Raw genomic sequence first — 113,974 nt, 5'->3', positions numbered from 1 at the left:
TTGCGCGCGTTCAGGCGAAGAAAGCCGCACAGCAAGCAGTTAACGAGGATTAAATGGTTTTCAGAATCGCAAGTTCCCCCTACACCCATAACCAGCGTCAGACGTCCCGGATTATGATGCTGGTCTGTCTGGCCGCACTGCCGGGCATCGCCGTACAGTGCTGGTTTTTCGGCTGGGGAACCCTTTTCCAGTTAGTCCTGGGTTGCGCCAGTGCGTTAACGGCTGAAGCGCTGGTGCTGAAGCTGCGTAAGATGGATGTCTCCCGTATTCTGAGCGACAACTCCGCGCTGTTAACCGGCCTGCTACTGGCTATCAGTATTCCACCGTTTGCTCCGTGGTGGATGGTGGTTCTCGGTACCGTGTTCGCAGTGATCATTGCCAAACAACTCTATGGCGGGCTGGGCCATAACCCGTTTAACCCGGCGATGATCGGTTACGTGGTTCTGCTGATCTCCTTCCCGGTACAGATGACCAGCTGGTTGCCGCCGCACGAAATAGCAGCCACAGTGCCAGGTTTTATGGATGCCCTGCAGATGATCTTTACCAGCCATACGGCATCCGGTGCCGATATGAACACGCTGCGTATGGGTGTGGACGGTATCAGCCAGGCCACCCCACTTGATACCTTTAAAACCTCCCTGCATGCCGGGCACAGCGTTGAGCAGATCATGAAATCGGCGATTTACAGCGGTGTGCTGGCAGGTGCTGGCTGGCAGTGGGTCAACCTGGCGTATCTGCTGGGTGGCGTGTTCCTGTTGCAACAAAAAGCGATTCGCTGGCATATTCCGGTCAGTTTCCTTGTGACGCTGGCAGTCTGTTCCACGCTGGGCTGGGTGTTTTCTCCTGAGTCACTTGCCAGCCCGCAGATGCATCTACTCTCCGGCGCGACCATGCTGGGTGCGTTCTTTATCCTGACCGACCCGGTCACAGCGTCTACCACCAATCGCGGTCGCCTGATTTTCGGCGCGCTCGCCGGGCTGCTGGTGTGGCTTATTCGTAGCTTTGGCGGCTACCCGGACGGTGTTGCCTTCGCCGTCCTGCTTGCCAACATCACCGTTCCGCTCATTGACTACTACACGCGTCCGCGTGTGTATGGTCATCGTTAAGGGTTTCGCTATGCTGAAAACAATGCAAAAACATGGCGTCACGCTGGCCATTTTCGCCGCCGTCCTGACAGGGCTGACGGCGCTGGTAAACGCACTGACCAAAACGACCATTGATGAACAGGCAGCGAAGCAGCAAAAAGCGTTGTTCGATCAGGTGATCCCGTCTGACGTCTACGATAATGATCTGCAGAAAAGCTGTTTCGTGGTGCAGGCACCGCAGTTAGGCAAAGGCACACATCGCGTCTTTATTGCCCGCAAAGGGGATAAGGCCGTGGGCGCGGTCATGGAAGCGACGGCCCCCGACGGGTATTCCGGTGCCATTCAACTGCTCGTTGGCAGCGATTTTTCCGGTACCGTGCTGGGTACCCGCGTGACGGCACATCATGAAACGCCAGGGCTGGGAGATAAAATCGAACTGCGTCTGAGCGACTGGATTTTGCATTTTGCCGGTAAAGTGATCCACGGTGAGACAGACACGGCTTTCGCCGTGAAGAAAGATGGCGGCGAATTCGACCAGTTCACGGGCGCAACCATTACCCCGCGCGCCGTCGTCAATGCCGTAAAACGAGCCGGGTTGTATGCAGAAACACTGCCCGCGCAAATTAATAATCTTCCGGCCTGTGAGGAGTAGTCATGAGCCAGGTTAAAGAGGTTATCGTCCAGGGGCTGTGGAAAAACAACTCCGCACTGGTGCAATTGCTGGGGATGTGCCCGCTGCTGGCAGTGACATCCACCGCCACCAACGCGCTTGGCCTGGGGCTGGCGACAACGCTGGTGCTGACCCTGACCAACCTGTCCATCTCCGCGCTGCGACGCTGGACACCGTCGGAAATCCGCATTCCGATTTACGTGATGATCATCGCTTCGGTGGTGAGTATCGTTCAGATGCTGATTAACGCCTATGCTTTTGGTCTGTACCAGTCTCTGGGGATTTTTATTCCGCTTATCGTGACCAACTGTATTGTGGTCGGACGCGCTGAAGCCTTTGCGGTGAAGAACAGCCCGGCAATGTCAGCCCTGGATGGTTTTTCCATCGGCATGGGTGCGACCTGCGCAATGTTTGTTCTGGGATCTCTGCGTGAAATTCTGGGCAACGGAACGCTGTTTGACGGTGCCGATGCGCTGCTGGGCGGCTGGGCAAAAGCGTTGCGTATCGAGGTGTTCCATACGGATACACCATTCCTGCTGGCGATGTTACCGCCGGGCGCTTTTATTGGCCTCGGCATGATGCTGGCGGTAAAATATCTGATTGATGAGAAACGTAAACGCCGTGCTGCCGAGCGCAGCGTACAGGAAGGGATACCCGAGAAGGCCTCATGAATAAAGAAAAACGCATCGCGATCCTGACCCGTCTGCGGGACGAGAACCCACATCCGACGACGGAGCTGAATTTTAACTCGCCGTTTGAGCTATTGATCGCCGTGTTGCTTTCGGCGCAGGCCACTGACGTGAGCGTCAATAAAGCGACTGCCCTGCTCTATCCGGTAGCCAACACGCCAAAGGCGATGCTGGAGCTTGGTGTAGATGGCGTGAAGTCGTATATCAAAACCATCGGCCTGTTTAACAGCAAAGCGGAAAACGTCATCAAGACCTGCCGGATTTTGCTTGAACAGCACGGCGGTGAAGTACCGGAAGATCGTGCTGCGCTGGAGGCGTTACCTGGCGTTGGGCGTAAAACAGCTAACGTGGTGTTGAACACTGCGTTTGGCTGGCCAACTATCGCCGTTGACACCCATATTTTCCGCGTATCCAACCGCACTCGCTTCGCACCGGGTAAGAACGTAGAACAGGTTGAAGAGAAACTGTTAAAAGTGGTTCCCGCCGAATTTAAGGTCGATTGCCATCACTGGTTGATTCTGCATGGCCGTTATACCTGCATTGCGCGCAAGCCTCGCTGCGGCTCCTGTATCATTGAAGATCTCTGCGAATACGATAGCAAAGAATCATTGTAAGGGTTGCAGGCGGCAGTGACGTCAGAATGCCCCGGCAGATGATGCTGTCGGGGCATGACGTTCTGTCTGGCTTCCTACTTTTTCCGCGTGTCAATGAAACGCATAATCACCACATAGAAAACGGGCACAAAGAAAACGGCGAGTAAAGTACCACTTATCATACCGCCGAAAACGCCCGTACCAATTGCGTGCTGCGTACTGTCGCTTGCTCCGCTGGCGAACATCAGTGGCACGACCCCCAGCGTAAAAGCAAGTGACGTCATGAGTATCGGCCTTAAGCGTTGCTTCGACGCAGCTAAAGTTGCCTGTATCAACGTGTGACCCTGAGCCCGTAACTGCCTCGCAAACTCTATAATCAGAATCGCATTTTTGGCAGACAGCCCTATCAGGGTTATCAGCCCCACTTTGAAAAAGACATCGTTCGTCATATTCGCAATGGTCACAGCCAGAACCGCGCCGAGGAGCCCCAGCGGAACAACCAGCATAACCGCAAACGGAATAGACCAGCTTTCATACAGTGCCGCCAAAACCATAAACACCACTAAAATCGACAGGACAATGAGCCCCGGGAGTTGAGATGCAGACTCTTTTTCCTGTAATGAGCTGCCCGCCCATTCTCCTGCAAAGCCTGCGGGTAAACGCCCTGCCAGCGTTTCCATCTCTGCCATCGCACCCCCCGGAGCCGCGCTGCCGGTGATGCGTATAGCAGGATACCCCTGATAACGATTTAACTGCTGTGGTGCGACGGCCCAGGATTGGGTCACAAATGTCGACAAGGGTACCATTTGCCCCAAGCGGTTTTTTACCGGGATGTTCAGTAACTGCTCAGGCTGCATGCGGTAAGGTGCATCGGCCTGTACAATAACCTGCTGAACCCGGCCATTATTTGTGTAGTCATTGACGTAATTTGAGCCTGTTGTGACGGAAAGCGTTTGATTAATCTCTTCAAACGACACGCTCATGGCTTCCGCCTTTTCCCTGTCCACATTAAGGGCCAGGCGGGTTCCCTCCGGAAGCCCATCAATATAAACATCCGTCAATTGTGAACTCTGGTTGGCATGCCGCACGAGCTCATCCGCTGCATTTTTTAATGCCTGATACCCCTTCCCCCCTCTGTCCTGCAGGTAATAGGTAAATCCGGATGAGGTCCCCATATCGGAAATTGCCGGTGGAAGCAGGCTCATTGTGACCGCATCAGGAACAGCTTCCATTCTGGACTGGATATGGTCGGCTTCATCCTGCGCGGTGGCTCCCTTACGGTATTTCCAGTCTTTCAGCGTGGTGAAGGACATTGCCGAATTCGGCCCTGAACCTGAAAACCCAAATCCGAGGATCATGATGTTGCTTTCAATTGCCTGCCGTGACGCAATTTCATCTTCAAATGTTTTCACCACCTTCAGGGTACGCTGCATCGTGGCGTCTGCAGGCAGCTGGATAGAAGACATAAAGTAGCCTTGATCTTCGTCTGGCAGAAACGAAGAAGGTAACGAGGATAACCCGACAAACAAGGCACTACATAATGCAGCATACAGCAGCATCATGCGCCCGGTCCGCTTCAGAACACCGCCCAGACCGGACTCATAAAAGGACGTGAGCGTGTGGAAACGTGCGTTAAACCACAACGAAAACGCATTGCCTCTGTTCTTCTGGCCAGGTGGATGAGGCTTAAGCAACGTGGCACACAGCGCAGGTGTAAGCGTTAGCGCCAGAAATGCCGATAACAAAATAGACACGGCCATAGAAATACAAAATTGCCGGTAAATGATGCCGACGGAACCGGTCGCAAAACCCATTGGAATAAATACGGCGGTGAGTACGAGCGTAATGCCTATGATTGCTGGCGTGATCTCATGCATAGCTTCCCGCGTTGCATCCCGGGGAGACAACCCTTTTTCTTCCATCAGACGTTCGACGTTCTCTACGACAACAATGGCGTCATCAACGATGATGCCAATCGCCAGCACCATACCAAACATCGTCAGAATGTTGATGGAATAACCACTTAATAGCATCACGGTAAAGGTCCCCAGAAGTGCCACCGGTGCCACAATAGCCGGGATCAGCGTGCAACGTATCTTGTGCAGAAAAAGCAGCATCACAAGGAAGACCAGCACCATCGCTTCAGCAAAAGTCTGCATGACTTTCAGAATTGAAAGCTTCACAAAGGGAGCGGTATCAAAGGGAACCGTAAACGCCATCCCTTCAGGAAGAACACCTGAAAGCTCGCTAATCCGTTCGCGAATTCCCGATGCCGTGCTTATCGCATTTGCGCCAGGCGAAAGCTGGATAGCGGCTGCCGTGGCAGGTACCCCCTTCTCGCGGATGCCGAAAGCATAACTTTGCAGCCCGGACTCAACGCGAGCGATATCGGACAACTTCAGACGTGCGCCTGTCGTCTCTGACTTAATGGTGATATTGCGAAAAGCATCCACAGAGGAGAGCTGCCCCATCACCGTAATCGGATACGTCACCCCCTGCCCGGGTACTGTAGGCTCATCGCCCGTTCTGCCAGGTGAAACGATCATGTTTTGCTGGGCAACGGCAGTCAGTACGTCGGTGACAGAAAGGCCAAAACTGTGCAGTTTCATTGGATCCAGCCATATCCGCAGGGCTTTTTCACCGCCAAACAACTGAATTTTTCCCACGCCTGGCACCCGCCGAAGCTCATCGCTCACGTTTCTGGCAAAATAGTCGCTCAAATCTGCTTCCTGGTACTCTCCTGTGCTGGAGGTTAACCCCACATCATCAGAAACCCGGAATTTGCCGCCTCAACGTTAATACCGTTTTGACGAACTGCCTGAGGTAGACGGGGCTCCACAATTTTTATCTGGTTTTGCAGATCCATCTGAGCAAGTTTAATGTCTGTGCCAGGCCTGAACGTGACCGTAATAGAAGCTGTACCGCTGGTATCGCTGGAGGATTCAAAATAAAGCAAATTATCCACGCCAGAAATTTCACGTTCGATGAGTGAAACGACGGATGTGTTCATGACGTCAGGACTGACGCCAGGGTAACTGACCGAAATAATGATACCAGGCGGCACGACTGCCGGATACTGAGCGACGGGTAGACGCGGTATAGACAATATTCCAGTCAGAACGATGAACAGCGCCACTACCCAGGCGAAAACAGGACGTTCAATAAAAAATTGTGGCATTAAATATACTTCCAGTCAGCTAACATAACGTTCAGGTAAGTCAGAATGCTCCACCCGATAAACGTCTATCGTCGTCGGTTGTTACCCGTTTACCGGGATCCCGGAGTGGCAAAATTTTTGTAAGCAGCTGCGGAATGTCATCCAGATAAAGCGACATTCAGCATGTGTTGAGTCTACGGTGTACATGTTTAGAGTGTATGGGGGGTTTATGGAGGAAATGTTGAGCCAGGCTCAGAGATCTTGCGCCCCCCTATTTAGATAAATATGTAATATCTGAATTTGTGTTGCACATGCATTCAAATCATTCTCATGGTCAGATATAAAGGTGAGCCAATAAAAAAGATCAACAAAAAACATTCATAGTAAAAGACCAGATCGTCTATATCTGGCGGAACATTCAGCAGCGTGGTGAAGATAAGGATAAGGTAAGCAAAAATCACCACCAAACCAAAAGTCAAAATACATAACTCCTTAAGCGCCCCTGATTTTTTTTGCGAAATGAGTAACAGAACTGACATTGATATGCAGCCATAAATCAACGGTGACGAGAGGATGGTTGACGCCACTTGCTCTTCTTCATTGTGCATCAGAACCAGCCAAAGATAGAGCAACCCCCAGGACATTAACAGGAATACAAATGAGATGCTGATTTTTCTGGATACTGCATATTTTTTAATGTTCATACTCATTAGCGTCGAAATTTAATTAATGTGGCAAGTCATGGACAGGTTCTTTTTCCAGAAGTTCATTTGTTCACAGAATATATCCTTTCCATCTATACCTGAATGCACGCCCTGCACACTATTACACTACTGTGTTGAGTGTTTATTTCGGTAATGTGGAGCCAATATGGAGATACCATTCTAAATGACCTTTATCACTTACCTGATACAACAATGGAAATTTTCACTATAACTGCAACTTTTACATAAAAGGAGGGTCTGAATGCTTCATACAGACCTGACAGGTCAAACAATGGGCGTTAATTTGCTTTTGGTATCAAATTTTTCAGCCATATACTCAGATAAGACATAGTATATATTATCCGTACAACAGGAGATAAAATGAACAAAAACAACCTAATCCTGGTTGCCGAAGATGATGATGAAATAGCCGATATCCTGATGAGCTATTTACAACGTGCGGGAATGAAGACGCTCAGGGCGGCGGATGGCGAGCTGGCAATAAGCCTTAGTCGCCTTAATAAACCCGATCTTATCTTGCTGGACATCCACCTGCCCGTGTTTGATGGCTGGAGTGTCCTGACAACGTTGCGTAAAGAAAGTAATGTTCCCGTCATTATGGTCACCGCGCTTGATCAGGATGTGGATAAACTCATGGGCTTACGGCTTGGTGCTGATGATTATGTTATCAAACCCTTTAATCCTTCCGAGGTGGTTGCGAGGGTTGAAGCGGTGCTGCGCCGAACAAAACCCAACGCACAGCAGGCTGGTGCCAGACCACTCAGAACGCCATTTATTACCATCTACCCTGATGATTTCTATATTGAGATCACCGTCGGGAGTGACGTTGTTACCCCGGTACTGACAACAACCGAATTTAAGCTCCTGACTTATCTGGCCAGAAACCCGAGAAAAGTGTGTTCCCGTGAAGAATTACTTAACGCCTGCCTGCCTGAAGGCGACACGCTTGACCGAACGGTAGACAGCCACATGAGTAAACTGCGTAAAAAACTTGAACACGCAGGCCTTAAAGGGGTTCCAGAAAGTATAAGGGGGATGGGTTACCGGTTGGGTGAGAATAAATGAGAAAAGAGCCTATTCTGAGCCGTCAAATATTGACGTACATGCTATCGCTAACGTTCATCATCATTATTATCTCCATCGTGGGAACCTATTTATTTTATACCTTTTTAATAGATTACATTCCGGGAGGTCTGGCATCCGGAGAAGAAGACAAGATGACCTTGCTGGACTGGTCATGGATAATCATCGCGACAACAACCAGTCTGATGATTTCCCTCTTTTTCACATTGAAATTGTCAGCAAGAATACTGACTCCGCTAAACGCTGTAGCCTATAGCCTGAAACGCATTTCACAAGGGGATCTTGATGCCAGGGCGTATTGTGCTACGTCGCAGTTGGGGGAGATAAATAACCTTGTTAATGATTTCAACGAAATGGCCGAAAAGTTGCAAACGCTGGAGGCCCAGAGACAGTCGTGGAATGCGGCTATTGCCCATGAACTCAGAACACCCGTGACGATTCTGCGGGGACGGCTTCAGGGGCTGGTAGACGGTGTTTTTGAACCGGACGCGGCTTTGTTCAAAAATCTGCTCAAGCAAACCGAAGGGTTAACCCATCTGATTGAAGATCTCAGGGTTGTTAGCTCTTCCGGAGGAGCAGGTTATACATTATCACCCTGTGAAGTTGATCTTCAGGAAACGATAACAAGTGCGCTTGATGCCTTCGCGATGGAATTTAAAAGCAATCATTTCAATATTATAACTGAACTCAGACACCAGCACTGCGTCTGCGATCCCTTACGCATTATTCAGTGCCTGACCGTACTCTTTGATAATGCCTTACACTATTCAACATCGAAGACACTCGTCGTGAGAAATGGCGTTACTGATAAAGAAAACTACATTCTGATTGAGGATAAGGGCCCCGGCATTCCCCAACCATTTCAGAAATTTTTGTTCCAGCCCTTTCAGCGTGGAGAAGGCGCACGAGAAGCCAATCCCGAAGGGTGCGGGCTTGGGTTATCGGTGGTCAGAGCTATCATGTTAGCCCACAGTGGTGATGCAAGTTACAGGCTAACGCAGCAGAATCACTCAGTATTCAGGCTGTCATGGCCAGTGGTTAAGTAACGTCAGCGACATCATGAAACAGGCTCATGCGAGCCTGTTTTCTACTGGCGTTAAGTGCCACATCTCCCCGAGTCTGGCATCCCACTCTGACGGTGTTATTTTAAGCTTCCCGCGTTTTGGGCTTAATGTAATTTCACTGAAGTAGATTTCATCTTTGTTTAGCATAAGATCAACACGACAATAGTCTATTCCCTTTGCTAACTCCTGTGATGCAGTAATGGCATGACAAAATGATTCAGGCTCCTGAATCATATGTGGTGTATTCGGGTATTCCATCTGGAATGGTTGCAATCGCCAGGACCTATCATAAACATTGATAAAACCTTTCCCACTATCATCGGTGAAATCTGCCTCAACGAAGCAGGCAACACCATGAAAACAATGCACCCGCAGCATTTCAGGAGTATTGTTCCTGTCCTGACCCGAAAACAAATCTATGTACTCTTCGCAGAGAATGACTGGCTTGATATTCTTATATTGCCACTCCCTCGTGGTGTAATACATATTTCGCTTTAACGCAAATTTAAGCCTGTTCGCCGCTTTTGTGGTGTTAAATCCGTCCCGACTTGTGCAAATGACGGTGCTCCCGCAGTCATGATTACACTTCAGAACAAACTTCTCAGGTAACACGCTAAAATCGATATCTTCTGCTTTATTATAGATACTAATCAGAGGTACCGTTTTAATTTTTTGCGTTCTGGCGTGAACATACTCCCGAACCGCAAGCTTATCAGCAAGAAACGTATATAACGTGTTATGGTCAAATATCAGTCTGTGACATAGCTTTTCGTTCAGCGTTACAGGCTGCCTTAAGTTTGAAAGTTTACCCGATGATTTATAAAGTCTGGTTGTATGGAAGTGCAAGTCTGTTGTGAAAAAAGACCGCCATTTCCTGAGCAAATATTCAGCATATTTTAAATGACCGTTAAGTTTGTTCATTGTTCCTCCTGGGCACAATGAACATTTTGCTAGCGGATGATTGATTTATATTGTGCAAATTATGGAGAGGATATGGAGCAGGCCCTGCTATGGATATATTTTTTGCCGTTATTGACATAAGAGGCATACGTCAATTAGCATCCGATGAGGACGTTGCATAAAAATGAAGGCCGTAACATCGCTGTAATCGGTCTGAAGTAAGATATGCGCTGTCGCTATTTCGATAATAAAATAAGCAACCGTTCCATTCCAGGATAATTCGGCACTCTGTATGATATCCGGTATTGTCACAGAAGCGTCATTTTGGGTTGCTAAATAATAACTACGTCTGTACCAGACGATCAGATATAGCGCATCTGCTGAAGAGGATCGCTCCTCTTTCTGGACTGCATGGCATTCAACACTTTTCAGGATAATTACAAATGCAATGGCGCAACACCGCAACCCACTTTGGCGTGCTCGCTAAATTCTTCCACTGGACCACTGCTGCCGCGTTTATCGCCGCTTACATCGTCGTCTATTATGTCATCTGGTTCATGGACGACACTTCGCAGGGATCCTGGCCAGTACTCAATATTCATTGGGTACTGGGTTTACTGGTGGGCTTCCTGGTGCTTCCGCGCTTGCTGTGGCGGTTGCTGAACGTACAGCCTGAAGAAGTGCCCGGCTCCAGCCTTGAACACACGCTTGCGAGCGTCGCGCATTGGGGTCTGTACGGACTGCTGGTTATGATGCCGCTGACCGGATACCTCGGCACCGGGGCCCCCACGAATTTCGGGCTATTCAGCGTAACCGGCTTCAACGAAACCCGGCTGTTCGGGTGGATAAGCAGCACCTGGGGTTTGAGCTTTGAAGCATTTGAGGTGCCCATTGATGCAGTGCATCACTTTTTAGGTAAATGGGTGGCGTGGGTCGTGGTGGGTCTGCATATAGCCGCTGCACTTTTCCATCACTGGGTGCGTCGTGACGACGTGCTGACACGTATGTTGCCTTAGTCGATGGGCTGAAAATATTCGATGGCGTACTGAGCTATCACTGCTGGCATTCAGACAGGAATGCTGATTGCCAGCCAAAAAATCTCTATCGCTTAATATTCGTTTTCGTAACCCCTCTTCCTGTCAATTACCCGGTCATTTAGCACTCAAACAGGTTAATTGTTTTTTCATCACCCAAAATTTCTATACATCTGTGATCGAGATCACTCTGATAACGTCATGTTGGATTTTTGTTGTTAAAACCGCCGCAACCCCTTAGCCAGACAAGATTTAACCGCCCATCAGCAACATATAAGACCAGTCATTTTTCAGATTATAGGCTATATCACTGCCATAAAGGTCAAATAGCAGAACATATTGCCGAAAGGGGGCCTTCAGGGGTTTTTGGCAGTGAAAAAAACCACCAATGCTCAACCATCAAAATTTAACGCTGAATAACATTTGTATGACCCGATGATTATACCGCCCCAGTTATATGTAACAGAGTATTACAAACGTATTGCCAGACGGGTCAGGATAGTGAACATTACCCGCCGTTTCCCCTCCCAATATAACTATAAGGCGGATGGACTACGGCCATCACGCTATGAACACCCCCGTTAATATGGGATGTAAAAAAAGAGGTATATGTGTCTACTGCAAACAATAAACCAACAGATGAAAGCGTGAGTCTTAACGCTTTTAAACAACCAAAAGCGTTCTATCTCATCTTCTCTATCGAGTTATGGGAGCGTTTTGGTTATTACGGCCTGCAAGGGATCATGGCGGTTTACCTGGTCAAACAACTGGGTATGTCCGAAGCGGATTCCATCACGCTGTTCTCTTCTTTCAGTGCCCTCGTGTACGGTCTGGTCGCAATTGGCGGCTGGCTGGGTGATAAAGTCCTCGGTACCAAACGTGTGATTATGCTGGGCGCTATCGTTCTGGCTATTGGTTACGCGCTGGTTGCATGGTCTGGCCACGATGCCGCTGTCGTCTATATGGGTATGGCGACCATCGCAGTAGGTAACGGTCTGTTCAAAGCGAACCCGTCTTCCCTGCTCTCTACCTGCTACAGCAAAGATGACCCACGTCTGGACGGTGCATTCACGATGTACTACATGTCCGTGAACATCGGTTCCTTCTTCTCTATGCTGGCAACACCGTGGCTGGCAGCAAAATTCGGCTGGAGCGTTGCGTTCTCTCTGTCCGTTGTCGGTATGCTGATCACCGTAGTGAACTTTGCCTTCTGCAAACGCTGGGTTAAAAACTACGGTTCAAAACCAGACTTCGAGCCAGTGCATATGGGCAAACTGCTGGCAACCATCGTTGGCGTGGTGATCCTCGCAACGATCGCAACCTGGCTGCTGCATAACCAGGGCGTTGCGCGTGCCGTTCTGGGTCTGGTTGCTCTGGGTATTGTGTGCATCTTCGCGAAAGAAGCCTTCGCCATGCAGGGTGCTGCACGTCGTAAGATGATTGTGGCGTTCATCCTGATGCTGGAAGCGGTTATCTTCTTCGTACTGTACAGCCAGATGCCAACGTCTCTGAACTTCTTCGCCATCCGTAACGTAGAGCACTCCATCCTGGGTATCGCGTTCGAGCCGGAGCAGTATCAGGCGCTGAACCCGTTCTGGATCATGATTGGTAGCCCAATTCTGGCTGCTATCTACAACAAGATGGGCGACCGTCTGCCAATGCCACACAAGTTTGCTATCGGCATGGTACTGTGCTCTGGTGCATTCCTGGTGCTGCCACTGGGCGCGAAATTTGCGACCGACGCAGGTATCGTCTCCGTGAACTGGCTGATCCTGAGCTACGCGCTGCAGTCTATCGGTGAGCTGATGATCTCTGGTCTGGGTCTGGCAATGGTTGCACAGCTGGTTCCACAGCGTCTGATGGGCTTCATCATGGGTAGCTGGTTCCTGACCACTGCAGGTGCAGCCATCATCGCGGGTAAAATCGCGAACCTGATGGCGGTGCCTGATAACGTGACCGACCCACTGGTTTCCCTGAATGTCTACGGTAGCGTATTCATGCAGATTGGCATTGCAACAGCGGTTATCGCCGTTCTGATGCTGCTGACAGCGCCTAAACTGAATCGTATGACCCTGGACGACGACAAAATCGCAAAAGCGACCAAAACCGCTACCGCGTAATGTCATCGGGAAACGACTGAACAGAAGCCGCTAACTTTGCGTTAGCGGCTTTTTTTTTATCCGTTCGCGCACTAACATAGCTGGAACCTCAGCAAAAAGGAGTTACCGATGAAACTGTTCTACAAACCGGGCGCGTGCTCTCTTGCTTCTCATATTACCCTGCGCGAGAGCGGCAAAGATTTCACGCTGGATGGCGTTGACCTGATGAAAAAACGCCTGGAAAACGGCGATGACTTCTTTGCTATCAACCCGAAGGGACAAGTTCCGGCCCTGCTGTTAGATGACGGTACGCTCTTGACTGAAGGCGTGGCGATCATGCAATTCCTGGCCGATAGCGTGCCTGACCGTCAACTGCTGGCACCTGTAAGCAGCATTTCCCGCTACAAGACGCTGGAGTGGCTGAACTACATTGCAACCGAGCTGCACAAAGGCTTCACGCCACTGTTCCGCCCGGATACACCAGAAGAGTTCAAGCCGACGGTGCGTGCCCAACTGGAGAAAAAGCTGCATTACATTAACGACTCGCTGAAAGACGATCAGTGGATTTGTGGTACGCGGTTCACCATTGCCGATGCCTATCTGTTTACCGTTCTGCGCTGGGCGCGGGCGGTTAAACTGAACATGGAAGGGTTAGACCATATTGCATCTTATATGGAACGTGTGGCAGCGCGCCCTGCGGTGGCTGCGGCGCTGAAAGCGGAAGGATTGAACTAAGCTGTTTGTCTTGCCGGGTGGCGCTAACGCTTACCCGGCATACAAAATGCAAACCGTTATAATTGTGTCGCGCTGAAATACTGCTCCGGCTTCGCGATACGATCCTGCGCCGCAACGACCTGTAACTCATATTCCTGTCTGCTTTTCGTCGCAACCATGATTTCGTAAACCGCCGCAGTAACATGCTCCAGCGCATCACGCAGCGTCGCTCCCTGAAGCAACTTCACCAACAGCAGGCCGCTGGTCACATCACCAACGCCAACCGGCTGACGTGCGCCAAAATCCACCAGCGGACGGCTGATATGCCAGGCTTCGTCTTTGGTCACCAGCAGCATCTCAAAACGATCCTGGCTCACTCCTGCACGCGCAAGATGTTTCACCAGCACAATCTCTGGCCCCAGGGCAATCAGCTCACGGGAAGCGCTAACCGCCTCTTCTACGCTGTTGACCGGATGCTCGCAAAGGATCTCCAGCTCGATCAGGTTTGGCGCAATAATATCGCTGGCAGGCAGCGCGTGACGAACATGGAATTCAGCCACACCGGGGGCCACAATGCAGCCTTTCTCCGGATGCCCCATCACAGGGTCGCAGAAGTATTTTGCCGCCGGGTTCGCCGCTTTCACCTGACGCACGATGCCGAGAATATGTTCTCCCTGCTCTGCCGAACCGAGGTAACCGCTCAGGACGGCGTCACAGCGTTTAAGCTGATCGATATCGGCAAGGCCTTGTACAATCTCCGTCAGATGCGAAGGCGGCATCACACAGCCGGCCCATTTACCGTATTGCGTGTGGTTTGAGAACTGTACGGTATTGAGGGGCCAGACGTTGGCCCCGAGGCGACGCATCGGGAATTCCGCAGCGCTGTTGCCAGCATGTCCAAAAACGACGTGAGACTGAATGGCGAGGATGTTCTTCATTTTTTGCTTACCAAACCCTTACAAACAAAAAGGGCGTGGTTTCCCACGCCCCTGCATACAGTTAATTACTTCCAGCAGACCAGACAGTAATTTTTCTTACCGCGACGCAGCAACGTGTAACGTCCGTACAGACGATCGCTGTCAACGAAGGTGTATTCCGGGTCAGCCTGTTTTTCACCGTTGATGGTGATCGCGTTAGAAGCGATGGTTTTGCGAGCCTGACCGCGGGACGGCTGCAGCTCAGAGTCCACCAGCGCCTGCATCAGGTCTGCACCTTTTTCCATTTCAACCATCGGCACACCATCCTGCGCCAGCTGTTCGAAGTCCGCTTCGCTCAAATCGCTCAGCGTGCCGTTGAACAGGCTTGCAGTAATGCGTTTTGCCGCCGCCAGACCTTCTTCACCGTGAACCAGTTTGGTCACTTCATCGGCCAGAACGTACTGAGCGCGTGGTGCTTTACCGCTGTTTTTGTCTTCTTCTTCCAGGGCATTAATTGCGTCAATGTCCATAAAGGTGAAGAACTTCAGGAAGCGGTACACATCAGCATCAGCCGTGTTGATCCAGAACTGGTAGAATTTGTACGGGCTGGTTTTCTTCGGATCGAGCCATACCGCACCGCCTTCGGTTTTACCGAATTTAGTCCCGTCTGCTTTGGTGATCAGCGGAACAGTCAGGCCAAAGACCTGGTTCTGGTGCAGACGACGCGTCAGATCGATACCGGAGGTGATGTTACCCCACTGGTCTGAACCCCCAATTTGCAGGGAAACACCGTGCAACTTGTTCAGGCAGGCAAAGTCATAACCCTGCAACAGGTTGTAGGAGAACTCGGTAAAGGAAATCCCCTGGTCGTCACGATTCAGACGCTGCTTCACCGCTTCTTTGTTGATCATCTGGTTAACAGAGAAGTGTTTACCGATATCACGCAGGAAGGTCAGCACGTTCATGCCACCAAACCAGTCGTAGTTGTTCGCGGCAATGGCAGAGTTTTCACCACAGTTGAAGTCGAGGAACGGTGCAACCTGTTTGCGGATTTTGTCCACCCACTCCTGCACGGTGTCTTCGGTGTTCAGTTTACGCTCAGCGGCTTTAAAGCTTGGGTCGCCAATCAGACCGGTCGCGCCGCCAACCAGGGCAACAGGTTTATGGCCTGCCATCTGGAAGCGTTTCAGGCATAACAATGGAACAAGATGCCCCAAATGCAAGCTGTCAGCGGTGGGATCGAAGCCGCAATAGAGCGCGATCGGGCCTTGCGCCAGTCGCTCTGCTAACGCTTCCTCGTCCGTCACCTGGGCCACGAGGCCCCGCTCTTGCAATTGTTTAATCAAGTTACTGCTTGCCATCAAATTCTCCATGTATAAACGACTGCACCTTTGCCGGTACACGACTTTTCGCCTGATGCGAAAGGTACATAGAATAAAGCGCTGACGCACGTAGCGCTAGCGCTTAAAACAACAAATTTCGGGGATTACGGAGCCAGTCTGTCGATTTTCCAGCCACCGTTGTCACGCTGGTATAAAAAGCGGTCGTGCAGGCGATGTTCGCCCCCCTGCCAGAACTCCATCTGTTCGACTGGAATGCGGAAACCGCCCCAGAAGCTGGGGAGAGGAACTTCCCCCTTCTGGAACTTCTGTTTCAGCTCAAGGAATTTACTTTCCAGCACACCGCGGGCAGAGATACGGCTGGACTGTTTTGATACCCAGGCCCCGATCTGGCTGTCGCGCGGACGGCTATGGAAATACTTCACCACTTCCAGCGTGGAGAGGCGTTCCGCTTTACCGGTCACCATGACCTGGCGTTCCAGCATGTGCCACGGAAACAGCAGGCTAATGCGAGGGTTGTTTTCCAGATGGTGAGCTTTGCGGCTGCCCAGGTTGGTATAAAACACCAGCCCTTTTTCGTCATAGTGCTTAAGCAGAACGATGCGCTGATAAGGCTGACCATTCTCGTCAACCGTCGCGACAACCATCGCGGTTGGATCGGCAAGTTTCGCTTCACAGGCCTGCTTCAGCCAGCGTTCAAAAAGCACCAGAGGTTCGGCGGGAAGATCCTGGCGGCGCAGGCCGCCTTTGGTGTATTCACGGCGCAGATGCGCAATTTGCTGCAGTTCGTCGTTATCTGACATGGCGTTAGCTGAAATAGACATTGGGTGGCGCTATTGTGCGCCGCCCCTGTAAAAATCTCAACGCTTCGGATTTTGCAGCTGGCAATTGTTCAGCACGATGCGGTCGCGTTTGTAAACCGTTGCACTGTCACCTTTTGACCAGAATACGTAGATACCGTCCGTATACCGTGCGCCAGAGGCCGACATCCCCTGCTTCAGATTAAGCAATTTGTTGTCGTAGACAAAGCTGGCTTCCTGACGCGGGTTATTCAGCTTCACGGTCAGCGGTTTTTCATCACAGCGATACTCCAGCGTATCTGTCTGCATGCGCTCAACGAGTTGGTTATAGACGCTGCACCCTGTCAGTAGAAAAGGGAGAGCAACAAGAAGAAGTTTTTTCATGGGCGTATTCCAAGACTATCCTGGTCCTGGAGGACATTGCTGCCCTCCTGTTTTTATTCCATTTTAGTGGTTACGCACCGCGCTGAATTTAAGTTAACTCTGATTATGACGCGGATTTGCCGGGAAAATAGCCCCAAGCACGCTCGCTTCCCGTGCACCGGTTACCGAAGGCAAATTTCCCGGTAATCCGGCAACCGTACGCCAGGCAAGCCAGGCGAAAGCCAGCGCTTCCATATCATCACCGCTGATACCCGCTTCGTCCGTGGTCGTGACTTCAGTACCCGGCAGTAATCCGGCAAGACGCGCCATCACCAGCGGGTTGCGGCTTCCACCACCGCAGACCAACAGACGCTCACACCCACCGCTGAGAAGGACCTGTTCAGAGATCGAGATGGCCGTTAACTCAGCAAGCGTCGCCTGGACATCCTGCGGTGCAAGTGCCGGGAACTGCGCCAGCTGACGTTCAAGCCAGCCATAGTTGAAATATTCACGTCCCGTGCTTTTTGGTGCGGGGGCGGCAAAATAGGGGTCGCTCAGCATGGACTGCAACAGCGGAATAATCACTTTGCCTTCACAGGCCCACTGCGCATCTTTATCGTACGGTTTACCGCGTTGACGCCAGATCCAGGCATCCATAAGCATGTTGCCGGGGCCGGTATCGTAACCACGCACAGGCTGCTCAGGGATTAACATCGACAGGTTGGCAATACCACCAATATTGAGCACCATACGGCGTTCTACCGGGTGTGCCAGCAACGCCTGATGGAATGCCGGCACCAGCGGCGCACCTTGCCCGCCAAGTGCAATATCACGACGGCGAAAATCCCCCACTACTGTGACACCCGTTTTCGCCACAATCTGGTTGTTATCGCCAATTTGCAGGGTGTTTGGCGCATCACCGGTTGGCTCATGCCAGACCGTCTGGCCGTGGCAGCCAATGGCAACCACATCCTGCGGCTGAAGATTTTCTTTGTGCATCAGTGCCAGTACCGCCTCCGCAAATAGTGCACCCAGCCGCACATCAAGCTGTCCGAGCTGTGAAAGCGTCAATGGCTGTCCCTGGCAGATGCTCAGAATGTCCTCTTTCAGCGAAACAGGGATCGGCCAGCTCAGGCTTGCCTGCTGCGCCACCATGTTTTCATCTATTGCGGCCAGAACGACATCCACCCCATCAAGACTGGTGCCTGACATCACACCAATGTAGCGACCCGATTTCATGCGCTTTCCTTAGGTTGTGTGGTCTTAAGGTAAACACTGAATCATAAACGGCGCTGCTTTGCTATGCAGCGATAGCATTTTTTAACAATCTCAGACACGTAGCACGCAGGGAGTTGTTTATGTCTTGTTAAGCTAAATACAAGTACAATTTTCCCATTGTTAATGCAAAGATATGAACTATGGCTCCTTATGCCATATAATTTAGCCATAACGGAGCCCAACCGGGCACTTTTGGTGAACAGGAGATTCAAATGATTTTACGTGTACTGGGCGTTTCGCTGATCGGATTGACGCTGGCTGGCTGTGTGAATAACGATTCTCTTTCTGGCGACGTTTATAGCGCATCTGAAGCTAAACAAGTTCAGAACGTGACTTACGGTACCATTGTCAACGCACGCCCTGTTCAAATTCAGGGTGGCGATGAAAACAACGTCATGGGCGCGATCGGCGGTGCGGTGCTGGGTGGTTTCCTGGGTAACACCGTCGGCGGCGGAACCGGTCGTTCCCTGGCAACCGCAGCAGGTGCTGTTGCCGGTGGTGTAGCAGGCCAGGGCGTTCAGGGTGCAATGAACAAAACCCAGGGCGTAGAGCTGGAAATTCGTAAAGATGACGGCAATACCATCATGGTTGTGCAGAAACAAGGCAGCACCCACTTCTCTGCGGGTCAGCGCGTTGTTATCGCCAGCAATGGCCAACAGGTGACGGTGTCCCCGCGTTAATATCATACCGGATGTGGCCGCCAGGCCACATTCGCTTACATTACCTGTCATTTCATAATATTGTTTTACAAAATTTCCTTCCTCGCTAATTATTAAACCCTGCTTACATTGTTCCTGCGCAAAGTATTCTTTTTTTAATTCCGTTAAACTATTTATATTCACGCTGTCTATTAATTTAGTATTATTATATTGTTAAAAATGGGTATGATTTCGATTAATCGCTATGTAAAGAACCGTTATATCTCTTTCTGCCTGGGTTGCATTATTGTGGTCGGGGTATTGCAGGGGCTATTTTTAAAGCTTGCCGAAGCAGTGCCGTCATTTTCACCGCTCTTATTCCCGACACTGACCATTTTTTTACTCGTCTTCCATCTGTTCATTGCCTGTTTTATGGCGATGAAATACTGGTGTGACCGAAAGCGGTTGTATCTGGTCGCGATTGCGTTCGCCTTCACAGGATTGGCGCTGTTGATGGCAGGCACGCTTTCCTGCTTCCCGGCATGGCTTGACCTCTATCAGTTCAGCATTATTAACTATAACGATGCGATGATCTTCTTCATGTTCCGCCATCTCTTAATGGCTGTTCTGATTTTCACGTCGGCCTTACTGTATGCCATGCGCGATCGCCCGTTCTCCCGGATGACCCACGTTGCTATTGTTGTCGGTATGTTCCTGTTCACCGCAGGCATGGTTACGCTTGCCTGGTTTTATTCCAGCCACTCTGCGCTGTTTACGTTAGATCTTGTCGATAATGAAACGCGGCAATTTATGGTGCTCTGGAGTCAGGTCATCAATATTAGTTTAATCATCTTATGGATTGTTGTATTAACAACGCTGATGATTATTACGCGCGTGCGCAATCTTTTCTGGATTGGCGGTAATTTCTTATGCATTTGTTATATTACGACACTCATCATGCTTTTACTGGGTGGACACGCTGAAGATATCGACTGGTACCGGTCCCGTTTATTTGAGACAGTGGCAACGCTGCTCATTATTTTCGTGCTCCTTTACGATGTATTTAATCTGTATCGTGACTCGCATTTAAAGTATCAGCAATCTTATCAAAATTCGATTCGCGATCCGCTTACGCGTCTCTATAACCGCAGTTATTTTTATGATGCATTAAATCAGGCGATCGATAATGCTAACGCATCCCGTCCGGTTTCGGTCATTGTCAGTGATTTGGATCGTTTTAAGCGCATTAACGATTGCTACGGGCATCTGCAGGGGGACAAGGTGTTGCAGTTTGTCGCCCATCTGCTGATGGATTCCGTGCGGCCACAAGACATCGCGGCGCGAATCGGAGGGGAAGAGTTTGTGTTGATGCTGGCAAATACGCCGTCAGACGCCGCACGTCAGGTTGCAGAGAGAATACGGATGAATCTCAGTAGTTTCGATAAAGCCAGCAGCGAGGGGCAACTGCCGGAGCCCATTACCATCAGTATGGGTGTCTTTACGACAACGTCACCGAATATCACCGCCGAAGAGTGCGTGGAAAGCGCCGATAAAGCAATGTACGAGGCAAAAGAGACAGGTCGCAACCGCGTCGTCGTCTTCCAGTAAAAAAAGGCCTTGCATCAGCAAGGCCTTTTTATGTTATCAGTCGCGTGACTGCAGCTCATGGATGTTTTGCTCAAGCCGTCCAATGAGACTGATGAGCATTTCGAGCTCCGCCGGTGAAACCCCTGACAGGATTTCCCCTCGCGTTTTGCTGATCACGGCTTCCATCTCAGTAATGATTGGAGCCGCTTTCTCCGTCAGTTTAATCCGCTTAGCGCGACGATCGCTGGCGCAGGTTTGCCGGGAGATCAGCCCCTTCTCTTCCAGCTGATCGAGTGTGCGTACCAGTGACGGCTGTTCAATACCGATCGCTTTTGCCAGTTGAATTTGTGACTGTTCGGGCGGAAGCTGATGAATATTATGCAGCGTGACCCAATGCGTCTGTGTCAATTCCAGAGGTTTCAGGCGATGGTCAATCAGAGCACGCCAGACGCGTACTAACCTTGCCAGATCAGAACCTAATGGCGATTCCAATTTCATCTCCTTATAATTAGCTTGCTAAGTTATTATACTGATTTTAGAATAGTGTGCAGCATTTATATTGCCAAAACAAATGCAATACGACATTCATCAACACCAAAAGTATGATTTACACTGAATACCGATGTTCCATTTTATAAAACAGGCCGTCGTGACCATTTATCCACTGCAAAGGAACTCTGCTCGTGAAGTTCTTTCATAGCGCCACGGGGTTACCCCTTCAGGACTTGATCTTCGGTGCATCAGTCTACTTTCCTCCCCTGTTTAAAGCCGTCCTGGTGGGCTTTATGATCTGGCTGGTCGCACACCGACTGCTTCGCGACTGGATGTATTCCGGTGAGATCTGGCACCCCATGCTCATGGATCTCTCTTTGTTTGCCTTGTCCGTATGCCTGGGCCTTGCTGTGTTGATTGTGTGGTGAATATATCCATGAAAACGCTGAAGTATTTTTCTACTCTTTTTGTTCTTGCGCTGGCTCTGGTTGCCGGTTGGTGGCTCTGGAATTTTTATATGCAGTCCCCCTGGACGCGCGACGGTAAAATCCGCGCTGAGCAGGTCAGTATCACCCCACAGGTTTCAGGAAGTATCACAGCGCTTCTTGTTAAGGATAACCAGTTCGTTAAAAAGGGCGACGTTTTATTCCGCATCGATGAAACTCCCTTTCATATCGCTGTACTCAATGCCGAAGCTCAACTGGCGAAAGCCCAGTCTGATTTAGCAAAAGCAAACAACGAAGCAAATCGCCGTCGCCATTTGTCGCAAAACTATATTTCCGCCGAAGATTTAGATACGGCCAACATCAACGTGAAAGCCATGCAGGCAAACCTCAACGTGGCTGAAGCCACGCTAAAACAGGCGCAATGGCAGTTGACTCAAACCGTGGTACAGGCTCCGGTCGATGGATGGGTGACCAACCTCTCGACCCGTGAGGGGAACTATGCCACCACCGGACAACCCGTCTTTGCCCTGGTTGACAGCCACTCCTTTTATATCGTGGGTTATTTTGAGGAGACCAAGCTTCGCCACATTCGGGAAGGCGCTCCTGCCACAATCACGCTTTACAGCGGATCGCAAACGTTACAGGGTCACGTTTCCAGTATTGGTCGTGCCATTTACGATCAAAGTGTCGAAACGGATTCAGGCCTGGTGCCAGACATCAAGCCTAACGTACCGTGGGTGCGTCTGGCACAGCGCGTTCCGGTTCGCGTGGAATTTGACCGCTTACCACAGGATCTCACGCTGGTATCCGGCACAACCTGCACGGTCTCTATCGGGACTCGTCAATGAATCTGTCGGCGTTATCCTGGCGACACACGCCCTGGGCTAAAGCGACAGCCTCTCAGTGGCGCTACGCGCTGCGTAACGTCATTGCAATGTGCCTGGCGCTAACAATCGCCTATTATCTGAATCTTGATGAACCTTACTGGGCGATGACCTCTGCCGCGGTGGTGAGCTTCCCTACCGTCGGCGGTGTGATCAGTAAAAGTCTTGGCCGCGTTGCCGGAAGCCTGCTGGGAGCCACCGCGGCGTTAATTATTGCGGGCCATACGCTGAACGACCCGTGGCTCTTTTTGCTAAGCATGGCGGCGTGGCTGGGGTTTTGCACCTGGGCCTGCGCCCATTTTACCAATAACGTCGCCTACGCGTTCCAGCTGGCGGGTTATACCGCCGCGATTATTGCCTTTCCGGTAGTCAACGTTCTGGACACCACCGAGCTTTGGGATATCGCCCAGGCACGTGTATGTGAAGTCATTGTGGGTATTCTGTGCGGCGGGGTCATGATGATGATCCTGCCCAGCACCTCCGACGGTACAGCGCTTATCTCCGCCCTGAAGACCATGCATGCCCGTTTACTGGAGCACGCAAGTCTGCTCTGGCAACCTGATACCAACGATGAAATCCGTCTTGCGCATGAAAAGGTCATCGGCCAGATCCTGACCATGAACCTGTTACGTATTCAGGCCTTCTGGAGCCACTACCGTTTTCGCCGCCAGAATACGCTGCTTAACTATTTGCTCCACCAGCAGCTGCGGATGACCAGCGCCATCTCCAGCCTGCGCAGAATGTTGCTTAACTGGCCGACTCCGCCAGAAAACACCCGCGCCGTGATCGAAACGCTGCTTGCCGCCCTCGCGCGGCCAGATACCGACATCTACACCGTGGCACGTATTATCGCGCCGCTCGTGCCAACGGATGAGTATGATTATCGCCACCGCGCCTTCTGGCAGCGCCTGAACTACTTTTGCCGGTTGTATCTGCGCAGTAGCCGCTGGATCACTGCCGTAGAAAATGCCACCCCGATAACCGAATTCACCGTACCGGGCAGCCCGGCTCTAGCACGCCACACCGACAACATAGAAGCGTTGTGGAGTGGGTTTCGCACCTTCTGCGCGCTTACGCTGGTTGGTGCCTGGAGTATCACCACGCAATGGGGATCCGGAAGCGCGGCCCTCACGCTTGCCGCCATTAGCTGCGTACTCTATTCCATTGCTGCATCACCGTTTAACTCCCTCACGCTGTTGATGCGCACGCTGGTATTGCTGTCGCTGTTCAGTTTTATGGTGAAATTTGGGTTGATGGTGCAGATAAGCGACTTATGGCAGTTTCTGCTGTTTCTGTTTCCGCTCTTAACCACCATGCAGTTGCTGAAGCTGCAAATGCCAAAACTGGCCGGTCTCTGGGGGCAGTTGATTGTTTTTATGGGTTCGTTTATCTCCGTGACCAACCCGCCGGTTTATAACTACGCTGATTTTCTCAATGACAATCTGGCGAAGATCCTCGGCGTGGGTCTGGCGTGGCTGGCGTTTGCCGTGTTACGGCCCGGTTCAGATGCCCGTAAGAGCCGCAGACATATCCGCGAGCTGCGCCGGGGGTTTGTTGACCAGCTCAGCCGTAAACCGCATCTGCGTGAGAGTGAGTATGAATCGCTGGTCTACCACCATGTAAGCCAGCTCAATAACAGCCAGGACTCCCTGGCCCGCCGCTGGTTGCTGCGCTGGGGCGTAGTGCTGTTGAACTGCTCGCATGTGGTCTGGCAGCTTCGCGCATGGGAAACACGCTCCGACCCGCTGTCGCAGGTGCGTGATGTCTGTATTTCCCTGCTTCGCGATGTGATGAGTGAACGCGGGGTTCAGCAACGTCCGCTGGAAGCCACGCTTGCCGAGCTTCAGCGGATTTGCGGTACCCTTGCGCACCACCATTCACCCGCAGCGCGTGATTTAGCCTCAATAATCTGGCGGCTACACTGTTCGCTGTCGCAGCTGGAACAGGCTCCCCCGCCAGGCACGATTGGCGATCAGATCACCCCGCAGGCATAGCGTACTCCGCCACCGCCGAGCGGTTTAGGTTGATCGGACATATTGTCGCCGCCGACGTGGATCATCAGCGCTTTGCCTTTGATCTCATCCAGCTTTTTCAGCCGCGGTGCAACAACCGGCTCCGTGGCTTTACCGTCGTTATTCACCACCAGTACGGGTAAATCGCCAAGATGCCCCATACCGTTCGGGCCTTCATGTTTGCCGGAATGCAGCGGGTCAAAGTGGCCTCCTGCCGCTTCCGCCGCTGAGGCTTTACCCTCTTTCAGCGCAGGCTGGCAGCTACCTTTGGCATGAACATGAAAACCATGTTCGCCAGGAGGAAGGGTGTTGAGATTGGGGGTAAACTCCAGCCCTTTATCGGTTTCCGTGATTTTCACTGTTCCGACAGACTGGCCGACGCCCTGAGGCGTGACAAGATTCATTTCGACGTTCTCGCTGGCTGCCTGCGCTCCTGCGCAAACAACCAGCGTGATGAGTGCCAGAGCAAAACGCGTCATATGACCTCCCGGGTTATTTTTGCCCCTTAAGTTTATACCAGGGGCGGTAATCTCACCGGAAAGTCACGGTATTCCAGATTAAGGTACGTCGTACCCCAGAGCGGCTTTGCGGATACGGAACCACTGTTGACGGGTCATCTGCAGTTCTTCTGCTGCCAGCGCAGAGCGGACGCGTTCAATTTTACCAGAGCCAATAATAGGTAGCGGTTTTGACGGCAGACGAAGGATCCACGCGTAAACCACCTGTTCAATGCTCTGGGCATTCAACTCGCGGGCAATGGTTTCCAGCTCATTGCGCAGCGGCTGGAACTCATCATCATTAAACAGACGCCCCCCACCCAGGCACGACCACGCCATAGGGCGGATACGGAGCTGTTGCAGCTGATCGAGTGTGCCATCCAGCAGCAACGGCTGATGAACCGGGGAAATTTCTACCTGGTTGGTCGCCAGCGTAAACGGCAGGCGCGACTGCAGCAGCGCAAACTGCGCAGGCGTGAAGTTCGATACGCCAAAATGACGCACTTTTCCACTTTGATGCAGGTTCAGAAACGCTTCTGCCACTTCATCGGCATCCATTAACGGGTCTGGACGGTGGATCAGCAGCAGGTCGATATGATCCGTCGCCAGATTGACCAGCGACTGCTCGGCACTCTTGATGATGTGCGCGCTGTCAGTGATGTAATGCCCCAGTACGTTTTCCGGTATTGCCGTGGTGGCAATACCGCATTTGGTGACGATTTCCATACGCTCGCGCAGCGCCGGAACCTGCTTAAGCGCCTCACCGAACGCAGCTTCACATTGGTAGCCGCCATAAATATCAGCATGATCGACCGTAGTGATCCCTAAATCGAGATGCTCCTCAATGAAACCCGCCAGCTGAAGGGGGGACATATTCCAGTCCATCAGACGCCAGTAGCCCATCACAAAACGGGAGAACTCCGGCCCCTGGGGAGAAAGGGTAATACGCTGAACCATAACATTTTCCTCAAGGAAGTAATGTCACGAGTATACGCAATTACCGTGTTAAAACAGTGAAGGTTGCTGGGGTTCTTCAGTTTCCCCCGCTTTGTTTGCGCGAATTTTGCGCAGAAGACGTTGTCGACAGAGACGAATAATGTCCTGTTTTTGCGTATCGCTAAAGTTTTGCCAGTTAAAACGCTCATCGCGGGTACGCATGCACCCACGGCAGTACCCGCGTTCATCCGCCTGACAAATTCCCCGGCACGGGCTCTGGATGGGGAAAAACTCCAGTTGCTCTGCCACACTCACCTCCAGAAACCGATTCTCACCTACAGTGAAGACGTTAAACGCCGCGCGTGCAAGGGCTTTACCACAGATTTGTGGCATTAAGGTTTCACTAATCTTCCCTCTCTATACTCGCTCAATCATTAAAATTACAGGTTTCTTTATCGATGTGGTTAATCAAAAAGTTACAATGTAACGACATTAAATTTACTCTGGGTTGTGCGTTTTTCTTTACTCTGCTGAATGCTCTCTTCATACAGCGCAGCTGGGCTATTATTGCGCCTGCGCAATTACACGACATTCTCTTTGCGGCTTCCGTCCCTCTGGTCCTTTTTTGCGGCTGGGTGATTGTTTTCAGTTTCCTCAATATTCCCTTTATCCGTAAACCGCTGCTGATCGTATTAACCATGGGATGCGCCGCAGCGACTTACTTCATGTATACCTACGGTGCAGTTATCGATCAGAACATGATTGTTAACGTGTTCGAGACGAACTCTCAGGAAGCCACCGCGCTGGTTACGCCACAAATGCTCCTGTGGATTGTCGTCGCCGGTGTTATTCCTTCCGTGGTGCTGGCCCTGACGCGCATCCGTGCCGGAAAATGGTGGTATGCCCTGCTGATGCGTTTTGCCGCGATGCTCGGTGCTCTGCTGATTATCATTCTGGTCGCTGCCGTATTCTATAAAGATTACGCATCGCTGTTCCGTAATAACAAAAGCATCGTCAAAATGGTCACCCCGGCGAACTACGTCAGCGGCATCATCAAATACAGCAAGACACGCTGGTTCGCAGGCGATCAAACGCTGGTACGCATTGGTGAAGATGCCCACAAAGGCCCGCTGATTTCTGGTCAACAAAAGAAAACCGTCCTGGTTCTGCTGGTCGGTGAAGCTTCACGTGCAGCAAACTACTCGCTGAATGGTTATACGCGTGAAACCAACCCGCAGTTGAAAAAACAAAATATCATTAACTTCCCGCAGGCTTCCTCATGCGGGACGGAAACGGCGGTCTCTGTCCCCTGCATGTTCTCCGGCATGACGCGCCAGAAATACGATGCAGACCTGGCCCGCCACCAGGAAGGTCTGCTCGACGTGCTCGGTCACGCGGGTATCAACCTGCTCTGGCGTGATAATGACGGCGGCTGTAAAGGTGCCTGCGACCGCATACCCCATACAGACATGACCCAGTGGAAACTGGATCAGTTCTGCAAAGACAAATCCTGTATTGACGACGTGAACTTCTATCGTCTGGACAACGTGCTGGACGGACTGAAGCAGGATACCGTGCTGGTTATTCACCTGATGGGCAGCCACGGCCCGGCATACTACCGCCGTTACCCGGATAACTTCCGCCAGTTCACGCCAACCTGTGACACCAACGAGATTCAGGATTGCGATCACCAGGCGCTGATTAACACCTACGACAACACCATCCTGTATACCGACAGCATGGTAAGCAAAACAATCGATACGCTGAAGGCACGTCAGGGCAGCATGAATACCGCGCTGATTTATCTCTCCGATCACGGTGAGTCGCTGGGTGAAAGCGGTATTTATCTGCACGGAACACCGTACATGCTGGCTCCTGAGCAGCAAACGCACATTCCATTTATGTTCTGGCTGTCCCCGGACTATACGAAGAACTTTGGCATTAACGAGCAATGTTTACGTGACCGTGCAGCAAAAGATGCGGTTTCACAGGACAATTTGTTCTCCACTGTTCTGGGTATGATGGATGTGAAATCAAAGGTTTATCAACAAAACCTGGATATTCTGAACGCGTGTCGTCAGTAAAATCACTTGTAATAGACCGAACGGTCTATTACAGTGCGGCCATGAGCAGAAATACTGAGCACGATACACGAGAACACCTACTGGCGACCGGCGAGCGTCTTTGTATGCATCGCGGGTTCACCGGTATGGGGCTGAGCGAGTTATTAAAAACCGCTGAGGTACCGAAGGGATCGTTTTATCACTACTTCCGATCCAAAGAAGCCTTCGGTGTGGCGATGCTGGAGCGGCACTATGCCTGCTACCATCAGCGCCTTGCCGCCCACTTCGCCAGCGGCGAAGGTAACTATCGGGATCGTGTTCTGAATTACTATCAGGAAACGCTGACGCAGTTCTGTCAGCAGGGCATCATCAGCGGTTGCCTGACGGTAAAACTCTCTGCTGAAGTGTGCGATCTTTCTGAATATATGCGCACGGCGATGGATAAAGGTGCCAGTGGGGTGATCGCCCTGCTTGCGCAGGCGCTGGAGAAAGGTCGCAACGAAAAGACGTTGTCCTTCCCTGGTGAACCTTTAACTCAGGCACAGGTGTTATACGCTCTCTGGTTAGGCGCTAACCTGCAGGCCAAGATTTCTCGCAGTGCGGTGCCGCTCGAAAGCGCACTGGCACATGTGAAAAGCAGTATTACAACGCCTGGCGTTTAGCAGGCGTTTTTATTTACTTAATTACTAGTCGACTGGTCTACTCAGGAGTCTTTATGTCCGCTGAAAAATTATTTACCCCACTGAAAGTGGGTGCTGTTACCGCGCCAAACCGTGTGTTCATGGCTCCACTTACCCGCCTGCGCAGCATTGAGCCGGGTGACATCCCAACGCCTCTGATGGGTGAGTATTACCGTCAACGTGCCAGCTCTGGCCTGATCATCTCCGAAGCCACGCAGATTTCTGCCCAGGCAAAAGGCTACGCGGGCGCACCGGGTCTGCACAGCCCTGAACAGATCGCCGCCTGGAAGAAAATCACGGCCGGTGTTCACGCTGACGAAGGTCGCATTGCGGTTCAACTGTGGCACACCGGTCGTATCTCTCACAACAGCATCCAGCCTGGCGGCCAGGCACCGGTTTCCGCCTCTGCCCTGAGCGCAAACACCCGTACTTCCCTGCGTGATGAAAACGGTCATGCGATCCGCGTCGACACTTCCATGCCGCGTGCGCTTGAGCTGGAAGAGATCCCGGGTATCGTGAATGATTTCCGCCAGGCCGTTGCGAATGCACGTGAAGCCGGTTTCGACCTGGTTGAACTGCACTCTGCCCACGGCTATCTGCTGCACCAGTTCCTGTCACCGTCTTCTAACCATCGTACCGACCAGTATGGCGGCAGCGTCGAAAACCGCGCCCGTCTGGTGCTGGAAGTGGTTGATGCGGTATGTAAAGAGTGGAGCGCAGACCGTATCGGCATCCGCGTCTCCCCAATTGGTTCTTTCCAGAACGTTGATAACGGTGCAAACGAAGAAGCGGATGCTCTGTACCTGATTGAGGAGCTGGCTAAACGTGGTATTGCTTATCTGCACATGTCTGAGCCTGACTGGGCTGGCGGCCAGCCTTACACCGAAGCCTTCCGTCAGAAAGTCCGCGAGCGTTTTAACGGTGTGATCATCGGTGCAGGTGCATACACGCCTGAGAAAGCAGAAGATCTGATCAACAAAGGTCTGATCGACGCGGTGGCGTTTGGTCGTGACTATATTGCCAACCCGGATCTGGTTGCGCGTCTGCAACATAAAGCAGAACTGAATCCGCAGCGCCCGGAAAGCTACTACGGTGGCGGCGCAGAAGGCTACACCGACTACCCTTCTCTGTAATCCCTCCCTTGTGCATTGATAGCGGCGACACTTCGCCGCTATACTAAAACATCGTTTCTGTTCAAAAAGATCATCCATTCCATTGGTTAATGAGGAAATTATGCGCCTACTTCACACCATGCTGCGCGTTGGCGACCTGCAACGTTCTATCAATTTCTACACTAACGTACTGGGTATGAAACTGCTGCGTACCAGTGAAAACCCGGAATACAAATACTCACTGGCGTTTGTGGGTTACGGCCTGGAAACGGATGAAGCGGTTATTGAGCTGACCTACAACTGGGGCGTGGATGCATACGAGCTGGGCACGGCATACGGTCATATCGCGCTGGAAGTGGATAACGCGGCTGAAGCCTGCGAACGCATCCGCAGCAACGGCGGTAACGTCACGCGGGAAGCCGGCCCGGTAAAAGGTGGAACGACCGTGATTGCATTTGTTGAAGATCCAGACGGTTACAAAATCGAACTGATTGAAGCCAAAGACGCTGGTCGCGGTCTGGGCAACTGATCCCGCAGGGCGCAATATGCGCCCGTAGTTTTACTGCATCCCCGCCCAAAATTTGCCATAATGCGCTCTGCTTTTTTCCCCTTGTAAGAGACCCTGATGTCCGATAACGCTCAATTTACCGGTCTGTGCGACCGTTTTCGTGGTTTTTATCCCGTTGTCATTGATGTAGAAACAGCCGGATTTAACGCTAAAACCGATGCGCTGCTTGAAATTGCCGCCATCACGCTGAAGATGGATGAACAGGGCTGGCTTACTCCGGACACCACGCTGCATTTCCACGTTGAACCGTTTGAGGGGGCAAACCTCCAGCCAGAAGCGCTGGCCTTTAACGGTATCGACCCGAAAAACCCACTGCGCGGCGCGGTGAGTGAATACGAAGCCCTTCACGCCATTTTTAAAATGGTGCGTAAAGGCATGAAAGATAATGACTGTAGCCGTGCCATTATGGTGGCCCATAACGCCACGTTCGATCACAGCTTTACGATGGCCGCTGCCGAACGCGCGTCACTTAAGCGCAACCCCTTCCACCCGTTTGTGACGTTTGATACTGCGGCACTGAGTGGTCTGGCGCTGGGGCAAACGGTTTTATCCAAAGCCTGCATCACGGCGGGTATTGATTTTGACGGTACGCAGGCGCATTCCGCGCTATATGACACGGAACGTACGGCTGAACTGTTCTGCGAAATTGTGAACCGCTGGAAACGTCTGGGCGGCTGGCCGCTGCCGATGGGTGAAGACGCAGGCCAGGAATAGCGGGCCCAGCGTAAAAAAAGCGACCTTAAAAGGTCGCTTTTTTGTCTGCACAGAAAACTTATTCTGCGTCCGGCTCTTCCGTTTTGTACTTCGCCGCCGTCTCTTTGATCAGCTGCTGCAGTTCGCCACGCTGATACATTTCAATCAGGATGTCGCAACCGCCCACCAGCTCACCGTCTACCCACAGCTGTGGGAAGGTCGGCCAGTTTGCGTATTTTGGCAGCTCAGCGCGAATATCCGGGTTCTGCAGGATATCAACGTAAGCAAAACGTTCACCACAGGCAGACAGCGCCTGAACCGCTTGCGCGGAGAAACCGCAGCTTGGCAGCTTCGGAGAACCTTTCATGTACAGGAGAATCGGGTTTTCAGCGATCTGGCGCTGGATTTTTTCAATAGTGGTGCTCATGTCTTGCTTCCTTTAACTTCTGTTACGGCATTCGTCTGACATTGTAGCGGTTCAGACAGACATCGGAAAATAACATTTTTGTCACGTCTTATTATTTTAACGATTGTCGCTAAAAGTTGCATTCTAAATGGTGCTTATCCCTGTTCCCCGCAGGGTTTTGCTTAGGGAGTGAACAATAGTGCGACAAATCGATGAATTTTTTTGCACTTGCTAACGAAACATAATTTTAGATTGAAAAATGCTATTAACTTCTCGGGTTTTTATAGATTAGAATCGTCGGGCTTTGTAAATCACACGCAGGTATTATAGATGGCCTGCCTTTACCAGGGGACTGCCCAGTGGCGCGGATAAATAAAATCTCGATCACGCTCTGTGCTTTACTGTTTACAACATTCACTTTCACGCCAGTGGCGAACGCCTCTCAGCAGGCGCGGCATTCTGCTGTGCAAAAAACGCATCTGGCGAAGAGCACAGAACGTAATAAAAAAACCGCCAGTAAGAACGAAAAGAAGAAAACCACCACTCAGACCAAACAAACCGCCTCCAGCAAGACAAAAACAAAACCTTCCCGCACCGCCCACACCACAAAGAGTAAAGCCTCGCAAACTGCCGCTAACCTCATGACTGAAAAGTGTACCGTGCGTAAAGGTCATAAAACGAAATGCACGAAAGTCCCTAAAAAATTAGCGGAAGTGCATAAGGTTCGCGTGCAGAAAGCACAAAAAACGGCGATGAATAAACTGATGGGGCAAATCGGCAAACCGTACCGCTGGGGGGGAACCTCACCACGTACCGGTTTTGACTGTAGCGGCCTGGTCTATTACGCCTATAAAGATCTGGTGAAGTTCCGCATTCCACGTACCGCCAATGAAATGTACCACCTGCGCGATGCCTCTCCGGTTGACCGTGGTGAACTGGAAAGCGGCGATCTGGTCTTCTTCCGCACCCAGGGTCGCGGAATGGCCGATCACGTCGGCGTCTACGTTGGCAACGGGAAATTCATCCAGTCACCGCGCAGCGGCCAGGATATTCAAATCACCTCTCTGAGCGAAGACTACTGGGTGCGCCACTATGTGGGTGCGCGCCGCGTCATGACACCGAATACTATCCGCTGATCCCTGCCCTGCCGCTACCGTGGCAGGGTAAGTTCCTCTTTTGAATGCCCTTTCAATTTGCTACTCTATCCTCGTTGTGCGTATGGCTATACGCAACATAAAAAACAATAAGGAGAGAAGCAATGTCGTTCGAATTACCTGCACTACCGTATGCAAAAGACGCCCTGGCCCCACACATTTCTGTGGAGACCCTGGAATACCATTACGGCAAACATCATCAGACGTATGTCACCAATCTGAACAATCTGATCAAAGGCACCGATTTCGAAGGCAAAACGCTGGAAGAGATCGTACGCAGTTCAGAAGGTGGCGTATTCAACAACGCGGCTCAGGTGTGGAACCACACCTTCTACTGGCACTGCCTGGCTCCGAACGCCGGTGGAGAACCTGTTGGTGAACTGGCTGCCGCCATTAACGCCGCATTCGGCAGCTTCGCGGATTTCAAAGCGAAGTTTACTGATGCAGCAATCAAAAACTTCGGTTCTGGCTGGACCTGGCTGGTAAAAGAAGCTGATGGCAAACTGGCTATCGTTTCTACCTCTAACGCAGGCACGCCACTGACCACCAACGCAACGCCGCTGATGACCGTGGATGTGTGGGAACACGCTTACTACATCGACTACCGCAACGCGCGTCCTAACTATCTGGAGCACTTCTGGGCACTGGCTAACTGGGACTTTGTGGCGAAGAACTTCGCTGCATAAGAGATACGCAGAAGGGTTCGCCCTTCTGCGTTTTTGTTTATTCTGCGACGCAGGCCGTTTCAGGTTGTTTACGACCTGACATCATCACTAACAGCAGGCCCAGTGCGGCAATGATTGCCCCCATCACTGGCACAAAGCTGTAACCCAGCCCACCTGAAATCACGGCCCCACCGGCCGCCGCTCCCAGCGCATTACCCAGGTTGAATGCCCCGATATTGACGGAAGACGAAAGACCCGGTGCTTCATGGGCGACACGCATCACGCGCATCTGCAGCGGAGGAACCACGGCAAACGTTGCCGCACCCCATACCACCATCGCAATAGCTGCCCCCAGCTCGTTACGCGCCAGCCACGGGATCGCCACCATGATGACTATCAGCAGAGTTAAAAAGCCTTTCAGCGTTCCATTCACCGAACGATCGGCCAGTTTCCCGCCGAGATAGTTGCCGATGGAAAAGCCCACGCCGATCAACACCAGCATCGCGGTAATAAAGACCGGCGCTGCGTGGGTGATATCATGTAGCACCGGGGAAATATAGGTGTAGAGGGTGAACATCGCCCCGGCCCCCAGCACAGTGGTCAGCAGCGCGGAAAGTACCTGAGGGCGCATCAGCACCGCCAGCTCTTTGCGTACTTCAGGGCGTTCACCGACACTGCCTTTTGGCAGGGAGAAGAACAGCGCCACCATCGCGACCACCCCCAACGCAGCGGTGGCGAGGAAAGACATACGCCAGCCAATCACTTCTCCCAGCCAGGTGGCAGCAGGCACGCCACCAATATTGGCGATCGTCAGCCCCATAAACATGGTTGCCACCGCGCTGGCTTGCTTGTGTTTTGGTACCACACTTGCCGCCACAACAGACCCCAGCCCAAAGAATGCGCCGTGGTTAAGACTGGTCAGGATCCGTGACAGCATCAGCGTGGTGTAATCCGGTGAAATGGCGGAGAGCACATTGCCCAGCGTAAAGATAGCCATCAGGAAAATCAGCGCATTGCGCCGGGCGCGATGCGAAAGCAGCAGCGTCATCAGCGGAGCCCCCACCATCACACCAATGGCATAAGCACTGATTAACATACCGGCCGCAGGGATAGAGACGTCCACGCCCCGGGCGATAACAGGCAGTAACCCCATTGGGGAGAATTCAGTGGTGCCAATCCCGAAAGCGCCAATCGCCAGGGCCAGCAGAGGAAAATTGATTTTCATGAGTCAACTCCGGATGCCGTGTCATCACGCGACACAGAACAAAGAAGTCAAAAGCATGACATCAATCACAAAAAATGAGAAGTTAACAAATTGGCAAAAGATTTTTGCCAGAGGAGTAACAATCGGGAGATCCGGAGGGCGAGTACACTCTCCCTCCGCGTAAATCAGTGCAATGCAGCAGTCAGACCGCCAGCCACAATCAAAGCCAGCACAATAACGGTGGTCACCAGCGAAAACTTCAGATCGGAACTCATCAATTTTTCTCCTTTTAATCCCCACACGGAAAGTGAGCTTGCTCATTTTTACACAGTTTACATCAAAAATCTTCCTGGATTTAAACTGATAACCACTTTTGCTCTTCCCCTTTTCATCAAGATAGGACAAAATTCCACGCTAAATTTATTAGCGTACCGGCCATTGACCCCCTCCTGACGTCCCGTGTCGTTTTCCTGGCGTGCCGCAATTCAAAAGTTGCGAGATAAGGGTGAGAGAAGGCAAACGTTTACCTTCCAGTTTTTCAGGAGCTTAGGATATGGTCTGGAGTGACATTTAATGGCAACAATTAAAGACGTAGCAAAACGCGCAAACGTTTCCACTACAACCGTATCACATGTAATTAACAAAACCCGCTTTGTTGCGGAAGAGACGCGTAATGCCGTTTGGGCAGCCATCAAAGAACTGCACTACTCACCAAGTGCGGTGGCTCGCAGCCTCAAAGTTAATCACACCAAATCCATTGGTTTGCTGGCCACCAGCAGTGAAGCGGCCTATTTTGCCGAGATCATCGAAGCGGTAGAGAAAAACTGTTTCCAGAAAGGCTACACCCTGATTCTGGGCAACGCATGGAACAGCATTGAAAAACAGCGTGCCTACCTGTCGATGATGGCACAAAAGCGCGTGGATGGCCTTCTGGTGATGTGTTCCGAATACCCGGAGTCTGTTCTTTCCATGCTGGAAGAGTACCGCCATATTCCGATGGTGGTCATGGACTGGGGTGAAGCGCGCGCCGATTTCACCGATTCCGTCATCGATAACGCCTTTGAAGGTGGTTATATGGCAGGTCGTTATCTGGTCGAGCGCGGCCACCGCGAGATTGGCGTGATCCCGGGTCCGCTTGAGCGCAATACCGGTGCCGGTCGTCTGGCGGGCTTTATGAAAGCGATGGAAGAAGCGCTGATCACCGTACCGGAAAACTGGATTGTGCAGGGCGACTTTGAGCCGGAATCCGGTTATCGCGCCATGCAGCAGATTGTCTCCCAACAGCACCGCCCCACCGCCGTCTTCTGTGGCGGGGACATCATGGCGATGGGCGCACTCTGTGCGGCGGATGAGCTGGGTCTGCGCGTGCCGCAGGATATTTCTGTGATCGGGTATGACAACGTGCGTAACTCGCGCTTCTTCACCCCGGCGCTGACCACCATTCACCAGCCGAAAGACTCACTGGGTGAAACGGCCTTCAATATGCTGATGGACAGGATCGTCAGCAAGCGCGAAGAGTCACAGTCCATTGAAGTTCACCCGCGTCTCATCGAACGTCGTTCCGTTGCGGATGGTCCATTCCGCGACTACCGTCGTTAATCGCCATACGGAGCCAGCTAAGCTGGCTCCCGTAGCCACTCCCGGTTCAGCGTTTCACTGTCTCCCAGATAATCCAGTAGCCAGGCCATCGCGGGCGATACATCGTTTTGTTGCCAGGTCAGACAGCAGGCCGCATCCGGGAACGGATTCTCCAGCGTCAGCGCAACCCATTCGCCGGTGTCGATCCTCGGACGGGCAAAATGGACAGGCACCATCCCCACGCACAGCCCGGCGCTGAGACAGGTCGCAGAAGATGCCCAGTCCGGCGCAACCACCCGTCGCTGGTTATCCAGCAGCCAGGTAATACGCTTGGGTAGCGAACGCGAGGTATCTTCCAGCACCAGCGACGGCCAGTTGCGTAGCGTATCGTCACTCAGCGGCCCCTCCATTGCTGCCAGCGGGTGATCGCTGGCCACCACACATTTCCAGCTCAGCATCCCCATATCGCGAAACGCATAGCGCCCCCCAACGGGGATTGCCTGGGTCGCGCCAATCGCCATCTCTACCCTGCCGTCCGCCAGCGCATCCCAGACACCGTTGAACACCTCCTGCGACACGCGCAGCTCGACATCCGAGAAATGGCGATAAAAATCAACAACCATCTGCCGGGTACGTTCGGGTTTGACGATGTTATCCACGGCAATGGAAAGATGCCCTCGCCAGCCGTTGGCTATCTGCTGACACTGTTCACGGGTGATCTGCATTTTTTTGATAACAGAACGCCCTTCTTTCAAAAACCACGCTCCTGCGGGCGTTAATTCCACATCGCGATGACGCCGCTCAAACAGCGGTACTGCCAGCCACTCCTCCAGCTGACGCACCGTATAGCTGATCGCCGACGGGACACGGTGCAGCTCCTGCGCTGCACCACTAAAGCTGCCGTTGCGTGCGACAGCATCCACGACTTCAAGAGAATAATCTGACCACATTTTCTGCCTGCAAAAAATTTGAATGCACCCGCCAAATATTAGCGTTTCACAAGCCGGTTTGCACTCCCTACACTCTGCGCCAACATACCCCTGCCTCCTTAAAGAGAATAAAACCATGCAACCCAGGAAAGGATTTTTAGTCTGGCTCGGCGGCTTAAGCGTGCTGGGCTTTTTAGCCACCGATATGTACCTGCCCGCTTTCGCCGCGATGCAGGAAGATTTACAAACGCCAGCTGCAGCCATCAGCGCCAGCCTGAGTCTGTTCCTCGCCGGTTTTGCCTTCGCACAGCTGCTCTGGGGGCCGCTCTCCGACCGCTTCGGCCGTAAACCTGTGTTGTTACTGGGTCTGGCTATTTTTGCCGTGGGCTGTCTGGGCATGTTATGGGTACGCGATGCGGCCTGGCTGCTGGTGTTGCGCTTTGTTCAGGCTGTCGGCGTCTGCGCCGCTGCCGTGACCTGGCAGGCGCTGGTGACTGACTATTACCCGGCGTCACGCACCAACCGCATTTTCGCCACCATTATGCCGCTGGTGGGCCTCTCACCGGCACTCGCCCCGCTGCTGGGCAGCTGGATCCTGGCGCATTTCGACTGGCAGGCGATCTTCGCCACGCTGTTTGCCATTACTCTGGTGTTGATGCTGCCGGCATTCGCCCTCAAACCTGCACATAAAAAAGAGACGCATACCGGGGCAAAACCCATTACGTTTATTTCGTTACTGCGCACCAAAGCCTACCGTGGAAACGTACTGATTTACGCCGCCTGTTCCGCGAGCTTCTTCGCCTGGCTGACCGGTTCACCGTTTATTCTGCACGATATGGGGTATAGCCCGGCCGCCATCGGTCTGAGCTATGTTCCGCAAACTATCGCCTTCCTGGTCGGTGGCTACGGTTGTCGCGCCGCGCTGCAAAAATGGGAGGGTCAGCAAATGCTGCCCTGGTTACTGGGTCTGTATGCATTAAGCGTGATAGGTACCTGGTCTGTTGGCTTTATCCCACACGTTGGTCTGGCCGAAATTTTGATTCCATTCTGTGTAATGGCGGTCGCTAACGGTGCTATTTACCCTATCGTCGTGGCGCAGGCGTTACGTCCGTTCCCACAGGCGACAGGGCGTGCAGCTGCGCTGCAAAACACCCTGCAACTGGGTTTGTGCTTCCTGGCAAGCCTAGTGGTTTCTGCACTGATTGCCACGCCGCTGTTGACCACCACCAGCGTGATGCTGGTTACCGTTGCGCTGGCCGCCATTGGCTATCGTATGCAGTCATCAGCACAACGTGAGCAGAATGACAGCACTCAGGCGGAAACCACACATGCATAATCGCACCCGAAATTATGTTGCATTTCAGTGATTAGGTTGCTAAGAATTTTTTATTGAATCACCAAATTTTGAGGCCTATACTAAATTTGGTTCGATTAAATACGATAAATATTAAGTGTTAACGGGAGCCGGAGTGCTCCCGTTTTACCAGGGAAGGCATTTCGGCAAGGGTTATCTCCCTTCCTCTGTTCTACGTCGGATACTAGCCTCGCGGTTAATTACCGTGAGATTTCTCACAAACCATAAAAAGCGTCTACGCTGTTTGAAGGTTCTGATCACAGCAAGGTGATGGAGAAGCTATGAGTTCATCGTGTATAGAAGAAGTCAACATTCCGGACGATAACTGGTCCCGGATCGTCAGTGAGCTGTTAGGCCGTGCAGGCATCACGATTAACGGATCGTCCCCTTCCGATCCGCAGGTTAAGCATCCCGATTTTTTTAAACGCGTATTGCAGGAGGGATCGTTAGGCCTGGGTGAAAGCTATATGGACGGCTGGTGGGAATGTGAACGGCTGGATATCTTTTTCTCCAGCGTGTTACGCGCGGGTCTGGAAAACCAACTCCCTCGCAACCTGAAAGACACGCTGCGTGTCGCCTCTACCCGTTTGTTCAATCTGCAAAATAAAAAACGGGCGTGGATCGTCGGCAAAGAGCATTACGATCTGGGTAACGACCTGTTCAGCCGTATGCTCGACCCTTTCATGCAATACTCCTGCGCCTACTGGAAAGAGGCGTCCACCCTTGAAGAGGCACAGCAGGATAAGTTGCGTTTGATTTGCGAAAAACTGCAGTTACAGCCCGGTATGCGGGTGCTGGATATTGGCTGTGGCTGGGGTGGGCTGGCGTATTTTATGGCGAAACACTACGGCGTCAGCGTAGTGGGTGTCACTATTTCCGCTGAACAGCAAAAAATGGCGCAGGAACGCTGTCAGACGCTGGATGTTGATATCCGGCTTCAGGATTACCGTGATCTGAACGAACAGTTCGACCGTATTGTGTCCGTTGGCATGTTCGAGCATGTGGGCCCTAAAAATTACGCGACTTACTTCGCGGTGGCGGATCGTAATTTGAAACCTGACGGTATCTTCTTATTGCATACCATCGGTTCTAAGCGCACTGACAATAACGTTGACCCGTGGATCAACAAATACATCTTCCCGAACGGGTGTTTACCCTCCGTACGCCAGATAGCGAACGCCAGTGAGCCTCATTTCGTTGTCGAAGACTGGCATAACTTCGGCGCGGATTACGACACCACGTTGATGGCATGGCACACACGTTTTCAGGAGTCCTGGCCAGAGATTGCGGACAACTATTCCGAGCGATTTAAACGGATGTTTAGCTATTACCTGAATGCCTGCGCAGGCGCGTTCCGGGCGCGAGATATTCAGCTCTGGCAGGTGGTCTTTAGCCGTGGGATTGAACATGGGCTCCGTGTCGCCCGATAAAAATAACCCCGGATATCCGGGGTTATTTTTATTCTTCGTCTGCTGCTTTTATTACTGCGGCCTCTTTTGCCGCCAGCACACGCTCAACGGTATCCACTACCGCCTGGGTTTGCGGATCAATTTCGATATTCACACGATGACCCAGTTTTTTCGCCCCCAGCGTGGTGCGCTGGAGAGTTTCAGGAATTAAATGCACGCAAAAACGCGTTGGCGTCACTTCCCCTACCGTCAGGCTAATACCATCAATACCAATAAATCCTTTATACAGGACGTATTTCATTAATGTCGGGTCCTGCATTTTAAACCAGATTTGACGGTTATTTTCCGACGTCACGATTTTCACCACTTCTGCGGTTGTCATGATATGGCCCGACATCAGATGACCGCCAATCTCATCGCTGAACTTCGCCGCCCGCTCGACGTTTACGGTATCCCCCACCGCCAGCTCACCCAGATTGGTAATGCGCAGTGTTTCTTTCATTAAATCAAAGCTAATCTGGTTACCGTTTATTTCGGTCACCGTCAGGCAACAGCCGTTATGTGCAATCGAGGCTCCGGTTTCGATGCCCTCGAGCATATATTCCGGCAGCTCCACCACGTGAGTGCGGAAATTGGGTTTTTCATCAATAGACACCACTTTGGCGGTGCCCTGCACAATACCAGTAAACATGCTTACAACTCCTGTTTTTTCCGGACGGTGGTGACACCGTTTAATCCCACCACAATAACAGTTGGAAAAACAGGTTGCCAGCAGAGCGCATTTTCTGGCGATTTTTTCACTAGATAATTAGTTAAACCCAGCTACAATAGCGGGTACTCCCCTGCATTTTCTTCTTGCTGCCAGTTACGGCGGCTTTTTTAGTCTCTCAAATAACAACAATATAAAGGTGTTCACGTGCAGAAGTACACGAACGAAGCGCGCCAGTTATTGGCACTGGCTATACCAGTGATCATCGCGCAAGTGGCCCAGACCGCAATGGGATTTGTGGATACGGTGATGGCGGGTGGCTACAGTGCCACCGACATGGCTGCCGTTGCGATAGGTACCTCCATCTGGCTCCCGGCTATTCTATTCGGCCACGGCCTGCTGCTGGCGCTCACGCCAGTCATCGCTCAGCTAAATGGCTCCGGACGACGCGATCGCGTTGCCCATCAGGTTCGCCAGGGATTCTGGCTGGCCGGGTGTGTCTCGGTACTCATCATGGTGGTGCTCTGGAACGCCGGCCATATCATCCGCGCCATGCATAATATTGACCCGGCTCTCGCCGATAAAGCCGTCGGCTATCTGCGTGCCCTGCTCTGGGGCGCACCGGGTTACCTGTTCTTCCAGGTGGCACGTAACCAGTGTGAAGGTCTGGCTAAAACCAAACCGGGTATGGTGATGGGCTTTATCGGCCTGCTGGTGAACATTCCGGTGAACTATGTCTTTATTTACGGTCACTTCGGTATGCCGGAACTTGGCGGCGTAGGCTGTGGCGTGGCGACAGCGGCAGTGTATTGGGTGATGTTCTTCAGCATGCTCACCTTCATTAAACATGCCCGTTCCATGCGTGATATTCGTAATGAACACCGATTCAGCACACCGGACTGGAGCATCCTGACGCGTCTGGTACAGTTGGGGCTTCCTATTGCGCTGGCGCTGTTTTTTGAGGTGACACTGTTCGCCGTTGTTGCTCTGCTGGTCTCCCCGCTGGGCATTGTGAACGTTGCAGGACACCAGATTGCGCTGAACTTCAGCTCCCTGATGTTCGTCCTGCCGATGTCACTGGCAGCTGCCGTGACCATCCGCGTGGGCTTCCGTCTGGGACAGGGTTCAACTCTTGATGCACAAACCGCCGCACGTACCGGGCTGGCCGTGGGGGTCTGTATGGCAGCCTGTACGGCACTCTTTACCATCACGCTGCGTGAGCAAATTGCCCTGCTCTACAATGACAACCCGGAGGTTGTGGCGCTCGCATCACACCTGATGCTGCTGGCTGCCGTGTATCAGCTTTCCGATTCTATTCAGGTGATCGGCAGCGGCGTGCTGCGCGGGTATAAAGATACGCGTTCCATATTCTTTATCACCTTCATTGCTTACTGGGTACTGGGCCTGCCATGTGGTTATATCCTGGCGCTCACCGACCTGGTGGTTGATCGCATGGGGCCAGCCGGTTTCTGGATGGGCTTTATCATCGGCCTGACCTCCGCCGCCATCATGATGATGATGCGTATGCGCTTCCTGCAACGCCAGCCATCGACGGTGATTTTGCAACGCGCCGCGCGTTAAATGGGCAGTAGCCGCCTGCTGGCGGCTACTTTCTCTTCACTTTGCGCGGTAATGAAGCAATCACGTGAAATCAGAGAGAAAAATGCATTTTCCCTCTTGCCTCATTGAGGCTGTGCCGCTAATATTCGTCCCCGTTGTCACCGACAACACGTTGCGTTCATAGCTCAGTTGGTTAGAGCACCACCTTGACATGGTGGGGGTCGTTGGTTCGAGTCCAATTGAACGCACCATTCTGCGTCCGTAGCTCAGTTGGTTAGAGCACCACCTTGACATGGTGGGGGTCGGTGGTTCGAGTCCACTCGGACGCACCATTTCAGTTTTCCTGATTTGGTGCATTCCCCCTTAAAAAATCCCGCATATTACGCCTTGTTTCATCCCACTCTGTAATAGCGCTCTGCAGACTCAAAACGTTTTACACCGCATGCATACCCGTCGTGTAAAAACAGCCCAAAGCACCCTTATCCGCTGGGATACGATTTTCAGGTGCTTTCGGAATACAAAAAAGCGTCAGTCGTTACTCGAAGAAGACGTCCGGGTTTTCAGACAGCGAGATGAACGTTTTCGTCTCTTTATCCAGCGCACGAATGTCGCCGCTTTCAATGTCATATACCCAGCCGTGCAGGCGGATAGCATTGTTGCGTAGCCCCACCGCAACCGATGGGTGCGTTTTAATGTTGCTCAACTGCGCAAACACGTTTTCCTGCACCATCGCGTTCACTTTATCGGTAGGGTTATCCCAGGTTTTATTCTCAATAACCGCTTTTGCCGCATCAGCGTAGCGCAGCCAGTGGGAAACCGCAGGCATCGGCTCCAGGTTCGCGTTGTCGGCAATCGCCTTCATCGCACCACAGTTAGAGTGGCCGCAGATCACGATATCCGTTACGCCTAACGCCACCACGGCATATTCGATGGTGGCAGAGACACCGCCTGGCTCAGGCCCGAAAGGTGGCACAATGTTGCCAGCATTACGAATGACAAAGAGCTGTCCCGGCTCTTGCTGGGTGACCAGTTCCGGAACCAGGCGACTGTCTGAGCAGGAGATGAACAGCGCTTTGGGATTCTGGCTGGACGCTAAACTGCGGAAGAGCTCTTTACGTTGCGGAAAAACCTCTTTTTGAAAGTTGAGGAAACCTTCAATGATATGTTGCATAGCAATATCTCTTTTATCTGTTTTGAGTTTAGGCACGATCTGGATCACACTCTGAAAGTTTACCCACCGCGCTTTACTTCAGACAAGCAATATATTTCTGGCCCGACCGCTGCACAATCTCACTGGCCTTCGCCAGGATGTTCTGACCTTCGAATGCGCCATAGAGCCGTTCAAACATCTTGCCCTGCAAATGGTGCATCACCCGTTCGACCGTGCCCGCCGACAGCGGGAGCATATTAGGGTAGCTCCACATAAACGAGACAGCATTTTTCCCCGGCGTCACCTGCAAAATATCACCTGCCAGTAAAACCCCCTCTCCGTCATGCCAGTGCAGCACCGTGCCGCCCGCAAAGTGACCGCCAGTCCGCAGCAGCGTCACCGACGGCATGATGTCCAGCGCGTCTCCCTCCCAGAAGTGGATCGCGGTGCTGCTACGCATCACCCATTCTCTGTCGCTGGCATGTAAATAGACAGGAGCATCGAAGGCCGCGGCCCAGTCCTGCATCGTGGTGTAATAATGGGGGTGCGAAATCGCGATCGCGCTGATACCGCCCAGCGCCGAGATCAACGTTTTGGTTGCCGGGTCGAGGTTCGCGATGCAATCCCACAGAATATTGCCTTGCGGAGTGAGTAACAGAATTGCGCGCTGGTTAATGGCAAAGGACGGTACCGTTCTGATGCTGAACAGCCGTGGTTCGAGCTGCTGCCATGTGTTGGTATGGGTGGCTGTCAACGCAGCCACATCAATCCATTCCTGGCCAGTCACCGGAACATACTGGCGTTCATCCTCGCAAATCGGGCATCTGTCTGGCGTTGTCCCATAAGAAGTACCGCAGGCTTTACAGAGTGTAATCATGCGCTTTCCTCAGCAATTAAGCTCTGAGTATGGCAGGGATTATCCTTATGTGCTGCGCGCTACATTGCCGGCGTTTTTTGCCCTATACTGTGCCAGTATCAAAAACCGAACAAAGCAGGTGCAACATGGAAATTGATCTCGATAACTTAGTCTTTAATGGACTGGATGAAGCAGAAGAGCGCAACGCGGAACGTCTGGACGACGCAGACAAAAAAGCCCAGGCGATTGTTGCTGACGATGACTGCGGCGATGCCTGCAAAATCTGATCGCGAAGCACCGGACACCCCGGTGCTTTTTTATTGGTGTGACTTTTTCAGCCCATCCCTTTGCGCGTGATGTCTCCTTCCCGGCAGTAAACCGACGCTCGCTTTCCCCAGTGGTTTCGCACAGCTCATTCCAGTACATTTCGCGCGTGCGGCGCAGTTCAGCGTGGCGTTTTATCATGGAACCACTCCGGGTCGATGTTGGCAACGTCCACGCCATACAGGCTGGCGACAGGCAGTATTGACTCAAGAACACGTTGCGCGCTGTTCTCCGCATTCGCAGGTCGGGTCGCCAAAAACCGCCGTAACGTGCTTATCCACTTTTTCATCGTCTTTACCCCTTTCGCTCAACATGCCCTCAGTTAAGCACCCAAATTCTGTGCAGAGGAAATACCAATATCCACTGTTGATGTGCAGGATCCGCAAATAGCCCCATTTCTTCACCTGTCAGTAACACCTTGTTCACTAATGCTTTTTCACTCATAGCAAAGAACAATTTCTTATTTGGCGAGAACGTTCGCTTATGGGAGCGTAACCGGACAAAACAACAATGAGGGGCAGACGTATTACTATGGCAGAAAATAAAAAAGGATATCAAAAACAGGTCATTGCGCTGGGTTTACTGGTGGCGGGCGGCATGCTTTCTCTGCAGGCACAGGCAGATCAACTGGCGGATATCAAGGCCGCAGGGGTGGTAAAAGTCGCCACGTTTGACGCCAACCCACCGTTTGGTGCAATCGATGCCCAAACCCATAACATCGTAGGTTATGACGTCGATTTTGCCCACGCACTGGCAAAAGCGCTGGGCGTGAAGCTTGAGCTGGTTGCCACCAACCCGGCCAACCGTATTCCTCTGCTGCAGTCCGGCAAAGCGGATTTGATTGTGGCAGATATCACCATCACCCCGGAACGTGCGCAGGTCGTTGATTTCTCAACCCCCTATTTCGTCACCGGACAACAGTTCCTGGTTCCGGCCAAATCGGCCAATAAGCTGGACGACTATAGCCGGGCGCGTATTGGCGCGGTAAAAGGAACAACGGGTGAACAGACTCTGCATCAGCGCTTCCCGCAGTCCCGCGTGCTCTCTTATGACGATATTCCGCTGGCGCTGACGGCGTTGCGTAACGGTAATGTGCAGGCGATCACTCAGGACAGTACCATCCTGGCAGGTCTGCTGGCGCAGGCTCCGGATAAAGCCAACTTCAAAATTCTGCCCGACCTGCTCAGCAAAGAAGAGATTGGCGTCGGCGTGAAAAAAGGCGAAACGGCACTGCTGAAGGTCGTCAATGATGAACTGGTGAATCTGGAGAAAAGTGGCCAGGCCGCCAGAATTTATGATGTCTGGTTTGGCCCACAAACCCAATCCCCACAGCCTCGCGCCTTTAAAATAGAAGCCCAGTAATATGCTCTCAGGTTTATTTTCACGCTCCGCGGCTCGTGCCGCGGATTTTTCAAATCTGGAACATGCCAGCGTCGAGTTTCGTGACGTCGTCAAACGCTACGGGGACCATCACGTTTTAAAAGGCATTAACCTCAGCATTATGCCTGGCGAAGTGGTTGCTATCCTCGGCCCTTCGGGTTCCGGTAAATCGACCCTAATCCGGCTTATCAACCAGCTTGAAACCCTGAACGGCGGCGAAATCCTGATCGACAACACCCCTACCGGGCAGCTGTCCGGTGCGGCACTGCGCCAGCTACGCAGCCGCGTTGGGTTTGTGTTCCAGCAATTTAATCTCTACGCCCATCTCACCGCCAGCCAGAATATCACCCTGGCTCTGGAACATGTTCACGGCTGGAAGCCGCAGCCCGCACAGGAACGGGCGCTGGCATTGCTGGAAAACGTGGGGATGCTGGAAAAAGCCCACCATTTTCCCGCCGAGCTTTCTGGCGGCCAGCAACAGCGCGTGGCAATTGCCCGCGCCCTGGCCTCTTCCCCGCAAATCATCCTGTTCGATGAACCTACCTCCGCGCTCGATCCGGAAATGATCGGCGAAGTCTTGTTCGTGATGAAAGCCCTTGCCCACAGCGGGATCACCATGATTGTGGTGACACATGAGATGCAATTTGCCCGGGAAATTGCCGACCGGATTGTCTTTATCGACGGCGGACAGATTCTGGAAACCGCACCGCCGGAGCAATTTTTCAGTCAGCCGTCGCATCCGCGTGCGCAGCGTTTCCTGCAAAAAGTGCTGAACCCGCTGCATCAGGAGCATCTGTAATGCCCGCGCTCGACTGGCAGGGCGTGCTGACCGGACAGCCCCTGCAATGGATTTTATCCGGTTTTTTGACCACGCTGTGGGTCACGCTCGCCGGGGCGATTCTGGCAAGCCTTCTCGCCCTGCTTTTTCTGCTCCTGCGCCTCTCCGGTGGCCGGTTTGGCAATGGGGTCGTCAGTTGCTGGGTCTCACTGTTTCGCAATACCCCCTTACTGGTGCAACTGCTGTTCTGGTATTTCGCGGCCTGGAACGGGCTTCCCCTCGCATTTCGCGATCTGGTGAACGCAGATCACAGCTGGTCGATCCTGCCGGGTGGTGTCTGGTGGTTCACGCCCGAGTTTTTATGTTCCGCCTGGGGATTGGGGGTGTTCACCTCCGCCTTTTTAATTGAAGAGGTGGAGTCCGGGCTACGTTCCGTCCCGGCCGGGCAACGGGAGGCGGCGCTGGCACAGGGGTTCTCTGCGTGGCGGCTGTTTCGCTATATCCTTCTGCCGCAAGGCCTGGCTAATGCCTGGCAGCCTGTCGTCGGGCAATATCTCAACCTGATGAAACTCTCCTCACTCGCCAGCGGAATTGGCTTTGCAGAGCTGACCTACCAGGTGTGGCAGATTGAAAGCTACAACGCCCATGCGCTGGAGGCGTTTACCGTGGGAACCGTACTGTACTTGCTCACTGGCGTGGCGATGGGCATGGCGCTGGTGCGCATTGGCCCCTCTGTGAAACGGAAACACCACGCGACTGTCGCAACAGGAAGTGAAAAACATGATTGCCGGACTTAATGTTATTACGGATAACCTGGATTATCTGCTGTGGGGACGTGCGGCAGCCGGTGAGCCTGGCGGGGTATTGCTCTCGTTACTGATGGCCGCTGGCGCGGCGGGACTGGCACTGCCCGGCGGTATTGCCCTCGCCTGCCTGGCCTGGCGTTGTCCGGGTCTCGTACGCAAAGCGCTCTTCCTGTGGGCGGAACTGATTCGCGGTATCCCGTTGATCTTCGTGATTTTCTGGATGTGGTATCTTCTTCCGCTCATCACGGGCGGCGATCTGCCGGGTACCCTCACCGTAACGCTGGCGCTGGCCTGGTTTACAGCGGCAACGGTTATGCACTCGGTATTGGCCGGGCTGAGTGCATTACCCGGCGGACAGTATGAAGCCGCGTTGACTCAGGGATTTAGCACACAGCAAACCCTGTGGCGTGTACTACTGCCGCAGGTAATACGCAATATTCTGCCGTCTCTGGTGGGGATTTTTATCAGCCTGCTGAAGGATACATCGCTGGCGTTTATTGTGAACGTCCCGGAACTGACCACGGTGGCGGGACAGGTGAACAACCGGGTGCAAATCTACCCGGCAGCTATTTTTATCTTTACAGGGGTGGTCTACTACCTGCTCTGCTGTTCCCTCGAACAGCTTGCAAAACGCTGGCGCATTAACCGGCCAGCGCTTTAACCACCGTTTCCATCGCTTCCGTTGTCAATTCGCTGCGTTTGACGCGCTGGTTCGCCAGCGCGGTACGCAGCACACCGGCAATCACAATATGCTTCGGCTCCTGCCCTAAATCACGCATTTCGAGAACGACCTTACCTACCACCCGGCACATTTCCTGGTACAGCGCTTCGTCTTTGGTCACATTGCCCATTGGCTTCACTCCATTGCTTCAAAAACTCAGCTTAATTGATTCATCGCCCGGATACAAAAAAGAAGCCCGATGAATAAATCACCGGGCTTCATTCACAAAATCAAACAATTAGTTATTTACAGGGATCACCGCGCCTTTGTATTTGGTGCGGATCCAGTCCTGAATCTCTTTAGAGTGCAGCACATTCACCAGCGCAACGATATCTTTCTTCTTCTCATCGCCACGGTGTACGGTAATGATGTTGGCATACGGGTTGTTTTCACCGCTCTCAACTGCAATCGGGTCGTGAACCGGATCCAGACCGGCATCAATCGCGTAGTTGGCGTTGATCACTACCGCAGCACCTTCGTCGTTGTTGTACATCTGCGGCAGCAGAGACGCTTCTACGTTAGGCGTGAACTGCAGCTTCTTCGGGTTCTCGACGATATCGCTGATGCGTGCGGTCACTTTGTCGATGCCCGGCTTCAGCTTGATCACGCCCGCTTTCTCAAAGATGGAGAGAATTCGCCCCTCTTCAGAAACGGCATCGCGCATGATGATTTTGCCGCCTGCCGGCAAATCTTTCAGCGATTTGTATTTTTTGGAGTAGATACCGATTGGCTCAATGTGGATCGCCCCCGCGCTGACAAAATCGTAATCCTTATCGCCAGCGTGATCTTTCAGCACGCTGTTCAGATAAGGGATGTGCTGGAAGTAGTTGGCGTCAATGTCATGCCCCGCCAGCGCCGTGTTTGGCAGAATGTAGTCCTGGAAGGGTTTGATCTCCAGATCGATACCCTGCTTCGCCAGAATCGGCTTCGCCTGCTCCAGAATTTCGGCATGCGGCGTGTTGGACGCCCCCACCGTCAGGGTGTCCGCCCAGGAGGCAAAGCTCAGGGCACTCAGGGTTGCGGCGGCGATCAGTGTCAGTGTTTTTTTCATGATGATGGTTCCTGTGTGTTATTAGAAATTATCTTTTGTCTAACAGTGAAGTAATGACATCGCCGCAGAACTGGATAATGAAAACGATGATCAAAATAGTCACCGTTGCCACCAGCGTGACGTCACCGTGGTTGCGCTGGAATCCTTCCAGATAAGCCAGATTTCCCAAGCCGCCAGCGCCAATCACCCCCGCCATTGCGCTGTAGCTCACCAGCGCAATCAGCGTCACCGTAATACCTGAAACCAGTGCAGGTGATGACTCCGGCAGTAAAACCCGAAACACTAAGGTGCTCAGTCGTGCGCCCATCGAGCGCGTTGCTTCTATTACCCCTTTGTCCACCTCACGCAGAGCAATCTCGACCAGACGCGCGTAGAACGGCGCAGCCCCCACAATCAGGGCAGGCAGTGCGGCGTTTGCCCCGAGGATGGTACCGACGACGGTCTTGGTGAACGGGATCAGCAGTACGATCAGAATGATGAACGGGACCGAGCGGAACACGTTCACCACAATCGACATCACGCTATACACCGCACGGTTGTGGAACAAACCACCGCGCGCAGTCAAAAACAGCGCCAGGCCAAGCACAATCCCCAGTACAAAGGTTGCCACGCCGGAGAGTGCGGTCATGTACAGCGTCTCCTGCGTGGCTGCCCACAGTTGATCCCACTTCAGATGCGGAAAAAGATCCTCAGCCATGCTTAATTACCTCGCCTTCAATATCACTGTGCTGCAGATCGGCGAGGATATTGTTCAGTTGCTCATCAGATGCCACCACGTGCACCCAGAGTTGCCCAAAAACACCGTGGGCTGTTTGCGTCATTTTCCCGTGCAGGATGTTAAACGGCAGACCGTAGCGCAGCGTTAACTCACCCACGATCGGCTTATGCGTGCTGTGTCCGGTGAAGGTCAGCCGGATGACCGTGCCTTCCAGCTCATTCGCCAGCGCCGAATTAAATGTCTCTTCCTCAGCGTACTGGCTGACCTGACGCACGAACTGCCGGGTAATTGGCTGTTGCGGATGGGTAAAGACGTTCAGCACATCCCCCTCTTCCACAACTTTGCCATTTTCCATCACCGCCACGCAGTCACAGATTTTGCGCACCACGTGCATCTCGTGGGTGATCAGCACAATGGTCAGTTTGAAACGACGGTTAATGTCCAGCAGCAGATCGAGGATCTGATCGGTGGTTTGTGGGTCAAGGGCGGATGTTGCCTCGTCACAAAGCAACACGTCCGGGTTATTCGCCAGCGCGCGGGCAATACCGACGCGCTGCTTTTGCCCGCCGCTCAGCTGGGACGGATACGCATCCTCGCGACCTTTCAGGCCGACCAGCGCCACCAGCTCGGCCACGCGAGCCTTGATGTTGGCTTTAGGCACCCCGGCAATTTGCATCGAAAAAGCGATGTTCTCGTTTACCGTGCGCGACCACAGCAGGTTGAAGTGCTGGAACACCATACTGATTTTCAGCCGCGCCTGGCGCAGCGCTTCACCCTTTGCGGCAGAGATGTCCTGTCCATTGATGGTGACGCTGCCGGTGCTGGGTTTTTCCAGACCATTCAGCAGACGGATCAGGGTACTTTTCCCTGCACCGCTGTAACCAATAATGCCGTAAATTTGTCCCTGTTCTACCGTCAGATTGACGTTATCAACGGCAGTGAGTGCCACCTTTCCGTTATCAAAAACCTTCGAAATATTCCTGAGTACGATCATTCTTATTCGCAATCCGTTCCGCATATAGCGGTTTAGCGGTATGGATGTCCAAATGAGTGTAAACAGGCGATATCAGGTTTTAAATGACCAAAAAGGAATTTGTTATAACCTCAGGGAATAAGAAGCGGCATCACCGGGTAGAAAGCCAGTAGACCAATTTCAGCAATGATTATCTGCGGATTGCATATCTCACGGGGCATCCCCGGTGAAAATGGTTATTTTTTCCGCATTTCATGCCGATATAGCCATCCTCACATCCAGAGCACTTTACGTCTCACCATCCTGACATCCGAAATCAGCATGAATATGCTTTTCTGTTCTAAATGACAGTGAATCGTTCTTTATCGGGAATTTTTCATCGCCCTATCATCCCGTCATGACCTCCTGAAAGGAAAACACCATGACGATTTACCATTCCGTCACCGAGCTGATTGGCCAGACGCCGCTTATCCAGTTGCATAAACTCGATACCGGCCCTTGCTCGCTATTTTTGAAGCTGGAAAACCAAAACCCCGGCGGCTCGATTAAAGATCGCGTTGCGCTGTCGATGATTAATGAAGCGGAGCGCAACGGTTTGCTGCTGCCGGGCGGTACCATTATTGAGGCCACGGCGGGAAATACCGGCCTCGGTCTGGCCTTGATTGCCGCCCAGAAAGGGTATTCGCTGATCCTGGTAGTGCCGGACAAAATGAGCCGCGAGAAGATTTTCCACCTGCGGGCGCTGGGTGCTCAGGTGCTGCTGACACGTTCCGACGTCAACAAGGGGCATCCGGCCTATTATCAGGATTACGCCCAGCGCCTGGCGGACGAGCTGCCCGGCGCGTTTTACATTGACCAGTTCAATAACGAAGCCAATCCGCTGGCGCACCGCACCACCACGGCACCGGAACTGTATGAACAACTTGGCGGCAACATTGACGCCATTGTGGTCGGCGTGGGTTCCGGCGGAACGCTGGGCGGCCTGCAGGCATGGTTTGCCGAACACTCCCCGCACACGGAATTCGTGCTGGCCGACCCTGCAGGGTCCGTTCTCGCCGACCAGGTGGAAACCGGACGCTACCACGATGCCGGCTCCTGGCTGGTTGAAGGGATCGGCGAAGACTTTATTCCGCCGCTGGCGCATATCGAAGGGGTGAACCGCGCCTGGCGCATCACCGATCGCGAAGCGTTCACCACCGCACGCGAACTGCTGAAAACGGAAGGTATTCTGGCAGGCTCCTCCAGCGGCACGTTGCTGGCAGCGGCGCTGAAATATTGTCAGGCCCAGACCACGCCAAAACGTGTCGTCACCTTCGCCTGCGACAGCGGGAACAAGTATCTGTCGAAAATGTTCAACGATGACTGGATGCGCCAGCAGGGGCTGATTTCTCGCCCGCAGGCAGGCGATCTCTCTGACTACATTGCCCTGCGCCACGATGAAGGCGCGACCGTCGCCGCCGCCCCGGATGACACGCTTTCCACCGTGCTGGCACGGATGCGTCTGTACGACATCTCTCAGTTACCGGTGCTGGATAACGGCAAGGTCGTGGGCATTATCGATGAATGGGATCTGCTGCGGCACATCGGCGGCGACGGCGATCGTTTCACCCTTCCCGTGACAGCAGCAATGACGCGCCAGGTGGAGTTTCTCGATAAACATGCGCCGGAAAGCGCCCTGACGACCCTTTTCGACCGGGGTCTGGTGGCAGTGATCACCGACCGTGACCGTTTTCTGGGTCTGATTACGCGTAGCGATGTCCTTACCGCCTGGCGCAACCGTCTACCACAATAAAGGAATAAACGATGAAAAACCTGGCAACCCTGAGTGTACACAGCGGTGAATTTAACGATCGTCACGGCGCAGTTATGCCACCAATTTACGCCACCTCGACGTTTGCGCAACCGTCACCGGGAGAACATACCGGCTACGAATATTCCCGCAGCGGCAACCCAACCCGCCATGCGCTGGAAACCGCGATAGCCACGCTGGAAGGTGGCACGCGCGGCTATGCCTTTGCTTCTGGTCTCGCAGCCATTTCTACTGTGCTGGAGCTGCTGGATAAAGACAGTCATATCGTCGCAATTGATGATGTCTATGGCGGAACCTATCGGTTGATTGAAAACGTGCGCAAGCACAGCACTGGCCTGCGGGTCAGTTGGGTTAAACCGGACGATGTCGCGGGACTCGAGGCTGCCATTCGCCCGGATACGCGAATGGTCTGGGTAGAAACACCAACCAACCCGCTGCTTAAGCTGGCGGATCTTGCTGCCATCGCAGAAATCGCCCGTCGCCATAATATTATCAGCGTGGCGGATAACACCTTTGCCTCACCGGTCATTCACCGACCGCTGGAGTTCGGCTTTGATATTGTGGTGCACTCTGCCACCAAATATCTTAACGGCCATTCAGACGTGGTGGCCGGGCTGGCGGTGGTGGGTGATAACAAAGTGCTGGCAGACAAACTGGGCTACCTGCAAAACGCGGTCGGCGGTGTACTGGATCCGTTCAGCAGTTTCCTGACGCTTCGCGGCATCCGTACCCTCGCGCTGCGAGTGGAAAAGCACAGCACCAACGCTCTGGCCGTTGCGCAATGGCTGGAACAGCACCCTCAGGTCGCAAAAGTATTCTATCCGGGACTGGAATCGCACCCGCAGTATTCCCTCGCCCGCACGCAGATGGCATTGCCGGGCGGGATGATCTCGGTAGTGGTGAAAGGTGATGCGCAACGCGCAGCAGAGATTATCCGCAAACTGAAACTGTTTACCCTCGCCGAAAGCCTGGGGGGTGTGGAAAGTCTGGTGAGCCAGCCTTACAGCATGACCCATGCTTCAATTCCGCTGGAACAACGTCTGGCCAACGGTATTGTGCCGCAGTTGATCCGCCTGTCAGTCGGGATTGAAGATGCAAAAGATCTGATTGCCGACCTCAACCAGGCACTGAAAAATTAAACAAAATGCGGCAGGCAATCGGTCTGCCGCTATAAGATGTCATGATACCTTAACGCCTTGATAACAATCTTGTGTGGATCTTCACAGAATGTTTTTGAAACGCTGTTTTCATTTTCCTTTTGTCTGAAAACCAGCGTATAATGCGCGCCTAATCCCTGGTGAATGGTTTCAGCGCTTGGAATACAAAAAACAACGTACAACTTCTCCTCTCTCTCGTTGGGCTGAAACTCAGGCACACTTTCTTCTGCACGCTCATTTGATGTCACCTATCCTTAGTGCGTGCCATAGCCAATTTCGCAACACAGGTTTGACTCCGCGGCGGTGCGCCCCCGGAGCGAGATTCCCATATCCTTCCCAACTTAAAGACTAAGACTGTCATGAAAAAGACGAAAATTGTTTGCACCATCGGCCCAAAAACCGAATCTGAAGAGATGCTGAGCAAAATGCTGGACGCCGGCATGAACGTTATGCGTCTGAACTTCTCCCACGGCGATTACGCAGAACACGGTCAGCGCATCCAGAACTTGCGCAACGTGATGAGCAAGACCGGTAAAAAAGCCGCGATCCTGCTGGACACCAAAGGCCCGGAAATCCGCACCATTAAACTGGAAGGCGGTAACGACGTTTCTCTGAAAGCAGGCCAGACCTTCACCTTCACCACTGACAAGTCTGTTATCGGCAACAGCGAAATCGTTGCTGTGACCTATGAAGGCTTCACCAGCGATCTGTCCGTCGGTAACACCGTTCTGGTGGACGATGGTCTGATCGGCATGGAAGTGACCGCTATCGAAGGTAAAAACGTTGTTTGTAAAGTACTGAACAACGGCGACCTGGGCGAAAACAAAGGCGTTAACCTGCCAGGCGTTTCCATCGCGCTGCCAGCACTGGCTGAAAAAGACAAACAAGATCTGATTTTCGGTTGCGAACAAGGCGTTGACTTCGTTGCAGCATCCTTCATCCGTAAACGTTCCGACGTGGTTGAAATCCGTGAGCATCTGAAAGCCCACGGCGGCGAGAAGATCCAGATCATCTCCAAAATCGAAAACCAGGAAGGCCTGAACAACTTCGACGAAATCCTCGAAGCGTCTGACGGCATCATGGTTGCACGTGGTGACCTGGGTGTTGAGATCCCGGTTGAAGAAGTGATCTTCGCGCAGAAGATGATGATCGAGAAATGTGTTCGCGCACGTAAAGTGGTTATCACTGCAACGCAGATGCTGGACTCGATGATCAAAAACCCACGTCCAACCCGCGCAGAAGCAGGCGACGTGGCTAACGCCATCCTCGACGGTACTGATGCCGTTATGCTGTCCGGCGAATCCGCGAAGGGTAAATACCCACTGGAAGCGGTGACCATCATGGCGACCATCTGCGAACGTACCGATCGCGTGATGAAAAGCCGTCTGGACTATAACAACGACAGCCGCAAACTGCGCATCACTGAAGCTGTGTGCCGTGGTGCAGTAGAAACCGCTGAGAAGCTGGAAGCGCCACTGATCGTGGTTGCAACCCAGGGTGGTAAATCTGCCCGCGCAGTACGTAAATACTTCCCTGACGCGACCATCCTGGCGCTGACCACCAACGAAACCACTGCTCGTCAGCTGGTACTGAGCAAAGGCGTGGTTCCACACCTGGTGAAAGAGATCGCTTCTACTGATGATTTCTACCGTCTGGGTAAAGAAGTGGCTCTGCAGCTCGTTGAACGCGGCCTGGCACAGAAAGGCGACGTTGTTGTGATGGTTTCGGGTGCCCTGGTTCCATCAGGTACGACCAATACAGCATCTGTTCACGTACTGTAATAATTCCCGAACGAATTATTTTTTGATAAGAAGCGTCCTTCGGGACGCTTTTTTTATTCCTGTCATTAGCCAAATCTATTCAAAAAGCAAATCGGGTTTCTCTATTTAATTGCGAATTATCTAAGATGAATCCGATGAAAAATGCCTTTTTTAACATAGCTTTTTACGCAAAATGGTCTGATTCGATGCTTCTTTGAGCGAACGATCAAAAATAGGCGTATTCCCATCAAAAAAATATTCTCAACATAAAAAACTTTGTGTAATACTTGTAACGCTACATGGAGATTAACTCAATCTAGAGGGTATTAATAATGAATCGTACTAAACTGGTACTGGGCGCGGTAATCCTGGGTTCTACTCTGCTGGCAGGTTGCTCCAGCAACGCTAAAATCGATCAGCTGTCTTCTGACGTTCAGACTCTGAATGCTAAAGTTGACCAGCTGAGCAACGACGTGAACGCAATGCGTTCCGACGTTCAGGCTGCTAAAGACGACGCAGCTCGCGCTAACCAGCGTCTGGACAACCAGGCTACTAAATACCGTAAGTAATAGTACCTGTTAATAAAATGGCGCACATTGTGCGCCATTTTTTTTGTCTGCGTCAAACCGCTACTGCGTGACCTTCTCTCCCCCGCCTTCGGCAACCGCAGCGGACACCCGGCTGTTCTGTACCGACAACACATTATTGCTGGCCGATGTGTCAGTCCCTGCCGACACGGCGACCGGGATCCCCGCCCGACGTGACAAGGCTTTATCAATAAGCGCTTTATCACTACCCGACTGAGAAACAAACGACGCGAAATCGGCGGAATGGGTGATTGGTGTGATCTGTGGGTTTTCCCCCTCAATCTGCGCCAGCGGACGGTGAACTTCAATATAGCGCTTACCATCCGGCTCGACGGAGAACTTCACCGGCTCATTGATAATCTGTACCCGGGTGCCGACGCGCGCCTGCCCGAACAATGCTTTGATATCCGGTGCGTTCATGCGCATGCAACCCGAGCTGACCCGTAAACCCACGCTGTCCGGCGCACTGGTACCGTGGATAAGATATTCACCATGCCCCACACCTAAACGCAGCGCAAAACGTCCTAGCGGGTTATTTGGCCCTGCCGGTACAACTGGCGGCAATTTAATTCCCTGCTCCAGAGAGCGCGCTCTGATGCCTGGTGTTGGTGTCCAGGTTGGATTCGGGATTTTCTGGCTTACGTGGGTGATCGTCACCGGGGTTTCCAGCCCCTGCTTCCCTATACCGAGCGGAAAGACCTGAACAATCTTTTCCCCCGGCGGGAAGTAATAGAGCCGGAGCTCAGCCAGGTTCACGACAATACCCTCACGCGGCGTGTCCGGCAGCAGCATCTGGGATGGAATGATGATAGTGGTGCCCGGGGCAGGATCCACCGGCGCAATGGTATTATTTGTTTCCAGGATAAGTTGTGCTGCAGTATTAAACCGACGGGCAATAGTCTGCAGTTTATTGTCTCCTTCCTGAATCGTGTAGGTTTGGTTTTGCCCAATCAGGCGGCTGCCCGCTGGCGGCAATGGATAGTCCACCGCCCAGGCTGAATTAAGAGCACCGAGAGAACTGAGGAGTAATAGAGTTATTAGAGACGCGCGCTTCATGCTGAGATTCCTTATTCACTGGCAGAATGCCAGAAAGCTGAAAAACCAGCGAGGCGGGAGCCACCTCGCGAAACAGAATGAATGCTGTCCTGTAAGTCTAGCTAATGATTGCAGCTTTGGAGCGAATTGCGCGAATCATCGCTTCCAGCCCCTGGGAACGGGATGGGGTAAGGTGTTGCGTCAGCGCCATTTTTTCAAACCAGGGGCGGACATCAAACGCGACAATGTCCTGTGCCGACATCTGGTGATACAGAATGAATACGATGGCGATAAGCCCTTTCACAATCGCCGCGTCGCTGTCGCCCTGTAGCTCAATGACGCCATCGTTATTCGTCTGCATTATGATCCACACCTGGCTCTGGCAGCCCTGGATCATATTCTCCGGGTTATGAGCCTCTTCGCTGAGCGTCGGCAAACGCTGCCCCAGCTCAATAATATAGAGATACTTTTCTTCCCAGTTTGCGCAACGACTGAAGTTACGCAGCAATTTATCTTTATCCGGCAACGCTGCCATCTTGTGCCTCTCCGTTAGCCCAGCAACTGGTGAATGCGTTTTAGCCCCGCCACCAGCCTGTCGACCTCTTCCATTGTGTTATACATCACCAACGATGCACGGCACATCGCCGGAACCTGGTAAAACGCCATCAGCGGCATGGCGCAGTGATGTCCGGTACGTACCGCAACGCCGTAGTTATCGAGGAAGCTGCCCACATCAAAGGCATGGTGTTTCCCGAGATTAAACGCGATTACGCCCTGTCGGGTGGCCGGGCCATACAGGGTCAAATCTGGCACGCTGGCAAGCTCCTGCAGCGCGTAGTGCATCAGCAGCTGTTCATACTCCTGAATGGCGTCAAGACCAACAGACGAGATATAAGCAATGGCCGCCCCCAGCCCGATAATACCGCCCGTGTTCGGCGTACCCGCCTCAAAACGCCACGGCGCACGTGCGTAAGTCGTCCCCTCCGACAGGCTGACGGTGGCAATCATTGAACCGCCTCCTTCCCACGGCGGCATAGCCTGCAGGATAGCGTCCTTAACATACAGCACGCCGATCCCCGTCGGCCCATAAAGCTTATGGCCGGAGAAGACGTAGAAATCGCAATCCAGCGCTTGCACGTCCACCGCGTGGTGCATCACTGCCTGTGCGCCATCAATCAGCACTTTCGCACCGGCCTGGTGGGCTTTTTCGATAATCTCTGCCACCGGGTTTTCAGTCCCCAGCACGTTTGAAACCTGGGTAACGGCCACCAGCCGGGTACGCACGTCGAGCAACACATCCAGCTGTTCCAGCTTTAACGTTCCGTCTTCGTTCAGTGGGATTACCCGCAGCTGTGCGCCAACACGCTCACACAGCATCTGCCAGGGAACGATATTGGCATGGTGCTCCATCTGGGTGATGATGATGTTATCGCCCGCGTGAACCTGTGCGTTGCCCCAGCTGTTGGCGACCAGGTTGATCCCTTCGGTTGTACCCCGCACAAACACCAGCTCTTCCGGCGAGCGGGCGTTAAGGAAGGCGGCAATTTGGGTACGCACGTTCTCCATACGCTGGGTCGCCTCTGCGCTCAGCGTATGAATACCGCGATGCACGGCGGCGTAGCCGTGGCGGTAGAACTCGGCCTCCGCATCCACCACCTGATTCGGTTTCTGCGCGCTGGCCGCACTGTCGAGATAGGCCAGCGGCAAACCGTTCACTTCACGGGTCAGCACCGGAAAATCTGCCCGTACTTTCTCTACGGGGAAACTCATACTTCGCCTCCAGGCAGACGCTGGCCAATACGCGTCAGCACCTGCTGTTTAAGTGCGCCATCGAAGAGCGCTTCCGTCAGTTCTGCGGCAAACGCATAGATGATCATCTTCTGCGCCGCCTGCTTGTCGATACCCCGGGAACGCAGATAGAACATCTGTTCGTCGTCAATCCGCCCAACCGTTGCGCCGTGGCTACACTTCACGTCGTCGGCATAGATCTCCAGCTGCGGTTTGGTATCCACTTCTGCCAGACGCCCCAACAGAAGATTGTTGTTGGTCATCTGCCCGTCAGTTTTGATGGCGTGCTGCGCCACGTTAATCAGGCCATTAAACACCGCGCGCCCTTTATCGCTGACAATGGTTTTATGCAGCTGACGGCTGTTGCAGTAGCCTTTGTTGTGCTCAAGCCAGGTACGCGTGTCACACACTTCCGATTTGACCGGCATTGCCAGGCTGTTGATACGCAGCGTCGTATTTTCACCGTTGAGCTGCGTGCTGGTGTTGTGGCGCAGCACGCCCCCGCCCAGCAGGAAACTGTGGCTGTATGCGGTGGCATCTGGCCCCAGCAACAGATCGTTATGGGCAAAGTGATGGCTTGCCGGGTTTTCAAACGCCAGCTTGATGTGGTGAAGATGCGCACTGGCGGCCACGTCCATCGTCAGCCTTGTACCGGTAAAATGACGAATAGCATTGAGGCTGGCGTAATGCTCAATCACCGTCGCCTCGGCTCCCTCCGCCAGCTCAAGATGGTGGCGATAGTGCGCGGTGTTGATCTCCTCGCCGTCCAGCCCCTGAGTGATATGCATCAGCAACAGCGGTTTTTCCGGGCGCTGGTTACGCCTCACGCGGATATGCGTCACAGACTGCGCCAGGCTTTCGGTAAGGTGCAGGAAGACCTCCGGCTGCACCGGTGCAGACAGGTGCTGGCGTTCGTCATTCACGACGACGTCAAAACCGCTGTGTTGTGTCTCGTCGCTCAGTTCCGGGCGGAACACACCGTCGACAAAGACCAGACGTACCGCATCCACGCTCAGCGCCAGCGCATCACGCACGGAGGCACTGACATCCGCCAGACGCGTCACAAACTGAGCGTTCAGCAGGCCTTCAAGCGGCGTGTATTTCCAGTCTTCATGCTTACGCGTGGGCAGGCCCAGACGCAGCATCTGCTGCAGATGCTGTTGCGCCTGTTCGGATCGCGTTTCACCCTGCGCTTCAAACAAGCGGTGCCATTGCTGGAGTGCATTACTGCTGTTCGGTAAGCCAGCCATAGCCCTGCTCCTCCAGTTGTTTAACCAGCGTGAAATCGCCGGATTTCACAATACGCCCCTGGTAAAGCACATGAACGTAGTCTGGTTTGATGTAGTCAAGAATACGCTGGTAGTGGGTGACGATAATGAACGACCGTTTGCCGTCGCGCAGGGAGTTAACACCATCCGCAACTATTTTCAGGGCGTCGATATCCAGACCAGAGTCAGTCTCATCAAGAATGCACAGTTCCGGCTCCAGCACCGCCATTTGCAGAATATCGTTGCGCTTTTTCTCACCGCCGGAGAAACCGACGTTGACCGAGCGGGTCAGCAGATCTTCCGGCATTTTCAGCAGCTTGATCTTCTCTTCCATCAAATCCTGGAAGTCAAAGCGATCCAGCGCTTCCAGACCGCGATATTTGCGCACCGCATTCAGCGCCGTTTGCAGGAAAAACTGGTTACTGACGCCTGGAATTTCTACCGGATACTGGAAGGCCATAAAAATGCCCTCTCCCGCCCGGTCTTCCGGGGACATCTCCAGCAGATCTTTACCGTTAAACTCGACTGACCCGTTTGTCACTTCGTAATCTTCACGTCCTGCCAGCGTCGCCGAAAGCGTACTTTTCCCGGACCCATTTGGCCCCATAATGGCGTGAACTTCACCCGGCTTGACGTCAAAATTGAGGCCACGCAGGATCTCTTTATCTTCCACACTGACCTGTAACTCTTTAATACTTAACATGTGCTTTCCTTAACCGACGCTGTGTTCAAGACTAATGGCGAGGAGTTTCTGAGCTTCAACGGCAAATTCCAGCGGCAGTTCAGAGAACACATCCTTACAGAAGCCGTTAACAATCATAGAGATGGCATCTTCTTCGCTGATCCCGCGCTGCAGGCAGTAGAAGAGCTGGTCTTCTCCAATACGCGACGTCGTCGCTTCGTGTTCAAGCTGGGCACTGTTTTTACGGCACTCCACATACGGGAAGGTATGTGCGCCGCAGTCTGCGCCAATCAGCATGGAGTCACACTGGGTAAAGTTACGGGCATTGGTCGCCGTCGGCATGATTTTGACCAGCCCGCGATAGCTGTTCTGGCTATGTCCTGCGGAAATGCCTTTTGAGATGATGGTCGACCGGGTGTTTTTACCGATGTGGATCATCTTGGTGCCGGTATCCGCCTGTTGATAGCCGCTGGTCAGCGCCACCGAGTAAAATTCACCGATGGAGTTATCCCCGCGCAGAATGCAGCTCGGGTATTTCCAGGTGATGGCAGAGCCGGTTTCCGACTGGGTCCAGGACATTTTGCTGTTTTCACCTTCACACAACGCTCGCTTGGTGACGAAGTTCAAAATGCCGCCCGTGTTGCCATCACCAGGGAACCAGTTTTGCACCGTGGAATATTTCACCTCGGCATCTTTATGAATGATGACTTCGACCACCGCCGCGTGAAGCTGGTAGCTGTCACGAACCGGGGCAGAACACCCTTCGATGTAGCTGACGTAGCTGCCTTCGTCCGCCACCAGGATGGTGCGTTCGAACTGACCGGTTTTTTCAGCATTAATGCGGAAATAGGTCGACAGCTCCATCGGGCAGCGCACGCCTTTTGGCACATAGATGAAGGTGCCATCAGAGGCCACCGCCGCGTTGAGTGCGGCAAAGAAATTATCGTTACCCGGCACGACGGTCCCGAGGTACTTTTTCACCAGATCAGGGTGATCGTGGATAGCTTCACCGAAGGAACAGAAAATGATGCCCTGTTCTGCCAGCTTCTCGCGATACGTGGTCGCCACCGACACGGAGTCAAAAATGGCATCCACCGCCACCTCTTTACCTTCACGAACCGGTACGCCGAGCTGATTAAACGCTTCTTCCACCTCTTTGCTCAGGAAGCTGTTTTCCGCCCCGGTTTGCTGTACCGCACCGGGCTGTGAGGCGCAGGTATCATCACAACTGCCGCAGGATGGCGCGGAGTAGTAGCTATAGTCCTGGTAATTCAGCTTGTCATAGTGCGCTTTCAGCCAGTGCGGCTCTTCCATCTCCAGCCAGGCACGGAAGGCATTCAGGCGGAATTCAAGCATCCACTCCGGCTCGTGACGCTTGGCGGAAATCGCCCGCACGACATCTTCGTTAATGCCTTTCGCCAGTTCATCGGTCTGCAGCTGCGTGAAGAACCCCTCTTTGTAGTTAAGGTGTCCGCCGCTCCAGGTGTTCACATCATCAGTTGCTTCAGTATTACGAGACATAGCACCGCCTATACCCCAAAGCTTTCGCCGCAGCCGCATTCATTCTGGGCTTTCGGGTTATGAAATTTGAATAACTGGTTTAAGCCTTCGCGTACGTAATCCACTTCGGTGCCATCAATAAATGGCATCGCCTGGAGTGCGACGTACAATCTGGCTCCTTCGGTTTCAAAGACCAGATCGTCTTTCTCCGCCTGAGTGACGGTATCCAGCACATACCCAAAGCCCGCGCAGCCGGTTTGCTTAACGCCTAAACGCAATCCCAGAATGTCTGGATTTTTCGCCACCAGCTCGTGGATATGCGCCGCAGCCGCTGGCGTTAGCGTTAAGCCGCGCCAGGCAAAGTCGGCAGGATTGAAGGTTTCTGAATGCAGTTCCATAGTTCCACCTCATCTGTTGAGCCACCAGGGCATAACATCATGTTAGTGATAACGATTATCACTTCAACCCCTTGCGAGCAGGGGCTTTCGGCTAAATCGCCCTTTCTGGCTGCTTTTATTAAGCATAGACCCTGTCAGGCGAAGCTGACGGGATGGATTTAATTGTTCAATGCATTGATAAATAATGCATTTATCAACAGAGATCGCCGAGGTCAGATGCAAATTAAAATATGCATCGGAAATGCCTATTTTTAAGATAGATTTTGAGACACCTGCGAACGTGTCATCGTCAATTCTGACGAGCAGTCTGACGACGACACCCTCCCGCCACAGATAACCCCTTATAAAACAAGAAAAGAAAATTTGGCACGTATCCTGCTTACTTGCGTTTACGGGACTGGGTTACCCAGTTAACTATCGCTTCATTTCTTAACAGGTCTGTTATTGATGAAAAAAATCGCAAGCGTCTGCCCCTATTGTGGTGCGGGCTGCAAATTAAATCTTGTCGTTGAAAATAACCGTATTCTCCGTGCCGAAGCAGCAGAGGGCGTGACAAACCAGGGAACCCTGTGTCTGAAAGGCTTTTACGGCTGGGATTTTCTCAACGATACCCGCCTGCTCACCCCCCGCCTGACGCAACCGATGATCCGCTACCACAAAGGCGAAGCATTCACACCCGTCACCTGGGAAGAGGCTATCCGCTATACCGCCCACAGGCTCAACGCCATCAAAACAGAGTTTGGCCCACGCTCAATTATGACCACCGGCTCCTCCAGAGGGACAGGTAATGAAACAAACTATGTGATGCAAAAATTTGCCCGCGCGGTGCTTAACACCAATAACGTGGATTGCTGCGCCCGCGTCTGCCACGGCCCTTCCGTTGCGGGTCTGCAGGAAACACTTGGTAATGGCGCGATGAGTAATTCAATAAACGATATTGAAAACTCAAAATGCCTGCTGGTATTTGGCTACAACTGCGCAGATTCTCACCCCATCGTCGCCCGGCGCGTGCTGAAAGCCCGTGAGAATGGCGCAAAAATCATAGTTTGCGATCCGCGACGTATTGAAACCGCCCGCATTGCCGATCAGCATCTGCAGCTGAAAAACGGCAGCAATATGGCGCTGGTCAATGCCTTTGGCTACGTGCTGCTGGAAGAAGAGTTGTACGACAAAAACTACGTCGCACGTTTCACTGAGGGGCTTGAGGCCTACCGGCAGACAATTAAAGATTATGCTCCCGAGAACGTCGAACACCTGACCGGTATTCCGGCCCGCGACATTCGCCAGGCGATGCGTACGTTCGCGGCGGCACCTTCCGCCACCGTTATGTGGGGCATGGGCGTTACGCAGTTTGGCCAGGCCGTGGATGTGGTAAAAGGCCTCTCCAGCCTGGCGCTGCTGACCGGTAACCTGGGACGTCCAGCGGTAGGCGTCGGGCCTGTGCGCGGGCAGAATAATGTACAGGGAGCGTGTGACATGGGCGTTTTGCCCAACATGTTCCCCGGCTATCAGGACGTGACCGACCCGGCGGTCAGGCAGAAATTTGCCGATGCCTGGGGAATAGACGTGAACAAGATGGACGATCGCATCGGAACACGCATCACCGAAGTCCCGCACCTTGCGCTGGAAGGTAAGGTCAAAGCCTATTACATCATGGGGGAAGATCCGCTTCAGACCGAAGCCGATCTGGGCCTGGTACGCAGCGGTTTCGGGGCGCTCGATTTTGTGGTCGTACAGGACATCTTCATGACCAAGACCGCTGAAGTGGCGGACGTACTGCTCCCGGCGACCTCCTGGGGCGAACATGGCGGTGTCTTTACCTGTGCCGATCGCGGCTTCCAGCGTTTCGGGAAAGCGATTGAGGCCAGCGGTAACGTGAAGCGCGACTGGGAAATCATCAGCCTGCTGGCAACGGAGATGGGCTACCCGATGCATTACGAATCTAACCAGCAGATCTGGGATGAAATGCGCGAGCTGTGCCCGCTGTTCTACGGCGTGACGTATGAAAAAATGGGTGAGATGGGCCATGTTCAGTGGCCGTGTCCAACGCTCGACCATCCAGGTACCCCGTATTTATACAAAGACAATCAGTTCGATACGCCTTCCGGCAAAGGCCAGCTCTTTGCCGCCACCTGGCGCGCTCCGGCTGAGACGCCGGATGAAGACTATCCGCTGGTGCTCTGCACGGTGCGCGAAGTTGGACACTACTCCTGCCGGTCAATGACCGGAAACTGTGCCGCGCTACAAAGCCTGGCCGACGAACCGGGCCGTGTACAGATGAACCCAGCCGATGCGAACAAACTGGGCATTGCTGACGGTCAGCTGGTGTGGGTGCGCTCACGTCGTGGCAAAGTCATCACGCGCGCCAGCATCAGTGAACGCATCAACGTCGGTGCGGTCTATATGACTTATCAATGGTGGATTGGTGCCTGTAACGAACTGACACAGGATAATCTCGACCCAATCTCCAAAACGCCGGAAACAAAATACTGTGCGGTTCAACTGGAGGCGATCGAAGACCAGCGCTGGGCGGAGGACTTTGCGGCCTCAGCGTATCAAACCATGAAGACGCGGTTGATCAGTGCGGTGAATATCTGATGGCACTGCCGGGTAAGGTATAACGCTTACCCGGCAACACTGCTCTACTCCAGCCCCTTCTCTTTTGCTTCCACCTCGCGATACCAGCGCGGATGGTGTTTCTTCGCCCAGCGACGGCTGACCTTACCTTCAATCATTCCCTTGATCGATCCTTTTACCCAAAACGCCATATACACATGAATAAGGATGGCGTGGATCAGAATGATGGCGGCGGTTGCGTGGATCAGTAAGCTCCAGCGCACCACCTTCACTGGGAAATGGTGGGCAAAATAAGGCCGCCAGATAATCACCCCGGTCGCCAGCAACACGAAGATCATACTCATGATGCTCCAGAACATCATTTTCTGCCCGGCATTGTACTTACCAACATCCGCCACCTTATGCTCATTGCCTTTCAGCACCTCAACAATCCCCTTCACCCAGGGAATATCCTGTTTATCCGGGATGTTGTGATGTACGAAACGCACAAACATAAACATCAGCGCAAAGAAGATCAGCACGCCAAAAAAAGGATGCAGAATACGCCCCATCTGCGGCGTGCCGAAGGTTTCGGTTAGCCATTGCAGCGTCGGGAAAAAGAGCGCAATACCGGAGAGGGCAACCAGAAAGAAGCAGATCACCACCGTCCAGTGGCAGGCACGGTCGATAAACGTCGTGCGCTGGATCATGATACGTTTACTCATGGTCGTTCTCCTCTTCGTCGTCATCCGTCTCCTTGTTTGGCCCCACACCGATGTAGTGATAAACCAGCCCGGCAAAAGTAGCGATAAAACCAGCAGCAGAAAGCGGTTTGAGTACTCCTTTCCACAGATTAACCGGCACATCAATTTTCGGTTCAGCTGGCAGGTTGTGATACAGCTCAGGCTGGTCGGCGTGGTGCAGCACATACATCACGTGAGTCCCGCCCACACCCTGCGGGTTATAGACCCCCGCCTGACCATAACCGCGTTTTTTCAACTGCACCACGCGGGATTCGCCCAGCTCCAGCATCTCTTTTTTGGTACCGAAATGAATAGCCCCCGTCGGACAAGTTTTAACGCAGGCAGGCTCCTGCCCGACGCTGACCCGGTCGACACAAAGGGTGCATTTGTAGACGCGGTTATCATCCGGATTAAGACGCGGAATATTGAATGGACAGCCCGCGATGCAGTAGCCGCAGCCAATACAGTGTTCCGACTGGAAATCGACAATCCCGTTGGCATACTGAATAATTGCCCCCGCAGACGGACAGGCTTTCAGACAACCCGGTTCGGCACAGTGCATACAGCCGTCCTTGCGGATCAACCACTCCAGTTTGTCGTTTTGCGTGGTTTCGCTAAAGCGCATTACCGTCCAGGATTTGGCGCTCAAATCCATCGGGTTATCATAGACCCCCTCGCAGTAACCCACCTCATCGCGGATATCGTTCCATTCCGAACAGGCCACCTGACACCCCTTACAACCAATGCAGATGGACACATCGATGAGCTTTGCCACTTCCGCTTTGAAATCGCGAGCCCGCGGCGGAGGCGTCAGACCGTTGGTTGCCGAGCGTTTGATAATATCTTGTGATTGCATGGACATACGCAGGTTCCCTTACGCCTTCTCAATGTTGACTAAGAACGCCTTGTACTCTGGCGTTTGTGAGTTAGCGTCACCCACCGATGGCGTCAGCGTATTGGCAAGGAAGCCTTTGCGGGTTGCACCTTCAAAGCCCCAGTGACACGGAATACCAATGGTGTTGACCTTGCGGCCATCAATGGTCAAGGTTTGCAGGCGTTTGGTCACCACCGCTTTGGCTTTGATAAAACCACGTTTCGAGGTCACCTTCACCGTATCTCCTGCCGTAATGCCTTTCTCATGTGCCAGACTCTCCCCGATCTCGATAAACTGATCCGGCTGGGCGATGGCGTTAAGTCGTGCATGCTTGGTCCAGTGGCGAAACAGCTCGGTAATCGAGTAGGTTGTCGCAACATAGGGAAACGCATCTGCTTTGCCCATATTGGCAATATCGTCTTTAAACACGCGGGCTACCGGGCTGGAGATAACATCCGGGTGCAACGGGTTTGTTCCAATCGGTGATTCAATCGGTTCGTAGTGTTCCGGGAACGGTCCATCGTTCATTTTGTCGATGGAGAAGAGCCGCGCTACGCCCTCCGGGTTCATGATAAATGGCCCGACATTGCTGCCCGGTGCAGAGGCGTTGTAATCCGCCACATCCATTCCGGACCACTTTTTGCCGTCCCAGTGCAATAAGGCACGCTCTGCATCCCACGGTTTTCCCTGAGGGTCGGCCGACGCGCGGTTATAGAGAATGCGACGGTTAGCTGGCCACGACCATGCCCATCCCGGTGTGCAGCCCAGCCCGTACGGATCGCTGTTATCACGATTCGCCATCTGGTTACCCTGCTCCGTCCAACTACCGCAGTAAACCCAGCAGAAGCTGCTGGTTGAACCATCATCACGCAGCTGGGCAAAGCTGCTGAGCTGCTGACCCTTCTTCGCGATTGGCTGACCTTCATCATCAAACAGATCCACCAGCGCGACACCGTTGGCCTCACGGGCAATCTCTTCAGGATGCGGATCGCGCGGATTCTTATACGCCCAGGACATACTCAGCACCGGTTCCGGGTTCGCCCCGCCTTCCTGCTGGTACAGTTCACGCAGACGCGTAAACAGGCGGCCCAGAATTTTGCCATCATGCATCGCTTCGCCTGGTGGCTCAGCTGCAGCCCAGTGCCACTGTAGCCAACGGCCTGAGTTGGCGATTGAGCCATCTTCCTCCGCGAAGCACGACGACGGCAGACGGAAAACTTCGGTCTGGATATCCGCGGGGTTGACGTCGTTCATCTCCCCGTGATGCTGCCAGAAGGTTGATGACTCGGTGACCAGCGGATCAATAATCACCATGTATTTCAGCTTTGCCAGCGCGCGGGAAGATTTGTTCTTATCCGGGAATGCCGCCAGCGGGTTAAAGCCCTGTACGATATAACCGTTGATTTTGCCTTCCAGCATCAGCTCTGCCTGGGTCATCACGTCGTAGAGACGATCCCACTTCGGCAGCCAGTCATAGCCCCAGTTATTTTCAGCCGTTGCGCGATCGCCCCAGAAGCTTTTCATCATGCTGACGAAGAACTTCGGCGTGTTTTGCCAGTAGTTCACTTCGTTAAGGCCTAACGATGGGGGCGTAATCTGGGAAATATAGGTCTGATAGTCCGGCTGTTTTTCCGACGGCAGCGGCATGTATCCCGGAAGGTTAGTTGAGAGCAAACCGAGATCGGTATAGCCCTGGATATTGGAGTGTCCACGCAAGGCATTCACGCCACCACCCGCCATACCAATATTGCCGAGCAACAGCTGTAACATGCCCGCCGCACGAATAATCTGCGCCCCGGCAGAGTGGTGCGTCCAGCCCAGTGCATAGAGGATGGTTGCAGTGCGATCCGGTACACTGGTACTGGCGAGGATCTCACAGATGCGGGTGAAGTCAGCAACAGAAGTGCCGCACAGACGGTTGACCATTTCCGGCGTGTAGCGGTCAACGTGTGTTTTCAGCAAGTTCCAGACGCAACGGGGATCGCTGAGCGTTTCATCACGCCGGGCATTCCCCTGCGCGTCCAGCTGATAGAACCAGCTCGATTTATCATACTGGCGCTTGCTCGCGTCATATCCACTGAACAACCCGTCGTTAAAAGTATAATCCTCGCGGATCAGCAGGCTGGCATTCGTATAAGCGCGGACATAGTCGTGCTGAACGGTATCGTGCGCAATCAGATAGCGGATAACCCCCAGCAGAAAGGCGGTGTCTGAACCTGCACGGATTGGGGCGTAAAGGTCGGCGACAGCAGCACTGCGGTTGAAGCGCGGATCGACCACCACCACCGTGGCATCGTTTTTTGTTTGTGCTTCAACGACCCACTTAAAGCCTACCGGGTGCGCTTCAGCGGCGTTTCCGCCCATCACCAACACCACATTGGCATTTTTGATATCCACCCAGTTGTTGGTCATCGCACCGCGACCAAAGGTTGGTGCCAGTGCCGCCACGGTTGGCCCATGACACAAACGCGCCTGACAGTCGATGGCGACCATCCCCAGTGCGCGGGTGAACTTACCGTCGAGGATCCCAGTTTCGTTACTCGCAGCCGATGAGCAAAGCATCCCGGTGGTGCTCCAGCGGTTGACCGTCAGCCCCTGGGCATTTTTCTCAATAAAATTCGCATCGCGATCCGTCTTCATCAGCCGGGCGATGCGCTCGATTGCATCATCCCAGGAAATACGCTGCCATTTATCCGAACCCGGCGCACGGTATTCAGGGTAAAGCAGACGGTTATCGCTATGAATATAGTCCAGTACCCCGGCCCCTTTTGGACACAACGAACCGCGGCTCACCGGATGATCAGGATCCCCTTCAACGTGATAAATACTTTCCCTGACGTTTTTGGCGGTATCGCCGAGGCTGTACATGATCATGCCGCAACCTACTGAACAATAGGTACAGTTATTACGCGTCTCTTTTGCTTTTAAAAGTTTGTATTGACGTGTTTCTGCCTGTGCAGAAAACGATGATAAAAATCCGAGTGATGCGACAGTTGTTCCTGCCATACCCCCCGCGCAGATCTTGAAGAACTGCCTCCGGCTAAGCTCCATTTTTCCTCCAGCTTAAACTTAAGACATGAAAAGGGACAGAGATTATAGGGGTATTGTGTCTGATAAACCATTATCCATTTGTGGTTATAAGACCCTGATAAATGAGAGGGCGCATTCCTGTCAAATTCGGGACATTCTAAGGATGCATGTTGATCATGCTGCTCTGTCTCTCATTTTCACGAAAAATTAAATTGTCTGCTTAGACAGCATCGATAAAGCCATTTACGACTTATACCAGTACTTAAATCGTAAATGCTTAAAGAGATATTTTTCTTAACAGGATACCTGGTATTATTTTTTTACTGGTTTCTGTTGAAGTTACTAAGAATAAAATATACGGACAGTCATTATGATGAATATCATAATAAAATTTATAACCAACAACTATTTAGAGAATACGTGGTGAATTGATTGCAATCCCAGTGATAGTGTACAAAAAAGGCCGCAAGCGCGGCCTTTTCTTCAGGTATTAATGGACGTGAACGCCCAACCGCCAGGCAAAGTAGATCTCTTCTTTGAGTTCATTTGAAGAGAGCGCCAGCAAATCAGCAAACTCCAGCTCAAGCTGCTTCAGCTTTTTCAGGTACTGCGCCGGAGACAGGTTGCTTTTATCGCGACGTATATATTCAATTGCCAGTTGTGTTGGGGTTATTTCAGTATCCATGATGTCCTCGCTTATGTACAAAACCTGACCAGTATATCACAGTCAACCGCCTGGTTTTTGACCAAATGCAAAACATCGGGCAACTTTACACAACCGCCGTCGTCAGGCGCGACGAACAGCACAGACGTTCCTGCTCATCGAGAATGTCTATCTGCCACACCTGATGACGTCTCCCGGCGTGGAGGGCGCGGCAGATCCCCCGCACTCGCCCACTGCGCACGGAACGAATATGGTTAGCATTAACTTCCAGTCCGACAACGTTTTGCTCGCCTTCGGTGCAGAGATACCCTGCCACCGACCCCAGCGTTTCGGCCAGCACGACGGACGCGCCACCGTGCAGTAAGCCAAACGGTTGATGGGTACGGCTATCGACCGGCATGGTGGCTTCCAGCTCATTCTCACCAATGCGGGTAAACTGGATATCCAGCAAACCCACCATATTACCTTCGCTCATGGCATTCAGTGCCTGTAGCGTCACTGCTCGTTTCCAGATCATCCGATAATCTCCAGTAAAGCCTGTAATGGATGGCGCACGCCGTTACCTTCGACGCGTTTTACCTGGCTGCGGCACGAGTAGCCCGTCGCCAGACAACGATTTCGCGGTAAGCGCTGCATCGCCTGATGCCACGACAACTCGTAGATCCCCAACGACGTTGCATGGTTTTTCACTTCATGCCCGTAAGTACCGGCCATACCGCAGCAGCCGACGCTGACGTTCTCCAGTTTCGCGCCAAAACAAGCGAAAATAGAGGCCCACTGAGCAGGAGCCCCTGGCAAAGCGGTCACTTCGGTACAGTGGCCAAAAAGATACCATGACTCACCGCGCACATCTGCCGTGGTCATCCCCTGTAGTGCGGCTGGTAGCCATTCGTGCACCAGCATGACGTGGAAATCGCCGCGTTTTTCGCCCAGCGTCTGTTTGTACTCATCCCGGTAGCACAGCACCAGCGCCGGATCGACACCGACCATTGGCATGCCCAGTTGCGCAACACGATTTAAGAAATCTGCGGTTTTCCGGGCCGTTTTGGCAAAGCGGGTCAGGAAACCTTTAATGTGCTGCGCCTTGCCGTTTGGCGAGAACGGCAGCACCACTGGCTGATAATCCAGCTTTTCAGCCAGGCGTACAAAGTCAGCCACCACCTGAGCATCGTAGTAACTGGTAAACGGATCCTGCACCACCAGCACCACGCGGGCTTTCTGCTCCGGGCTTAACGCTTCAAGTTGCTCCAGCGTCATGTTCGCCGAGCGGTGTCCAACCAGCTGGCGTTGCAAGGAGGGCGTCGACAACAGCGGCAGATCCAACATCCCGATATGTTTTTCGGAGAGCTTGCGCACCAGCGGCTGATTGATAAAGAAGTTAAAGGTCTTCGGCGCTCTCGCCATCAGCGGCGCGTAGCTTTCCACCGTTGCCACCAGGTGGTCACGCATCGGGCGCAGATAGCGCGTGTGGTAAAGCTGCAGGAAGCGGGAACGGAACTCCGGCACGTCGATTTTAATTGGGCACTGGGTCGAACACGCCTTACAGGCCAGGCAGCCGGACATTGCCTCTTTCACTTCATGCGAGAAGTCGTACTCGCCCTTGCTTGCATGCCAGCTGTTGCGGGTACGTTCGATAAGCGAACGCAGGCTGGCACCTTTCTCCGGCAGTTCCTGCTCCAGTTTCAGTGGATCCACCCCACGATCGGCCAACAAACGCAGCCATTCGCGCACCAGCGTTGCTCGCCCCTTTGGGGAGTGAATGCGGTTGCTGGTCATTTTCATCGACGGGCACATCGGGCTTTTCACGTCAAAGTTAAAGCACAGGCCGTTGCCATTACACTCCATTGCACCGCGCCAGGAGGTGCGTACCGCAACCGGAATTTGTCTGTCCCAGGTGCCGCGTTTGACGGAATCCACCCGTAACATCGGCGCGTCAACCCCCTCTGGCGGGCAAATTTTTCCCGGGTTGAGTCGGTTATCAGGGTCGAATACCGCTTTGACCTTGCGCAGCTCACCGTAGAGTTGTTCACCGAAGAAAGCCGGGCTGTACTCCGCACGGAACCCCTTACCGTGTTCACCCCACAGCAGACCGCCATATTTGGCGGTCAGGGCCACGACATCGTCGGAGATTGCTTTCATCAGCATCTCCTGCTGGGGGTCACACATGTCCAGTGCCGGACGCACATGCAGTACCCCGGCGTCGACGTGTCCGAACATGCCATAGCTCAGGCCGTGGCTGTCCAGCAGTGCGCGAAACTCAACGATATAATCCGCCAGATGCTCCGGTGGTACGCAGGTGTCTTCGGCAAAGGGAATGGGTTTGGCGGCACCTTTGGCGTTGCCAAGCAGCCCCACCGCTTTTTTACGCATCGCGTAGATACGTTCAATGCCGGAGAGATCGTTACAGAGCTGCCAGCCAATCACCCCGCCCTCGCCCCGGGCGATGAGCTCGTCCAGCCTCTGACAAAGCATCGTCACCTGACTTTCGATCAGTTCGGCATCATCACCCGCAAATTCAACAATATTCAGGCCGAGCATCTCTTTATCCGGCACATCGGTGATCAGCTCGCTCACGGAGTGCCAGACGATATCTTCCCGGGCCAGATTCAGCACTTTGGAGTCGACGGTTTCCACCGACAACGCCCGCGCCTCCACCATAAACGGCGCATTGCGCAGTGCGGAGTCGAAAGAGTTGTATTTGACGTTCACCAGGCGGCGCACCTTCGGCAAGCGGGTGATATCCAGACGCGCCTCGGTGATAAACGCCAGCGTCCCTTCGGAGCCGGTCAGCACGCGGGTCAAATCAAACTGGCTCGAATCATCATTAAAAACATGACGCAGGTCGTAACCTGTTAAGAAGCGGTTCAGTTTTGGGAATTTATCGAGGATCAGCTGGCGGTTATCGCGACAGCGTTCCAGTACGGTGCGATAAATTCGCCCGCTCGTGGTGTTCTCTTTGCCCAACGTTTCCGCCAGCTCAACCGGCATCGGCTGGGTATCAAGGATATCGCCCCCCATCAGTACCGCGCGAACGCCCATGACGTGATCGGAGGTTTTACCGTAGACCAGGGAACCCTGACCGGAAGCATCGGTGTTGATCATCCCGCCAATTGTGGCGCGGTTGCTTGTGGACAGCTCCGGGGCGAAAAAGTAGCCGTAGGGTTTCAGGTATTGGTTGAGCTGATCTTTAATGACCCCCGCTTCAACGCGCACCCACCCCTCTTCAGGGTTGATCTCAATGATGCGGTTCATATAACGGGACATATCGATGATGATGCCCTGGTTCAGTGCCTGGCCATTGGTGCCGGTACCGCCGCCACGTGGGGTAAATATCAGAGACGTAAATCGTTCTTGCGCCGCCAGACGGGCTACCAGCGCGACATCAGCCGTTGAGCGTGGGAAAACGACGGCATCGGGAAGTAGCTGGTAGATACTGTTATCGGTCGCCATCGTCAGCCTGTCGGCATAATTGGTGGCGGTATCACCTGTAAAACCCTGTTGCTCCAGTGCCTGCAAAAAATTAAGCACCAGCTGAACGACGCCGGGTGCCTGGGAAATCTGTGGGATCATTACTGTCGACCCTAATTAGAGTTGTGGATCCCCGTCATACTTCAAGCAGCAGATGCGTTGGCTGCGTCTACTCACCCTGGCCACATAGTTATCCATGCGCCCAGGGATTCGTTCACTTGCCGCCTTCCTGCAGCCCGAATTATTCAGGAGATAATCGTTTGCGTTGTGTCCCAACTTTTTATCACATTTTTTTCTTATACGCTCAGCAGAATTACAGGCAAAATCCGCCTGTCAAGAATCGCTGAAATCACTAATGATTAGAGAGACGCGGTTTTACGTTTCCGCCGGCCTGTCTGGCGTTCATTTAAGGAAAGTTTCACTTATGGTCAATCTTCGTCAGCCCAGGGATGTTGCGCAAATTTTACTGTCGGTGCTGTTCTTAGCCATCATGATTATTGCGTGTCTGTGGATTGTTCAACCTTTCGTGCTCGGCTTTGCCTGGGCCGCGACCGTGGTCGTCGCGACCTGGCCTTTACTCTTGCGTTTGCAGAAACTGCTCTTTGGACGGCGTGGTCTGGCGGTGCTGGTCATGACCCTGCTGCTGTTCCTGCTGTTTATTATTCCGATTGCGCTGCTGGTGAATAGCCTTGTTGACTCCAGTGGCCCGGTTATTCGCGCCATCTCCAGCGGCGATCTGACGCTGCCGGATCTCGCCTGGCTCAACAGTATTCCCGTCGTGGGCGCAAAACTCTACAGCGGCTGGCACAGCCTGCTGGAGATGGGCGGCAGTGCGCTGATGGCGAAAGTGCGACCGTATATTGGCACCACCACTACCTGGTTTGTTGGTCAGGCCGCGCATATCGGCCGGTTTATGATGCACTGTACCCTGATGCTGGTCTTCAGCGCCCTGCTGTACTGGCGCGGTGAACAAGTGGCTCTGGGGATCCGTCATTTTGCCACCCGACTGGCGGGTAAACGCGGCGATGCGGCCGTTCTGCTGGCCGCTCAGGCCGTCCGTGCCGTTGCGCTTGGCGTGGTGGTGACTGCGCTGGTGCAGGCCGTGCTGGGCGGTATCGGACTTGCCATCTCAGGTGTGCCTTACGCAACCATCTTTACCGTCGTGATGCTGATGACCTGCCTTGCGCAACTGGGACCATTGCTGGTGCTGGTACCCTGCATTATCTGGCTCTACTGGACAGGTGATACCACCTGGGGCACCGTCCTGTTGGTCTGGAGCTGCGTGGTCGGGACGATGGATAACGTCATTCGCCCAATCCTCATCCGTATGGGAGCCGATCTGCCGCTGATCCTGATCCTGTCAGGCGTTATTGGTGGATTGATTGCATTTGGGATGATCGGTCTGTTTATTGGCCCGGTACTTCTGGCAGTGACATGGCGTCTCTTCTCCGCCTGGGTGCATGAAGTACCACCGCCGGGAACTGACCCGGACGTGATCCTGAGCGAACTGGAAGAGCTGGAAGACCAGAACAAACAGTAACGGTATGGCCGGGTAGCGCTACGTTTACCCGGCCTGAATTGCTCCCCGCAATACTTAACCATTGTTAAACTATTTATTCTCTGCGCACTGGTCTGACCCGCAAAACCAGCTGTAACTCTGTCATCCACTTCAAAAAATCTTTACGACTCTTTAACTATTGAGACGAATCTGATCGACGCAAAAAAACGCAATGCCTACTATTAGCTCACGGTTATAGATCAACACCTTGATTTATAAGCATGGAAATCCCCTGAGTGAAACAACGAATTGCTGTGTGTAGTCTTTGCCCATCTCCCACGATGGGCTTTTTTTTGCTTATAAAAACAACAAACCCAATGGCGAGCGTATTTAATCGTCTGGTAGAGTCCATAGTTATATTCTGAATTTGCGATTTCATCTGGAGGCTCAGCCTTTACTTTCAGACTTATTGGATATAGTCGGGTAATAGCAGAGTATGCAAAGCAATATTTTTAGTTAAGGAAAACGCCATGAAATGTAAAAATATTTTTTCAACTCTGATATTAACCTCCTGCGGGATGATTAACAGGATGGCAGTTGAAAGTGAGATCGAAAAATCAAATCTGGAACGGGTTCGTGGGGACTATTGCGCATGAGCAATGCGCAGCGTTATTCAAATGCCTGTTCCAGAACCAAACCGGAAGTGCGGCAAGGCACACAACAAACCTGTGTCAACGTTCCCGTACTGGAACGCGACAAAAATAACCAGGTTGTAAAAACTGGCGCAACCGAATCTCGCTGCGCTAACGGAACTTACACCTATACTGTTGATACCACGGAAAGATTCGGGGGATGACAAGTTCTATGCCAAAGCGCGTTTCGCCAGAGATGTATCTGATGAATTAATCAACATTATTGTGCCTTAATCATATGGGCTTCCTGTTACCAGGAAGCCCATCATATTTTTACTTGTTCAGCTCAGCCAGGCTCAACCAGGTTTGCACCACGGTGTCCGGGTTCAGGGACAGACTATCAATCCCCTCTTCCATCAGCCAGGCGGCAAAGTCTTCATGGTCGGAAGGCCCCTGACCACAAATCCCGACATATTTGCCCTGTTTCTTCGCCGCACGGATGGACATCGACAGCAGCGCTTTGACCGCCTCGTTACGTTCATCGAACAGCTCAGAGACGACGCCAGAATCGCGATCCAGACCCAGCGTTAGCTGTGTCATATCGTTGGAGCCGATGGAGAAGCCGTCGAAGTGCTCCAGGAACTGCTCAGCCAGCAGGGCGTTGGACGGGATCTCACACATCATGATGATCTTCAGCCCATTTTCGCCGCGCTTCAGACCCTGGCGCGCCAGTTCGTCAACCACGGCTTTCGCCTGATCCACGGTACGCACGAACGGGATCATAATCTCAACGTTGGTCAGCCCCATGTCGTTGCGCACGCGTTTCACCGCGTCGCACTCCAGCGCAAAACAGTCGCGGAAGCTGTCGGAGACATAACGTCCGGCACCGCGGAAGCCCAGCATCGGGTTCTCTTCTTCCGGCTCGTAGCGCTCACCGCCCACCAGGTTGGCATATTCGTTAGATTTAAAGTCCGACAGACGCACGATCACGCGTTTCGGATAGAACGCAGCACCCAGCGTCGCGATCCCTTCGGTCAGACGACCAACGTAGAACTCTTTCGGTGAGTCGTAGCCTTTCATCATCTCGCGGATTTCGCTTTGCAGCTTCGCATCCTGGTCGTCAAACTCCAGCAGTGCGCGCGGGTGTACCCCGATCATACGGTTGATGATAAATTCCAGACGCGCCAGCCCTACGCCTTCGTTCGGCAAGCAGGCGAAGTCAAACGCTCTGTCCGGGTTACCGACGTTCATCATGATCTTCAGCGGCAGATCCGGCATGGTATCCACGCTGGAGCTTTTCACGCTGAAGTCCAGGATATCGGCATAGACGTAGCCGGTATCACCTTCGGCACAGGAGACGGTCACTTTTTCGTCGTCCTTCATGCGTTCGGTTGCATCACCACAGCCAACAACGGCCGGAATACCTAATTCACGGGCGATGATTGCGGCGTGGCAGGTACGGCCGCCACGGTTAGTGACGATTGCCGCAGCTTTCTTCATGATCGGTTCCCAGTCCGGGTCGGTCATGTCGGTTACCAGCACGTCGCCCGGCTGAATGCGGTTCATCTCGCTGATGTCGTGGATCACTTTGACCGGGCCCGCACCGATGCGGTGACCGATAGCACGGCCTTCAGCCACAATTCTGCCCTGCGCGTGCAGCGTATAACGCTCCATCACCTGACCGCGCGAGCGGACGGTTTCCGGGCGTGCCTGCACGATAAACAGTTTGCCGGTGTTACCGTCTTTCGCCCATTCGATATCCATCGGACGGCCGTAATGTTTTTCGATCTGTACCGCCTGTTTCGCCAGCTCCTGCACTTCGGCATCGGTCAACGAGAAGCGGTCACACTGCTCCTGCGGCACATCTTCAATTTTAACCTGCTTGCCATGCTCCTGCGTCGGGGCATAGATCATGCGGATTTTTTTCGAGCCCATCGTACGGCGAACCACCGCCGGACGGTTTGCCGCAAGCGTCGGTTTGTGAACATAGAATTCGTCAGGGTTAACCGCCCCTTGCACAACCATCTCACCCAGACCCCACGCGGAAGTGATAAATACCACCTGGTCGAAACCGGATTCGGTATCAATGGAGAACATCACGCCGGAAGACCCTACGTCGGAACGCACCATGCGCTGCACACCTGCGGACAACGCAACGCCGCGGTGGTCGTAGCCCTGATGCACACGATAGGAGATAGCGCGGTCATTAAACAGGGAAGCAAACACATGCTTCACCGCTACCAGTACGGCATCATAACCCTGAACGTTCAGGAAGGTTTCCTGCTGTCCGGCGAACGAAGCATCCGGCATGTCTTCTGCGGTGGCAGAAGAACGTACGGCAAACGACGCCTGCGCATCATCAGCGGAGAGCTGGTTGTACGCATCGTGAATGGCTTTTTCCAGTTCCGGCTGGAAAGGTGTGTCGATAATCCACTGGCGGATTTGCGCCCCGGCTTTCGCAAGCTCGGTGACGTCATCAATATCCGTTTTATCCAGCAGGTTGTAAATGCGCTGGTTTACGCCACTCTGGTCTAAAAACAGGTTAAACGCATCGGCAGTTGTGGCAAACCCGTTCGGTACGGAGACACCCATACCCGACAGATTTGTAATCATTTCACCCAGGGAGGCATTTTTGCCCCCAACTCTGTCTACATCATTCATGCCGAGTTGGTTATACCAAAGCACCAGCGGTGACGAGCCATTGTTGGACATCGAAACAATCCTTTTGTGATATTTGATCGGAGTAAGAAACACCTGACTACGTATTTATACTGGCATATTTATTCCCGCTAAAAAAACGGTGAATCGTGTAAGCAATTTAAATTTTCAACTTTTCGGACACTTTCCCACCTGTCACTAACCCGATGATTCCTATATATTCGGGAAAAAACCATAGAAATAAAGCTACTACTGGAAAAATGAAATCCACTTTTCAGGAAAATTAAAAACACCATTTCATTTATAATTAGGATAAGTTCTTTGCTGTGTATTTTACTTTTTTAATTTATGCTTTCAGACAATTACGTACGCTATTCAGGGTGAATAAAATGGATAATGCTGTCGATCGCCATGTTTTTTATATTTCCGATGGTACGGCGATCACCGCCGAGGTGCTGGGGCACGCGGTGATGTCGCAATTCCCCGTTACGATTAACAGCATCACGCTGCCGTTTGTGGAAAATGAGAGCCGCGCCAGGGCGGTGAAAGACCAGATTGACGCTATTTATCAGCAAACCGGTATCCGACCACTGGTTTTCTATTCCATCGTTATTCCAGAAATTCGCACCATTATTCTGCAAAGTGAAGGCTTCTGTCAGGACATTGTGCAGGCTCTGGTCGCCCCGTTGCAGAACGAAATGAAGCTCGACCCGACCCCCATCGCTCACCGTACTCACGGGCTGAACCCCGGTAACCTGACCAAGTACGATGCGCGCATCGCCGCCATTGATTACACGCTGGCGCACGACGACGGTATCTCTCTGCGTAATCTGGATCAGGCTCAGGTGATCCTGCTGGGTGTGTCACGCTGCGGAAAAACGCCGACCAGCCTCTACCTGGCCATGCAGTTTGGTATTCGCGCGGCAAACTACCCCTTTATTGCCGATGACATGGATAACCTGATCCTGCCTGCCGCGCTTAAGCCGTTGCAGCACAAGCTGTTTGGCCTGACCATCAACCCTGAACGCCTGGCGGCTATTCGGGAAGAGCGGCGCGAAAACAGCCGTTACGCCTCATTGCGCCAGTGTCGAATGGAAGTCTCTGAGGTTGAAGCGCTGTACCGGAAAAACCAGATCCCCTGGCTCAACAGCACCAACTACTCGGTAGAAGAAATTGCGACCAAAATGCTCGACATCATGGGGCTGAATCGCCGGATGTACTAACAAGCTAGTACATCAATACAAATTCAGGTATCATGGTGCTCACCATCGGGGCGGAACCGCCCCGAACTTGAAATCAGCAGGGATTGGTTTAAGGTGATGCCCATCACTTCCCGGTAGTCTGCCGATGAAGCAAAAAATTTCTGAGATATCCCATGAATAAAACTGACGAACTCCGCACTGCGCGCATTGATAGCCTGGTGACACCGTCTGAACTGGCACAGCGGCACCCCCTTTCCGCAGGCGTTGCGGAACATGTAACGGCATCCCGCCGACGCATTGAAAAAATCCTCAATGGTGAAGACAAACGTCTTCTGGTGGTTATTGGGCCTTGCTCCATCCATGACCTGGATGCCGCAATGGATTATGCAAAACGCCTTCAGGGTCTGCGTGATAAACACCAGCAGCGTCTGGAGATTGTGATGCGCACCTACTTTGAAAAGCCGCGTACCGTCGTGGGCTGGAAAGGGTTAATCTCCGATCCTGATCTCAATGGCAGCTATCGCGTCAATCACGGCATTGAGCTGGCGCGTAAGTTGCTGTTGCAGGTGAATGAGCTGGGTGTACCGACTGCGACTGAATTCCTCGATATGGTGACCGGGCAATTTATCGCCGACCTGATAAGCTGGGGTGCCATTGGCGCACGCACCACGGAAAGCCAGATCCACCGTGAGATGGCCTCCGCCCTCTCCTGCCCGGTTGGCTTTAAAAATGGTACCGATGGCAACACCCGTATTGCCGTCGATGCGATCCGTGCTTCACGTGCCAGCCATATGTTCCTCTCCCCGGATAAAAACGGCCAGATGACCATTTACCAGACCAGCGGCAACCCGTACGGGCATATCATTATGCGTGGCGGTAAAAAACCGAACTATCACGCACAGGATATCGCCGCAGCCTGCGAAACGCTGGCCGAATTTGACCTGCCGGAACACCTGGTTGTGGATTTCAGCCACGGTAACTGCCAGAAACAGCATCGCCGCCAGCTGGATGTTTGCGATGAGGTCTGCCAGCAGATCCGCAGCGGCTCCAGCGCCATCGCCGGTATTATGGCCGAAAGTTTCATCAAAGAAGGCACACAGAAAATTGTTGCCGGGCAGCCGATGGTGTACGGTCAGTCTATTACCGACCCATGCCTGAGCTGGGAAGATACCGAACTGCTGCTGGAGAAACTGGCTTCGGCGGTTGATAGCCGCTTCTGAACAACGACCAGTTATTGCCATCCAGAAGAGAGAACCTGACGCGACTGCGCGTCAGGTTTTTTTACGCCCAATACTGACGTTAACTCGAACAGCTCACTTCCAGCCGTTTGCCCCACTCCGGCGGGCGGTTCGCATAGTCGTCGCACCTGTCGGCAAATGGCGTACGCAATGCAATATGCAGACGGTGCAGCTTTTCAACATCCCCCTGCTCTGCCTGGGCGATCGCGCGCTGTGCCAGCCAGTTGCGCAACACTATCGCAGGGTTTGACGCCTTCATACTGGCCTGCCGGGTGGCGTCATCAACCTGCTCCTGCTGCAAGCGGGCGCGGTAAGTGGCGAACCAGTCATCAAATGCCTGCCTGTCGATAAACTCATCGCGCAGCTGTGACGCAGTGCTGTGCTGTTCCGTTTCGCTCAGCATGCGGAAAGTACGGGTGTAATCGCTGCCCTCGCGGGCCATGAGAGCGAACAACGCATTCAGAATGTCGTTATCCCCCTTCTCTTGCGTCATTAACCCCAGTTTGCTCCGCATCAGTTGGCCATATTCACGCAGCAATATCTCCTGATAGCTGTCGAGCGCATCATTCAGGCCGTCAACGTCGATAAATGGCGACAGGCTTTGCGCAAGGCGCTGGAGATTCCATAACCCCACGGCAGGCTGGTTGTCAAAACTGTAGCGCCCCTGATAGTCCGAGTGGTTGCAGATATAACCCGGCTGATAGTCATCCAGGAAACCAAACGGACCATAATCGAAGGTCAGCCCCAGAATAGACATGTTATCGGTGTTCATCACGCCGTGCGCAAACCCCACGGTTTGCCAGCGGGCGATCATCGAAGCGGTACGCGCGACAACATCGCGGAACCAGAGCACATATTTATCGGCCTCATCCTGCAGATGTGACCAGTGGCGACGAATAGCATAGTCAGCAAGCTGGCGAACCTTTTCCGGCTCCCGACGATAGTAAAAGTGTTCAAAATGCCCAAAACGCAGGTGGCTTTGCGCAATGCGCATCAGCATTGCGCCTTTTTCCATCGTTTCCCGGGCGACCGGAGTGTCGCTGGTGACAATCGACAACGCACGCGTGGTGGGGATACCCAGCGCATGCATTGCTTCCGACGCCAGGCATTCGCGGATGGTTGAACGCAGTACCGCACGGCCATCACCCATGCGCGAATAAGGTGTCAGGCCTGCGCCTTTCAGATGCCAGTCAACTGTGTCCCCGTTGGGAAGTTGCTGTTCGCCAAGCAGGATACCCCTGCCATCACCCAGTTGCCCCGCCCAGACGCCAAACTGGTGTCCGCTGTAGACCTGAGCAAGTGGCTGCATGCCTGGCAGTAGCGTTTCGCCACCCCAGACGCCTGCACCCTCTGAAGGCTGGAACATACCGGGCGGGATAGCCAGCTCACCTGCCAGCTGGTCGTTGTGCCAGATAAGGCGGGTATTTTGTAATGGTGTTGGTTTGAGTGCGGTATAAAAGCCGGGCAACTCATCATGCCAGTGCGCAGTAAAAGACAGGGTCATAGGTCCTCCTGCTTTTAGTGTAGAGGGTTTACCTGGACTTAAACACGGGCGAAAGCAAGGGTTATCGCTGAACCAGCGTGGTGACCTGCTCCGCAGAGACCGCTGGCCAGAGTGTTCCCTGCATCGCGCCAACGTTAAAGGATAAGATTCGTTGCAATAAGTTGTGATCGTCAACCCCGGACACGATCACCGACTGGCAATGAGGCGTTATTTGCCAGAGGATTGCGCGCATAAAAGGCTCAAAAGAGAGTTCGGGCGCACGCTGCTGGATAAAGCCCTTGTCCAGAATAACCCGCTTAAACAAACCGTCATACACCGCTTTGAGAGAGGCTGCACCTGCACCAAAATTGGCCAGAACCAGTGGAAACCGGATCGCCATTCTCGCCAGGACCAGATCGTCCTTGCCGTTATTTAAGCCTGGATAGTTCTCATTAACCGTAAACTCCAGAAACGGATAACGTTCGAGTAATGAAACGGTATTCTCACTAAATAGCTGCGCCTAATACCGCTACACTTTTGCCTGACCATGTTTTCCTCCGGGGAATGGGCTGGCGGTTTCCATAAAATGGCGGACCTTTTTCAGTAACTGCCACATTGAGCGGCACTGATGATTACGGGTTATCGTGTCATGAAGTGCCTGCCATAGCCGTTCCACATGATTCACCCACGGCGAGTAAACCGGCTGGTAAATTACCCTGAACTTGGGATTTGCTTTCAACCAGCGCTGTGTTTCGCGGCTTTTATGGATAATGTAGTTATCAACGATCAGCGTGATTGTTTTCGCCCGCCGGTAAGTGGCTTTCAGGTGCTTTAGCAGAGCGATAAACAGCGCTGAACTTTTGCTGTTGCCGCCCACGTAGCTGACTTTACCCGTGCCACTGTGCAGTGCGCCGGCCAGATAGTATTTTTCGTTCTGCCCCGGCGTCACTACCCGTTTCTGCTGTCCGCGCAACTGCCAGTCCGCACCGATTTTAGGATTAAGGTGGATATCCACTTCATCTTCATAAAATACCGGATGCTCTGCGCTGCATTCATCCAGCGCTTTGTGGATTACCGCCATCTTTTCATCTTTATGTGGGTCACGGATACGCAGAGTTGGCGCGGCCCTGCGCCATACAAGCCCCGCAGATGGCAACCAGCGGCGAACGGTTCCTGCATGTAACTGGCAACCGGTTATCTCATTGATTTTTATTGCCAGTAATTCGGTGCTCCAGCGTGAACGTTGATAACCAAAATCGCCGGGAGAATGCTTTATCAGCTCACGTAACAGGGTGCAGATATGTTCAAAAGGCCAGCGTCGGGAGCGCCCTGCGGGTAAGGATTTCAGGCCTTCAATACCTGAGTGCGTAAACCAGTTAATCCAGCGACCAACGGATGAACGGGCACAACAGAGAGTTCTGGCAACATCGCTGACCCGTTCACCCCGATGAAGCATTAGCATGGCCGTGAGTCTGCGGGCATGATTTTTATCACGCGTTTTATGAATAGCTTTCTGCATCAGGCGTCGTTCGCCACGGGGTATTGGTACTATGATCGGCATCGCTCAGTCCGGTTGGTGATTTTGGTTGGTTTGGCGATTGATCAGATCGCACAATCCGGGCTGAGTTCCCTTTCAGTGATCTACTATTCCGCGCAGCTATTTAGTTAATAAAAATTCAACAATAGCAGGTGTAATATTGATCCATGCAATTAACTGGTGCTGAATAAAAAACAGTTTGCAGGTATCAAGCAATTGCAGCTTTTCGTGAAACAGCGAGAGCTCTTCTGCAGGGGTCAGACGTGCGATAACCAGTTCAGTCGGGATGCGTACATTTGTACCGACGCCAGTAAAGTTAACCATAATCTCTAAACCTTTCAGCTCACCTGCGCTATTACGGGCAGGCTGGAGCAAAAGTTCAGATTGGTAATCATTATCTAGCGTGATAATCATTGCACTCGCCCCGCACTAAAGATGAGAGAGGACATCCTGGAGCAATTGCCGACACAATTCCACTGTCTTGATTTTAATAAGATTAATTTCATTAGTTCCGTATTATTTTTCAGATTTATCCCTGAATCTAAAATAATCTTATCCTGGTTGCTGAATAATAGCCAGTTTTAGATAAAACAGACACATATGGACATAACTAATTCGTCGTAAATTTAACTTTAATCATCTTATTCCAAAAAATCGGCATAGTATATTCGCTCCCATGCCGCCATAAGTGATTTGTGTGCTTTGCACTAAATACGCCGTGCTTGCCAGAAGTTTTTACGCCAGTAGACATTATCAAGCGAAGAACGCATCACTCCACGGCTGGTCGAGGCGTGAATAAACTGGTTATCCGTATCATAAATGCCGACATGAAGGCCGCTTTCACCCGATCCGGTTTTGAAAAAGACCAGATCACCGGGCAACAAATCATCTTTATCGATTTCCGTACCAATTTCAGCCTGCTTACGTGTTTCGCGCGGAAGCTGTAAGTCAAACTTATCGCGGAATGTCATCAGGACAAAACCGGAACAATCCACACCACCACGGCTCATGCCGCCGTAGCGATAAGGCGTGCCGCGCCAGTTGCTCAGCTGATCGTTCAGGCTGGCAATGACCGTAATTGAATCAGAAAGCCGCGGGTTAGGCGGCGGCGCACGATGGCTACTGCATCCCGCAAGAAATAACGCTGCCACCAGGAGAAACCAGAATCGCATTTTCAGACGAATCCTCTGCTTTTTTTGTTCTTTTCGTAATTTAGCGTGCAATTGTGCTAACAGGCAAGAAACGCTTACTCCTGCGCGGTAGAAATCAGCATCTTATGTCCTTCTATATCCAGCCTGCGGAACGCCATGTTGTAAGCGCGAGCCAGATTAGGCGGCGTCAGGACGGTGTCACGCGTGCCACTGGCGATCATTTTCCCCCGGGCCAGGAGCCATACTCTGTGCGCATGACGCAGCGTATGGTTCAGGTCATGGCTACTCATCACGACCGCAATACCCTGACGGCTCAGCGCGCTTAGAAGGGTATCCAGTGCAGCCTGCTGAGCAACATCCAGACCGCTCATCGGTTCATCCAGAAGGAGCAAACGCCCGTGAGGATTTCCTGCGGGATGGATCTGGAGAATGACAGCCGCCAGACGCACGCGCTGCCATTCTCCACCGGAAAGCTGGCTGGCGTGCCGGGACAGTTTATCTTCTAACCCTAACGCCGCAGCCACTTCCGTGAGCAACGCCGTGTGCTGTTTATCGTGCAGATGCAGCATCAGGTAGTGCCAGACAGGCATCGCAAACGGCGGAACCTGCTGCTGCACCAGGTAGCTACGCCGGTGCGCCAGTGATACCGGTGACCAGTCGGCCAGGGAGTGTTCCAGTAAAGAGATCTCCCCCGGCCCGCTGGTCAGCCCCGCCATACGCGCCAGCAAGGTGCTCTTCCCCGCGCCATTCGGCCCAACAAGATGCAGGATTTCTCCTGCATTGATTGTCGCCGTTACCGGCTCCAGACGCTCCTTCTCGGCAACGTCCGTAAGCTGCATCAACAACGTCATTATTTCGCCAGTGCCCGCTTGATAGACTCAGTGAGCGTCGGGTCTTCAGGTGTCATATCCGGAGAAAAACGCTGAATAACCTGACCGTCCCGACCAATCAGGAATTTTTCGAAATTCCACAGGATATCGTCCGGATAAAGCGGAGCACGCCCTTTGCTCGCCATACGCTCGTAGAAACCGCTCCCTTCTGGCGCAACGGCTGTCGGCGCGGCGGCAACCAGCTTCGCATAGAGTGGGTGGCGGTCTTCACCATTCACATCAATTTTACTGAACAGCGGGAATGTCACGCCGTAGGTGGTGCTGCAAAACGTTTTGATCTCTTCTTCGCTGCCCGGCTCCTGGCCCAGGAACTGGTTGCACGGGAAGCCCAGCACGGTAAAACCGTCTTTCTCCCAGACGTTCTGGATGTTCTCAAGTTGTTCATACTGCGGAGTCAGACCACATTTAGACGCCACATTCACCAGCAGCAAAACCTTGCCCTTATACCCTTCCAGCGTGGTCTTCTCGCCGTCAATGGTGGTCACTTCGGTATTCAGAATATCGTACTGCATAGCATCCCCTCAGGTTGTCTTACGTGTAGTGATTTAACGTCCGGCTTTTAATAGTAGCCAGATAAATACCGGCGCGCCCAGCGTGGCTGTCACTACACCGATGGGCAGCTCAGCGGCTTTCAGCGCGAGCCGGGCGATGATATCCGCAATCAACAGCGTTGCCGCCCCGGCAACGGCCGAGGCAGGAAGTAAGGTTCGATGGTCGGTGATACCACACAGACGCAGCATGTGCGGAATCACCAGCCCGATAAAGCCAATCGCCCCTGCCAGCGCCACGCTAACGCCTGCCATCCAGCCAATGGCAATCACCAGCACATTACGCCAGAGTGCAATTGGCATGCCGAGCTGACGAGCCGACGTTTCGCCCAGCGCAAGAATATTCAGCGGATGCGCCTGGAAACCCGCCCACAGAATGACCGGGATCAGTAGCATCATTAGCCAGCCTTGTCGCCAGTCGACGCCACCAAAACCGCCCATCATCCAGTACATCAACTGACGCAAATCGAACGAGGTAGAAAAATAGACCGCCCAGGTCATCAACGCACTGCAGATGATCCCCAGCGCCACCCCGGCAAGCAGCAACCGGCTGGTCGATAAATGCCGTCTGGCAAAGCGCAGCAAAATGATGGTTATCAGCAACGCGCCGAGGATGGCACTCAGACTGATTGCCCAGGCTGACAGTTCGCCGCTCCCCAGCATGACGGCCGCAATCAGCCCGACCCCCGCGCCATTCGAGACGCCAAGCAGCCCAGGTTCCGCAAGAGGGTTTTCAAAAAGCGCCTGCATAATTGTACCGCACAGCGCCAGCGAGGCTCCCACCAGGATCACCGCCAGCGTACGCGGCAGGCGAATTTGCCAGACGAAAAGCTGCCCGTCAGGGCCAAACCAGCTTTCCGGCCCCAGCCATCTGTCGCCTGCGCATAAGCTGACACCAGCGGCGGCAATGAGCAGCAGCACGAGGACAAGCAGGCGGCGTCGGTCGGAGCAGTGCTGGCGATGGGCAAAATCAAACATGGATGCAGTTATATAAAGATGAGATGGTATTGATTTTACGGCGGGTTTGCCAAAGAGCGCAAAGAAAAAAGGCCGCGATAGCGGCCTTTTTAGTTAGTTCATATTACTCTGCTTTGGGCGTTGCGTTTTCGACACGGCTTTTTAACTTCTGACCGGGTCTGAAGGTCACCACGCGGCGGGCTGTAATGGGAATATCTTCCCCCGTCTTCGGGTTGCGACCCGGACGTTGGTTTTTGTCTCGCAAATCAAAATTGCCAAAACCGGAGAGTTTTACCTGCTCACCGTTTTCCAGAGCACGACGGATCTCTTCGAAAAACAGCTCTACCAGCTCTTTGGCATCCCGTTTGCTAAGCCCAAGCTTATCAAACAGATATTCTGACATTTCAGCTTTTGTAAGCGCCATAGGTTCAATCCCTCAATGATGCCTGGAATCGCTCTTTTAATGCCTCTACACATTTGGCGACGGTAGCGGCAATCTCCTCTTCTTCGAGTGTACGGCTGGTATCCTGAAGGATCAGGCTGATAGCGAGGCTCTTGAAACCTTCCGCTACGCCCTTGCCGCGGTACACGTCAAATAAGTTTACGCCAACTACCTGATTTACGCCAACTTTCTTACATTCGGCCAAAATATCTGCTGCTGGCACGTTTTCAGCGACCACAACCGCGATATCACGGCGGTTCGCCGGGAAGCGAGAGACGTCCTGCGCCTGAGGAATGACGCGGTCTGCAACCGGGTTCCACTCCAGCTCGAACACGATGGTACGACCATTCAGATCCAGTTTACGTTCCAGCTCAGGGTGAACAACACCAATAAAACCAACACGTTTGCCGTCTAAATAAATGGCCGCACTCTGGCCCGGATGCAGGGCCGGGATGGCTTCTGCACGGAATTCAATTTCAGATAATTTACCGGTCAGATCGAGAATAGCTTCCAGATCGCCCTTCATATCGTAGAAATCAACCGTGCCTTTTGCCAGATCCCAGTGCTCTTCATAGCGGTTACCGCTGATCGCACCAGCCAGCATGAGATCCTGACGGATGCCTAAATTTGCCTGATTATCTGGTACAAAGCGTAATCCACTTTCGAAAATTCGCACGCGGTTTTGCTGACGATTCTGGTTATACACGATAGTACCCAGCAGACCCGTCCACAGAGACAGACGCATCGCGGACATTTCGCTGGAGATTGGGCTTGGCAGGATCAGGGCTTCCTGACCCGGGTGGATCAACTGCTGCAGCTTAGGATCAACGAAGCTGTAGGTGATCACTTCCTGGTAGCCTTTGTCGTTCAGCATGGTTTTCACACGCTTCAGGGACAGGTCAGCTTCGCGGTGGGAACCCATTACCAGACCCGCCTGAACAGGTTCGTCAGGAATGTTGTTGTAGCCGTATACGCGAGCCACTTCCTCTACCAGGTCTTCTTCGATTTCCATGTCGAAACGCCAGGATGGCGCAACGGCTTTCCACTCGTCCTGACCTTCCGTCACTTCACAGCCCAGACGACGCAGAATGTCGCTCACCTGCGCATCGGCAACGTGATGGCCAATCAGACGATCCAGCTTGCTGCGACGCAGCGTAATGGTTGCACGCTTCGGCAGTGCCTCTTCGTGAGTCACGTCGATAACCGGGCCGGCTTCACCACCGCAGATGTCGATCAGCAGGCGGGTTGCACGTTCCATCGCTTTGTACTGCAGAGCCGGGTCAACGCCACGCTCATAACGGTGAGAAGCGTCGGTATGCAGGCCATGACGGCGTGCACGGCCGGTGATGGAAAGCGGGCTGAAGAACGCACATTCCAGCAGGACGTTTTGCGTTTCATCGTTCACGCCAGAATGGTCGCCACCGAAGATACCGCCCATCGCCAGCGCTTTGCCGTGATCGGCAATCACCAGCGTATCTGCGTTCAGTTTCGCTTCGCTGCCGTCCAGCAGAACCAGGGTTTCACCCTCTTTTGCCATACGTACAACGATACCGCCTTCGATACGGTCTTTATCGAACGCGTGCATTGGCTGACCCAGTTCCAGCAGAACGTAGTTAGTCACGTCAACCACAGCATCGATAGAACGGATACCGCAGCGGCGCAGCTTCTCTTTCATCCACAGTGGCGTTGGGGCTTTAACGTTGATGCCTTTCACCACACGACCGAGGTAGCGTGGGCAAGCGTCAGCCGCTTCAACCTGGATTGGCAGCGTGTCGCTGATGGTGGCTGCAACCGGTACAATTTCAGGTGCGTTCAGTTCAGCCTGGTTCAGCACGGCCACATCACGCGCCACACCGATAATGCCTAAGCAGTCCGCACGGTTTGGCGTTACGCTGATTTCGATGGTGTTGTCATCGAGTTTCAGATATTCGCGGATATCGGTACCAACAGCAGCATCCAGAGGCAGCTCAATGATGCCATTGTGATCGTCGGAAATACCCAGCTCAGAGAACGAGCACAGCATGCCTTCAGACGGCTCACCGCGCAGTTTCGCAGCTTTAATTTTGAAATCACCCGGCAGTACTGCACCCACAGTTGCCACGGCCACTTTCAGGCCCTGACGGCAGTTTGGCGCACCACAGACGATATCCAGCAGGCGGTCACCGCCTACATTCACTTTTGTTACGCGCAGTTTGTCAGCGTTAGGGTGCTGTCCGCACTCCACCACTTCACCCACGACGACACCGTTAAACGCACCCGCAACAGGCTCAACGCCGTCCACTTCCAGACCCGCCATCGTGATTTGGTTGGAAAGCGCTTCGCTATCGAGCGTGGTGTTTACCCATTCGCGTAACCACAGTTCACTGAATTTCATTGTTCTGTCCTGCCCTTATTTAAACTGTTTGAGGAAACGCAGATCGTTTTCGAAGAATGCACGCAAATCGGTAACACCGTAGCGCAGCATGGTCAGACGCTCCATACCCATGCCGAACGCAAAACCGGAGTACACTTCTGGATCAATACCCACGTTGCGCAATACGTTTGGATGCACCATGCCGCAGCCCAGCACTTCCAGCCATTTGCCGTTTTTGCCCATCACGTCAACTTCCGCAGACGGTTCGGTGAACGGGAAGTAGGAAGGACGGAAACGAACCTGCAGATCTTCCTCAAAGAAGTTGTTCAGGAAATCGTGCAACGTGCCTTTCAGGTTGGTGAAGCTGATGTTTTTATCAACAATCAGGCCTTCCATCTGGTGGAACATTGGGGTGTGCGTCTGATCGTAGTCGTTACGATACACACGACCCGGCGCGATGATGCGGATTGGTGGTTCCTGATCCTTCATGGTACGGATCTGAACGCCAGAGGTCTGAGTACGCAGCAGACGTGTGGCATCGAACCAGAAAGTGTCGTGGTCAGCGCGTGCCGGATGATGGCCTGGGATATTCAGGGCATCGAAGTTGTGGTAGTCATCTTCGATTTCCGGGCCAGTCGCCACGGTAAAGCCGAGCTCACCGAAGAAACTTTCAATGCGGTCAATGGTACGGGTCACCGGATGCAGGCCACCGTTCTCAATACGACGACCCGGCAGAGAAACATCAATTGTTTCCTGCGCCAGACGGGCATTCAGTACTGCGCTTTCCAGCTCAGCTTTACGCGCGTTCAGTGCCTGTTGTACCTGCTCTTTAGCTTCGTTAATCACCGCACCCGCTGCCGGGCGCTCTTCCGCTGGCAGTTCACGCAGGGTAGTCATTTGAAGGGTCAGGTGCCCTTTTTTACCCAGATATTCGACGCGGACATTGTCTAACGCGGCAACATCTGAGGCCTGATTAATGGCGGCTGTTGCACTGGCAACCAGCTCTGCGAGATGTGACATGATTTTCCTCATTATGTCGGTGCAGACACCGATTTGGTGGACTTATTCTCTCGAATTTAGACACAAAAAAAGCCTCCATCGGGAGGCTTATCTGGCGCTGTTTTTCGTTTCATCTTTCACGCGCTAGCCTCCTGAATTCAGGTGCTAAAGTAAAAGAAGAAGCGGAAAATAGCAGCATTCATGCTTGCGTTACCTTGTGTGGTAAAAACCGTTAAGACCTTATTGAAAAGCCTGGACGGGTAAATGTCAATCTTCTGATGGTGTTAAATGAAAAGAGGGAGCAAAGCCCCCTCTCTCAACTGGCTTACGCCAGTGCTGCTTTCGCTTTTTCGACCAGAGCGGTGAACGCTACTTTGTCGAATACTGCGATGTCAGCCAGGATCTTACGGTCGATTTCAACAGAGGCTTTTTTCAGGCCGTTGATGAATTTGCTGTAAGAAATACCGTTCTGACGTGCTGCTGCGTTGATACGCGCAATCCACAGTTGACGGAACTGACGCTTACGTTGACGACGGTCACGGTAAGCGTACTGACCAGCCTTGATAACAGCCTGGAAGGCAACGCGGTATACGCGTGAACGCGCACCGTAGTAGCCTTTAGCTTGTTTCAGAATTTTTTTGTGACGTGCACGAGCAATTACACCACGTTTTACGCGAGCCATGTGAGCTCTCCTGTATCTATATTCTTAGAAAAAAAATTAAACGTTAACGACTTATGCGTACGGCAGGCACGCGATAACCAGACCCAGATCGCCTTTAGACACGAGGCCTTTTGGACGCAGGTGACGTTTACGTTTAGTAGATTTTTTGGTCAGAATATGACGCAGGTTTGCGTGCTTACGCTTAAATCCACCACCACCGGTTTTTTTGAAGCGCTTAGCAGCACCGCGTACGGTCTTAATTTTTGGCATCTTAATAACTTCCACTTCGCATTGTTAAATAAACGAAACATAGGCGAGCAAAACCTATGAGACCCGAAGGCTTCACAGATTTTGCTGCTTGAAGGCCTTACTGTTTCTTCTTAGGAGCGAGCACCATGATCATCTGGCGGCCTTCGATCTTCGTAGGGAAGGATTCGACTACTGCCAGTTCACTCAGATCTTCACGGACGCGGTTAAGCACTTCCATACCGATCTGTTGGTGGGCCATCTCACGACCGCGGAAACGCAGTGTGATCTTGGCCTTATCGCCATCTTCCAGAAAGCGAATCAGGCTGCGGAGTTTTACCTGATAATCGCCATCGTCGGTACCAGGACGGAATTTGATTTCCTTAACCTGGATAACTTTTTGCTTTTTCTTCTGTTCCTTAGAAGACTTACTCTTTTCATAAAGGAACTTGCCGTAGTCCATGATACGACAAACTGGCGGTTCGGCGTTAGGGCTGATTTCAACTAAATCTACTCCAGCTTCTTCAGCCTTTTCGATTGCTTCTCTCAGACTCACAATCCCCAGTTGCTCACCTTCCAGACCTGTTAAGCGAACTTCCTGGGCGCGAATCTCGCCATTGATACGATTCGGACGTGCCGTTTGAACTCGTTTTCCGCCTTTAATACCTTATTCCTCCAGTTGTTGAAGACTGCGGCTGCGAATCTCTTGTTGCAGCTTCTCAATCACTTCACTTACGTCCAGGCTGCCCAGGTCTTTACCACGGCGGGTGCGAACGGCCACTTTGCCTGCTTCCACCTCTTTATCACCACAGACCAACATATACGGGACACGACGTAAAGTGTGCTCGCGGATTTTAAAGCCAATCTTCTCATTTCTCAAGTCTGCTTTTACGCGAATGCCCGCATTTTGTAGTTTCTGCGTCAATTCTTTAACGTATTCAGACTGAGAATCGGTAATGTTCATCACTACAACCTGCACTGGCGCAAGCCAGGTTGGGAAGAAGCCCGCGAATTCTTCGGTCAGGATGCCGATGAAGCGCTCCAGAGAACCGAGGATAGCACGGTGAATCATTACCGGTACCTGACGCTCGTTGTCTTCGCCAACATAAGAGGCGCTTAAACGCTGCGGCAGGGAGAAGTCCAGCTGTACAGTACCGCACTGCCATGCACGATCGAGGCAGTCATACAGGGTAAATTCAATTTTCGGACCGTAGAATGCGCCCTCACCCAGCTGGTATTCGAACGGAATACCGTTCTCTTCCAGCGCAACGGCGAGATCCGCTTCTGCGCGATCCCAGGTCTCGTCGCTACCGATACGTTTTTCCGGACGCGTTGAGAGTTTGACGACGATCTTCTCGAAGCCAAAGGTGCTGTACATATCGTAGACCATACGAATACAGGCGTTAACTTCATCACGTACCTGATCTTCCGTACAGAAGATATGCGCATCATCCTGAGTAAAGCCACGAACACGCATCAGACCGTGCAGCGCACCTGATGGCTCATTACGGTGGCAGCTACCGAACTCTGCCATACGCAGCGGCAGGTCGCGGTAGGATTTCAGACCCTGGTTGAAGATCTGAACGTGGCCCGGGCAGTTCATTGGCTTGATGCAGTATTCACGGTTCTCAGAAGAGGTAGTGAACATCGCATCTTTGTAGTTGTCCCAGTGGCCGGTTTTTTCCCACAGCACACGGTCCATCATGAACGGACCTTTCACTTCCTGATACTGGTACGCTTTCAGCTTGGAGCGCACGAACGTTTCCAGTTCACGGAAGATAGTCCAGCCGTCGTTATGCCAGAACACCATACCCGGTGCTTCTTCCTGCATATGGTACAGGTCAAGCTGCTTACCGATTTTACGGTGGTCACGTTTAGCCGCTTCTTCCAGGCGCTGGAGGTACGCGCTCAGGGCTTTTTTATCTGCCCACGCGGTACCATAAATACGCTGCAACATTTTGTTGTTGCTGTCGCCACGCCAGTAAGCACCTGCGATTTTCATCAGTTTAAAGTGATGGCAGAAGCGCATATTCGGCACGTGCGGCCCACGGCACATGTCGATGTATTCTTCGTGATGGTACAAGCCAGGCTTGTCATCATGAGAGATATTTTCATCAAGAATAGAGACTTTATAGCTCTCGCCACGCTTCACGAAGGTCTCACGCGCTTCGTGCCAGCTAACTTTCTTCTTAATGACGTCATAGTTGCTTTCGGCGAGCTCGTGCATACGTTTTTCGAGCGCGTCGATATCTTCCTGGGTCAGGGTATGGTCAAGGTCAACGTCGTAGTAGAAACCGTTGTCGATAACCGGGCCAATCGCCATTTTGGTGTTTGGCCACAGCTGTTTGATGGCATGACCTAACAGGTGCGCGCAGGAGTGACGAATGATTTCCAGACCTTCTTCGTCCTTCGCTGTGATGATAGACAGCTTCGCATCGTTTTCAATCAGGTCGGAGGCATCAACCAGCTCACCATTAACACGGCCAGCGATGGTCGCTTTCGCGAGTCCAGGACCGATGTCCAGGGCAACATCCATTGGGCTAACAGCGCGGTCGTAATGGCGTTGGCTGCCATCAGGAAGAGTAATTACAGGCATTTTATATCCTTATTTGCAGTGATGCCCCACACATAAGAGCATATACAAAGAAAATAATCGTGATTTGACAGTAGATTACGACACCATCTGACCAACAATCGTCAAATTGGCTCGTCATCATGCACCCACCGAAATCAGACAATGGCGGATTTACGGCAAGCCTTGCCATGTTAACACTAACAAAAGGGAGAATGCACCCTCTGCCGCCAGATTGATCCCTGGCACTTTCGCATGAATTTGCAGGGCGCAAATCCCAGGTGCTCGCATTCCCGAGATGCTGGGCTAATCTTGAACAGGTCCTTAAACCCAAAGGGGCATACGATGAATGTATCCAGTAGAACAGTTGTGATATTGAATATACTTTCAGCCACCGGTTTATTATTGATTCTCGCAGAGCGATTCCACTGGTTCTGACCCAGACCGTGCTGTGGCATAACCTGACGGAGCCGGGAAGCGGTATTTCCTCTCGTTTTTGATAGACTCCCCACATCAATGGACAAGGATGCAGGTTATGCCAACAAAACGATTTGCCGTAAAACACTGGAAAATGGTACTGGTGCTGATCGCTATCTGCGGTGCAATGTTGCTGTTACGTTGGGCGGCGATGATTTGGGGCTAAGACATTCCTGAACGTAAAAAAGCGGGTCGATAACGTTATCGACCCGCTTAAATTACATCTTATAGCCCAGAGAAATCGTGGTTCTGCGGTCGGTATGGTCCGGTGCAGTTTCTGGAGGTGATGAATTCCAGGTCACGTTATAGGCCACTTTCAGACCAAAGTGTTCGTTGATGGCTACGTTCAGCGCAGTCTCAGAGTTCAGCGTGGTATCGTCGGCACCAAACACAGACACACCCTGGGTAAATTTGGTGTTATCAGTCATCTGCCAGGCGTAAGTGCCGGATGCATAGCCGAGTGGCTGGGTTTTGGTTTCACCGTCGGTGAATTCGTCATACCGGACACCCGGACCGAATTCAAAACGGAAGCTGTGAACAGGCCCGTTCAGGAACTGACGACCATAACCCGTAGTGAACACATCACGCTGGCGATACCCATTGTAACGGTCGGTTAACCAGCTTGCCTGACCAAACAGGTAGTCATAGTCGGTCATGTTGTAACGGCTACGTCCGCCTACCGCATACTTCTCGGAAGAACGTTCGTCGTTAGCGGAGGTGTTACTGGCATTTCCCCACAGCGACCAGGCGGTAGAGCTACCGTACCAGGTCAGGGTACTGTCTGCCGTCAGAGAGGAGCTTTTCGTGTTACCGGATTGTGCCAGATACCCTGCGTTCAGGTTACCTTCAAAGGGTTTCTTCGCGGTGGTGGGATCGTCCATGACAGTAAAAACGGTATCATCGGCGGCCGCATTCATTGACGCAAACACGCCACCCGCCAGCATCAGTGCAGCGGGTACTGTCTTCAAAAGCTTCATTTTATTAAGGAGTCCGTACAACAAAAAAAGAGACCGTCACGGTCCCGGAAACTTTCTTGAGGCTCAACGACAAGGCGTCCAGAGAAAGGTAACAAATTATAAAAAGGCGCAAATAACATAGCAACGTTTTCTTATTTCATTTTTTGAATAAGAACGATCCCAAAAAGACTTTTATTGTATAAAACAAATCCCCCGCTTCTTTCCGTATTCATTTTTAAAATCATACTGTTATTTACATTGCCTTCTTGCCAATCGGTGCCAGACTTAACATAACCCATACTAAAAGGAGGTAATAATGGTTTCTATTTATACGCTGACGCTCTCTCCTTCTCTTGATTCTGCGACGCTGACGCCACAGATTTACCCGGAAGGTAAACTACGCTGTAGCACCCCGGTGTTTGAGCCTGGCGGCGGTGGAATCAACGTGGCGCGAGCCATTACCCACCTCGGTGGCAAAGCGACAGCGATTTTCCCCGCGGGGGGAGCCACCGGTGAGCACCTGGTTTCTTTGCTGGCAGAGGAAAACGTTGCTGTGGAGACGGTCCACGCCAAAGACTGGACGCGACAAAACCTGCACGTTCAGGTGGATTCCAGCGGCGAGCAGTACCGTTTTGTCATGCCAGGGGCAAAGTTGAGTGACGATGAGTTTCGTCAACTTGAAGAGAAAGTGCTGGCGATTGAAAACGGTGCCTTACTCGTTATCAGCGGCAGTCTGCCACCCGGCGTCAGCGCGGAAAAACTGACGTCGCTCATTCGCGCAGCACAACAGCGCGGTATCCGCTGCATTGTCGACAGTTCTGGAGAAGCGCTACGCGCCGCCTTAGAGCCGGGCAACCTTGAGCTGGTGAAACCCAACCAAAAAGAGTTAAGCGCGCTGGTCAACCGCGAGCTAACCCAGCCTGATGACGTTCGTACCGCCGCACAGGAGCTGGTGCGCAGCGGCAAAGCGCGACGCGTCGTGGTTTCGCTTGGCCCTCAGGGGGCGCTGGGCGTGGATGAAACGGGTTCCGTTCAGGTTGTCCCACCGCCGATGAAAAGCCAGAGTACCGTGGGCGCTGGCGACAGCATGGTCGGTGCGATGGCGCTGAAACTGGCGCAGGGCGCAGCACTGCTGGAGATGACACGCTACGGCGTGGCGGCGGGTAGCGCCGCCACCATTAACCAGGGTACGCGTTTGTGTTCGCTCGCCGAGACGCAAAAAATCGTCGATTATCTGTCGCGACATTAACCCCCGTTCCCCTTCTTTAATGAAGGGGACGTGCTCTTCATAGTCGCCAAACGCAAACTATCGACTATGCTAAGAAAACTTTCATGATAACAATGAGGTGAATTATGAGCAGCGGTGACATCATTCGCTACGTCGTTACCATTCATATTCATGAAGCATCATTGACCGAACTCAATGAACTCAACAACACCTTTACCCGGGCCAATTTCCTGCTGACGCTTACGGATGATGACGGCAATATTCATGATTTAGGTACGCTCACATTTGGCCTGATTAGCGCCCTCAGCGAAGAAGAGATCCACGCGCTGGCAAGCAGTCTGGTCGAAAGTGTTACCGACAAGCATGCTGAAACCGATGTAGAAACCTGGGAACGCTGGCAAAAAAAGGAACAATAAGTGCCCTGCATGAATTTAAACCGCTCAGGTGTGCGTTAGTTCGTATTTTTTTACCGCAATTTTGCGCTAACTTTATGATCTGGCAGACAACATGGGAGAGACATCATGTGGCAGGCTATCAGTCATCTTTTAAGTGAGCAACTGGGTGAAGGTGAAATTGAACTGCGTAACGAACTGCCAGGCGGAGAGATCCACGCCGCATGGCATTTACGCTACGCAGGACGCGATCTTTTCGTGAAATGCGATGAGCGGGAGTTACTCCCTATCTTCACCGCTGAAGCCGACCAGCTGGAGCTGTTATCGCGCAGTAAAACGGTCACCGTTCCTCAGGTCTGGGCCGTCGGCAGCGACCGCGATTATAGTTTTCTGGTCATGGAATACCTTCCTGCCCGCCCCCTGGATGCCCACAACGCGTTCATTCTTGGGCAACAGTTAGCACGTCTCCACCAATGGAGCGACCAGCCGCAGTTTGGCCTCGATTTTGATAACGACCTTTCCACTACCCCGCAGCCGAATACCTGGCAGCGCCGCTGGTCGACCTTTTTCTCCGAACAACGTATTGGCTGGCAACTGGAACTGGCCGCAGAAAAAGGGCTGGAGTTTGGCAATATCGACGCCATTGTCGAACACGTGCAACAACGTCTTGCTTCGCACCAGCCTCAGCCTTCGCTGTTGCACGGTGATTTGTGGTCAGGAAACTGCGCGCTGGGGCCAAATGGTCCGTTTATCTTCGATCCAGCCTGTTACTGGGGCGACCGGGAGTGCGACCTTGCTATGCTGCCACTGCATCCTGAACAACCGCCACAGATTTACGACGGATATCAGTCTGTTTCGCCCCTGCCGCAGGATTTCCTTGAGCGTCAGCCGGTGTACCAGCTGTACACCCTGATTAACCGTGCCATTCTGTTTGGTGGTGAGCATCTCGTGCAGGCGCAACGCGCGCTTGAACGCATGCTGGCGGCATAATGACAAAACGGGGTGGCATGACGCCCCCCTATTTCATTACAAAAAGCCCAGCAGAGAGAAGAAGAAGTACCCCGCCACAATGATGATGACCGGCAGGATATAAAGCGGGAAAATTTGCAGGAAAATGGTGTGACGCGGAACCACGATGCGGGATTCAATCTGTTCGCGGCTCATCCCTTCTGCACCTTTGGCCTGCTCAAGAATCAGCTGGTCTTCCACCCCTTCACGTAAAAACCGTGTCTGGCGGCTCATTCTCGCCCCTGATGCCTGTAATGCCATTGCGATAAAGATCAGCGCGTAGATAACCCAGAACCCGACATTAAGCTGCTGATGAAAATCCGGCGTTGGCGAATTAAACCAGAAGACGTTTAAAAAAGGCGTATTGAAACGCATCATCTCGATCATGACATGTGCAAAATCAAGCATTACCGCATTGATACCCGGCTGCTTTTCGCTGTGATCGTACATAAATTTGAGCACTGAAATCAGCGTGGAAATGACGGCCGGGATAAAAATCACCCAGCCAGCAACACGTTTTAAGACAGCAATGCGTCCAGCTTGTTGATACGTCATCAGTTCCCCTTCCAAAAGACGCGTTATTTGTGCCTAAGTCTACCTGCTGACCATCATTTTCGCCCGTTCTTTAAAGGCAATATGCTAAATTGCAGAGTGTACTTAGCATTTATACCCTAAAGAATTCGGGTATATCGTCTGTCGAACACCTTAGCCAGGGAGACATTGTGATGTCGACACCGCGCCAGATTGTTGCCGCTATTTTTGACATGGATGGATTACTGATTGATTCCGAGCCGCTGTGGGATCGGGCCGAACTGGACGTCATGGCCAGCCTGGGCGTCGATATCAGTCGTCGGAATGAACTGCCGGATACGCTGGGCCTGCGCATCGATATGGTGGTTGAACTTTGGTATGCCCACCAGCCGTGGGTTGGCCCCAATCACGGCGAAGTTACCGCACGCATTATCAACCGCGCCATTGCGCTGGTTGAAGAGTACAAACCGCTTCTGCCCGGCGTGCGTGAAGCGGTAGCCCTGTGTAAAGCTCAGGGGATGAAGGTTGGACTGGCCTCCGCCTCCCCACTGCATATGCTGGAAAAAGTGCTCACCCTGTTTGAGCTGCGTGACAGTTTCGATGCCCTGGCCTCAGCCGAAACGCTGCCCTATAGCAAACCCCACCCGCAGGTCTATATGGACTGCGCAGCGAAGCTGGGTCTTGATCCGCTGGTATGCGTGGCGCTGGAAGATTCCGTTAACGGCATGGTGGCATCAAAAGCCGCGCGCATGCGCTCCATTGTGGTACCCGCCGAAGAAGGCCGTCACGACCCCCGTTTTGCACTTGCCGACGTGAAGCTCACCTCGCTGGCCAATCTGACGGTGCAACATTTGCGCGGTGAATAAGTAATATTCCAGTCTCGGAGGCGCGTATGACGCCGGGATAGTCGGTATCCTGCGCCCTCTGACACCCGTTTGTGACAAAGAGTTACACCGTCACCTCTTCCGCCTACTGTACAAAAACCCTATACTGTATGAATTGACAGTTTCCTGGGTTTTATCATGACGGCGGAAGGCCACCTGCTTTTTTCTATCGCGTGCGCAGTATTTGCCAAAAACGCTGAACTTACCCCCGTGCTGGCACAAGGGGACTGGTGGCATATTGTCCCTTCGGCCGTGTTGACCTGCCTGTTGCCCGATATTGATCATCCAAAATCATTCCTCGGGCAACGCTTGAAGTGGGTGTCGAAGCCCATCGCCCGCGCATTCGGCCATCGTGGGTTTACCCACAGCCTGCTGGCTGTCTTCGGCCTGCTCACGCTTTTCTATTTAAAGGTTCCTGAAAGCTGGATAGTCCCCGCCGATGCCATCCAGGGGATGGTGCTGGGTTATTTGAGCCATATTCTGGCCGATATGCTGACGCCTGCGGGCGTGCCACTACTCTGGCCATGCCGCTGGCGTTTCCGCCTGCCTATTCTCGCTCCTCAGAAAGGTAACCAGCTTGAGCGCGTTTTGTGCATGGCGCTGTTCGCTTATGCCGTCTGGATGCCCCAAACATTGCCCGAAAATAGTGCAGTCCGCTGGTCATCGCAGATGATCAATTCGCTGCAATTTCAGTTCGATCGTTTTATTAATCACCAGACAGAACATTAAACCAGCAAAATAATCGCATTTGTCATAACCCATTCCATTTGGATATAAGCGCGACATCACACTTCTGCTAACCTTGCGCCAACAGGCTCGGGAAAACCGACCACATAATAAATCAGGAGAACGGGGATGAATTTTCCACTCATCGCGAACGTTGTTGTGTTCGTTGTATTGCTATTGCTTCTGGCCCAGACACGCCACACACAGTGGAGTCTGGCGAAGAAAGTGCTGGCGGGTCTGGGCACAGGTGTTGTATTTGGTCTGGCATTACAGGCGATTTATGGCTCTGATAATCCGGTACTGAAAGATTCCATTCAGTGGTTTAATGTCGTCGGTAACGGCTACGTGCAACTGCTGCAGATGATCGTTATGCCGCTGGTGTTTGCCTCTATTCTGAGCGCCGTTGCCCGTCTGCATAATGCCACTCAGCTGGGTAAAATCAGCTTCCTGACCATTGGTACGCTGCTGTTCACCACCCTTATCGCCGCACTGGTCGGTGTGCTGGTCACCAACCTGTTTGGCCTGACTGCCGAAGGTCTGGTGCAAGGGTCTGCTGAAACGGCGCGTCTGGCGGCTATTCAGTCTAACTACGTCGGTAAAGTTGCCGATCTGACCGTGCCGCAAATGCTGCTCTCCTTCATTCCGAAGAACCCGTTTGCAGACCTGACCGGTGCAAGCCCAACCTCCATTATCAGCGTGGTGATCTTCGCAGCGTTCCTGGGTGTGGCTGCACTGAAGCTGCTGAAAGACGATGCACCGAAGGGGCAGCGTGTTCTGACGGCGATTGATACCCTGCAAAGCTGGGTGATGAAACTGGTTCGTCTGGTGATGCAGTTAACGCCATACGGCGTGCTGGCACTGATGACCAAAGTGGTTGCGGGTTCAAACCTGCAGGACATCATCAAGCTGGGTAGCTTTGTGATTGCCTCTTACCTGGGTCTGGGTATCATGTTTGTGGTTCACGGCATCCTGCTGGGTGTGAACGGCATTAGCCCACTGAAATACTTCCGTAAAGTCTGGCCGGTACTGACCTTCGCGTTCACCAGCCGTTCCAGTGCGGCCTCTATTCCGCTGAACGTCGAAGCGCAGACTCGTCGTCTGGGTGTACCAGAATCTATCGCCAGCTTCTCAGCCTCCTTTGGTGCAACCATTGGTCAGAACGGCTGTGCGGGTCTCTACCCGGCGATGCTGGCCGTGATGGTTGCCCCGACGGTGGGTATCAACCCGCTGGATCCAGTCTGGATTGCCACCCTGGTCGGTATTGTTACCGTAAGCTCCGCAGGTGTGGCGGGTGTTGGCGGTGGCGCGACCTTCGCAGCATTGATTGTCCTGCCTGCACTGGGCCTGCCGGTAACGCTGGTTGCTCTGCTTATCTCTGTTGAACCACTGATCGACATGGGTCGTACCGCCCTGAATGTCAGCGGCTCCATGACGGCCGGTACGCTAACCAGCCAGTGGCTGAAGCAGACCGATAAAGCCGTACTGGAAAGTGAAGACGACGCTGAACTGGCGCACCGTTAATCCACTTCTGAAATAAAAAAACCGCCTGAGGGCGGTTTTTTTATGACTGTTATTCTTCAACATCACCATCCTGACGGATTTGCATTGCCCAGCGCTGCGCCGATTCCGGCACCGTGAAGGCGGGCGAACGGCGAAAGTGTTCGCCTGCCAGCACGAAGGCCACATATTTGCCACGCAACTGCCAGACATCGCGAAAACCATCCACTTTCAGGGCGTGTTCAGGCGGAGCGGGCTCAACGCGGGGCACGTAGCTAATCACAGGGCGATTTTGTTGACGAAGTGGTTTCATAAGCGACGGGTTCACTAAAGCAAATTCTGACAGCAGGAAATTCCTATCATAGCCGATTCCGTCCCCACACGTCGCGCCTTCCATGCGGTATGCCGCCTCTTTCACGAAACCACCAGGCTGAAAACGTTCAGTTTATCCGCAACGACGCCGTACTTCAGTAAAAAAGCCGGGTGACGACTTAACCTCACCCGGCCTGCGATACCAACAATAACGGCACGTTTTATCAAAGATCCCCAAACGTTCCCAGACGATAGCCACGTTCCGCAATGGCATATTTCAGCGATGCCGACGTCAGCACATCCAGTTCCGCCAGACGCGGCCAGCAGTAGGCGCTTTTACGCACGGTATTATCGACAAACGCCGGGTGCGCCATCACTTCCAGCGACTTTTCACCACGCGCGGCTGAATCATCCAGCACCTGCAGGAACAGCGCTTCGCTGATCACTTCACCGTAAAACGCGCTGCTGAATCCCTCTGTTGTCGGCACAGAGAAGAACGACAGCCCGTGCAGCGCCTGCACTTCACGATCCACGCGCATCGCCACCCCTTTTCGTTGCGCAAACTCCGCGACGATGGGGAAAATCGCCGGGATCATATGCACATGGTGATGGCTGTCGATGTGTGTCGGTTCACGGCCAAACACATCAACAAAGCGGTTGAACTGACAATCCAGCTCGCGGGTAATCTCTTCAAGCGGCAGAGCGTCCTGCCCGGCCAGTTCCCAAATCCATTTCCCCAACTGTCCACCGCGCGTCAGCCCGGGCATGGGTGAAAGCGGCATCCCAAGCGTCAGCACAAAGTGCATGCCGACACCAAGCTCCGGGGTTTCACGGCTCAACAACGCCGCATGCTCAACCGCATCACCATTAATTAATGCCGTTGTTGAGGTCACTACACCCCGGCGACAGGCTTCAATAATGCCGTAGTTCTGCCCTTTCGACAGGCCAAAATCATCGGCATTTACGATCAGCAGGTTTTCCATCGCACATCCTCTTAACGGTGTTTGAACTTCAGTTTCTCAACCGTCGCAGCAAAGTTTGGTAGCCATTTTTCATGCGCCAGGATCATCTCACTCGCCAGTTGCTCCGCGTCGCGGTCGGAATGCACCAGTGGACTGAGGTTTAGCGCCAGCAGGACATCATTCAGCTCACCGCTCAGCGCCGCATTGCTTGCCGCAATTTCAAACCCTTTGATGGTGTGGATGAGGCCCATCACTTTGTCATCAAAGTGAGTAATACGCGAATGCGGTTTGGCCCCCTCGCGGCCCAGAATGCAGGTCATCTCAACGGCCCAGTCGGCCGGGATGTTATCAATGTGTCCATGATGCGGCACGTTAACGTAGTGTTCAGCCTGCTTGTCGTTGTAAATGGCGTTGATCACCTCGCACGCCGCGTCCGAATAGTACGCCCCACCACGCTGCTCCAGCTCTTTCGGTTTGACGTTCAGGTTCGGATCTTTATATAAATCAAACAGCTGCTTTTCAACTTTCTGCACGACCTGAGCACGCGCGCCACCTTTATAGTATTCACCCATTTCGATGGCCAGCATCTCTTTCTGCTTGAAGTAGTAAAGCAGATACGAGCACGGCAGCAGGTTCAGGGAGCGGATCAGCCCTTCGCTGAACGGCAGGTCGAAGATGTTTTTCACAGAAGCGGCCGTCAGGCGGCCAGACGCCACGCCGTCGAGCAGCTCGGCAAAGCGCGATTTACCGTTCACCATCACATCTTTGATAAACACCATGTGGTTCAGACCGAACAGGTCGATGGAGAGATCGTCTTTGTCGGTCAGCTCCAGCACATCGCGGATAAACATCTTCATCCCAATCGGGATATTACACACGCCGATAAAGCGTTTGAAACTGGTGTGGCGGTAGACCGCTTCGGTCACCATTCCTGCCGGGTTGGTAAAGTTAATCACCCACGCGTTCGGGCAGATCTCTTCCACGTCTTTGATGATATCGAACACCACCGGAATGGTACGCAGACCTTTAAACAGGCCGCCCGCTCCGTTGGTTTCCTGGCCCAGATAACCGTGGCTCAGCGGAATACGCTCGTCCAGCTCACGCGCTTTCAGCTGGCCGACGCGCAGCTGCGTGGTCACGAAGTCGGCATCTTTCAGCGCCAGACGGCGATCCAGGGTTTTATGCACGGTTAACGGGACACCGGCTTTCTCAACCATGCGTTTGCACAGGTCGAAAATAATATTCAGCTTCTCTTGCCCTTCCTCAACGTCCACCAGCCATAATTCACTCACCGGTAATTCATGATAACGTTTCAGAAAACCTTCCAGTAATTCCGGGGTATAACTGCTGCCGCCGCCAATGGTTACGACTTTTAATTTCTGTTGCATGATATCTCCCTTAGCGTATCAGGTTAACCGCCTGCAAGGTATAGCGTTCTCTTCCCGCTATTTGGGCAAGCGTTTAAGTCAATAGTCATGGCGGATATAACCGCCAAAAGTTAATTAATTACCGTCAAATTCTTTCGGTAACTGTTCGGTGTGAATGAGGTAAATTTCTTAAAGGTTTTAATAAACAGGCTGGGACTGCTGTAACCTGACTCATAAGCAATGTCGGTCACGGAGTAGTTGGTAATTTCCAGCTGTTTTTTGGCAAAATTAATGCGGATTTCATTAATGATCTGCACGGGTGTTTTTCGATAATAACGCTGAGTGGCACGGGTTAAATATTCCTGCGACTTACCCGACAGCGAAACCATATTTTCCAGTGCGTTATCACTGAACTGCCCTTTGTCATGCATCAGCTCAACGGTGCTACGGAGCCATTGCGGGATATCGTCAATTACCTGTTGTTCTTCACGGTGATGGCGAAGACGGTTCATCACGTAGAATGTCACGGTTTCAATAAACTCATCGAACTCATTGTCGCGGAAGTTAAGCGAGGCTATAACCGTTTCGATCCAGGTCATAAACTCATTTTTGACGCGATACACCTGTGACGCCACAAAGCAGAACGGGACCAGCGGCAGATAGTGTTTCTCAAAGAAGCGCTTACTGACACCCACATTAAGAATGCGGGTGGCACCAAATTCATAAAAGCTCTGGTGATAGGACCCCATCGGCAGGAAGACAAAGTCACCGCGCTCCAGCAGAACGCGTTTGCCGTTAATCTCCTGGTAGTAGCGGCCAGTCAGAACAATCGTGAACTCGTAGTAGTCATGCTGATGCAGACCGCTGGCGCTCTCCGTCTTGTTGTAGATAACCACGTGAAAATTCTTGCCATTAAACAGTTGCTGCTCAAGTGCGGTTTTAATTTCCATCGTGCTGACCTCCTGCTACTGAATCTGACTTACTGCATCTTTTCGTGAAGCTCGATTAACTCCGCCACCAGCTCACGTGCCAGCATGGAGGTCATCAGGTGATCCTGGGCATGCACCAGCACCAGGCTGACCTTCATCTTCCCTTCGCCTTGATCACCTTCAATCAGTTTTGTCTGCACGAGGTGAGCTTCATTCAGCGCGGTACGGGACTGCTCCATCATGGTTTTCGCTGCCGCGAAATCACCCTGTTTGGCCTGCCGAAGCGCGGCATACGCCAGGCTGCGCGCCTGACCGGAATTGATGATAAGGCCCATCACGACTTCTTCTAAATCATTCTCTGCGCTTTCTTCGGCAACGATACTATCCAAATCTAACATCTTTTAGCTCCTTTTCACTGGCGCGGGTTGCCCCGCGCCGTGCAATTTTAGAATTTCAGTGAGAGGGCAATATCCTCTTCGCTCTCTTCTTCATCGATAATGGTTGCAGCTTTGTTCGCAATCGCCACGAATGGCATGTAGAGCATTGTCGAAATCCCGAGGTTGAATATCGCCAGCAGGAAGGCGGCTACGCTACCGTTAGTGTTGAAGAACGCGCCCAGACCCGCCGGCATTGTCCACGGTGCAATGTTGGTGATTGGCGGGATAATTCCCAGGTAATACGCCGTCAGGGTAATCGCGGCCAGCAGCGGCTGAATCAGGATGAACGGGATGAACATTACCGGGTTCATGATGATTGGCAGACCAAACAGGATCGGTTCGTTAATCTGGAAGATGCCTGATGGCAGCGCCAGCTTCGCAACCTGGCGATAGTCAGCACGACGAGAGACAATAAAGACCGCGATGATCAGACCCAGCGTCGCCCCGGTACCCCCCAGGAAGATATAGGAATCAAGCATCGGCTTCGCCCACACATGGAAGGTTTTACCGGCTGCCAGCGCCGCATCAACGGAACCGTACTGCTGGTAAAGCGCAACGTTTTCCAGTGCCCACGGGGTCATAATACCGCTGTCCAGCGCTGCCAGTGCCAGTGAACCATGCACGCCGAAGAACCACAGCAGGGAGGTAAAAATCACATACGCCCAACCGACCACTCCACCCATTGACGCCAGCGGCGTAGAGATAGAGTCCATGATGATCTGGTGGAAGTTTGTGCCCCAGTGAGAGAGCGCCCAGGCAATAATCCCCATGATGGAGAGAATAATGAAGCCTGGAATCAACGCGGAAAATGAACGAGAAACGGAAGCGGGTACGCTGTCCGGCAAACGGATCACCCAGTTGCGACGGATAATAAAGGTGAACATTTCGGCAACCACCAGACCGATAACAATACCGGAAATAATGTTTGCCCCACCCAGCCAGTTGGCACCGACTGCGTAAGCCTCACCCACGCTATAAGGCGTTACGGTCATAAAAGCGGCGACGGATAATAACCCCGCAGCCAGCGGATCAACTTTACGCTCTTCTGCCAGCGCCATCCCAATAAAGAAAGGGGCCATCAGCGACATAATACCCAACGTACCGTTGTATACGTTGCCGCCGATGGCTTTAAAACCATTAAGGGTTTCAATAGTGGAAGCGTCTAACCGAATTCCTAATGAATAAAAGAAGGAACCTTCACCAAAGCTCAGAAAAACGTTGTTAATTAAAACGAACATTGCCCCGGCCAGCGTCAACGGCATTAATTTAATAAAACCGTTTTTGATGGCATTAACGTGAGGCTGCTTTCCTATTTTAACAGCAAAAGGAAGGAGTACCTTTTCAAGTGAAGCGATGACTTTACTCATAGGAAAATACCCTTAAATGCCGCAACGAGGGTTACGGCGTATTGTGTGTGAAATTACTCTTTGACGGGAAAAATAAAAAATTAATTTGCAGCTCTTTTAATCGCTGCAACGGCAGCTTTTAATACACCTAAACCATCAATTTTGCCGTACAGCGCAGAGTCGATCACTTCGACAGGCTTATTGGGTAACAAGCGCTGGATTTCCGGCAACATATAAGCGATTTGTGGCCCCAGTAATACGACATCGGCCGTCTGTCCCTTTTCGCCCGCCAGCGTTTCTGGAAACGCTTCAATCACCACAGGGACTTCATACTTTTCGGCCTGCGTACGCATCTTTGACACCAGCAGTGAAGTTGACATGCCCGCTGAACAGAACAGATAGATATGTTTCTTTTCCATAGTCATTTCCCTCTTGTATGACTACCTGCCGTCGCGCTATCACTCGACTCGCTGTCCTGGCTGACAGGTAGTTTGTTCGCTATTGTTTATCGTTGAAGTGAGTATACGGCATGGTACAAGGAGGGGATAATTCTGAACAGACTCAAATTGTCTCTGGTTGACCTGGCTTGTTGACTACCTTCACATTTCAGGCAAATAATTCGCGCAAATAAATAAGATTTACGTATGTATAAAAAAACCGGCACGCAGGCCGGTTTGTTAACATTCTCAGGCTAGCAGGGTTATTTCGCCTTAGCCGCCTGCGGATCGGTATCGTACTCGGCGCAGGTCTGGTAACCCGAATTGATCACGTGTCCAGTATCGTCCAGCGCGACAAAGTAGGTTTCAGCCTTACCATCTCGTTGACCCAGGATATAGGTCTGACACGTACCACGCGCATGAATCATCGTGATTTCAGACGATGGTTTACCGGCAATCGCGGCGACCTGCGAGCGTGTCATCCCTTTTTTGACGTCTTTAACCACAGGTTGTGTGAACTGATCTTTGGTGCGATCGTAAGCTGTACACCCTGCCAGCATAGTCAGAACCGCCGCTGCACCCAGAATTCCTGCTATGTTCTTGTTCATTTCCCGTCCTCTTGTTTATCAACGCGTTACCTAAGCATGGAATAAAAAGTACTATTGTTCAACTTTGCGGGTTATGCCAGATGAATTTTGGAAAATTCCAGTAAAACAGCGATAAGCTGCTAAATCGCCGTAATTTAACCCACTCGAAACTGTGATCCTTGTCGTTTTACGCCCGAAGAGTTAGCTTTAACAGATCATACTTTCTGTTTCGTTCTGCATAGGGAGGGCGTCATGGCTCTGCAACAAGAAATTATTCAGGCGCTGGGCGCAAAACCAGCAGTAGACGCAAATGAAGAGATCCGTCGAAGCGTCGACTTTTTAAAATCCTATTTGAAAACCTATCCCTTTCTGAAGTCGCTGGTGCTGGGTATCAGTGGGGGTCAGGACTCCACGCTGACCGGCAAGCTGTGTCAGATGGCCATTTCCGAACGGCGTGAAGAGACCGGCGATGAAACGTTGCAGTTTATCGCGGTACGCCTTCCTTATGGTGTGCAGGCAGACGAGCAGGATTGCCAGGATGCGATCGAGTTTATCCAGCCAGACCGCGTCCTTACCGTGAATATCAAAGGTTCAGTGCTGGCGAGTGAGCAGGCACTGCGTGAGGCAGGTATTGAGCTGAGCGATTTTGTCCGTGGCAACGAAAAAGCCCGCGAACGCATGAAAGCGCAATACAGCATTGCGGGAATGACCAAAGGCGTTGTCGTGGGTACCGACCATGCGGCTGAAGCGATCACGGGGTTCTTCACCAAGTACGGCGACGGGGGCACTGATATCAACCCGATCTTCCGTCTGAACAAACGTCAGGGGAAGCAGTTGCTTGCCACGCTGGGCTGCCCGGAACATCTTTATAAGAAAGCGCCAACGGCCGATCTGGAAGACGATCGCCCTTCCCTGCCGGATGAAGCCGCGCTGGGCGTCACTTACGACAACATTGATGATTACCTGGAAGGTAAAAAACTGGATGAAGGTACCGCGAAGATCATTGAGGGCTGGTATCTGAAAACCGAGCACAAACGCCGTCCACCGATCACCGTGTTTGATGATTTCTGGAAGAGATAATCGTCTGTGATGATTGCGGGTGGCGGTCCATAGCAGACCGCCATCCGGTACAAGGAACAGCCTGAACGATTGCTCAGTGGCCGGGTAGCCAGGTAATTTCGCTGAACAGTAACGTTCCTTTCGACTCCAGCAAACGGAGAGTATGCGTTCCTTCCTCCCAGCTTGCACCCTGATCGGCCGTCAGCAATTTTTCGCCAAGCTGCCACGCGCCGCTTAACACCAGAACCACGCCACCGCGTGAGCCAAAGGTGGTAAACGTGCGGTCAGCAACGCGGACTTTCGCCTGACAGCAGTCCCGCCGGGTCATAATATTGAAGTCCATCGACATCTTCCCGTCGGTAAGCAGCGCTTTCACCGGTAGATCGCCCGAAAAACTAAAAGGCTGGTGATGCTTCAGGGTATGGCAAAACGCCTTACCGGCATCCAGCGTTACCTCTCCCCCTTCCAGCAAGGCGATCACCCGATCGACGCCGGGGAACGAAGAGAATTCGCCATTACTGGCAATGGAGGCAATGCTGGCGCGCCAGAAAAAATCACGCGTCGCGGGAGGAAAACAACAAATTTCACGAGTCTCGCCAGCACCATTGCGCCAGAGACTGACCGGCATTTTACGGATATCAAAAAACTCCATCACCACTCCTGAAAGGCACAGCATGCGCCTGGGCAAGGATATCGCTATCGTTGCTGTCTTGTTTGTTATCGTTGGGTACTCACAGACGTATTATCGGCAACAGAACAGGCAGGCCTTAGCTGGATGCGAATAAAAATTCTAACACCATGACTCTGCTATACATTCTCTGAAGCGACTACAGGAGGATACCGCGCTTATGGCGGCAGGCAAGAGGGATAAAAGAAAAAACCGCCGGCCCTGTCCACAGCGATTGCGCTTTTGTGGACAGGATCCCGGCGGTCTTAAGATGTTGAACCGATTATTCGGTTGGTGCAGGCATTTTACCTTCCAGCGCCGGACGTTCTGTCAGACGCTTCTCAAAATTGGCATTAAATTGTTTTTTCTGTTCAGGGGTCAGAATGTTGTAGATCTTGTTCTGGGTTTCCATGTGAGCCAGCATGCGGGCTTTATTCTGCTCAGCCATTTTGTCGATTTGCGCTTCGGCTTTTGCCTTATCGAAGCTGTCGCTGGCAATGATGTCATGCATCGCGCGGCGCTCTTCCAGCGAAGGACGTTTCATCTGGTCACGCTGGCTTTTCATGATGTCGCGCACCTGCTGCTTCTGCGCATCGGTCAGGTTCAGACCTTTAAACATCATGTCGTGGTTCATACCCGGCATGCCCTGATGATGCATCATCATTTTGCCTGACAGCGGCGCGGCAGGGGTGGTGGTTGCGGTATCTGCGGCGAACGCCATGCTGGTAGCGCCCAGAGCCAGGGTAGAAGCAACAAACAGTGCAGTTAACTTACGCATAATTTATTTCCTTACTTTCAGTTATTCTTCGGCGCTATGCCGTGTTGACGAGATTAACTTTACAAGGTTTAGCGTCAATTAGTCAGAGCATTGGTAAAGCAATGAAAGTGTAAAAAACACTTTATCGCCAATTATGGAGAAATTAAGAATAAAACGTGGAGAGTTGAAACAAAAAATATTCAATATGATGATTTTAAAGAAATTATGAGAGAGTATAGCGAAGCAATGCTTATTTTGAAAGCAATCACCCAGGAATAATCTGTAAAAACTCGCTAAGCGCTTTATTTGCGAAGAAAATAAGTTTTTGGCGAAAATAGAAATGATAACTCATACGATTTGCCCCTCTTTCCACAAGAGGGGCAAACCGGCTCAGCTCATTTTTTCCAGCATCAACCCGGCTCTCAGCCCAAACGCAACGGAAGGGTTCGGGAACAGGACATACTCCGTGGCTTTCTGCACCTCATAGCGCTCATCACCGTCCTCTGCCAGCAATACCCCCTGGCGGAATGGCGTGAAGTTCAGCGTATGTGCCGCCATGTGAAGAAGGAAGGCATCGCTGCGGCGCGTTATCTGTTGTACAACCCGATAACGCTCAACGGGTTCATGTGCGTGCTCAGGCGCGGTTCCGCCCAGCAGCGCCCGAAGCGCAAGATGCGTAGGTGCAAAGCGCGTGAGATCGTTCTGCCCAAATGGCAGTGCTTTTCCCAGCTCCAGCGTGCAGGCCAGCGCCCCGAAATGTTCGCAGGTAAAATGGGTGAACGTTCCTCCCGGTGACTGATGGAATACCAGCGCTTCCAGACCCGCATCACCCAGCCAGCTCAGGAACGTTTCATCCCACGGCTGATGACGCTGCGGTAAAACACCAAAGCGTACATGGTATGACGCCCGGATCGCCGTATGCAGATCAAGATGCCAGCGGTCTGGCCCAGCGGTGGCAAAAAACGTGGCCACCACCTTCTCCAGCCACTGCGCGCGCACCGTTTCGTCGCCCTGCGGGAACTGCGACCAGCGGCCACCGAACATCCGGTTAATATCACTCACCAGATAACGCTTATTTTGCGCCAGCGCAGGTGGATTCCCGAGCACCACCAGCAGACGGCATTGCAGGGTGATATCACCGCGATACAATGCGCGCAGCAGCAGGTCGACAATCTCAACGGGTGCAGTTTCGTTACCGTGAATGCCGGTTGAAAGCAGAAGCGACAGCGTATACTTCCCGGATGGCGTCAGCTCAAGCACTCCGCGCCCCAGCCACCGCCAGTGGAATGAGGGGCCTTCCCCCTCAACCTGCTCAGGCATGTCGTCTGCCAGCGTCAGCGCCAGTAAATTTTCCATATCCTCTCCTTTAGCGCTGGAATGGATAAACCGACCCCAGCTGCAGGATCGTCGTTAACGCATCCAGCGCCTCGCGGCCTTCACGCAGCAGCTGCGGGTCGACCAGATCGGCCTGCGTTAATCTGTCGCGATAGTAACGATCCACCCAGTCATTCAGGGTATTAAAGAGCGTATCGTTCATCATGACGGCAGGATTCACCGCCTGCATTTCGTTCTGCGTCAACACCACGCGCAGACGTAAACACGCCGGGCCACCGCCGTTTGCCATACTTTCGCGCAGGTCAAACACGCGCAGTTCGTCAATCGGGTTATCGGCTTTCACCAGCTCGCTCAGATAACGCCACACCCCTGCATGGTTGCGGGACTCCTGCGGCAGCACCAGCATCATGCTGCCGTCATCACGGCTCAACAGCTGGCTGTTGAACAGATAGGTTTCAACCGCATCCTGCACGCTGACCGCGTCAGTCGGCACCTGAACCGGCATAAACCCGGGAACACGCTCATGCAGCGTAGCGAGCAGTTTCTCCTGATGGGCAAACGCCTGCTCGTGGCAGAACAACACCTGACGGTTAGAGACGGCAATGACGTCGTTGTGGAACACGCCCTGATCGATCACATGCGGGTTCTGTTGGGCGAAAATCAGCTGTGAAGGATTAACCTGATTCAGGCGCGCAACCGCCTGGCTTGCCGCCAGCGTCTGACGGGCAGGATAACGGGTTGGCTCAGCGTGGCCCCCCTCCTCGCGCCCGTAAATAAACAGCTGCAAGCCGGGCTCACCATAATCGCCCCCCAGACGGTTATGGTTCGCCGCCCCTTCATCGCCAAACA

114 protein-coding genes, 2 tRNA genes, 1 other RNA gene, 3 pseudogenes and 1 other annotated feature (2 of these 121 cut by a window edge) are annotated in these 113,974 nt (G+C 52.8%); of the genes and pseudogenes, 52 read left to right on the top strand and 68 right to left on the bottom strand.

Going from position 1 to position 113,974, the window contains the following annotated elements; genetic code table 11:
* The 5 genes in view from rsxC to nth are tightly spaced (at most 10 nt apart) and all read left to right on the top strand, a layout consistent with a single transcriptional unit that may run on beyond the window.
* On the top strand, positions 1-53 hold the 3' portion of the coding sequence (gene rsxC, locus HV318_RS01535) for an electron transport complex subunit RsxC (protein WP_182271233.1). Its footprint begins 1,969 nt before the window's first position; only the last 53 of its 2,022 coding nucleotides appear in the window; its start codon lies beyond the left edge, outside the window; the stop codon is at positions 51-53.
* Complete coding sequence (gene rsxD / locus HV318_RS01530) at positions 54-1,106, top strand: electron transport complex subunit RsxD (RefSeq protein ID WP_182271232.1); 1,053 nt, start codon at positions 54-56, stop codon at positions 1,104-1,106.
* Positions 1,107-1,116: 10 nt separating this feature from the next.
* Positions 1,117-1,737, top strand: coding sequence for an electron transport complex subunit RsxG (gene rsxG, locus HV318_RS01525; RefSeq protein ID WP_182271231.1), 621 nt, complete (start codon positions 1,117-1,119; stop codon positions 1,735-1,737).
* 2 nt (positions 1,738-1,739) lie between these two features.
* Positions 1,740-2,426 (top strand): electron transport complex subunit E, encoded by a 687-nt coding sequence (rsxE, locus tag HV318_RS01520; RefSeq protein ID WP_182271230.1) that lies wholly within the window; start codon positions 1,740-1,742, stop codon positions 2,424-2,426.
* Positions 2,423-3,058, top strand: coding sequence for an endonuclease III (gene nth / locus HV318_RS01515; RefSeq protein WP_182271229.1), 636 nt, complete (start codon positions 2,423-2,425; stop codon positions 3,056-3,058). The genes rsxE and nth overlap by 4 nt, the downstream gene beginning before the upstream one ends.
* Before the next feature lie 74 nt (positions 3,059-3,132).
* On the opposite strand, the pseudogene HV318_RS01510 reads toward nth, so the two are convergent.
* Positions 3,133-6,215, bottom strand: a pseudogene (locus HV318_RS01510) (multidrug efflux RND transporter permease subunit).
* Between the two features lie 296 nt (positions 6,216-6,511).
* Positions 6,512-6,898: a colistin resistant protein CrrC gene (gene crrC / locus HV318_RS01505; RefSeq protein WP_182271228.1), complete on the bottom strand. Its 387-nt coding sequence runs from the start codon at positions 6,896-6,898 to the stop codon at positions 6,512-6,514.
* Positions 6,899-7,279: 381 nt separating this feature from the next.
* On the opposite strand from crrC, the gene HV318_RS01500 reads away from it, so the two are divergent.
* Both HV318_RS01500 and HV318_RS01495 read left to right on the top strand, forming a co-directional pair.
* Positions 7,280-7,984, top strand: coding sequence for a response regulator (locus tag HV318_RS01500; RefSeq protein ID WP_182271227.1), 705 nt, complete (start codon positions 7,280-7,282; stop codon positions 7,982-7,984).
* A complete protein-coding gene (locus HV318_RS01495) occupies positions 7,981-9,048 on the top strand; it encodes an ATP-binding protein (RefSeq protein WP_182271226.1) in 1,068 nt (355 codons plus the stop codon). Before HV318_RS01500 ends, HV318_RS01495 begins: the two co-directional genes overlap by 4 nt.
* Positions 9,049-9,072: 24 nt before the next feature.
* Here HV318_RS01495 and HV318_RS01490 read toward each other — a convergent pair whose 3' ends face one another.
* Entirely contained in the window at positions 9,073-9,987 is a 915-nt protein-coding gene (locus HV318_RS01490; protein WP_182271225.1) for an ATP-grasp fold amidoligase family protein, read from the bottom strand.
* Between the two features lie 422 nt (positions 9,988-10,409).
* On the opposite strand from HV318_RS01490, the gene HV318_RS01485 reads away from it, so the two are divergent.
* From HV318_RS01485 to gstA, 3 genes are all read left to right on the top strand, one after another.
* The gene (locus HV318_RS01485) at positions 10,410-10,982 is read left to right on the top strand and encodes a cytochrome b (protein ID WP_182271224.1); all 573 of its coding nucleotides are present in this window, start codon (positions 10,410-10,412) and stop codon (positions 10,980-10,982) included.
* Between the two features lie 629 nt (positions 10,983-11,611).
* Complete coding sequence (gene dtpA / locus HV318_RS01480) at positions 11,612-13,120, top strand: dipeptide/tripeptide permease DtpA (RefSeq protein WP_182271223.1); 1,509 nt, start codon at positions 11,612-11,614, stop codon at positions 13,118-13,120.
* A 108-nt stretch (positions 13,121-13,228) separates the two neighbouring features.
* Complete coding sequence (gstA, locus tag HV318_RS01475; protein WP_182271222.1) at positions 13,229-13,834, top strand: glutathione transferase GstA; 606 nt, start codon at positions 13,229-13,231, stop codon at positions 13,832-13,834.
* A gap of 56 nt (positions 13,835-13,890) precedes the next feature.
* Here the strand turns inward: gstA and pdxY are convergent, their stop codons facing one another.
* The 5 genes from pdxY to anmK all read right to left on the bottom strand — a co-directional run bounded on the left by pdxY (position 13,891) and on the right by anmK (position 18,472).
* A complete protein-coding gene (pdxY, locus tag HV318_RS01470) occupies positions 13,891-14,751 on the bottom strand; it encodes a pyridoxal kinase PdxY (protein WP_182271221.1) in 861 nt (286 codons plus the stop codon).
* Between the two features lie 65 nt (positions 14,752-14,816).
* Positions 14,817-16,091: a tyrosine--tRNA ligase gene (tyrS, locus tag HV318_RS01465; RefSeq protein ID WP_182271220.1), complete on the bottom strand. Its 1,275-nt coding sequence runs from the start codon at positions 16,089-16,091 to the stop codon at positions 14,817-14,819.
* Between the two features lie 125 nt (positions 16,092-16,216).
* Entirely contained in the window at positions 16,217-16,873 is a 657-nt protein-coding gene (pdxH, locus tag HV318_RS01460) for a pyridoxamine 5'-phosphate oxidase (protein ID WP_182274502.1), read from the bottom strand.
* 57 nt (positions 16,874-16,930) lie between these two features.
* Positions 16,931-17,254: a C-type lysozyme inhibitor gene (gene mliC, locus HV318_RS01455; RefSeq protein WP_182271219.1), complete on the bottom strand. Its 324-nt coding sequence runs from the start codon at positions 17,252-17,254 to the stop codon at positions 16,931-16,933.
* 93 nt (positions 17,255-17,347) lie between these two features.
* Entirely contained in the window at positions 17,348-18,472 is a 1,125-nt protein-coding gene (gene anmK, locus HV318_RS01450; RefSeq protein ID WP_182271218.1) for an anhydro-N-acetylmuramic acid kinase, read from the bottom strand.
* A 251-nt stretch (positions 18,473-18,723) separates the two neighbouring features.
* Here anmK and slyB point away from each other — a divergent pair, with 251 nt between their 5' ends.
* Together slyB and HV318_RS01440 are read left to right on the top strand one after the other, a co-directional pair.
* The gene (gene slyB, locus HV318_RS01445; RefSeq protein ID WP_182271217.1) at positions 18,724-19,191 is read left to right on the top strand and encodes an outer membrane lipoprotein SlyB; all 468 of its coding nucleotides are present in this window, start codon (positions 18,724-18,726) and stop codon (positions 19,189-19,191) included.
* A gap of 204 nt (positions 19,192-19,395) precedes the next feature.
* Positions 19,396-20,757 carry a sensor domain-containing diguanylate cyclase gene (locus tag HV318_RS01440; RefSeq protein ID WP_182271216.1) on the top strand — a complete coding sequence of 454 codons (1,362 nt, stop codon included), beginning with the start codon at positions 19,396-19,398 and terminating at the stop codon, positions 20,755-20,757.
* Positions 20,758-20,793: 36 nt separating this feature from the next.
* On the opposite strand, the gene slyA is transcribed toward HV318_RS01440, so the two are convergent.
* Positions 20,794-21,234, bottom strand: coding sequence for a transcriptional regulator SlyA (slyA, locus tag HV318_RS01435; RefSeq protein ID WP_182271215.1), 441 nt, complete (start codon positions 21,232-21,234; stop codon positions 20,794-20,796).
* Positions 21,235-21,419: 185 nt separating this feature from the next.
* Between slyA and HV318_RS01430 the strand changes: the two genes are divergently transcribed.
* Genes HV318_RS01430 through HV318_RS01420 form a run of 3 tightly spaced genes read left to right on the top strand, consistent with a single transcriptional unit; the run spans position 21,420 to position 24,552 of the window.
* On the top strand, positions 21,420-21,656 hold the full coding sequence (locus HV318_RS01430) for a DUF1656 domain-containing protein (protein WP_182271214.1): 237 nt from the start codon (positions 21,420-21,422) through the stop codon (positions 21,654-21,656).
* A 2-nt stretch (positions 21,657-21,658) separates the two neighbouring features.
* Complete coding sequence (locus tag HV318_RS01425) at positions 21,659-22,522, top strand: efflux RND transporter periplasmic adaptor subunit (protein WP_196391372.1); 864 nt, start codon at positions 21,659-21,661, stop codon at positions 22,520-22,522.
* Positions 22,519-24,552 carry an FUSC family protein gene (locus tag HV318_RS01420; protein WP_182271212.1) on the top strand — a complete coding sequence of 678 codons (2,034 nt, stop codon included), beginning with the start codon at positions 22,519-22,521 and terminating at the stop codon, positions 24,550-24,552. The genes HV318_RS01425 and HV318_RS01420 overlap by 4 nt, the downstream gene beginning before the upstream one ends.
* Here HV318_RS01420 and sodC read toward each other — a convergent pair.
* The 3 genes from sodC to HV318_RS01405 form a co-directional block, all read right to left on the bottom strand.
* Positions 24,531-25,049 carry a superoxide dismutase [Cu-Zn] SodC gene (gene sodC, locus HV318_RS01415; RefSeq protein WP_182271211.1) on the bottom strand — a complete coding sequence of 173 codons (519 nt, stop codon included), beginning with the start codon at positions 25,047-25,049 and terminating at the stop codon, positions 24,531-24,533. The two genes, HV318_RS01420 and sodC, sit on opposite strands and share 22 nt — an antisense overlap.
* Positions 25,050-25,127: 78 nt before the next feature.
* On the bottom strand, positions 25,128-26,024 hold the full coding sequence (locus HV318_RS01410) for an aldo/keto reductase (RefSeq protein WP_182271210.1): 897 nt from the start codon (positions 26,022-26,024) through the stop codon (positions 25,128-25,130).
* Between the two features lie 48 nt (positions 26,025-26,072).
* Positions 26,073-26,312, bottom strand: coding sequence for a DUF1289 domain-containing protein (locus tag HV318_RS01405; RefSeq protein WP_182274501.1), 240 nt, complete (start codon positions 26,310-26,312; stop codon positions 26,073-26,075).
* A gap of 149 nt (positions 26,313-26,461) precedes the next feature.
* On the opposite strand from HV318_RS01405, the gene eptA reads away from it, so the two are divergent.
* From eptA to rnt, 5 genes are all read left to right on the top strand, one after another.
* A complete protein-coding gene (gene eptA, locus HV318_RS01400; RefSeq protein WP_182271209.1) occupies positions 26,462-28,087 on the top strand; it encodes a phosphoethanolamine transferase EptA in 1,626 nt (541 codons plus the stop codon).
* A 41-nt stretch (positions 28,088-28,128) separates the two neighbouring features.
* Positions 28,129-28,728, top strand: coding sequence for a TetR/AcrR family transcriptional regulator (locus tag HV318_RS01395; RefSeq protein ID WP_182271208.1), 600 nt, complete (start codon positions 28,129-28,131; stop codon positions 28,726-28,728).
* 53 nt (positions 28,729-28,781) lie between these two features.
* The gene (locus tag HV318_RS01390; protein ID WP_182271207.1) at positions 28,782-29,879 is read left to right on the top strand and encodes an alkene reductase; all 1,098 of its coding nucleotides are present in this window, start codon (positions 28,782-28,784) and stop codon (positions 29,877-29,879) included.
* 100 nt (positions 29,880-29,979) lie between these two features.
* The gene (gloA, locus tag HV318_RS01385) at positions 29,980-30,387 is read left to right on the top strand and encodes a lactoylglutathione lyase (protein WP_182271206.1); all 408 of its coding nucleotides are present in this window, start codon (positions 29,980-29,982) and stop codon (positions 30,385-30,387) included.
* Positions 30,388-30,483: 96 nt separating this feature from the next.
* The gene (rnt, locus tag HV318_RS01380; RefSeq protein WP_182271205.1) at positions 30,484-31,140 is read left to right on the top strand and encodes a ribonuclease T; all 657 of its coding nucleotides are present in this window, start codon (positions 30,484-30,486) and stop codon (positions 31,138-31,140) included.
* 58 nt (positions 31,141-31,198) lie between these two features.
* On the opposite strand, the gene grxD is transcribed toward rnt, so the two are convergent.
* Positions 31,199-31,546: a monothiol glutaredoxin 4 gene (gene grxD / locus HV318_RS01375; RefSeq protein WP_003832760.1), complete on the bottom strand. Its 348-nt coding sequence runs from the start codon at positions 31,544-31,546 to the stop codon at positions 31,199-31,201.
* A 338-nt stretch (positions 31,547-31,884) separates the two neighbouring features.
* Between grxD and HV318_RS01370 the strand changes: the two genes are divergently transcribed.
* Both HV318_RS01370 and sodB read left to right on the top strand, forming a co-directional pair.
* A complete protein-coding gene (locus HV318_RS01370) occupies positions 31,885-32,661 on the top strand; it encodes a C40 family peptidase (protein ID WP_182271204.1) in 777 nt (258 codons plus the stop codon).
* A gap of 122 nt (positions 32,662-32,783) precedes the next feature.
* Entirely contained in the window at positions 32,784-33,365 is a 582-nt protein-coding gene (gene sodB, locus HV318_RS01365) for a superoxide dismutase [Fe] (RefSeq protein ID WP_182271203.1), read from the top strand.
* Positions 33,366-33,402: 37 nt separating this feature from the next.
* On the opposite strand, the gene HV318_RS01360 is transcribed toward sodB, so the two are convergent.
* Positions 33,403-34,569, bottom strand: coding sequence for an MFS transporter (locus HV318_RS01360; protein ID WP_182271202.1), 1,167 nt, complete (start codon positions 34,567-34,569; stop codon positions 33,403-33,405).
* Between the two features lie 164 nt (positions 34,570-34,733).
* A complete protein-coding gene (gene cydH, locus HV318_RS01355; protein WP_042319665.1) occupies positions 34,734-34,823 on the bottom strand; it encodes a cytochrome bd-I oxidase subunit CydH in 90 nt (29 codons plus the stop codon).
* A gap of 298 nt (positions 34,824-35,121) precedes the next feature.
* Here cydH and purR point away from each other — a divergent pair, with 298 nt between their 5' ends.
* Positions 35,122-36,147: an HTH-type transcriptional repressor PurR gene (gene purR / locus HV318_RS01350; RefSeq protein WP_182271201.1), complete on the top strand. Its 1,026-nt coding sequence runs from the start codon at positions 35,122-35,124 to the stop codon at positions 36,145-36,147.
* Between the two features lie 17 nt (positions 36,148-36,164).
* On the opposite strand, the gene punR is transcribed toward purR, so the two are convergent.
* A complete protein-coding gene (gene punR, locus HV318_RS01345) occupies positions 36,165-37,076 on the bottom strand; it encodes a DNA-binding transcriptional activator PunR (RefSeq protein WP_182271200.1) in 912 nt (303 codons plus the stop codon).
* Between the two features lie 115 nt (positions 37,077-37,191).
* Here punR and punC point away from each other — a divergent pair, with 115 nt between their 5' ends.
* Complete coding sequence (punC, locus tag HV318_RS01340; protein WP_182271199.1) at positions 37,192-38,391, top strand: purine nucleoside transporter PunC; 1,200 nt, start codon at positions 37,192-37,194, stop codon at positions 38,389-38,391.
* 299 nt (positions 38,392-38,690) lie between these two features.
* Entirely contained in the window at positions 38,691-39,839 is a 1,149-nt protein-coding gene (gene cfa / locus HV318_RS01335) for a cyclopropane fatty acyl phospholipid synthase (protein WP_182271198.1), read from the top strand.
* 28 nt (positions 39,840-39,867) lie between these two features.
* Here the strand turns inward: cfa and HV318_RS01330 are convergent, their stop codons facing one another.
* Positions 39,868-40,509, bottom strand: coding sequence for a riboflavin synthase subunit alpha (locus HV318_RS01330; RefSeq protein WP_182271197.1), 642 nt, complete (start codon positions 40,507-40,509; stop codon positions 39,868-39,870).
* Positions 40,510-40,734: 225 nt separating this feature from the next.
* Between HV318_RS01330 and mdtK the strand changes: the two genes are divergently transcribed.
* From mdtK to HV318_RS01315, 3 genes are all read left to right on the top strand, one after another.
* Positions 40,735-42,108, top strand: coding sequence for an MdtK family multidrug efflux MATE transporter (mdtK, locus tag HV318_RS01325; RefSeq protein ID WP_182271196.1), 1,374 nt, complete (start codon positions 40,735-40,737; stop codon positions 42,106-42,108).
* Between the two features lie 153 nt (positions 42,109-42,261).
* Positions 42,262-42,338 (top strand) — tRNA-Val (locus HV318_RS01320).
* Between the two features lie 4 nt (positions 42,339-42,342).
* A tRNA-Val gene (locus HV318_RS01315) sits at positions 42,343-42,419 on the top strand.
* Positions 42,420-42,622: 203 nt separating this feature from the next.
* Here HV318_RS01315 and HV318_RS01310 read toward each other — a convergent pair.
* Both HV318_RS01310 and HV318_RS01305 read right to left on the bottom strand, forming a co-directional pair.
* Positions 42,623-43,258: a carbonic anhydrase gene (locus HV318_RS01310; RefSeq protein WP_182271195.1), complete on the bottom strand. Its 636-nt coding sequence runs from the start codon at positions 43,256-43,258 to the stop codon at positions 42,623-42,625.
* A gap of 73 nt (positions 43,259-43,331) precedes the next feature.
* On the bottom strand, positions 43,332-44,114 hold the full coding sequence (locus HV318_RS01305) for an MBL fold metallo-hydrolase (protein ID WP_182271194.1): 783 nt from the start codon (positions 44,112-44,114) through the stop codon (positions 43,332-43,334).
* 125 nt (positions 44,115-44,239) lie between these two features.
* On the opposite strand from HV318_RS01305, the gene HV318_RS01300 reads away from it, so the two are divergent.
* Positions 44,240-44,380: a hypothetical protein gene (locus HV318_RS01300; protein WP_003857665.1), complete on the top strand. Its 141-nt coding sequence runs from the start codon at positions 44,240-44,242 to the stop codon at positions 44,378-44,380.
* 158 nt (positions 44,381-44,538) lie between these two features.
* Here HV318_RS01300 and HV318_RS01295 read toward each other — a convergent pair whose 3' ends face one another.
* Entirely contained in the window at positions 44,539-44,706 is a 168-nt protein-coding gene (locus HV318_RS01295; RefSeq protein WP_182271193.1) for a hypothetical protein, read from the bottom strand.
* 242 nt (positions 44,707-44,948) lie between these two features.
* Here HV318_RS01295 and HV318_RS01290 point away from each other — a divergent pair, with 242 nt between their 5' ends.
* From HV318_RS01290 to HV318_RS01275, 4 genes are read left to right on the top strand one after another with little or no spacing between them, the layout of a single operon-like run.
* Entirely contained in the window at positions 44,949-45,779 is an 831-nt protein-coding gene (locus HV318_RS01290; RefSeq protein ID WP_182271192.1) for an ABC transporter substrate-binding protein, read from the top strand.
* 1 nt (position 45,780) lies between these two features.
* A complete protein-coding gene (locus HV318_RS01285; RefSeq protein WP_182271191.1) occupies positions 45,781-46,596 on the top strand; it encodes an amino acid ABC transporter ATP-binding protein in 816 nt (271 codons plus the stop codon).
* Positions 46,596-47,372: an amino acid ABC transporter permease gene (locus HV318_RS01280; RefSeq protein WP_182271190.1), complete on the top strand. Its 777-nt coding sequence runs from the start codon at positions 46,596-46,598 to the stop codon at positions 47,370-47,372. The genes HV318_RS01285 and HV318_RS01280 overlap by 1 nt, the downstream gene beginning before the upstream one ends.
* Positions 47,356-48,042, top strand: coding sequence for an amino acid ABC transporter permease (locus tag HV318_RS01275; RefSeq protein WP_182271189.1), 687 nt, complete (start codon positions 47,356-47,358; stop codon positions 48,040-48,042). The genes HV318_RS01280 and HV318_RS01275 overlap by 17 nt, the downstream gene beginning before the upstream one ends.
* On the opposite strand, the gene fumD is transcribed toward HV318_RS01275, so the two are convergent.
* The 4 genes from fumD to HV318_RS01255 form a co-directional block, all read right to left on the bottom strand.
* Positions 48,023-48,232 (bottom strand): fumarate hydratase FumD, encoded by a 210-nt coding sequence (fumD, locus tag HV318_RS01270; protein WP_008500615.1) that lies wholly within the window; start codon positions 48,230-48,232, stop codon positions 48,023-48,025. The genes HV318_RS01275 and fumD overlap by 20 nt on opposite strands.
* A gap of 108 nt (positions 48,233-48,340) precedes the next feature.
* Complete coding sequence (locus HV318_RS01265) at positions 48,341-49,153, bottom strand: MetQ/NlpA family ABC transporter substrate-binding protein (protein WP_182271188.1); 813 nt, start codon at positions 49,151-49,153, stop codon at positions 48,341-48,343.
* Between the two features lie 28 nt (positions 49,154-49,181).
* Complete coding sequence (locus HV318_RS01260) at positions 49,182-49,850, bottom strand: methionine ABC transporter permease (protein WP_182271187.1); 669 nt, start codon at positions 49,848-49,850, stop codon at positions 49,182-49,184.
* Positions 49,843-50,865, bottom strand: coding sequence for a methionine ABC transporter ATP-binding protein (locus HV318_RS01255; RefSeq protein WP_182271186.1), 1,023 nt, complete (start codon positions 50,863-50,865; stop codon positions 49,843-49,845). The genes HV318_RS01260 and HV318_RS01255 overlap by 8 nt, the downstream gene beginning before the upstream one ends.
* A gap of 400 nt (positions 50,866-51,265) precedes the next feature.
* Here HV318_RS01255 and HV318_RS01250 point away from each other — a divergent pair, with 400 nt between their 5' ends.
* The 5 genes from HV318_RS01250 to lpp all read left to right on the top strand — a co-directional run bounded on the left by HV318_RS01250 (position 51,266) and on the right by lpp (position 56,140).
* Positions 51,266-52,636, top strand: coding sequence for a pyridoxal-phosphate dependent enzyme (locus tag HV318_RS01250; RefSeq protein ID WP_182271185.1), 1,371 nt, complete (start codon positions 51,266-51,268; stop codon positions 52,634-52,636).
* An 11-nt stretch (positions 52,637-52,647) separates the two neighbouring features.
* A complete protein-coding gene (locus tag HV318_RS01245; RefSeq protein WP_182271184.1) occupies positions 52,648-53,793 on the top strand; it encodes a trans-sulfuration enzyme family protein in 1,146 nt (381 codons plus the stop codon).
* Between the two features lie 175 nt (positions 53,794-53,968).
* Positions 53,969-54,163: a protein YnhH gene (ynhH, locus tag HV318_RS24425; RefSeq protein ID WP_419195708.1), complete on the top strand. Its 195-nt coding sequence runs from the start codon at positions 53,969-53,971 to the stop codon at positions 54,161-54,163.
* A 7-nt stretch (positions 54,164-54,170) separates the two neighbouring features.
* Positions 54,171-55,592, top strand: a complete 1,422-nt coding sequence (gene pykF, locus HV318_RS01240) for a pyruvate kinase PykF (RefSeq protein WP_182271183.1) — start codon at positions 54,171-54,173, stop codon at positions 55,590-55,592.
* Positions 55,593-55,903: 311 nt separating this feature from the next.
* Positions 55,904-56,140, top strand: a complete 237-nt coding sequence (gene lpp / locus HV318_RS01235) for a murein lipoprotein Lpp (protein WP_001082307.1) — start codon at positions 55,904-55,906, stop codon at positions 56,138-56,140.
* A gap of 60 nt (positions 56,141-56,200) precedes the next feature.
* Here lpp and ldtE read toward each other — a convergent pair whose 3' ends face one another.
* From ldtE to sufA, 7 genes are all read right to left on the bottom strand, one after another.
* Positions 56,201-57,214 (bottom strand): L,D-transpeptidase LdtE, encoded by a 1,014-nt coding sequence (gene ldtE / locus HV318_RS01230; RefSeq protein ID WP_182271182.1) that lies wholly within the window; start codon positions 57,212-57,214, stop codon positions 56,201-56,203.
* Positions 57,215-57,311: 97 nt separating this feature from the next.
* Complete coding sequence (gene sufE, locus HV318_RS01225; RefSeq protein ID WP_182271181.1) at positions 57,312-57,728, bottom strand: cysteine desulfuration protein SufE; 417 nt, start codon at positions 57,726-57,728, stop codon at positions 57,312-57,314.
* Between the two features lie 14 nt (positions 57,729-57,742).
* On the bottom strand, positions 57,743-58,963 hold the full coding sequence (sufS, locus tag HV318_RS01220) for a cysteine desulfurase SufS (protein WP_182271180.1): 1,221 nt from the start codon (positions 58,961-58,963) through the stop codon (positions 57,743-57,745).
* Positions 58,960-60,231, bottom strand: coding sequence for a Fe-S cluster assembly protein SufD (gene sufD, locus HV318_RS01215; RefSeq protein WP_182271179.1), 1,272 nt, complete (start codon positions 60,229-60,231; stop codon positions 58,960-58,962). Before sufD ends, sufS begins: the two co-directional genes overlap by 4 nt.
* On the bottom strand, positions 60,206-60,952 hold the full coding sequence (gene sufC, locus HV318_RS01210) for a Fe-S cluster assembly ATPase SufC (protein WP_182271178.1): 747 nt from the start codon (positions 60,950-60,952) through the stop codon (positions 60,206-60,208). The genes sufD and sufC overlap by 26 nt, the downstream gene beginning before the upstream one ends.
* A 9-nt stretch (positions 60,953-60,961) precedes the next feature.
* Positions 60,962-62,452 carry a Fe-S cluster assembly protein SufB gene (gene sufB, locus HV318_RS01205; RefSeq protein WP_182271177.1) on the bottom strand — a complete coding sequence of 497 codons (1,491 nt, stop codon included), beginning with the start codon at positions 62,450-62,452 and terminating at the stop codon, positions 60,962-60,964.
* Between the two features lie 8 nt (positions 62,453-62,460).
* Entirely contained in the window at positions 62,461-62,829 is a 369-nt protein-coding gene (gene sufA, locus HV318_RS01200) for a Fe-S cluster assembly scaffold SufA (protein ID WP_182271176.1), read from the bottom strand.
* Positions 62,830-63,276: 447 nt separating this feature from the next.
* Here sufA and fdhF point away from each other — a divergent pair, with 447 nt between their 5' ends.
* Positions 63,277-65,427: a formate dehydrogenase subunit alpha gene (gene fdhF / locus HV318_RS01195; RefSeq protein ID WP_182271175.1), complete on the top strand. Its 2,151-nt coding sequence runs from the start codon at positions 63,277-63,279 to the stop codon at positions 65,425-65,427.
* 44 nt (positions 65,428-65,471) lie between these two features.
* Here the strand turns inward: fdhF and fdnI are convergent, their stop codons facing one another.
* From fdnI to ydiJ, 6 genes are all read right to left on the bottom strand, one after another.
* Positions 65,472-66,110 (bottom strand): formate dehydrogenase-N subunit gamma, encoded by a 639-nt coding sequence (gene fdnI / locus HV318_RS01190; RefSeq protein ID WP_182271174.1) that lies wholly within the window; start codon positions 66,108-66,110, stop codon positions 65,472-65,474.
* A complete protein-coding gene (gene fdxH, locus HV318_RS01185; protein ID WP_182271173.1) occupies positions 66,103-66,990 on the bottom strand; it encodes a formate dehydrogenase subunit beta in 888 nt (295 codons plus the stop codon). The genes fdnI and fdxH overlap by 8 nt, the downstream gene beginning before the upstream one ends.
* 12 nt (positions 66,991-67,002) lie before the next feature.
* Positions 67,003-70,053 carry a formate dehydrogenase-N subunit alpha gene (gene fdnG, locus HV318_RS01180; protein WP_182271172.1) on the bottom strand — a complete coding sequence of 1,017 codons (3,051 nt, stop codon included), beginning with the start codon at positions 70,051-70,053 and terminating at the stop codon, positions 67,003-67,005.
* A gap of 469 nt (positions 70,054-70,522) precedes the next feature.
* Positions 70,523-70,717, bottom strand: coding sequence for a YdiH family protein (locus HV318_RS01175; RefSeq protein ID WP_131634415.1), 195 nt, complete (start codon positions 70,715-70,717; stop codon positions 70,523-70,525).
* 85 nt (positions 70,718-70,802) lie between these two features.
* The gene (gene menI, locus HV318_RS01170) at positions 70,803-71,213 is read right to left on the bottom strand and encodes a 1,4-dihydroxy-2-naphthoyl-CoA hydrolase (RefSeq protein ID WP_182271171.1); all 411 of its coding nucleotides are present in this window, start codon (positions 71,211-71,213) and stop codon (positions 70,803-70,805) included.
* Positions 71,210-74,266 (bottom strand): D-2-hydroxyglutarate dehydrogenase YdiJ, encoded by a 3,057-nt coding sequence (ydiJ, locus tag HV318_RS01165; protein ID WP_182271170.1) that lies wholly within the window; start codon positions 74,264-74,266, stop codon positions 71,210-71,212. Before ydiJ ends, menI begins: the two co-directional genes overlap by 4 nt.
* A gap of 322 nt (positions 74,267-74,588) precedes the next feature.
* Here ydiJ and ydiK point away from each other — a divergent pair, with 322 nt between their 5' ends.
* Positions 74,589-75,704: an AI-2E family transporter YdiK gene (gene ydiK, locus HV318_RS01160; protein ID WP_182271169.1), complete on the top strand. Its 1,116-nt coding sequence runs from the start codon at positions 74,589-74,591 to the stop codon at positions 75,702-75,704.
* 207 nt (positions 75,705-75,911) lie between these two features.
* An RNA gene (gene rprA / locus HV318_RS01155) (antisense sRNA RprA) lies at positions 75,912-76,019 on the top strand.
* A 608-nt stretch (positions 76,020-76,627) separates the two neighbouring features.
* Here rprA and ppsA read toward each other — a convergent pair.
* Positions 76,628-79,006: a phosphoenolpyruvate synthase gene (gene ppsA / locus HV318_RS01150; protein ID WP_182271168.1), complete on the bottom strand. Its 2,379-nt coding sequence runs from the start codon at positions 79,004-79,006 to the stop codon at positions 76,628-76,630.
* Between the two features lie 335 nt (positions 79,007-79,341).
* On the opposite strand from ppsA, the gene ppsR reads away from it, so the two are divergent.
* Positions 79,342-80,175, top strand: a complete 834-nt coding sequence (ppsR, locus tag HV318_RS01145) for a phosphoenolpyruvate synthetase regulatory kinase/phosphorylase PpsR (protein WP_182271167.1) — start codon at positions 79,342-79,344, stop codon at positions 80,173-80,175.
* Between the two features lie 152 nt (positions 80,176-80,327).
* Entirely contained in the window at positions 80,328-81,374 is a 1,047-nt protein-coding gene (gene aroH, locus HV318_RS01140) for a 3-deoxy-7-phosphoheptulonate synthase AroH (RefSeq protein ID WP_182271166.1), read from the top strand.
* A gap of 79 nt (positions 81,375-81,453) precedes the next feature.
* On the opposite strand, the gene selO is transcribed toward aroH, so the two are convergent.
* The 16 genes and pseudogenes from selO to thrS all read right to left on the bottom strand — a co-directional run bounded on the left by selO (position 81,454) and on the right by thrS (position 95,255).
* Positions 81,454-82,896 carry a protein adenylyltransferase SelO gene (gene selO, locus HV318_RS01135; protein ID WP_182271165.1) on the bottom strand — a complete coding sequence of 481 codons (1,443 nt, stop codon included), beginning with the start codon at positions 82,894-82,896 and terminating at the stop codon, positions 81,454-81,456.
* Positions 82,897-82,957: 61 nt separating this feature from the next.
* Positions 82,958-83,377: pseudogene (locus HV318_RS01130) on the bottom strand (EAL domain-containing protein); the annotation flags it as partial.
* A 27-nt stretch (positions 83,378-83,404) separates the two neighbouring features.
* Entirely contained in the window at positions 83,405-84,436 is a 1,032-nt protein-coding gene (locus tag HV318_RS01125; protein WP_001395480.1) for an IS630-like element ISEc33 family transposase, read from the bottom strand.
* A gap of 102 nt (positions 84,437-84,538) precedes the next feature.
* Positions 84,539-84,826: pseudogene (locus HV318_RS01120) on the bottom strand (EAL domain-containing protein); the annotation flags it as partial.
* Between the two features lie 293 nt (positions 84,827-85,119).
* Positions 85,120-85,584: an NlpC/P60 family protein gene (locus HV318_RS01115; protein WP_182271164.1), complete on the bottom strand. Its 465-nt coding sequence runs from the start codon at positions 85,582-85,584 to the stop codon at positions 85,120-85,122.
* Positions 85,585-85,658: 74 nt separating this feature from the next.
* The gene (gene btuD / locus HV318_RS01110) at positions 85,659-86,414 is read right to left on the bottom strand and encodes a vitamin B12 ABC transporter ATP-binding protein BtuD (RefSeq protein ID WP_182271163.1); all 756 of its coding nucleotides are present in this window, start codon (positions 86,412-86,414) and stop codon (positions 85,659-85,661) included.
* The gene (locus HV318_RS01105; protein ID WP_182271162.1) at positions 86,414-86,965 is read right to left on the bottom strand and encodes a glutathione peroxidase; all 552 of its coding nucleotides are present in this window, start codon (positions 86,963-86,965) and stop codon (positions 86,414-86,416) included. Before HV318_RS01105 ends, btuD begins: the two co-directional genes overlap by 1 nt.
* 33 nt (positions 86,966-86,998) lie before the next feature.
* On the bottom strand, positions 86,999-87,979 hold the full coding sequence (btuC, locus tag HV318_RS01100; RefSeq protein WP_182271161.1) for a vitamin B12 ABC transporter permease BtuC: 981 nt from the start codon (positions 87,977-87,979) through the stop codon (positions 86,999-87,001).
* Positions 87,980-88,082: 103 nt separating this feature from the next.
* Positions 88,083-88,382: an integration host factor subunit alpha gene (gene ihfA, locus HV318_RS01095; protein WP_003857805.1), complete on the bottom strand. Its 300-nt coding sequence runs from the start codon at positions 88,380-88,382 to the stop codon at positions 88,083-88,085.
* A gap of 4 nt (positions 88,383-88,386) precedes the next feature.
* The gene (gene pheT, locus HV318_RS01090) at positions 88,387-90,774 is read right to left on the bottom strand and encodes a phenylalanine--tRNA ligase subunit beta (protein ID WP_182271160.1); all 2,388 of its coding nucleotides are present in this window, start codon (positions 90,772-90,774) and stop codon (positions 88,387-88,389) included.
* Positions 90,775-90,789: 15 nt separating this feature from the next.
* A complete protein-coding gene (gene pheS / locus HV318_RS01085) occupies positions 90,790-91,773 on the bottom strand; it encodes a phenylalanine--tRNA ligase subunit alpha (protein ID WP_182271159.1) in 984 nt (327 codons plus the stop codon).
* A 62-nt stretch (positions 91,774-91,835) separates the two neighbouring features.
* Positions 91,836-91,960, bottom strand: a sequence feature (Phe leader region).
* Entirely contained in the window at positions 91,911-91,955 is a 45-nt protein-coding gene (pheM, locus tag HV318_RS01080; RefSeq protein ID WP_001386830.1) for a pheST operon leader peptide PheM, read from the bottom strand. It overlaps the preceding feature by 45 nt.
* 117 nt (positions 91,961-92,077) lie before the next feature.
* A complete protein-coding gene (rplT, locus tag HV318_RS01075) occupies positions 92,078-92,434 on the bottom strand; it encodes a 50S ribosomal protein L20 (protein ID WP_000124850.1) in 357 nt (118 codons plus the stop codon).
* Between the two features lie 51 nt (positions 92,435-92,485).
* Positions 92,486-92,683 carry a 50S ribosomal protein L35 gene (rpmI, locus tag HV318_RS01070; protein WP_003030583.1) on the bottom strand — a complete coding sequence of 66 codons (198 nt, stop codon included), beginning with the start codon at positions 92,681-92,683 and terminating at the stop codon, positions 92,486-92,488.
* A 97-nt stretch (positions 92,684-92,780) separates the two neighbouring features.
* The gene (infC, locus tag HV318_RS01065; RefSeq protein WP_059287945.1) at positions 92,781-93,323 is read right to left on the bottom strand and encodes a translation initiation factor IF-3; all 543 of its coding nucleotides are present in this window, start codon (positions 93,321-93,323) and stop codon (positions 92,781-92,783) included.
* A gap of 3 nt (positions 93,324-93,326) precedes the next feature.
* Positions 93,327-95,255, bottom strand: coding sequence for a threonine--tRNA ligase (gene thrS, locus HV318_RS01060; protein WP_182271158.1), 1,929 nt, complete (start codon positions 95,253-95,255; stop codon positions 93,327-93,329).
* Positions 95,256-95,486: 231 nt separating this feature from the next.
* Here thrS and yncL point away from each other — a divergent pair, with 231 nt between their 5' ends.
* Positions 95,487-95,669 (top strand): stress response membrane protein YncL, encoded by a 183-nt coding sequence (gene yncL, locus HV318_RS24360; protein WP_330165453.1) that lies wholly within the window; start codon positions 95,487-95,489, stop codon positions 95,667-95,669.
* A 97-nt stretch (positions 95,670-95,766) separates the two neighbouring features.
* Positions 95,767-95,874: a small membrane protein YniD gene (yniD, locus tag HV318_RS01050; RefSeq protein WP_008500658.1), complete on the top strand. Its 108-nt coding sequence runs from the start codon at positions 95,767-95,769 to the stop codon at positions 95,872-95,874.
* Positions 95,875-95,926: 52 nt separating this feature from the next.
* Here yniD and HV318_RS01045 read toward each other — a convergent pair whose 3' ends face one another.
* Positions 95,927-96,685 (bottom strand): DUF481 domain-containing protein, encoded by a 759-nt coding sequence (locus HV318_RS01045; protein WP_182271157.1) that lies wholly within the window; start codon positions 96,683-96,685, stop codon positions 95,927-95,929.
* Between the two features lie 295 nt (positions 96,686-96,980).
* Here HV318_RS01045 and pfkB point away from each other — a divergent pair, with 295 nt between their 5' ends.
* The 3 genes from pfkB (at position 96,981) to HV318_RS01030 (ending at position 99,274) form a co-directional block, all read left to right on the top strand.
* On the top strand, positions 96,981-97,913 hold the full coding sequence (gene pfkB / locus HV318_RS01040) for a 6-phosphofructokinase II (protein ID WP_182271156.1): 933 nt from the start codon (positions 96,981-96,983) through the stop codon (positions 97,911-97,913).
* A 104-nt stretch (positions 97,914-98,017) separates the two neighbouring features.
* Positions 98,018-98,308, top strand: a complete 291-nt coding sequence (gene ghoS, locus HV318_RS01035) for a type V toxin-antitoxin system endoribonuclease antitoxin GhoS (RefSeq protein ID WP_182271155.1) — start codon at positions 98,018-98,020, stop codon at positions 98,306-98,308.
* 105 nt (positions 98,309-98,413) lie between these two features.
* Entirely contained in the window at positions 98,414-99,274 is an 861-nt protein-coding gene (locus tag HV318_RS01030; protein ID WP_182271154.1) for a fructosamine kinase family protein, read from the top strand.
* A 36-nt stretch (positions 99,275-99,310) separates the two neighbouring features.
* Here the strand turns inward: HV318_RS01030 and HV318_RS01025 are convergent, their stop codons facing one another.
* Positions 99,311-99,847, bottom strand: a complete 537-nt coding sequence (locus HV318_RS01025) for a YniB family protein (protein ID WP_182271153.1) — start codon at positions 99,845-99,847, stop codon at positions 99,311-99,313.
* Positions 99,848-100,017: 170 nt separating this feature from the next.
* Here HV318_RS01025 and hxpB point away from each other — a divergent pair, with 170 nt between their 5' ends.
* From hxpB to HV318_RS01010, 3 genes are all read left to right on the top strand, one after another.
* On the top strand, positions 100,018-100,689 hold the full coding sequence (gene hxpB, locus HV318_RS01020) for a hexitol phosphatase HxpB (protein WP_182271152.1): 672 nt from the start codon (positions 100,018-100,020) through the stop codon (positions 100,687-100,689).
* 156 nt (positions 100,690-100,845) lie between these two features.
* Positions 100,846-101,436 carry a metal-dependent hydrolase gene (locus tag HV318_RS01015; protein ID WP_182271151.1) on the top strand — a complete coding sequence of 197 codons (591 nt, stop codon included), beginning with the start codon at positions 100,846-100,848 and terminating at the stop codon, positions 101,434-101,436.
* Positions 101,437-101,562: 126 nt separating this feature from the next.
* Positions 101,563-102,954 carry an L-cystine transporter gene (locus HV318_RS01010; protein WP_182271150.1) on the top strand — a complete coding sequence of 464 codons (1,392 nt, stop codon included), beginning with the start codon at positions 101,563-101,565 and terminating at the stop codon, positions 102,952-102,954.
* A 49-nt stretch (positions 102,955-103,003) separates the two neighbouring features.
* Here the strand turns inward: HV318_RS01010 and cedA are convergent, their stop codons facing one another.
* The 8 genes from cedA to osmE form a co-directional block, all read right to left on the bottom strand.
* The gene (gene cedA, locus HV318_RS01005; protein ID WP_230857858.1) at positions 103,004-103,243 is read right to left on the bottom strand and encodes a cell division activator CedA; all 240 of its coding nucleotides are present in this window, start codon (positions 103,241-103,243) and stop codon (positions 103,004-103,006) included.
* Between the two features lie 223 nt (positions 103,244-103,466).
* The gene (gene chbG / locus HV318_RS01000) at positions 103,467-104,225 is read right to left on the bottom strand and encodes a chitin disaccharide deacetylase (RefSeq protein WP_182271149.1); all 759 of its coding nucleotides are present in this window, start codon (positions 104,223-104,225) and stop codon (positions 103,467-103,469) included.
* 11 nt (positions 104,226-104,236) lie between these two features.
* Positions 104,237-105,592, bottom strand: a complete 1,356-nt coding sequence (locus tag HV318_RS00995) for a 6-phospho-beta-glucosidase (RefSeq protein WP_182271148.1) — start codon at positions 105,590-105,592, stop codon at positions 104,237-104,239.
* Positions 105,593-105,702: 110 nt separating this feature from the next.
* Entirely contained in the window at positions 105,703-106,521 is an 819-nt protein-coding gene (gene chbR, locus HV318_RS00990) for a transcriptional regulator ChbR (protein WP_182271147.1), read from the bottom strand.
* Positions 106,522-106,550: 29 nt separating this feature from the next.
* On the bottom strand, positions 106,551-106,898 hold the full coding sequence (chbA, locus tag HV318_RS00985) for a PTS N,N'-diacetylchitobiose transporter subunit IIA (protein WP_045285271.1): 348 nt from the start codon (positions 106,896-106,898) through the stop codon (positions 106,551-106,553).
* Positions 106,899-106,945: 47 nt separating this feature from the next.
* A complete protein-coding gene (gene chbC / locus HV318_RS00980; protein ID WP_182271146.1) occupies positions 106,946-108,304 on the bottom strand; it encodes a PTS N,N'-diacetylchitobiose transporter subunit IIC in 1,359 nt (452 codons plus the stop codon).
* Between the two features lie 80 nt (positions 108,305-108,384).
* Positions 108,385-108,702, bottom strand: a complete 318-nt coding sequence (gene chbB, locus HV318_RS00975) for a PTS N,N'-diacetylchitobiose transporter subunit IIB (RefSeq protein ID WP_182271145.1) — start codon at positions 108,700-108,702, stop codon at positions 108,385-108,387.
* Between the two features lie 281 nt (positions 108,703-108,983).
* Positions 108,984-109,328, bottom strand: a complete 345-nt coding sequence (gene osmE / locus HV318_RS00970) for an osmotically-inducible lipoprotein OsmE (protein WP_182271144.1) — start codon at positions 109,326-109,328, stop codon at positions 108,984-108,986.
* A gap of 231 nt (positions 109,329-109,559) precedes the next feature.
* Between osmE and nadE the strand changes: the two genes are divergently transcribed.
* A complete protein-coding gene (nadE, locus tag HV318_RS00965) occupies positions 109,560-110,387 on the top strand; it encodes an NAD(+) synthase (protein WP_182271143.1) in 828 nt (275 codons plus the stop codon).
* 73 nt (positions 110,388-110,460) lie between these two features.
* Here nadE and ves read toward each other — a convergent pair whose 3' ends face one another.
* From ves to astB, 4 genes are all read right to left on the bottom strand, one after another.
* A complete protein-coding gene (gene ves, locus HV318_RS00960; RefSeq protein ID WP_182271142.1) occupies positions 110,461-111,018 on the bottom strand; it encodes an environmental stress-induced protein Ves in 558 nt (185 codons plus the stop codon).
* Positions 111,019-111,316: 298 nt separating this feature from the next.
* The gene (gene spy, locus HV318_RS00955) at positions 111,317-111,811 is read right to left on the bottom strand and encodes an ATP-independent periplasmic protein-refolding chaperone Spy (protein WP_182271141.1); all 495 of its coding nucleotides are present in this window, start codon (positions 111,809-111,811) and stop codon (positions 111,317-111,319) included.
* Positions 111,812-112,180: 369 nt separating this feature from the next.
* Positions 112,181-113,146 carry a succinylglutamate desuccinylase gene (astE, locus tag HV318_RS00950; protein WP_182271140.1) on the bottom strand — a complete coding sequence of 322 codons (966 nt, stop codon included), beginning with the start codon at positions 113,144-113,146 and terminating at the stop codon, positions 112,181-112,183.
* Between the two features lie 10 nt (positions 113,147-113,156).
* Positions 113,157-113,974 carry the 3' portion of an N-succinylarginine dihydrolase gene (astB, locus tag HV318_RS00945; RefSeq protein ID WP_182271139.1) on the bottom strand. 508 nt of this gene lie beyond the right edge of the window, so the window shows 818 of its 1,326 coding nt (coding positions 509-1,326); its start codon lies beyond the right edge, outside the window; the stop codon is at positions 113,157-113,159.

This window comes from Enterobacter sp. RHBSTW-00901, from assembly GCF_014103115.1.
In the GTDB taxonomy this organism is placed as follows: domain Bacteria; phylum Pseudomonadota; class Gammaproteobacteria; order Enterobacterales; family Enterobacteriaceae; genus Enterobacter; species Enterobacter cloacae_P.
Note: the sequence above shows the minus strand (reverse complement) of the source record. Positions and strands in the feature narration are given on the sequence as shown.

Excerpts from the sequence above, each read along its gene's own strand:
- rsxD (WP_182271232.1), top strand. The coding sequence starts at position 54 with ATGGTTTTCAGAATCGCAAGTTCCCCCTACACCCATAACCAGCGTCAG.
- rsxG (WP_182271231.1), top strand. The coding sequence starts at position 1,117 with ATGCTGAAAACAATGCAAAAACATGGCGTCACGCTGGCCATTTTCGCC.
- rsxE (WP_182271230.1), top strand. The coding sequence starts at position 1,740 with ATGAGCCAGGTTAAAGAGGTTATCGTCCAGGGGCTGTGGAAAAACAAC.
- nth (WP_182271229.1), top strand. The coding sequence starts at position 2,423 with ATGAATAAAGAAAAACGCATCGCGATCCTGACCCGTCTGCGGGACGAG.
- crrC (WP_182271228.1), bottom strand. The coding sequence starts at position 6,898 with ATGAACATTAAAAAATATGCAGTATCCAGAAAAATCAGCATCTCATTT.
- HV318_RS01500 (WP_182271227.1), top strand. The coding sequence starts at position 7,280 with ATGAACAAAAACAACCTAATCCTGGTTGCCGAAGATGATGATGAAATA.
- HV318_RS01495 (WP_182271226.1), top strand. The coding sequence starts at position 7,981 with ATGAGAAAAGAGCCTATTCTGAGCCGTCAAATATTGACGTACATGCTA.
- HV318_RS01490 (WP_182271225.1), bottom strand. The coding sequence starts at position 9,987 with ATGAACAAACTTAACGGTCATTTAAAATATGCTGAATATTTGCTCAGG.
- HV318_RS01485 (WP_182271224.1), top strand. The coding sequence starts at position 10,410 with ATGCAATGGCGCAACACCGCAACCCACTTTGGCGTGCTCGCTAAATTC.
- gstA (WP_182271222.1), top strand. The coding sequence starts at position 13,229 with ATGAAACTGTTCTACAAACCGGGCGCGTGCTCTCTTGCTTCTCATATT.
- pdxY (WP_182271221.1), bottom strand. The coding sequence starts at position 14,751 with ATGAAGAACATCCTCGCCATTCAGTCTCACGTCGTTTTTGGACATGCT.
- tyrS (WP_182271220.1), bottom strand. The coding sequence starts at position 16,091 with ATGGCAAGCAGTAACTTGATTAAACAATTGCAAGAGCGGGGCCTCGTG.
- pdxH (WP_182274502.1), bottom strand. The coding sequence starts at position 16,873 with ATGTCAGATAACGACGAACTGCAGCAAATTGCGCATCTGCGCCGTGAA.
- mliC (WP_182271219.1), bottom strand. The coding sequence starts at position 17,254 with ATGAAAAAACTTCTTCTTGTTGCTCTCCCTTTTCTACTGACAGGGTGC.
- anmK (WP_182271218.1), bottom strand. The coding sequence starts at position 18,472 with ATGAAATCGGGTCGCTACATTGGTGTGATGTCAGGCACCAGTCTTGAT.
- slyB (WP_182271217.1), top strand. The coding sequence starts at position 18,724 with ATGATTTTACGTGTACTGGGCGTTTCGCTGATCGGATTGACGCTGGCT.
- HV318_RS01440 (WP_182271216.1), top strand. The coding sequence starts at position 19,396 with ATGATTTCGATTAATCGCTATGTAAAGAACCGTTATATCTCTTTCTGC.
- slyA (WP_182271215.1), bottom strand. The coding sequence starts at position 21,234 with ATGAAATTGGAATCGCCATTAGGTTCTGATCTGGCAAGGTTAGTACGC.
- HV318_RS01420 (WP_182271212.1), top strand. The coding sequence starts at position 22,519 with ATGAATCTGTCGGCGTTATCCTGGCGACACACGCCCTGGGCTAAAGCG.
- sodC (WP_182271211.1), bottom strand. The coding sequence starts at position 25,049 with ATGACGCGTTTTGCTCTGGCACTCATCACGCTGGTTGTTTGCGCAGGA.
- HV318_RS01410 (WP_182271210.1), bottom strand. The coding sequence starts at position 26,024 with ATGGTTCAGCGTATTACCCTTTCTCCCCAGGGGCCGGAGTTCTCCCGT.
- eptA (WP_182271209.1), top strand. The coding sequence starts at position 26,462 with ATGTGGTTAATCAAAAAGTTACAATGTAACGACATTAAATTTACTCTG.
- HV318_RS01395 (WP_182271208.1), top strand. The coding sequence starts at position 28,129 with ATGAGCAGAAATACTGAGCACGATACACGAGAACACCTACTGGCGACC.
- HV318_RS01390 (WP_182271207.1), top strand. The coding sequence starts at position 28,782 with ATGTCCGCTGAAAAATTATTTACCCCACTGAAAGTGGGTGCTGTTACC.
- gloA (WP_182271206.1), top strand. The coding sequence starts at position 29,980 with ATGCGCCTACTTCACACCATGCTGCGCGTTGGCGACCTGCAACGTTCT.
- rnt (WP_182271205.1), top strand. The coding sequence starts at position 30,484 with ATGTCCGATAACGCTCAATTTACCGGTCTGTGCGACCGTTTTCGTGGT.
- grxD (WP_003832760.1), bottom strand. The coding sequence starts at position 31,546 with ATGAGCACCACTATTGAAAAAATCCAGCGCCAGATCGCTGAAAACCCG.
- sodB (WP_182271203.1), top strand. The coding sequence starts at position 32,784 with ATGTCGTTCGAATTACCTGCACTACCGTATGCAAAAGACGCCCTGGCC.
- HV318_RS01360 (WP_182271202.1), bottom strand. The coding sequence starts at position 34,569 with ATGAAAATCAATTTTCCTCTGCTGGCCCTGGCGATTGGCGCTTTCGGG.
- cydH (WP_042319665.1), bottom strand. The coding sequence starts at position 34,823 with ATGAGTTCCGATCTGAAGTTTTCGCTGGTGACCACCGTTATTGTGCTG.
- purR (WP_182271201.1), top strand. The coding sequence starts at position 35,122 with ATGGCAACAATTAAAGACGTAGCAAAACGCGCAAACGTTTCCACTACA.
- punR (WP_182271200.1), bottom strand. The coding sequence starts at position 37,076 with ATGTGGTCAGATTATTCTCTTGAAGTCGTGGATGCTGTCGCACGCAAC.
- punC (WP_182271199.1), top strand. The coding sequence starts at position 37,192 with ATGCAACCCAGGAAAGGATTTTTAGTCTGGCTCGGCGGCTTAAGCGTG.
- cfa (WP_182271198.1), top strand. The coding sequence starts at position 38,691 with ATGAGTTCATCGTGTATAGAAGAAGTCAACATTCCGGACGATAACTGG.
- HV318_RS01330 (WP_182271197.1), bottom strand. The coding sequence starts at position 40,509 with ATGTTTACTGGTATTGTGCAGGGCACCGCCAAAGTGGTGTCTATTGAT.
- HV318_RS01310 (WP_182271195.1), bottom strand. The coding sequence starts at position 43,258 with ATGCAACATATCATTGAAGGTTTCCTCAACTTTCAAAAAGAGGTTTTT.
- HV318_RS01305 (WP_182271194.1), bottom strand. The coding sequence starts at position 44,114 with ATGATTACACTCTGTAAAGCCTGCGGTACTTCTTATGGGACAACGCCA.
- HV318_RS01300 (WP_003857665.1), top strand. The coding sequence starts at position 44,240 with ATGGAAATTGATCTCGATAACTTAGTCTTTAATGGACTGGATGAAGCA.
- HV318_RS01295 (WP_182271193.1), bottom strand. The coding sequence starts at position 44,706 with ATGAAAAAGTGGATAAGCACGTTACGGCGGTTTTTGGCGACCCGACCT.
- HV318_RS01290 (WP_182271192.1), top strand. The coding sequence starts at position 44,949 with ATGGCAGAAAATAAAAAAGGATATCAAAAACAGGTCATTGCGCTGGGT.
- HV318_RS01285 (WP_182271191.1), top strand. The coding sequence starts at position 45,781 with ATGCTCTCAGGTTTATTTTCACGCTCCGCGGCTCGTGCCGCGGATTTT.
- HV318_RS01280 (WP_182271190.1), top strand. The coding sequence starts at position 46,596 with ATGCCCGCGCTCGACTGGCAGGGCGTGCTGACCGGACAGCCCCTGCAA.
- HV318_RS01275 (WP_182271189.1), top strand. The coding sequence starts at position 47,356 with ATGATTGCCGGACTTAATGTTATTACGGATAACCTGGATTATCTGCTG.
- fumD (WP_008500615.1), bottom strand. The coding sequence starts at position 48,232 with ATGGGCAATGTGACCAAAGACGAAGCGCTGTACCAGGAAATGTGCCGG.
- HV318_RS01265 (WP_182271188.1), bottom strand. The coding sequence starts at position 49,153 with ATGAAAAAAACACTGACACTGATCGCCGCCGCAACCCTGAGTGCCCTG.
- HV318_RS01260 (WP_182271187.1), bottom strand. The coding sequence starts at position 49,850 with ATGGCTGAGGATCTTTTTCCGCATCTGAAGTGGGATCAACTGTGGGCA.
- HV318_RS01255 (WP_182271186.1), bottom strand. The coding sequence starts at position 50,865 with ATGATCGTACTCAGGAATATTTCGAAGGTTTTTGATAACGGAAAGGTG.
- HV318_RS01250 (WP_182271185.1), top strand. The coding sequence starts at position 51,266 with ATGACGATTTACCATTCCGTCACCGAGCTGATTGGCCAGACGCCGCTT.
- HV318_RS01245 (WP_182271184.1), top strand. The coding sequence starts at position 52,648 with ATGAAAAACCTGGCAACCCTGAGTGTACACAGCGGTGAATTTAACGAT.
- pykF (WP_182271183.1), top strand. The coding sequence starts at position 54,171 with ATGAAAAAGACGAAAATTGTTTGCACCATCGGCCCAAAAACCGAATCT.
- lpp (WP_001082307.1), top strand. The coding sequence starts at position 55,904 with ATGAATCGTACTAAACTGGTACTGGGCGCGGTAATCCTGGGTTCTACT.
- ldtE (WP_182271182.1), bottom strand. The coding sequence starts at position 57,214 with ATGAAGCGCGCGTCTCTAATAACTCTATTACTCCTCAGTTCTCTCGGT.
- sufE (WP_182271181.1), bottom strand. The coding sequence starts at position 57,728 with ATGGCAGCGTTGCCGGATAAAGATAAATTGCTGCGTAACTTCAGTCGT.
- sufS (WP_182271180.1), bottom strand. The coding sequence starts at position 58,963 with ATGAGTTTCCCCGTAGAGAAAGTACGGGCAGATTTTCCGGTGCTGACC.
- sufD (WP_182271179.1), bottom strand. The coding sequence starts at position 60,231 with ATGGCTGGCTTACCGAACAGCAGTAATGCACTCCAGCAATGGCACCGC.
- sufC (WP_182271178.1), bottom strand. The coding sequence starts at position 60,952 with ATGTTAAGTATTAAAGAGTTACAGGTCAGTGTGGAAGATAAAGAGATC.
- sufB (WP_182271177.1), bottom strand. The coding sequence starts at position 62,452 with ATGTCTCGTAATACTGAAGCAACTGATGATGTGAACACCTGGAGCGGC.
- sufA (WP_182271176.1), bottom strand. The coding sequence starts at position 62,829 with ATGGAACTGCATTCAGAAACCTTCAATCCTGCCGACTTTGCCTGGCGC.
- fdhF (WP_182271175.1), top strand. The coding sequence starts at position 63,277 with ATGAAAAAAATCGCAAGCGTCTGCCCCTATTGTGGTGCGGGCTGCAAA.
- fdnI (WP_182271174.1), bottom strand. The coding sequence starts at position 66,110 with ATGAGTAAACGTATCATGATCCAGCGCACGACGTTTATCGACCGTGCC.
- fdxH (WP_182271173.1), bottom strand. The coding sequence starts at position 66,990 with ATGTCCATGCAATCACAAGATATTATCAAACGCTCGGCAACCAACGGT.
- fdnG (WP_182271172.1), bottom strand. The coding sequence starts at position 70,053 with ATGGAGCTTAGCCGGAGGCAGTTCTTCAAGATCTGCGCGGGGGGTATG.
- HV318_RS01175 (WP_131634415.1), bottom strand. The coding sequence starts at position 70,717 with ATGGATACTGAAATAACCCCAACACAACTGGCAATTGAATATATACGT.
- menI (WP_182271171.1), bottom strand. The coding sequence starts at position 71,213 with ATGATCTGGAAACGAGCAGTGACGCTACAGGCACTGAATGCCATGAGC.
- ydiJ (WP_182271170.1), bottom strand. The coding sequence starts at position 74,266 with ATGATCCCACAGATTTCCCAGGCACCCGGCGTCGTTCAGCTGGTGCTT.
- ydiK (WP_182271169.1), top strand. The coding sequence starts at position 74,589 with ATGGTCAATCTTCGTCAGCCCAGGGATGTTGCGCAAATTTTACTGTCG.
- ppsA (WP_182271168.1), bottom strand. The coding sequence starts at position 79,006 with ATGTCCAACAATGGCTCGTCACCGCTGGTGCTTTGGTATAACCAACTC.
- ppsR (WP_182271167.1), top strand. The coding sequence starts at position 79,342 with ATGGATAATGCTGTCGATCGCCATGTTTTTTATATTTCCGATGGTACG.
- aroH (WP_182271166.1), top strand. The coding sequence starts at position 80,328 with ATGAATAAAACTGACGAACTCCGCACTGCGCGCATTGATAGCCTGGTG.
- selO (WP_182271165.1), bottom strand. The coding sequence starts at position 82,896 with ATGACCCTGTCTTTTACTGCGCACTGGCATGATGAGTTGCCCGGCTTT.
- HV318_RS01125 (WP_001395480.1), bottom strand. The coding sequence starts at position 84,436 with ATGCCGATCATAGTACCAATACCCCGTGGCGAACGACGCCTGATGCAG.
- HV318_RS01115 (WP_182271164.1), bottom strand. The coding sequence starts at position 85,584 with ATGCGATTCTGGTTTCTCCTGGTGGCAGCGTTATTTCTTGCGGGATGC.
- btuD (WP_182271163.1), bottom strand. The coding sequence starts at position 86,414 with ATGACGTTGTTGATGCAGCTTACGGACGTTGCCGAGAAGGAGCGTCTG.
- HV318_RS01105 (WP_182271162.1), bottom strand. The coding sequence starts at position 86,965 with ATGCAGTACGATATTCTGAATACCGAAGTGACCACCATTGACGGCGAG.
- btuC (WP_182271161.1), bottom strand. The coding sequence starts at position 87,979 with ATGTTTGATTTTGCCCATCGCCAGCACTGCTCCGACCGACGCCGCCTG.
- ihfA (WP_003857805.1), bottom strand. The coding sequence starts at position 88,382 with ATGGCGCTTACAAAAGCTGAAATGTCAGAATATCTGTTTGATAAGCTT.
- pheT (WP_182271160.1), bottom strand. The coding sequence starts at position 90,774 with ATGAAATTCAGTGAACTGTGGTTACGCGAATGGGTAAACACCACGCTC.
- pheS (WP_182271159.1), bottom strand. The coding sequence starts at position 91,773 with ATGTCACATCTCGCAGAGCTGGTTGCCAGTGCAACAGCCGCCATTAAT.
- rplT (WP_000124850.1), bottom strand. The coding sequence starts at position 92,434 with ATGGCTCGCGTAAAACGTGGTGTAATTGCTCGTGCACGTCACAAAAAA.
- rpmI (WP_003030583.1), bottom strand. The coding sequence starts at position 92,683 with ATGCCAAAAATTAAGACCGTACGCGGTGCTGCTAAGCGCTTCAAAAAA.
- thrS (WP_182271158.1), bottom strand. The coding sequence starts at position 95,255 with ATGCCTGTAATTACTCTTCCTGATGGCAGCCAACGCCATTACGACCGC.
- yncL (WP_330165453.1), top strand. The coding sequence starts at position 95,487 with ATGAATTTGCAGGGCGCAAATCCCAGGTGCTCGCATTCCCGAGATGCT.
- yniD (WP_008500658.1), top strand. The coding sequence starts at position 95,767 with ATGCCAACAAAACGATTTGCCGTAAAACACTGGAAAATGGTACTGGTG.
- HV318_RS01045 (WP_182271157.1), bottom strand. The coding sequence starts at position 96,685 with ATGAAGCTTTTGAAGACAGTACCCGCTGCACTGATGCTGGCGGGTGGC.
- pfkB (WP_182271156.1), top strand. The coding sequence starts at position 96,981 with ATGGTTTCTATTTATACGCTGACGCTCTCTCCTTCTCTTGATTCTGCG.
- ghoS (WP_182271155.1), top strand. The coding sequence starts at position 98,018 with ATGAGCAGCGGTGACATCATTCGCTACGTCGTTACCATTCATATTCAT.
- HV318_RS01030 (WP_182271154.1), top strand. The coding sequence starts at position 98,414 with ATGTGGCAGGCTATCAGTCATCTTTTAAGTGAGCAACTGGGTGAAGGT.
- HV318_RS01025 (WP_182271153.1), bottom strand. The coding sequence starts at position 99,847 with ATGACGTATCAACAAGCTGGACGCATTGCTGTCTTAAAACGTGTTGCT.
- hxpB (WP_182271152.1), top strand. The coding sequence starts at position 100,018 with ATGTCGACACCGCGCCAGATTGTTGCCGCTATTTTTGACATGGATGGA.
- HV318_RS01015 (WP_182271151.1), top strand. The coding sequence starts at position 100,846 with ATGACGGCGGAAGGCCACCTGCTTTTTTCTATCGCGTGCGCAGTATTT.
- HV318_RS01010 (WP_182271150.1), top strand. The coding sequence starts at position 101,563 with ATGAATTTTCCACTCATCGCGAACGTTGTTGTGTTCGTTGTATTGCTA.
- cedA (WP_230857858.1), bottom strand. The coding sequence starts at position 103,243 with ATGAAACCACTTCGTCAACAAAATCGCCCTGTGATTAGCTACGTGCCC.
- chbG (WP_182271149.1), bottom strand. The coding sequence starts at position 104,225 with ATGGAAAACCTGCTGATCGTAAATGCCGATGATTTTGGCCTGTCGAAA.
- HV318_RS00995 (WP_182271148.1), bottom strand. The coding sequence starts at position 105,592 with ATGCAACAGAAATTAAAAGTCGTAACCATTGGCGGCGGCAGCAGTTAT.
- chbR (WP_182271147.1), bottom strand. The coding sequence starts at position 106,521 with ATGGAAATTAAAACCGCACTTGAGCAGCAACTGTTTAATGGCAAGAAT.
- chbA (WP_045285271.1), bottom strand. The coding sequence starts at position 106,898 with ATGTTAGATTTGGATAGTATCGTTGCCGAAGAAAGCGCAGAGAATGAT.
- chbC (WP_182271146.1), bottom strand. The coding sequence starts at position 108,304 with ATGAGTAAAGTCATCGCTTCACTTGAAAAGGTACTCCTTCCTTTTGCT.
- chbB (WP_182271145.1), bottom strand. The coding sequence starts at position 108,702 with ATGGAAAAGAAACATATCTATCTGTTCTGTTCAGCGGGCATGTCAACT.
- osmE (WP_182271144.1), bottom strand. The coding sequence starts at position 109,328 with ATGAACAAGAACATAGCAGGAATTCTGGGTGCAGCGGCGGTTCTGACT.
- nadE (WP_182271143.1), top strand. The coding sequence starts at position 109,560 with ATGGCTCTGCAACAAGAAATTATTCAGGCGCTGGGCGCAAAACCAGCA.
- ves (WP_182271142.1), bottom strand. The coding sequence starts at position 111,018 with ATGGAGTTTTTTGATATCCGTAAAATGCCGGTCAGTCTCTGGCGCAAT.
- spy (WP_182271141.1), bottom strand. The coding sequence starts at position 111,811 with ATGCGTAAGTTAACTGCACTGTTTGTTGCTTCTACCCTGGCTCTGGGC.
- astE (WP_182271140.1), bottom strand. The coding sequence starts at position 113,146 with ATGGAAAATTTACTGGCGCTGACGCTGGCAGACGACATGCCTGAGCAG.